Consider the following 115,343-nt stretch of genomic DNA (forward strand, 5'->3'; position numbering starts at 1 on the left):
CCTGGAGCAAGGTTAATCAAGAAAAAGGTAATGATGGTGACAATCAATAGCAAGATAATGCTCTGTCCGAGACGATTCATTAAAAAACGCAGCATTTCATCTCCTCCTTCCGCTTTATTGAGGAATGGAAGTGTACCCGTGAGCACACTTCCATCAAGTTCCTGTCTATTCTTCGATATACCATTTGTGGATATGGTGCAAGGCATCGCCAAATGCCAGATTTGGTACACCTTTCAAGTTGTTTGCACGCACTTGTGCTTCTTGTGGATACCAAAGGAAGATATACGGCAGCTCTTCTGCCATCAATTTCTGGGCATCCACGTAAATTTCTTTCCGTTCTTCTACATCACTCGTTTGAGCTCCGGCATCCAGCAATTTATCCAGTTCCGGATTTTGATATGCAGGAATATTGTTTCCGGCTACGCTGCGCGAATGCATATAAGCGGATAAATCAGGATCAGCCGGGTATCTCCACCAGTTCAAGCTCATTTCATAATCACGGTTTACAACGACTTCCTGAATCATCGAATTCCATTCCATCGCATTCAAGTTCACGTCAAAGCCAGTCTTCACCAAATACTGCTGCACCATTTGAGAAATGGCTTCCAAATCTCCTTGAAGGCCGATTTCGAAATCAATCGTAAATGGTTCTCCGTCTTTATCTACGACACCGTCGCCATCGGTATCTTCCCAGCCCGCTTCAGCCAATAACTCTTTCGCACGTTCCGGGTCGTAATCGTAGCGGGTTACATCGTCTGTATAATAATCTTTCAACGCTGGGGCAATCCCTGCGTCTGCAATCGTGCCGTATCCTTTTAAGACGGTATCAATGATGTTTTGGCGATCGATTGAGTGAAGAATCGCCTGTCTCACTCGTACATCCTGATACTTTTCAACTTCCTGGTTGGCAATGATCCAGAAGAAACGCGGTGTCTCACGAGCTTCAACCGTTACATTTTCAGCACCTTCGATGCGATCGATGGCCGACAGATCATCTAAAGCGAAGATGGAAAGTTCGCCGCTCAACAGTTGGGCTACGTGCGTATTGGCATCTGCCAACACTTTGTATTCGACTTCATCCAATAATGCGATATCTCCGTAGAAATCTTCATTTCGCTCAAGCACTACATTTTGCCCTGAAGTATAGCTTTTTAATTTAAATGCGCCGGTCCCTACCGGATTCTCTTTGTTGAAAGAAGTCAGATCCCATGGATCTTGTCCAGCAAAGATATGCTCCGGGATAATTTCTGTGTTAAAGCTCAAGTATGCCGGCAATGCAGCTACTGGACTTTCCATGATGAACTTGACTGTATAGTCATCAACAACTTGAACTTCTTTCAATTGGCCGAAATAAGAAGTATTGTTCGCGCCGAGTTCTTCATTCAAAACAATTTCATTGAATGTGAACGCCACGTCATCGGCTGTAAACTGCTCGCCGTCATGCCACAAAACATCGTCTCTTAAATGGAAAGTCCATTCCAACTCATCTTCTGATGTTTCCCATTCCTCCGCTAAATCCGGAATCGGCTCCAAATTTTCGCCGGTTTGCGTCAAGCCGGAGAACAACACCCGGTTAACGACGTTCGACTCAGCATACGCATTCGGATGCCACGGGTTAAACGTTGGATCGGCGACAATCGGAATTGAAACTTTCCCCGCCTTTTTTCGGTTCCCCTTCTGCTGCCGGTTCTCCGTCGCCTTCAGCGCCTTGCGTAGAATCATCAGCCCCGTATGAACAAGCAGCCAAAAGCAGAATCCCCATCAATAATGTGAACAAACCCAGCCATTTCCTATTCTTCATCTTCAATTTCCCCCTTTTAGTTTATTTTGCCCAAGTCGCTTCAAGAACCCTAAAGATGTTGCCGCCCGCCACTTTTCTAATGTCTTCGCGGCTATAGCCTTTCTTAACTAACCAACGGATAATGTTCGGGAAGCATTCTGCAGGATTTTCCAGTCCTTCCACATATTCCACTCTTTCCATATTGGCCATTTGTGCACTTTTAATGGAAAGCTTTCCAGATAATAATTCATGTGTGCCTACGTGGTCGCCGAATAAGGTATCCGGTCCGAAAGCGACATGATCGATGCCGACAAGATTAGCGGTGTATTCAAAATGCTCCATGAACGATTCGATATTATGTCTTGGATGATTCTTCGTAATAGTAGAATGCGGAGCCGCCTCAATCGCGATGACGCCGCCTTTTTTCGCACATTCGATAATGACATCATCCGGCTTCATCCGTTTTGTATCCCATAAGCCGCGTGCTCCGGCGTGGTTGATTGTCACCGGCTTTTCACTTGTTTCAATCGTATCCAGCGAAGTTTTATCGCCGGCATGCGAAACGTCAATCGTAATGCCCAGTTTGTTCATCCGTTGAACTGCTTGCTTTCCGAATACTGTCAATCCTCCGTCGCTCGGCTCTCTCAAACCGGCGCCAAGTGCATTCGCTTCCGAATAGACGATTCCCATTGTCCGAATGCCGAATCCGTATAAAATATCCAAGCGATCAAGTTCATTTTCAATCATCGTAGAAGATTCCAGCGCCCCGACAAAAGCGATTTTGCGTTCTTTTTTCGCCCGGTACAGATCTTCAATCCGTTCTGCTTTGATGATCATATCCTGATGGGCAATATCGCTGAAGCGGATGCCGATATCATGGATGACATCGGACCATTTCCAGCCTGCTTGCGAAGTGACCATTGCCGTTCCATCCATAAAGTTTTCAAAAATAACATCGAGTCCGGACTGGCTCAACGCTTCATAAGCTGTCCAATCGCGGCCTTGTCGGCGGAACTCGTAGAATTCCTGTAAATTCTCCGGCATGATAAATGTATGTTCATGCATCGACACCATGTAATCTTCTTCCATAATCGTACGGACTTGTTCTTCTTCGTCTTCCGATACCGGATAAACAAATTGAGGCACCCGATCATTTTCTTTCGACAGTTTATATTCTTTGTAGTCTGTGCCAGCTTCTAAGTATTGGAAAGATTTATAGCCATCGTAGATTTTCTTATTTAATTGGTTTTGGATTTTATTTGTCATATTTACACTCCTTCAAATTGGGTTTTCAGTTTCTGATAGGATTCGCTACACTATTGAGTGACAGGTTGACGGCTTTGTTCTAAGGATGTGATTGCTTCTTTGAGAGTTTGGCCTTTTTCTAGGGGGTAGTGGCATGCAGCAAAATGGTTATCTCGAACTTCCGCGAGTTCCGGCCTTTCATTGGCACAGCGCTCTGTGGCTAGAGGACATCTGGTTCTGAAATGGCAGCCGCTTGGGAGTTCGCCGGAGAAGGTACTTCTCCTTTTAAGACAATACGTTCTTTTTTCAATCGAGGATCTGCTTCTGGTACGGTGGACAGCAAAGCTGCTGTATAGGGATGCGCCGGATAATCGAATATATTATCCGTTTCGGAAAGTTCGACAATCCTTCCTAAATACATGACCCCTACACGATCTGAGATGTGGCGGACGACATTCAATCCATGGGCGATGAACAGCATCGTCAAGCCCAATTCTTCTTTTAGTTTCATTAACAGGTTGATAACTTGCGATTGAACCGAAACGTCCAATGCGGAAACCGGCTCATCCGCTACTACAAATTCCGGATTTAATGCCAACGCACGGGCAATGCCGACGCGTTGCCGCTGGCCGCCAGAGAATTCATGGGGATAGCTGTGGTATCGGCTTGGATCTAATCCGACCAGTTCAATCATTTCTTTTACTTTCTTTTCTTTCTCTGCGCCTTTCGCAACGCCATGGATGTCGAACATCTCGCCAATAATTTCACCTACTGTAAATCGGGGATTCAGCGAACTGAATGGATCTTGATAAATGATCTGCATCTGCCTCCGCAGTTTTCGCATTTCGTGGCTCCGGTAGGCCAAAATGTCGTTTTCTTTAAAGAAAACTCTTCCTTCTGTCGGCTCTTGCAGCCTTAAGATATTTCGGCCAAGTGTGGATTTCCCGCATCCGGATTCTCCAACAAGCCCTAATGTTTCGCCTCTGTAAATTTCAAAGGAGACGCCATCGACTGCTTTGACAACTTTCTTATTGCCTTTAAAGTAACCACCTCCTTTAATGGGGAAATATTTCTTCAAATTCTCGATTTTCAATAGCGGTTCACTTTGTTCAGTAGGAGAGTTCTTTAACTCCTGATTCATCCATTCCACCTCCTTTTATTTCGTTCTTCAAGGATTCATCTTGCAGCAGCCGGTCGACGTGCCAGCAAGCCACTTGGCGGTCGCCTCTTGCTTCAAGCGGCGGCATCTCGGCATGGCATTTTTCAGTGGCGTACGGACAACGCGGTGAAAACCGGCAGCCTTTAGGCACTTCATTCAACCTCGGGATTGAACCTTTAATGGAGTTGAGCGGCACTCCCCGCTGTCCGTCCATTCGCGGAACCGAATCCAGTAGCCCCTTCGAATACGGGTGCAAAGGCTGATCAAACAAGTCTTGAGTTTTTGAAATTTCCATGATCTTTCCGGCGTACATGATGATGATGCGGTCAGCCATTTCAGCGGCGACGCCAATATCATGGGTAATGAGCATGATGGACATATTGCGGTCTCTTCTTAATGACCGAAGCAGCTCCAATATCTGCGCTTCGATTGTTACATCCAGCGCCGTTGTCGGCTCATCTGCAATAAGCAGTTCCGGCTCGGATGCCAGAGCAATCGCGATCATGACCCGCTGCCGCATACCGCCTGAAAGTTCATGCGGATATTGCTTCAAACGTGCTTGCGGATCTGAAATACCGACCATTCTCACCAGCTCTTCCGCTCTTCGGTAAGCCTCTTTTTTTCCAACTTTATGATGGAACAGAATGGCTTCGGTAATTTGCTTTCCTATCGTGAATACCGGATTCAACGCGGTCAACGGTTCCTGAAAGATCATGGAAATTTTGGATCCGCGTATTTTCCTCATTTCTTCATTGCTTTTTTGGGCAAGATCTTCACCGTTGAACTTAATGGTGCCTTCTTTGATCGTGCCATTTTCAAATTCGACCAACCGCATGATGCTCATCGATGTTACGCTTTTTCCGCTTCCGGATTCGCCGACGATACAAACCGTCTCTCCTCTGTTCAAATCAAAGGAAACGCCGTCGACCGCATGGACGAATCCTTCTTTTCCTTGATAGGCCGTAACTAAGTTATCGATTTCCAGAATTTTATCCATCAACTTCACCTCTTTTTCATATGAACTTTTTGGTTAAATAATTTCTCCGGGAAGGAAAATTAACTTTGCTCAAAATGGAATTCAGTTTTTCTACATTTTCAAGCAAAGCCGGCAGCTTCTCTTCTCCTTCTTGTTGAGAAAAGCGATATTTAGGGCCGGCGATGCTTAACGATCCTAGAATCTGATGTTTGCTGTCAAACAGCGGCACTGAACAAGCTGCAACATCATCGAAGGTTTCACCTTCACTGAAACACCATCCTTCCCGTTTTATGGTTTCCAGCCTTTCCATCAGTTTTTCTTTTGAAGGGATTTGTTTGGATTGGCTTTCAATTCCTTCATCAATAATTTTGTTTTGAAGCTCTTCCGGCAAATGCGCCAGAATAATTTTATGGGAAGCCCCGATATAGAGCGCGCTCCTTTTTCCAACAGATTCTGCGAAGCGCACCTTTTGCTCACTTTCAACAATCTTCACGAAAACGCCTTCCTCTTCATCCAGTACAGTCAGCACTACACTTTCGCCAGTTTTTACTGCTATTTCTTTCATAATGGGCTGGATCATCGTAGATATATTCAAATGCTCTTCCACGACATTATTCAATTCGATGAATTTAATTCCCAACTCATATTTTTTGGTTTCCGGGTTGCAATACAGATAGCCTTTATCTTCAAACGTCGTTAAGATCCGATGAACGATTGTATGATTCATATCCAAATTCCGTGCTAATTCTCGCAGCCCCCACGTAGGAGTTTCCACTGTAAAAACATCTAGAATGCTAAGTGCTTTATCGACTGTCTTAGAACTCATTTTTTCCCCTGCCTTCCGTGGTTCGATAATCGAACCACTGATTCGAATAATAACTCTTTTTAATAAATTACCACTATTTCTGAAATAATCAATAGCTTTTCGCAAATTAGTTAGACTATTTTGATTTTTTATTTAAATCGTATAAAAACTCATTCATATTTATAAAAATTAGTAAAATTCTTCAAATAAAAAGCGCTGGCTTATTTCTATGCATAAATGGGTACAGTGTTTTATAACTAAAACTTTTTCAAAGGAGAGTGGAAAATGAATCATGTGATTGCGTTCTTCATTAAATTCGTGATGATTACTGCTGTTTTACTGATCGTATTGACGTGGATCTTCGATGTATCCTTTGTCGACACCTTGATTATCAGTTTGGGATTGACCGCGATTGCCTACTTGATGGGCGATTTGCTGATTTTCCTAAATGCCGGCAAAGCGGATGACCAGTCGACGCGCAATACGATTGCGACCGTCTGTGATTTTGTTCTAGCCTTTCTCGTGATCTGGTACGTTGGCCAATTAATCAGCGGCACGATGGCCGAAATGGTGACACCTGCTCTCGTTTCGGCACTGGTGCTTGCTGCCGGAGAATGGTTCTTCCATATTTATATGGACCGCGGCGTGATGCCTTGGTACAACAACTACAAAGCTGCAAAATAAAAAATGCACCTGTTTTTTGCCTGTGAGTGGCAGAAACGGGTGCGTTTTTCTTTAATTATTTTTTAGTAAATACAACTTTATTCAAACCGCCGATATATATGCGATCATTATTCTTTAAAGTAGTGGTTACACTGGAAACCTCGTAATAATCCGGCTTGTTCGCTAAAATTTCGTTAACCAGCAAATAGTCTCCGCGATACATAATTAGATTGCCGGAGCCTTTCGGTGTAGTGATACGATAATTCCCAGCTGCAATATCTTTGCCAACTGTCCAGTAACCGGCATGTAAAATATTTGTTTTCACATTGAAAACTTGCGTGAAAGTGACATTATTTAATCCCATTATTTTGATGCTGTCACCGGATTTGATATCCGTTGTGACGGCAGTAACCCCGAAGCCATCGTCTTCACTTGAAAGAATCTCATTGATGAAACGGTCATAATCATTTTCAGCGATGATTAAATTTCCGGAACCTGAAGTTGTTGTGATTTTATAACGTCCTGGCGTTAAATCTTTTCCTGCCTTCCAATTACCGGCACTTAAAGTTTTGACATTCGGTACAGTAATCGTTGTAATCGCTGTTTTTCCATTTGAAGTTGTGACCGTAATCTTGGCAGTTCCGCTTCCTACTGCCGTAACTTTGCCCTTGCTGTCCACTTTTGCGACTTTTGCATTGGAAGTCCGCCAGTTAACATTTTTATTCGTTGTTGAACTCGGGCTAACCGTGGCCGTTAAATTTAGCGTTTTCCCTTTCGCTAATGTTGCGGACGTCTTGCTTACTTTTACTGATGTTGCTAAAACCGGCGCTTTTACTGTGACTTTAGCAGTTGCCACTTTTGCTCCTTTAACAGTTGCCGTTATGTTGACGGTGCCAGTGGCTTTTGCAGCTACCTTTCCATTTTTATCAACTGTCGCAATCTTATAGTTTGACGTCTTCCAAGTCACACCTTTGTCGGTACTGTCGATTGGCGAAACGGTTGCTTTGATTGAAGCCGTTTGCCCTTTAACAATAGTCAGGCTGGTCTTGTCCAGTTTCACTATTTTATCCGAGACTTTCACTTCAATCTTTTTCTCGACTTTCGGATTTCCTTTTGCCGATGCTGTGACAGTGGCTGTGCCATTTTTAAGCGCTTTTACAGCTCCTTTTGCATCCACTGAAGCTACTTTCGGATTTGAACTTTTCCACAAAACCGTTTTATCCATTGAATCTGCAGGTGCTACAACCGCTGATAATATCACGGTCTGCTTGCTTGTAATCTGCAAGGAAGATTTGTTCACTTCGATCTTCTGAGGTAAAATCGCTTCTCCTTCCGCCTTCGCAAATTGCACAAACGGAATCGATACCATAAATAAAAGCAACACTAAAATTTTCATCCATTGCCCTTTGAACATTAGCTCTCCCTCTTTCTAAATAGATTTTTTCTCATATCTCTTTTTTTGAAATTAACGCTTTTTGATTATACTATATCCCCCGAATTCTACTTGATTATTTTTGCCTATTTATTGTTACTTTCTTACATTAATGAACACAGTACTACTTGTTATTTATTAAAATTTCAAATCACCTTCTACTATTTAATGGTTTTCTTAATAAAAAGATTTTCTGCTATTAATATTTCGTGAGTCAAAGTAAATGCGTTTTAAAGGATTATTATTTACACTAAAAGGGTATCAAATAAAGCGCTTGAATTTATTTTGAAAAGGGGTAATGGATAATGGATTACGTAACGTTAAACAACGGTTTGAAAATGCCGCAGCTTGGCTTCGGTGTGTGGCAGGTTCCTGACGACGAAGCAACCGCAGCAGTAGCAAATGCATTAAAAGCAGGTTACCGCTCGATCGATACAGCAATGATTTACCAAAACGAAAAAGGTGTCGGCAAAGCGATCAAAGATGCTGGCCTTCCGCGTGAAGAATTGTTCATCACGACAAAAGTCTGGAACAGCGACCAAGGTTACGAAAATACTTTGCGTGCGTTTGATGAAAGTTTGGAACGTTTAGGATTGGATTATGTGGATTTGTATTTGATCCATTGGCCGACTCCGCAATTTGATGACTACGTGGATACATACAAAGCTTTGGAAAAGCTGTACCACGACGGACGCGTGAAAGCGATCGGTGTCTGCAACTTTGAAATCGAACATTTGGAGCGCTTGCTTGCTGAATGTGAAGTGACGCCAGTGTTGAACCAAGTGGAATGCCATCCGTACTTGGCTCAAACAGAATTGAAAGAGTTCTGTGCAAAACACGATATTTTTGTAGAAGCGTGGAGCCCGCTTGACCAAGGCGGCGAAGTGCTGCAAGACGAAACCGTCAAGAAAATTGCAGAAGCTCACCAAAAATCGCCTGCACAAATCGTATTGCGCTGGCACTTACAGAACCAAACAATCGTCATTCCAAAATCTGTGACACCTTCACGCATCGAAGAAAACTTCCAAGTCTTTGATTTTGAATTGTCTTCTGATGAAATGGAACAGATCCATGCGTTGAATAAAAACCGCCGCAAAGGTTCTCATCCAAACGAAATGAACGTACGTTAATATGAAACAGCCGCTAGTGGAATCATTCTCCACTAGCGGCTGTTTTTGTTTTTTATTCGAATATCGGCGCTTGGCGCTTTTTCGTTGCCTGCTCATAGGAATAGGCAAGTTCAATCAATCTCGGTTCGCTGTACGCTTTCGCTGAGAACGTCACGCCAACCGGCAAACCGGTGCTGATGTATCCAGCGGGGATCGTAATGGACGGATAGCCCGCTTTTGCCGGGAGTGCCGCACCGTCGTTATTTTGAAACAGCAAAGCATCCAGACGGTGTTCGTCCATTACGGCATCGATGCCTTCGCTGCGGAAATCCGGATGTCCGTTTCGCGGTGGAAAACGTAAGTCGGATCTTTTGGATCGTCGCTCAGCGCTTGTGCTTTTTCGAGTTCCACTTGGCCGAACTTCATCCGCTCTTCCGGATTTTCTTTGTTGAACGCAATGACGTCTTCCAAAGATTTAACGGGAACATCGCTTGAGACTTTGCTCAAGTAGTCGTTGACTCCTCGCTTGAACTCGTACCAAAGCACTTCGGATCTTGCGTCGGACTGCGGAATCTCTACATCTACAACGGTTGCCCCGAGTTCCACCACTTCGATAATCACGCGCTCCATCAAGTCCCGCTCTTCTTTTCCGATTTCGCTCAGGAATGCCCGGTCAACACCGATCCGCGCTCCATTCAGGCCGTCCACTTTTAAATGCGGTGTGTAATCTGATAGCGCATGGGTTTCATTTTGGGCTGTCGCTGGATCTTCTTCGTCAACGCCTGTTAAAACACCAAGCGTAATCGCCGCATCCGCGACTGTGCGCGCCATCGGTCCTGCAGTATCCTGGCTTTCGGCAATCGGGATAATGCCTGTTCGGCTGATCAATCCCACAGTCGGTTTGATGCCGACAAGTGAATTGGCGCTAGACGGACTTAAAATCGAACCCGAAGTTTCCGTCCCGATGCCGACCACCGCGAAATTCGAAGCAATGCTCGCCCCGGTCCCTGAACTCGAACCGCCGACACTCCCCGCTTCAAACTCACCGACACCGTACGGATTCAACACTTGGCCGCCGAGATTGCTGAAACCGCTCGGCACATCATTCGTCATGAAATACGCCCATTCGCTCATATTCACTTTCCCCAGAATAATCGCTCCGGCATTTCGAAGCTGCGCCGCAACAAATGCATCTTTCCGCGCAAAATTATCTTTGAGCGCAACCGTTCCAGCCGTCGTCGGCATCGCATCGACCGTATCGATATTGTCTTTTAATAAGACCGGAATGCCATAAAGCGGCCCTTGCCCATCTTGTCCGCGCATTTCATCCAATTCCGCTGCGATTTTAAGCGCGTCCGGATTGAGTGCTAAAACCGAATTGATCATCGGGCCGTTCTTGTCGAATTGGTCGATGCGGTCCAGATAGGCCTGCACCAGTTCCACTGACGTCAGCTGGCCGTTTTCAAACGCCTGCTGGATCTCATATATCGTCGTTTCTTCTATTTCAAAAGCTGTCTTTTCCATGCTGCTATCCCCTTTGGCTAATAAAATCGTCAATCTTCTTCTATTATATAAATATCTCATTGGATTAAACCAATTATTCGAATGAATTGGAAGATTTTTTGTTTTGGTGAAAGGGATCAAACGCTGGCGAGAACTGACACAATTCAAGAAGAATCCGGAATAACTCATGTAGAAGCCGACACAATTCAAGAAGAACTCGTCACAATTCATGTAGAGCCTGACACAATTTAAGTACAACCCATAAAAAATGGACCGCCAATTCGGCAGTCCATCGGGTTCCTTCTATTTAATTGAAAGCTGGAACGGCATTAACGACATGAGCACTTTTCCTTCGACCATATAAGCTGGCACGAGGCCGACTTCTGCACTTCGGCTATCGAGGCTTTCGCCGGGTGTGCGGTTATCCCCCATCACGAAGTAGGCATTTTCCATCACTTCCACCGCAGCCATGTCATCTGGCGTTCCCGTTGTATAAGCCTCTTCCAGTACGCTGCCATTCAAAAGGACTTGGCCGTTTTGAATCGCTACCGTATCTCCTGGAACTCCGATCACGCGTTTTACGACTGAAAAACCGTATTCGTTATTGAAAATCACCACATCATCCCTTTGGTATTCATTAAACACCTTGCTTGAGAGAATGACATCATTCGTTTCAAAGCTAGGGTTCATCGAATCGCCGCTGATGATCGATAAGCCAATTACGTAATTAAAGAAAACATAGATGCTGATCAGCAAAAGCCCGAAGCGGATCCAGCCGAACACTTCGCTTTTCTTTTTTGTTTTCACTTTTGAAGGTTGTTCGACTAAGGTCGTTCCTGTCATTCACCATCACCTGCCGGTTGCTCAACTGGTGTTTCACTTTCTGGCGCTGCAGGCTGTTCGACCGGAGGAGCCGTTGGCGTCGGAGCAGGCGCAGGTGGTGCTTCCGCTTCAGGAGCCGGAGTTTCTGCTTTTGGCTCTTCAGGCTTCGCTTCCTCTTCTTTCGGCTTTTCCGGTTCCGCTTTTTCTACAGGGACGATGCTGCTTTTCCAGTTAGAATTTGCCGTCTGCATCGCTTTTTGCGCTTCGGCGTAAATGGAATCCAATTGGCGCTTCAATTCCTGCTCTTTCGCAGAGTTGTCGATATCGATTCCTTGGATCAGTTGATCGGCGTAATTGCGGATATTCTGGACACGGCGTTCTTTCTCAGCCGCTGTGAATTGGTTCATTTCGACTTCCGCAGCATCCATCTCTTCTTTTAAAGCCGCTTTCAGACGTTCTTTTTGAATCTCTTTCTCGCTCGAAACCGCTTCTTTTATGTGAACAATTGCGTTCTCTCGTTTGTCATCAAACCATTTCGTCAACACTGCATTCAAATCCTCATTGGCAAATGAAACCGTTAAAGTCCCTCCCATGATCACCAGCACGGTCATCATCGCAATCAATACTTTCGCAAAAGCCGTCTTTTTCTTTTTTCGGTAGGTGTCTTTTCTATTTAACATTTCGCCCCTCCTACTAAAATATTAGGGCCCCTTTATGAGGCCCTAATGAGTTTGTGTTTATAATTATTTGTTGATGGAAGATACGATAGCATCTAAATCAGTTTTTGCATCCGCTTCCATTTTTTGAGCTTTTTGAGTAATCAAATCTTGCTGCACCTTTACTAAATCATTTTTCTGCTTAGTGATAGCATCTCGAAGTTCTTTAATTTTGTTATCAATGGCCTTCTTCAAATTATCAGCAGTTACATCTTTTTTGCTATTCAATTGAACGGTCAATTCTCCTTTAGCAGCATTAATTGCCACCTGTAATTCTAATTTAGCGTTATTTGTTACATTCGTTAATTCTGTATGCAATTCACCTAAGGCCTCAGAGCCTTTTCCATTTACAAACGGAGTCAAATCATCATTTGCATACTTAAGCGCTTGATTTCCTACCTCATTTAACTCAGCTATGCCAAATGCATAAACTCCAGCAAATTCAGCATCCATACTATTTAGCAACGCTGTTTTTTTGTCATTTACTGATTTAATATGTGTACCTTTAGCTTCATTGATTTTAATTGTTGCTACTGTTGCTCCTGTCGTCTTTGTAGTCTGGATTGAAGTAGCCGCTGAGTTCTTTAGAACATTATATTCATTATATAAACCACTGATTTTGCCATTTCCGTATGCTCCTACTTTCTGAGCTACGTCTGCTGAAGCATTATTAAATTGCCCATCATACCAACCCTTTAAAGCCGTCCCAGCATCCGTATTCGCCGCTACAAACCCGACTCCTGAGAACAACGTGACTGCTGCAACTCCTGCTACCATTTTGCTTTTTACTGTGTTTAGTTTGATTTTTTTCATTTTCATTTCTCCCCTTTGATTTTAGTTTTTTGTCTTAATAAAAATTTATATAGGATTTCATTAAAACCGATCATCGCAGTGCATCCTCTAAAATTTCATCGATCTCAGATTCCAGTTCCGCTTCAACTGATTTCTTTTGTTCGTTTTCCACTTCGGAGAAGTCTTGCTGCTTGAGCCGCTGCTCTGTGGCATTGGCTATGTCGATATAGCGCTTCTGGTAGTTCTCTACTTCTTTACCTGAATTTTCAGATAATAAATTAGAGAAACTGGCCAATTCATCCTCCGCTAACAACGCCTGCTCTTTTTTGTCTTTGCTGACGGCTTTCTTCAGTTGGATCACTCCAGCTAAATAGTCGCCTACTACCTCATCAACCGCAAAACCAAATGCCTGGTCGTACCAGTTCTTCAGTTTCAACCCACTGTCTGAGTTTCCATAGGCAGTTAGAGAAAATAGTGCTAAACCTAAAACCAATACCATAGTCGTGAACCTTTTCACCCACTCACCTCTCTTTTGAACTATTTAATTTAATTTGTATGGGACATATTGACCTGTCATCCTTACAAGAATTACCTTATCAAATAAATAATTGTAATGCAAGCACTATTTTTAAATTTTTCTGAATATTTTATTCAATTTAGATAGTTCTATTGGTACATCAAGGTTTTCAACCGAAAATTTTTTTATTTCTGCTCAGGACAATATAAATCGCAAAAGCAATTATTCACTAGAGAACGCAAAAAACCATTCTCGATTTAAAACCGAGAATGGTTTTTTTAATTAAACAATCTTCCACGGCGGACCGTGCGGATCCAGAAACCACCATGAATCGTTTTGGAATCATTCGCTACAACAAACGCTTGCGGTTCCAATTCCTTAATCGACTGATATAATTTCAGCTCCCGCTTTTTCGGAGTCAATATCTGCAGAGAGCGACGCGGACCTTCGTGCCCATTCGTTTCCCAGTCCGTAACCCCGTAACCCTGCTCACGCAATTGCTTGGCCAAGTGATCGGAATTATCCGGTGAAACCACCGTAGCCGTTACATAGCCCAAGGTCAATTTGTCTTCAATAATAGAGCCGACCACGACCCCAGCTCCGAAACCAACCGCATATGAAATCAAGTTTTGAATTTGCGAAATGTTTTCCAGCACCAATCCGAGGCCGAGAATATTAATAATGACCTCGATAACGGATAACCCAGCTGCCAAATACCGATAGCCTTTCATCATCAAAATCATGCGGACCGTCGACAAAGTCACATAGACGATACTGATCATGAAAATGACAATGACTAATACAATAGGATTTAAGCCCAAATAGAAACCCTTCTTCCTAATAGTTTATATTTTCCATATACTATTTTGATTTATGTACCTTTTCCGCTCATCTTCCCCTTAAACGTGAAATTGCAAAAACGCGAACCAAATACGATGGCAGAATAACTTCCTACCCGTTTAAACAATAAAAAAATGCCTTCCCGTAAAAGGAAGGCAGCTCGATTTCATTCAGCTGTGACGTTGCGTTTCGGATGTGGTTTTGTCACATCAACTGCATACACTTTGATCTTATTAACCATCAAATCACGGATTCCGTAAATCGGCCGGTTATTCTTTTCAATCGCTTCAATGTAGGCATTCATATGCTCTTGGACTAAAACCCCAACCGGCTTGTCCTTATAAGCATCGTTCATTTGAACTTGGAATGATTTTTCAAAATAAAGATTGGACACTTCAAGTGCTTTCAAGGTGTCCCCTTCAAGATGCGTGCCGACCACTTCGTAGTAATTTCCGTATTCGTCGCGCACTAAATCAGAAGCAACAATATGCTGCATGCTCATCTATTCCAGCTCCTTTAATCTATAAGTATCGGAAGAATTAGCGGCTTACCAAACCAGTCTAAAACTATCTATCCTCTATTATCGTTCCCATCCTCTGCTGCCGTTAAACTTTTTCTTCAATTCAACGAACAAAAGCTCCTGGATTTCTCCAAGAGCTTCCTTACATCTACAGCACTTTACTCAAAAACGACTTCGTCCGCGCATGCTGCGGCCGGGCAAATAATTCGGACGGCACATTCTCTTCAACAATATAGCCGCCGTCCATGAACAAGACGCGGTCGCCCACTTCCCGGGCAAAGCCCATTTCATGCGTCACAACGATCATCGTCATGCCTTCAAGCGCGAGTTGCTTCATAACTTCCAGCACTTCCCCGACCATTTCCGGATCGAGCGCTGACGTCGGTTCATCAAACAGCATGATTCGCGGTTCGAGCGCTAGCGCCCGGGCAATCGCGACGCGCTGCTTTTGCCCGCCGGACAGCGAATCCGGGTAGGCATTGGCTTTTTCGACAAGCCCAACTTTCTTCAATAAAACCAAAGCTTTCTCTTTCGCCACTTTCGGACTTTCCTTTTTCACCTTCATCGGCGACATGGTGATATTCTCCAAAACGGTGCGGTGCGGAAACAGGTTGAATTGTTGGAACACCATGCCGACGTCGGTACGGATTTTATTGATATTGGTTTTTTTATCGGTGATGTCGACGCCTTCAATGTAGACGTGTCCGTCCGTGATGCTTTCAAGTAAATTGATGCAGCGGAGGAAAGTGGATTTCCCGGAACCTGAAGGGCCGATGACGACGACCACTTCTTTTGGCTGAATATCCACAGAAATATCTTTCAAGACTTCATTGTCCCCGAAGGTTTTCTTTAAATTTACGACTTTGATCATTCTGTAGCCAACCTCTTTTCTAAACGGCCCAACAGGTAGCTCATCGACAGCGTCAAGATGAGGTAGATGAGCGCTGCTGTTAAGTAAGGCTCCCAAATTTTATAGTATTGCCCTTGAAACGCACGTCCCCAATACATCAATTCCGGAACGGTGATGACGGCGAGCAGGGAAGAATCTTTCAATAGCACGATGAATTCATTGCCAAGCGGCGGTACCATCCGCTTGAACGCTTGCGGCAAGATGACGTAGCGCATCGCCTGCGCATGGGTTTGTCCAAGTGAACGCGCGGCTTCCATTTGCCCCCGGTCAATTGACTGGATGCCGGCCCGGAAAATTTCTGCAATATAAGCTGCGGCGTTCAACGTCAACGCCACAATCCCGGCCACTATCGCATTGGTCTGTCCGATGACTAGCGGAATCAACCCGAAGTGGATCAATAGAATTTGAACGAATAAAGGCGTCCCCCTGAAAAAGGTGATGTAGAGAATAAAAGGCAGCGCCAGCAATTTGTTGCGCATGATTTTCCCCATGCCGATGAGTAACCCAAGAATGGTGCCAAGCAAGATCCCGACGAGCGAAACGCCGATGGTATATAATGCGCCTTTCAGGAAAAAAGGCATGTAGTCGATGACCAAATCCATCCGAAAATCCATAAATTGCCCTCTCTTTCTTTATTCCGCTTGCGTGCAGCGGAAGAACCGGATTCTCCTGACAAAAATTGCGCAACACCTAGAACCGGAGTTGCGCAATTGGAGCTGTATTATTATTGCTGCGCTTTTAAGGTTTCAAGATCCGGTTCGGTGCCGAACCATTCCTGGTAGATTTCCGTATAGGTGCCGTTGTCGATAATGGCTTTGATCGCTTCATCAAAATCTGCTTTCAACTCGCTGCCTTTCGGGAACAGGATGCCGTAGAATTCATCGGCAAAATCTTCATCCGGCACAACTTTCAATTTCTGCTCCGGATTCATCTGCGTATAATATTCGACAATTGTATTATCCGCAATAACCGCATCCGCTCCGCCTGCCAGAAGTTCTTGAATCGCCAAATTATTATCGGCAAATTTCAAAACGTCGGTGCTGTTTTCACCGGCAATCGTTTCAGCCGCTTCCTGTCCTGTCGAGCCGTTCAATACGGCGATTTTCTTGCCTTTCAAATCTTCGCCGCTCTCCACGTCACTGTCTTCTGGAACCATGATCATATTCGTCGACAAATAATAAGGGACGGAGAAATCGTATGTTTCTTTCCGTTCATCGTTGATTGTGATGGACGACACCGCAAGATCGGCCGTTTTCCCTTCAATCTCAACAAAAATCGGCTCCCAGCCGATGACTTCGATATCCGCTTCGTAGCCGGCTTCTTCAACGACCGCTTCCGCAAAATCAACGCCGAAGCCTGTGACTTCACCGCCGTCCAGGTATTCCATCGGTGCATAAGCCCCGTCTGTTACGAGGCGCAGTTTTTCTTTCTCGCCGCCGGAATCCCCTGAACTTCCGCCCGCCGTCTCCTCTTCTCCGCAAGCAGCCAGTGCAAGCGAAAGCGTCCCCATCAAAACTAAACTGATTAACGACCTTTTCTTCATTTGTCATTTCCCCCTTTGTCTCTATGCATTTCCTCCACGTACTGAAGACAGCACGGCAATACCATCCTTCAAGATAAATACTAAAATTATTTCAGAATCCGTTACTTAATTCCTTGAAAAACCACCAAAACCAAAGACGAAATTACTATATTAAATGAAAATTTTTAATTATTAAAATATTATCAATGGAATCAATTTCCGTCAAGCACATCTTTTGCTTGCAACATTTTGGGCAAGAGAAAAGCATGAACCCGAATCGGTCCATGCCTGTCAATTATTATTCTGTAGAGCCTATCGTTTTGTTTCATTCTTCACGAAAGTCTTTTCACCAGTCCGATGGTCTTTGATGATTTTATCTTCTGTTGGAACGTCTTCAGAGCCTTCATCCGGCGCGTTCTGGAAATTCTTATCCGTCAGCGCATCCGGATCTTTATCGCCTTGAACCATTTGCTTCGCTTTCTTCGCGAATTTATCAATTCCTGATTCTCCGTTTTCAGCCATAGTGAACGCCTCCTTCAATCTTTATTTACTCCTTTCCCGTTCACTCCATTTAAAAAACGCATCAGAGAAAATCTCCGATGCGCGCATTATGCCTTAAACCGTTTCAACTTCTTTTTGAACAAAGCTGTCGGCTAAAATCAGCTCTATATTTTCAATGCCGAGACGCGTCGGCGTCCGTCCTTGCGTCCGCATATCCCGATTGAGTGCTGCTGAAGCCATTTCAATGAGTGATGTGCAGATCGGCGTCGCAACAGACAGCTGTTTGCCGAGCGCTTCAAGCATCACAAGCCCTTCCGGAACGTCTTCTGTTATATAGCGGGAATCGACTTTCACCGGGCCTTTTGCACGGGTCGGCATCGCTGCATACCAGAAGAAAACTTCCTTTGCATCTTCCGTATCGTCCAAGGTGTTGCGGTATTTGCAAGCTTCAACATACGAAAGCCGAGGAAAACCGAGCTTTTCCAAGACATCCATTTTTTCGCTGTCCAGCTTCTCTAAAATGTTCCAGACGCTCGGCGTGAAGACTTCATGGTACATGACATAATCGCCGTTCGTTTTTTCGATGCGTGGCATGCTCATGATGGCGCCGACCGTATGGACGATTAGATTCGGATTATGAAGTGCCGCTTCCACGACAGAAGACAAGTAAACGAACGGGAATCCGAGCGCCTCCAAATCATCTTTCACTGCCGGAAGATTCGCTGCAGGATAAACGCCAAGCGGATTTCGCACGTTGCGGAATCCAACTTTTATCAGCCCCGGCTCCAAAATGCGGCAATCGAGGAATGAACTTTCCGCCTCTACAATCGTAATCGCTTTCCCGGAATTGTATTTCAACATGTAAGCGGTCGACAAGTACCCCGGATTAATCAACACAATCTGGCCGTCAACCAAATGCTTCGACATTTTAGCGATCAGCTCTTCGTGATAATTCGTTTGAATGTAAACGATTACAATTTTAGCTCTAGACAAATCGGCTAATTCTTTTGTGACGTGCGCGATTTTAGTCGTCTTCATTTCCTCTTTCTCGTGGAGCCGCACTTCCCCGTCATGATCTAGTAAATGCTGGAAGTTTTCATTGTGCATCGAATTCGATGTCTTGATCAATGTCACTTCATGCCCCTTTAGCGATAAATCGGCTGCAACTGCACAGCCGCCATTTCCTGCTCCCAATACCGCAATTCTCATCTTGCATTCCCCCTTGTTTATCTACCTATTTGATATTTCCATAGATGTAGATATCTGTAAATCCAGATCAATAAAATAAACCCATTCCTTCTAAAGGAATCGATTTTTCAACCGCCTGGCTATTCACGTGTTTATTCTAGATACAAAGATTCAAATCACAGCCTAACTTTCCGTGATTTCCTAAATTTTAGTATATCACAGTAATTTTATTGTCTATTGTTTCTACACAATTGTCTGGCTCCGGTTCATGAGTAAAATCAGCATCCAGCAGTGTAGAAAGAAAGACTAATTTCAGCAGACTGGACTTAGCCCAATAAATCTTATTGCTTATACAATTTGATCCGATTATTAAAGACTAGAAAGAAGCCAAGCAGAGAACAAAAGGATTTCCGCTTGGCTTTTCAATTGATTTGACTGTCCTTAGGTTAACCAAATCCCTATAATATCCCCTCTCTCAAAATGGCAAATCCCCAAGCCGGCTATCCTTCGCTTCCCTCTCCTGTTCAGCCAGGAATTCGCTGAAATGCTCCCACGTCGAATAACGCGGATCAGCTGCTTCATGGGATGTGAACATTTCAGCGAGGAATTTACCGAAGGCGTCCGGACGTGCTTCGTGGTCCCAGACCATTTGAAAGTTCTTGCTGTAGGTGACGCGGTTGAAATTGCCGAAAATCTGGGTGAGTGCGCTGACCAGTGAACGGATTTTTGATAGCAATGGCTTCTCCATAAAGCGGTTGTCGCTGTAAACGAGCCCATCCCGGTCCATCAAGCGCACACTGAAAGACAAGTCATAATCCTCCAATACGAGTACTAAATTGTTCTTTCCGAACATCTCCCCACCTCCTCTACTTTCACCATACAAAAGAGTCCGACTGTGCGCAAGCACACAATTCGGACTCTTGCTGGCAGTAACTTTAACTATTTACCGCACATTCACCAATTCCATTTCCACACGCCCTTGCGCATTGACCGATTTGACGGTCGCATAGCCTTCCACCATATAGTATTTGAGTCCGCTTTGCGTCATCACTTCTGTCGCATTCGTAAACGTTTTGTATTTGGTCGTCACGGTTTTATTGACCCCGGTGATGGTGTTTTTGATCATTTCATCTCCGAGTCCCGTATCAAAGGTTTTGCCGACGCGAACCGGATAAGCGAGGGCGATGTCGTATTCGGAATACGGATAGCCATAGGCAAAGATACTATAGTTTTCAAGCTCCAAGTATTCGTAGGAATCGCCGTCGACTTGCGCTGTCCACATAAATCCGTAGACGAGCCCGTCGCGGTTCGGCACATTCTGATAGCGGTGAACCGCTGTCGTTCCGTCAGACATTTGGTAAGTGTAGGTTTTCGTCTTGTCTTTCAAGTAGGAATCTGGAATCACCGCATCATTTTTAAATTTCGGTTCAAGTGCCCGTGCGAGAAACGCAGAAAACTGGCCGCGTGTGACAGCTTGGCGCGGCGGAACGTATTGTCCGGGTAACCCACCGTGATATTCGCTGCGAGAATTTTGCTGATGGCTTCAGAATAGACGGCATTCGGACCGACATCCTTGAAGGAAGAATTGAACGTAAACGACAGATCAAAGACCCGCTCGACGATCAACGCCATATCCCCGCGGATAATCGGCGCGTTCGGACGAAACGTCCCATCTCCGTATCCTTTCAAATAGCCTGCCTCTGCCGCTTCTGCAATATAGCCGCTCGCATAATGGCCGCTCGGCACATCTTTAAACGGCGTCGTCCCTTTCGTCCCGTCAAAACCTTTCAAACGGCCGATTATCACAGCCGCTTGCGCCCGTGTGACTTCCACGTCGGGCCGCACTGTACCATCGGAATAACCGCTTACGACGCCTTTCTCCATTAAATACGTCATTTCATCATAGAACGCATGCTTTTTCGGCAAATCGGGAGCCGCTGCCGCTGCTGGGAGTGCCAAAAACAAGGTCAGTAAGATGATTACAAGAGAAAAAAGCTTTTTCATGATGCCACTCCTTTGCTGGATCGATTGGTTGTTAATTTCATTCTACCGTTGAAAGTTATTAAAATCTATATTATTTATTAAATATTCAGATATTTTTTCATGTGTTTATTAAATAAAAATCCATTTGCAGAGATCTTTCACTCTGCAAATGGATTTGATTATCTTTTATATTATTTTATAGAGTAGCTAAATCTTATATACTTTAATACCGCTTCTTAAAAGCCGCATTCCAAAGTGCCGCACTCGCACCGGCAATCAATACTGATGCAATCACCGGATGCTGTTCAGCTGTCGCATACAAACTTCTCGAGCGGACCCAGCCGGTATTCGCTCCTCTTTCATGCCTGCCCTAGCCCGCTTCGTATAAAGCGGTGTCTTCAACCGAACGGGATGGACGTTCGGATTGCTAGGTGCGGAACATCGTCAGCTCCATGAATTTATCCATGAAGCGCGGCGCGACGTTTCCAACGAATGCGCCGAACTTCGCCTGGAAGCCGACGAACATGTCGCGCTTCGGATGCGCAGCCGCAAACAAGATGGCATTCGCTACCGCTTCCGGTGCGTACAGTTTCATTTCTTGGCCGCCGTTTTTTTATAATCCAGCTTCGCCGTAAAAGACAAGTTCGTCATCGTCCGCTCTTCGTAATTCACACCGTTCACCATCTTGAACAAATGGTACGGCGTTTCCGATGCCAATTCGTCGAGTTCTTCAAGCTTTCGCCTCACAGCCATTTTGAACTGAAGCTCATACGCCTTCCGCATCTTTTTATCAAAAATCTCTTTGCTGATGTCAATGTCAATCGTGCTGCCGTTGCTCAGCGTCACGAGTGTATGTTTATCCTGTAAATTGTCCGTCGCATGGATATGGCTCAGCGAAAACCAGATGCAGTCTTTCCGCGCCGGCGATTTGCACGGAAGCAGGATAATTTCTTTCTCATAATCCAAGATGATCGGATACATGCTGATCTTCCCGAGAATATCGTGCGCACCTTCCATTGCTCCGCGCAGGCTCGTCCCCCGGTAGAGAAAATTCGTATCGATTAATTGATAAGGGCTTTTATCAGCCTCGAGGTAACCATCCTTCCCGCACACCAACGAATGCAAATCTCCATTATTATAATGCGGCACAATCATCAGCGTGTCGGGCGTGATTGCGTAATTTTTATTCATTCTCATCTCTAAATTTCCCCCTTTTGAATTAAACCCTTTATCAATCCAATAAAAAAGGAGTATACTAACAGGTAGTTGGTATACTCCAGCTAACAGCCTCCGGGTGATGGTCCGCTCAGACTTTCACACCCGGAGGTTTCTTTTTGTTTTTCGGCTCTTTTTCACTTCTCACCTTCCTTCCGGAAAATGCCGGCAGGTACGGATCTAAAGCCTTTCCTCTGCCTTTCTTTTCCTATTCTTCACAATTATATAATCACATAGTACTATTGTCTAACTATTTATTCTATTTTAACTATTTTATTTTTTTAGTTATCAAACGCCTTCAAAACCCCTTTAGAGCCAACGAAAAAGCGATAACTTTTGATTTTGTATTCGTTTCAGCATGTGTTAATTTCCCTTCTATAGACCTAAAAGAGTCTCTACGAATATTTCCGTTACCCAACTAAAACCTCTGAATAGCCAATAAAACAAATTAATTCCATATTTTCTCTTTAAATATTGATACTATCCTTCTCCATCGATTATAGTAAATAAGTTGTATACTATTTATTTACAGGAGGAACAGCTATGTTTTTCTCAGATCTCTTTTCTGGGCCATATGGATTCATCACGGCTTTTGTGTTTTGGTATCCTTTTTTCATGGCTCTTTTTTGGATGGCCGGATCCATTCTGTTTATCCGGACAAAAGAATCCAAAAGCGAAACCGTAAATTTTGAAGAAATCGATTGGCCCATGGTCAGCATCTTGGTGCCTTGCTATAACGAAGAAGAAACAATCGAAGAAACGGTTAAAAATTTGACCGGCCTCTCCTATCCTAAAAAAGAAATCATCTTGATCAACGACGGTTCGACCGACCGGACAGGAGAACTTATTCAACAGTTATCCGCTGAACATGAAAGTGTCCGCGGCATCCAACTTCACGAAAACCGCGGCAAAGCGAATGCGCTGCAAGTCGGTTTGTTCGCATCGCGTTCGGAATACTTGATCTGCGTCGACTCGGATGCATTACTTGCAGATACCGCTCCTTATTACTTGATCCACCATTTCTTTAAAGGCGGCGAACGCCTCGGCGCAGTAACCGGCAACCCGGCGATCCGCAACCGGAACAATTTGCTGAGCCGGATGCAATTGGTCGAATACGCCTCCATCATCGGCGCCATTAAACGGACGCAGCGGCTTCTCGGAAAGGTAATGACGGTCTCCGGCGTCGTCGTCGCGTTCCGCAAAAAAGCGTTGGTCGACGTTGGCCTTTGGGACCGGGATATGATTACCGAAGACATTGCCGTCAGCTGGAAACTCCAGAAGAAATTCTGGGATGTGCGCTATGAACCGCGCGCAATTTGCTGGATGCTTGTGCCGGAAACCTTATCGGGCATCTGGAAGCAGCGCGTGCGCTGGGCGCAAGGCGAGGCAAGAAGTCATCCTTCGTCACTGGCGCATCCTCTTCAGCTGGAAACAGCGAAGAATCTGGCTGATCTACCTAGAGCAATGGACAAGCATCATTTGGGCCTTCAGCTGGCTATTCGTTACCACCATCTTGCTATTCACTGCAGAAACTTTCCAGGAAATGCTGATTTGGTTCACCATTACATCGTTCGCCCTCGTCTTCATAAGCTTGATTCAGTTATTTGTCGCGCTGTCGATCGACTCGCGTTATAACCGCGTGATGAAGTATTATTTCTGGGCCGCTTGGTACCCGGCCATTTACTGGATGGTCAACACCGCTGTGGTCATGGCTGCCGTTCCACGCGCCATCGCATCACGCATGAAAGGAGGGTATGCCGTATGGCACAGTCCGGACCGCGGCTTGAAGAAGAAAACTTCATAATCACCGGCAACCGATCCTGGTTTCATGTCATCGTTGACACCCTTTTCACGTTGATTTTCTGGGCATACAGTTTACTCGTAGTCGTATTTTTCCTATCCGCTACATTCGGCTTCAATACGATTCTGACTCAAATCGTCAATGCCGCTTTTAATACAGTCAATCAAGACATACGAGATTTAGTGCTGTTAGGCTTAGCCGTTTTTCTGATCTTCTATGCTTTACTTTTTATAAACCGGCTCTACAATAAAAAGAAATTCGGTGTTTTGAAGAGACGCCATTATCCCGATGCCGTCACCAATATCGAACTTGCTTCACTCGGATTAATGGATGAAGACGCCATCGAGAAACTGCAAAACTCCGATTATGCTGTTTTTGAAACAAATCCGATCACTCCATTGGAAAGGAAGAAATGGTGATGAGAAAAATCGGCATCTGGTCGATAGCCATCCTGCTTGTCGGCCTCTTCCTATTCTCTCGAAAAGACTTGTTTGTCAGCGCATTTTCAAACAATACCCCGGCAATGTCTTTTCCAAATGAGCTAGAAACTGGCTGCCTTGGCCTGAATTATCACCGGGTTTTGGACGATACGCTGTTCGTTAAATCTGCGCGAAGCTTGACGCAATCGAAAGAACTGGTGCAATACAGTGTACTCGAAAGCGAGTTCAAGGCACAGATTGCGGCATTAAAGAAAGCGGGCGCCGTTTTTCTGAATGAAGAACAGCTGCTCAAAGCGAAGCAAGAAAATGCCTTGCCAAATAAATGCGTTTGGATCTCGTTCGATGACATCGACCGCTCCGTCTATGAAAATGCTTTTCCCATACTAAAAGAAGAAAATGTGCCATTTACGATGTTCGTCATTGCCGGACACGTGGGCGAAGAAGACTTCAGCAATTTGGACATGGCGTCCTGGGACGATTTAAGAAAAATGAAAGACAGCGGCTTGGCCGATTTCGGGTCGCATACATACGACATGCACCGATTTGAAGACGAAACACCGGTCTTCCTGCTTCCTGAGCAAGCGGATAAGTTTAAACAAGACCTGCAAAAAAGCCTCGACACCATCGAATCCGAACTCGACGTGACCGTCCGAAGCTTTGCCTACCCGTACGGCAATACAAATGAGCTGGTCAAGGGCCTCGTTGAAGAACAAGGACTGGAAGCCGGCTACATCTTAGCCCCACAAACGATTCGCCCGAACGACGATAATTTCCTGACAAACCGGATCATTGTCAATCAGGCAACGTTTGACGATGTGGTGCTTCCTTATATAGAAGGAAACTAAACTAGCCGATCCCCAGAATCGTTATTCTGGGGATCGGCTTTTATAGTGAATTCAGCTGCTCGTTCAATTTTGTCTGGCAACAGCATAAGCTTTCTCTTCCCCCTAGTATGAGTCGCTTATCGACACTAATAGTGTTTCAACCGACACTATTTCCTTTTCTTCCTGCACTATCCCCTTTTCTTCTTACACTAGGCTGATTCCGTATCCAATCTCATACTTTTTGAATCCAGTCCAAAACAATCCGAATTCAACCAAGTTCGTACTGAAATCAAACCTTGGACACGTGGAATCAACCCATACCCTATCGAAATCAATCCGTACTGCTTTTTTCGCTTTTCGCAAAGCGGAAAGCCGGTTTTGGGCGATTGGATTGTGCTTTCGGGCGAGTTTCCCGCAAAGTTGCTTGAGTTCCTCTCAAGTCGTGATGAGTTTCCCCCTAAGTCGCTTGAGTTCCTCTTAAACCGCTTTGAGTTTCCCGTAAATTCTTATTTCCGCTTTCCCCCGCCCTTCTTCTACCCGAAACAGATTGACCATTACCAACAACAAAAAACCGTCCCCAGAACCCAAAACGGATTCCAGAAACGGCTCTTCTATTCACTCACGTATCCAAAAAGTTCTTTCCAACCAACTCCCCCGCATGAAAAATAAATTCCGCTGCGAGCTTCACACCATTTTCCAAATCATCTAAATCGACAACTTCTACAGGCGAATGCGTATAGCGGGACGGAATCGAAATGACTCCTGATGAAACACCAGTCGATGTCATATGAATCGCCCCCGCATCCGTGCCGATGCCCATGAAGATTTCCGTTTGAACCGGAATCGCCTTCTCCTCTGCGACGCGCTCCAACAAACCCGTCACAAGCGGATGGGCAATCAACGACTTATCGGCAATCTTGATGCATGGACCTGCACCAAGCGTCCGTGTGCCTGTCATCAACACATCATACGTATCGCTTGTCGGCGTCGTATCGATCGCCAATGCAAAGTCTGGTTTGAATGCCGGCGATAAGACGGAAGCTCCCCGAAGTCCCACTTCTTCCTGTACGGTAAAGACACAGTAGACATCGCCGTGCAAACGGTCCGGATTGTCCTTCAGCAAAGAAATCAGTTCAATCAACATCGCACATCCCGCTCGGTCATCCAACGCTTTCCCAACTACCCTGTTGCGCCCCACTCGCTTCAATTCACTGCCATAGCTGATCGGCTGCCCGACTCGTACACCCATTTCCAGCACTTCTTCGGCATTCGCTGCACCGATATCAATATAGAGTTCCCGATGATTCGCAATCCGTTTCGGGTCGTCCCATTTCATGTAGTGAGTCGACAAAGTTCCGATCACCCCATCAACATAACCATCCACGCCTTTGATCTTCACCGACTGCGCATGCAAGATGCGCGAATCAAATCCGCCAAGCAATTCAAAGCGAAGCGTACCGTTCGGTTCGATCTTTTTGACGATAAAGCCGATTTCATCCGCGTGCGCTGCAAGCAGCACAGACGGCATACTAGTATCCGTCGCATTGAGTTTAACAATCAGATTGCCCAAAGCGTCCACTTCGACTGAATCCGCCTGGTCCACTACTTTATCCCGAATATAGCGCTGGACGTCCTGTTCAAATCCGCTCGGTCCAACGAGTTCGCATAATTCCTTCAACAATTGATACACAAAACCACTCCAAGCGTTTAGTTAGTCAAATACACGTCTGTCAGTAAATCATTGCTCATCGGATGCGGCACATAGCCTTCCACGTAATCCGCCTGTGCAAGCGGCGGTGTCGTATAGGCAAGCATCGTCCAAGGTGCATCTTTTTGGAACAATTGCTGCGCTTGTTTGTACAGCTCTGTCCGCTTGTCCTGGTCGATCGTTTCACGCGCTTCCGTGATCAACGCCGTAAACTCTTCGCTGTCGTAGAACGCGATGTTCTGCGCCGGCTTCGTAATATTCGTGTTGCTCAAGTTCGGGTAAAGGAAGTTGTCCGGATCCGCCATAACGCCGGTCCAGCCGTAAAGCGCCATGTCATGCTTCCCGGCACTCGTATCATCCAAATACGTCGCCCATTCCATCGACACGATTTCCGCTTCGATGCCCACTTCCGCAAGATCCGCCTGAATCGCTTCCGCAATCTTCATCGGCTCCGGCAAATACGGGCGTGGGTTGCTCATCGTATACAGCTTCGTTTTGAAACCTTCTTCAAGCCCAGCTTCTTTCAATAAATTCTTCGCTTCTTCCACGTTGTAATCATACTTCTCTAAACTGTCGTCATAGCTCCATAAAGAAGGAGGCAGCGGGCTTGTCGCTGTATCTGCCAGTCCGCTATAGAACGCTTCAACGATTTCCTCTTTATCAATCGCCATATTGATCGCTTGGCGAACCAATGGATCGTCAAACGGTTTTTTCTCCATATTAAAGGCCATATAGCCGATATTGAAACTCGGACGTTTCAACAACTCAAAGCCGTCCGCATCTTCAACAACCGTCGTATCTCCTGCATTCATCCCGTCCAGCACATCAATTTCACCTGTCTGCAAAGCATTCAAACGAGCGGAGTTTTCAGGAATGACGCGGTAGATGACTTTATCCAAATGCGGTTTGCCTTCCATCCAGTAATCTTCGTTTTTAGCTAGCGTAATTGTATCGTTGCGGTTCCAGCTTTCAAACTTGAACGGCCCTGTTCCAACCGGATTTTCGTTTAAGGCCACGCCGTATTTCTCAATCGCTGCCGGGCTCGCAATCCCGAACATCGAAATTGCAAGGTAACTTAAGAAAGGAGCGGTTTTGCGCTTCAATTTAATCTCCAATTCGTAATCACCATTTGCTTTCACGTATTCGATCAAATGATTCTCATCGCCTTTAAACCCGCCGTACAAGAACGGATAGTAAGCAAAATCCCCTTGGTGGTACGGGTTTTCCGGATCCATCCAGCGTTCAAAGTTGAACACCACTGCATCTGCATTAAAATCCGTGCCGTCATGGAATTTCACGCCTTCACGAAGTTGGAACGTCCACGTCAAGCCGTCTTCACTCGACTCGTATTCCGTCGCAAGCTTCGGCTGCAATTCCAAATTCTGATCATACTCAAGCAATGTCTCAAAGACATTATGCGTTACCCGGATCGATTCACCGTCCGTCACATTGATCGGATCGAGTCCAACCGAATCCGCTCCGCGTCCGTAGACAAGCGTACCGCCTTGCTTGTCGCCTTCAGCCGGTTCTCCTCCACTATCCGATTCGCTCGCTCCGTCATTTCCGGAACAAGCTGCCAATAATAACACCAAGATCAATCCGATTAAAAATGAACTATGTACCCTTTTCTTCATCTTGTCTGCCCCTTTCTTGTTGTGAATATTAATAATAATACAACTATACTGAATAATTATCCATAGCATTTTGAAAATTAGTACGATTTCCGAAGTATTTTATTTTATTAATCTAATAAAATCTGGATTCTTTTCCTTGCTTTTCTATCTTTTCCTCCTGCATTAACCAATAACGGAAGATAATTTCCTTTTTTGAAATTATTCATGACAAGTTCAACTTATTTGTAAAATACAAAAACCATGTATAAAAATCATCAAAGAATAAAAAAAGCCTCTCCCCTCCTTTGATGCTCAAAGGAGATGAAGAAGCTCTCTAAATATAAAGTTATTCAGTAACCCTTACTCAAGCAGTCGAATCTCCCGTAGGTTGAGAAATCACAGAATCCGAACGCTTATACAATTCCAACTCTTTGCTCGATTCCTCTTTCGTCATCTTGTAAATTCCTACTCCTGTGAATGCCAGGATGATCGCGATGAGCGGAGTGGTGTAGGACAAGACCGTCCAGATAGCGTAGCCGCCAGATCCGAAAGGCGCAACGCCGAGAGTCGCAATGTAAAAGGCCCCCGATGTTCCCCACGGGATAAAAGGCGCCATCATCGTACCAACATCTTCAATGCTGCGAGACAAGACTTTTGGCGGCATCCCTGCTTTCAAGAAAGCTTTCTTGAACATTTCAGGAATGAGGATGGCCACCGCATAGGAAGTTCCGGAAACCAATAAAATCAGAAGCTCCGTGAACAAAGTCGTCACCATAAGCGGACCGCGCTTCTGCACACGGCTATACAAAGGATTGAGGGCAGTCTCCAAAAATCCTGCTTTACTGACAATCGCGGTGTAAGCATAGCCGCAGTAAATGATGATGACGACACTCACCATCGACATGATGCCTCCGCGGTTCAGCAGCGTCATGACCCCATCCGAAATCGAGCCTTCTGCCGCACCTGGAATCATTGAGACATTAAAACCGCTAAATGCCGCATTGGTTCCGTTCTGAAGTGAAAATCCTTGAAAGACCACTCCTAGAATGACCGCAGATAACGCTCCCAACAGCATCGTCGGAACAGGCGGTTTCTTCAGTATTGCCCCGATTAAGATAATGACGAGCGGAAGAATCAATAAAAGATTCCAGTTGAAAATGCTGTCGAGACCATCGAGCATTTGAATACTTGATGAAGATCCGCCTCCACCAGTTCCGATCATATTGCCGACAATCAGGAAAAAGACAAACGTGATGATGCCTGCAGGGATTGTCGTCCACATCATCGACTTGATGTGATCGTAAAGATTGGCCCCAGCCGTTGCAGCCGCTAGATTGGTCGTTTCAGAAAGAGGCGACATCTTATCGCCGAACACCGCACCTGAAATGACGGCTCCCGCTGTAATATGGAGCGGAATGCCAAGCCCTTCCGAGATGCTCATAAAAGCCACACCGACAGTTCCGGCCGATCCCCAGGATGTTCCCGTGACGACCGAGAATATCAAGCACATCAAAAATGCGGAAATCAACAGATACTTCGGATTGACCAATTGTATCCCGTAATAGATCATCATCGGAATCGAACCACTGAAAATGAAGGTGGCAATAACGATCCCGATCACCCAAATAATCAGGATAGCTGGCGTCGCACTGACAATGCGCTGTGAAATGGCCCCTTCCAAATCACTCCACGTATACCCGAGCCGCCAAGCCATGATTCCAGCTCCAGCTGCAGCAGCCACCATCATCAGTTCAATGCGCATCCCCATTATCAAATAACCCACTAAAACGAAAAAGAACATAAGCAGAAATGCAAATACGGATTCTGCAAAAGTCGGTTGCCTAATCTCCCGTTTTTTCTCCAATCGAAATCTCCCCTTTTTAAAATTCTCTTCCTTTTTTCTGTTACTCTTCTTTTACTTTCTGTCCTGAAAGAAATCGTTCAGGCGAGAAATCCCCAATCTCAAAATTGGATGACCCGGTCATCAGCAGCTCTTTCGCAATCTTGCCCATCGTTGGCGCCATTTTAAAGCCATGCCCTGAAAATCCGGTTAGCACCACGACGTTCGGATGCCCTGGTACTTCCCCGACGATGGGATCGTAGTCATCTGTGTAAACTTCCATATACGCACTCGTCCGGGACGGATCATTATACAAGCCGGGCATTTCATTCCGAAGAATTGCTTGCAGCGTCGCGAGCTCTTCCACCCCGACATTCTTATTCAATAAACCCGCATGTTCAATCTTGTGTTTCTTCGTACTTAAAATGCCGATCTTCACCATGTCTCCGTCCACTGCCGGAAACCCGTAATATGTATCTTCTTCTCTTTCTCGCGTAAAGACTGGAAAATGGGCTTCAGTGAATGTCTCTTTGTTTCTTGGCAAGAACCAAGCATTTACCAAGCGGCGAACTTCCAGACTGGATTCAATTCCTGGAATGAACTGAGCGGTCCAAGGACCCGCTGTAATCAATAGCTTTTTCACCTTGTATTCTTTCTCTTCCGTTTGAATGACCACCCCTTCGCCATCCGGAACAATCGCTTTCACATATGTATGGCTATGAATTTTCGCACCCAACTTTTCAGCGATTTCAACTGCAGACTGAATGGCGTATTGTGGGCGCAAAAAGCCTGACTTCTTATCCATAATGACGATTTCGTCATTCCCGATCACGTGTTGGGGAAATTGCTTTCGCGCTTCTTCCGAATTCAAGTATTCATGTTCCAAGTCGAACTCCTGAATGCTTCTCAACACATTTTTCATCGTTTTCAATTGAGGATTGCCAATGATCAATCCGGTCGTTTCGTGAAATAAGTAATTCCCCGATTCCGCTTCGAGCTGTTTCCACATCTGATAAGCATCCTTCAACAACGGAATATACTTAGCGCCTTCTTTATAAGCGGTGCGGAACAAGCGGGTTTCGCCGCCTGCAGCCGACCGGTCATGGCCGATTCCAAATTGTTCAAAGCCGATTACCGAAACCCCTTCTTTCGCCAGCTGCCACGCGGCCATACTGCCCATCGTTCCTAACCCGATAATCCCGACCTCTGCATCCATCTCCATCCCCTCCGTTTTTTACAAATCTAAATCACTCCAATGATTTATTTAACGTTATCGGAAAAATAAAATATTGTCAATTTAATATGAATTTTCAAAATTATACCTATAATCATTTTAGATTAGCCACCTTAACAAAGGGCAACATTCGCGTCCTCCCACTTTCTGCATAAAATACAAAATCGATTCTTTTTTCAAAAACACTAGGGATTCTCCATAACGGGTATACACCGGGGAAAGAACGTAACGGAGGAGGAAACAGAATGGGACAGCAAGTTAGGCATTTGTTGAAACTGGCTGGACTTATGATGCTTTGTCTCATGGTAAGCGCATGCAATCCAAACAACCCGAAGGAGCCAGAGCCGAAAGCGGCGTCCGGCAGTGACCGCTGTGAAGCAGCTGTGAATGAAGTTGTGGAATCGGAGCTTACAGGCCCCGACAGAGAAGTGACCCGTATGAAACAGGAAGTTGACGATATGATGGCAGAGTTTGATAAAGAAAACCAAGGACGCGTGGACCATCCAGGCTACACGGAAAGCGGACCTGAAGTGGATGCATTTTTTGCATATGCCAGGGAAACCTATAGGTCTTATTTTACGGAAAAGGGATATGTAGAGTTCATCAATCGAGAGATTCCGGATGTTTTCAAGTTTCATCAAAACAACCTTGATTATTGGATGGATCCCGTTTCTATTTATGTGGAGAAAGTGGCGGTAGAAGAAACAGATCAGGAATTCAGTGCGTTTAATTTCACCGCTGAAGTAGAGTATTCAACGCGAAGAGAAGGCGGCTCTTATGATTTTACCGGATGGGCACTGTGTACACCGGACGGGGAAATTTCACATTTGACCCTAATCGATCTGGACGGGTTGGCTGCCAGAATAGAGAGCGATCTGTAAAGTTGCAGGTTAAAGTCCTGTACAATTCATCAGAATTTTGCTTTCTGCATAAAAATCGATTCCCGATAAATTTGCATTCCCGGGAATCGATTTTCTTCTGCTATGTGATTGATTATTCCCATCCCTCAGTAAATCCATGCTCCTGCAGAAAAATCCCCTATCGAAAAGCCTTGAATCTCCTAACAGAGGAGTTCAAGGCTTTTCCATTCTTCTATGAAACAGAGATCGAGTTAAGACTCATAACCTTCTCTTGCCGCTGCTTTTTTCCTTTTCTTCTCTTTCCGGTCTTTCTTGTAATACTGATCCGAAGTGAAAAATTCGGTCGTCAATGCTTTTACTTTATTGCTTAACAGCAGGATGGCGATGACATTCGGAATGAGTATTGCCGCCAGCATGATATCGAGGAAGCCCCAAATCACTTCTGCTGCTCCGACAGCTCCTAAAACGACTGCCAAAATATAGACCACCTGCATTCCGTAGGACGCTTTTATGCCAAATAGAAACTCCGCCTGCTTGGCACCGTAGAAAATAACGACAAGTATCGTCGACAAGACAAAGAAAATTAAAGCGATGGTCACAAGAATGGCACCGAATTCACCAAAATACGATTCAAACGCCAAGCTCGTTAAAGCTGAAGAGTTTTCCATTGCACCGTCGTTAGTCCAGACCCCCGATGACAATATCACAAAAGCGGTCGCGGTACAGACGATTAAGGTATCGACGACCACGCCAACGACAGCCCAGAATCCTTGTCTGACGGGATGGTCTGTCATCGCAGCCGCGTGGGCAATCGGCGCCGTTCCAAGCCCCGCCTCGTTGGAATAAAGTCCGCGGGCAAATCCCCACCGGATTACTTCCACAATGGCTGCACCGGCAAAACCGCCCATCACGGGAGCAGGGGAAAATGCATTGCTGAAAACCAGCATAAAGAACTCTGGTACTGCGCTGACGTTCATCAAAAGAATCACCACCGCACCGCCGACATAGAACAAGGCCATAAACGGAACAAAAATTTCCGTGACCTTGCCGATCCGTTTGATGCCGCCGAATACAACAATCGATATAAGAGCAGCAGTTGCAATGCCTGTCCAGAGGGAAGGAATATTGAAGGTCGTTTCTACCGTACGGCCGATGGAATTCCCTTGCACCATGATGCTCGGGATCAATTCGATCATCAAGGCGAAGGAAAACCAAACTCCCAGCCATTTCATATTTAACCCTTTTGTCATGTAATACATCGGTCCGCCGACAAACTCACCTAAGGCGTTTTTCTCGCGGTATTCGACAGCGAGTACACTTTCAGCGAATTTGAGCGCCATGCCGATCAGCGCAATGACCCACATCCAGAACACAGCTCCGGGTCCGCCGAACATGATCGCTGCCGGCACCCCGACAATATTGGCTGCACCAATAGTGGAAGAGAGCGCCGACGTCAGCGCTTGGAAAGGAGTGACCGTCCCTTCGCCTTTCGGTTTTTTAAAAACACTGCCGAAGGTTTGTCCGACGATATAGCCAAAATAACGGAATTGAAAAAATCCAAGTTTAAATGTCATATAAAGACCTGATAACAGCAATAGCGTGATGAGCGGAATCCCCCACAACCACGCTGAAAAATCAGCGACTCCCTGTAAAAAACGTTCCAACTGTTCTCCCCCTACATTATATTAGTATATGAATTTTTCCCTAGTTCAAAGATCTTCAAACCGAAATCTGGGAATTCCATAAAAAATAAAAGGAGAAAGATTGAAGGGAAAGCTTACAGTGGAGCTTCATGGTTTATTCAACCCTATGTTGATTGAAATGAAGTTGACCTAGCTGATTCCTCTACGCATTCGGGCGCAAGCCACAAAAGTATTTCCCGATAAAATAAAAAAGCGCTCCCTATAGGAGCTGCATCACTTGATTATTCTTGTGTTAATTCTACCGCCAGACCGTTTTCTTCAGCTGATCCGATGCCTTCTCGCAAAGCTTTTGCGAATTCTTCTTGGCTTTTGAAAAAGATAACCTCGTTATTTCTTGTACGGGTTTCCATCGTATTTACTTGATTTGTCTGATTCATTTTTCTACCTCCGTTATTAAAATAATCTTGTATTTTGTGCAAAATTCGATTTAGCAGCACATTTTGTTCTTATACTATTTATTCCCTATATATAGGATATTAAACCTCGCCTTTTCTACCTTCCACTTTTAAATTGCACAGATTAAAAGGAGACAATTGTAAACGCTAATATAAAAGTTGACCACTTGAAGGAGTTTCGCTCATCAAAAAGTTGACCACCCTTATCAGGTATTCCGTATTATTATGTCTGTCTGGAACAAGTATTATTATGGAGGACTCTACCAATTCCTATACAAAAAAGAACAGCTAATCCCGAATGTTGCATTTCCAGGATTGGCTGTTCTTTTGCGTTTGAGAACCATTTAAAGCTATTCGTTTTTCTCCGGATCTATCGTAAGCTGATTCTCGTCATCTTCCCACACAATCTCTTCTTAGGGATTCAACATCTCAAGCTTCACTTGAGATCCTTCATAATGCATCAACATCTTGCCGACTTCCTCCCATGTATAGGACTTTCCATCGACCCATCGATTTTGTGCTGGCCATGAAAAGCCAAAGCGTTTTGGATCAAACTACTGCCGCGACATCCGTTGACTTGCGGCAAACCGTAACAGCGGCACGAGCCCGGCAACGGCTGCGCTACGGTTCGAATTACACGAACACCATTGTGCCGGTTAAGTTATTTGAGGAGAAAGTCCAGTTTAGCGCGGCTCAACTGGAACGCATCGAAGCCGCCAGTTTCCAGGAAAATTTGAACAGCCGAGCAACGCTGAAGATTTTGCGGTTGGCCCGGACGATTGCTGATGTGCTGGATTGCGACACGGTACCGGACGCGGCAGTGGACGAGGCGCTGAAATGGAAAATCAGTGCACGCCGGGCCCATCAGTCGCTGTTGAGATGACGCCTCGGCGCGAGTTCAATCCCAATTCCTATTACCACGTCATTATGCGCGGCAATAACCGGCAGCCGATTTTCAAGACGAAAGAAGACATGTTTGAGCTGAAGCGGACGCTTTTGCATGTCCATGCGGATTATCCGTTTACGGTTCTGGCTTATTGTTTCATGAACAATCATTATCATCTTTTGTTGAAGCCGCTACGGGATCCGCTGGATAAAATTATGCAGCGGATTAATAAACGGTACAGTATCTCTTATTCGAAACGGTACGGACATGTCGGACAAATTTACCAGAAACGCTATTTTGCGAAAGAAGTCGATTCCCGGCTTGGCCTTCTGACCGTCAGCAGCTACATCCATCGCAATCCAATCGAGACGAAGAGGCCGATGGTTGAACGGCTGGAGCAATACCCGTACAGTTCGTTCCCTCTGTATTGGGATGATGCGCTACCCGCTCCGCCGTTTTTAGACCGCAAATTTTTGCAGGAACTGTTGCCGGAGCCATTTGATAGAACAAATACAGCGTATTGTACCTATTGCTTAAGCTATCGGCAACAAGTCGATGAAGATCCGCATGCGGAAAAATTCAATCTGTGACGCGAGTGCTGCCATTCCCGTTCCTATTCTTTTTCCTTTTTACTCGCTTTTTTATTCCCAGGGAGCGACACAATTCACCACAATTCCAGTTTCTGCATAAATATTGAAAATCCACGCTTTTGAACCTTCAGTTCTCAAGCATGGATTTTCTTTTGTATACATTTGTAGCGAATTGTCGGAATTGTTTCTTTCCCTGGGAAGCGATTTTAAAACGGAAGAAGAAATTTCGGCTTCGTTGAACAGTTGAAGCGCCAACTGGTTGTCATCCGTCTTTTCGCTGGATGAACCAAACCGTTTCTGCTGGCCCAGCCGGAACTGTTCTTCGTACCACTGCACCTTCAACTCCAGTGCTTTCATCTGGTTCTCGAGCTGCGCGTTCTTCTTTTCCAGTTCTTCAATTGTAGGTGAGGTGTTTCCGTCCATTGTTTTCATAGGTCTAAGAATAGCACAAAATGTTAGTGCCAAATAGACCTAAATGATTTTTTTCGCCGCAACGGATGGGTGGGCCTGGCGCTGGTTCAGGGGAAGGCCATCAAGCAGCCAGTTTAACTGCCGGGGCGTGATGGGAAGGGGCTGGCTGGACCCAGGGTCCGGCCAATCGAACAACCCTTTTTCCAATCGCCGGTAATAGAGCCAGAAGCCGTTGTGATCCCAGAATAGAATTTTGAGCTTGTCTTTCTTCCGGTTACAGAACACAAAGAGTGCTTTGGAGAATGGATCGAGCTGGAACAATTCCTGGACGATGACCGCCAGCCCATCAATCGACTTCCGGAGATCCGTCGGTCCAGCAGCCAAATAAACCTGCTCGACAATCCGGCCGTTCATCATAATTGGTCAAGTGTCCGAAGGACTTTCAGTAACAGTTCGTCCTGGAAGCCACTCATCACCTCGATTTCTACATTTTTTATTCTCAACATAATCGTGTCGCTCACAGGTTCCTCCACCACACAGGAGACCCAAGCGGTCTCTGGGTTTTTCAATACAGGCGACTGCTTCCGCAACCAGTATTTCATCGTGTGGATTTTAACATCATTTTTCTCACACCAAGTAACCAATGTTTCACCACTTTTTCGGTATTCGCTGATTTGACCTGACCAATACAGGGCTTTCTCTTTTCTTATCAAAGAAACTCCTCCCAGAAATTCAATTCTGGAAAGAGTATCTCACGAAAAATCTTCTATTAGAATGTGTTCGCTATTAGACGCTTACGCTGAACTGAACATCGATCACCTCATGCCCTGGTCGAAGGACCTTCCAAAAGACTGCTATATCCAAAAGAAAAAATAATAAAAATGCCTTTCCGACAAAAAATAGGAAAGGCATTTTCTTTTCTAAGAAACTAGGTGTTCGTTATTGGACGCTTACTTCTTGTCGAAGATGCGAAGAAGAGGACCCAGATCTATTGTCGAGAAAATGGCATTAAATCGATGGGTAGGTTCCATCTCAAATAATTCATGCATGTCAAATAGGTTATCTTGTCTTATAATAGGCATAGAGCGCTTTCCCTCCTGTTTGTGTATGTTGTGGTGACTACCATTATACAGGATTTGGGGAGGTGCTCTATTTTCTTGAGATATTACACTTAGAGCCGCAAGGGCTCGGAATTATGAAATTAACTCACTTAATAAAGTTGAGAAATTTATTAAGGGGTTTTTTTAAAGCGATTAAGAATTATAGAAAAATCTACTATTTTTAATTTGAACAAAAGTAATCCATAAAAGATTAAACAGAAAAAGATAACAATAATAAAAGCAGAGTTATTCGAAATATAGAATGAAAGAACATTATATATTAGTTTAGAGATAATTACTGTTACAAAAGAGATAAACAATATTTTTAAATTCATAGTAACTATATCTTTATATCCGTCCCAGCCATTTTTTCTTTTAAAGACTACAATTAGAATGAACGAGGAAATTATAGTAGATATTGAAGTTGCTAGTGCTAATCCAGCAAGTCCTAAAAACTGAGATAAAATAATATTAAGAACTATATTAAGTATTAAAGCAACCAGTGCTATTAACATAGGAGTTTTCGTATCTAACATTGCATAGAAGCTTCTAGAAATAACTTCACGAATTCCAAACCCAATCATTCCAAAAGAATAAAATATTAAAGCGGAATTTGTTAATGAAACTGAGCTAGAATCAAAAGCCCGCGTGCAAATAGTACATTGATAATTTCATTAGAAAAAAATATAGATCCTATCATTATAGGAATTACAAACACATTTATATTATTAATTGTGTTATTTATAGTTGTATAAAAATCTTTCATATTATTCTCGTTTATTAATTTTGAAATATGAACATACATTACAGCAACTAATGACGCTACAAATACCCCTTGTACAACTGCATTTAATTTACTTGCATATGTAATAGCAGAAATACCACCAACTGCAATGTAAGAGGCCATAGTTCTATCTACAATTATATTTATTTGTACAAACGATATTCCAATTAGTACAGGTAAAGAAGATTTTAATAAATTTATAATATAAGGATTATTAAATGAAAATGAATATGAAAATTTATACTTATTCTTTTTAAGAAAGAATAGTAAAAAACAAAGTTGACATCCGGTTCCAATAACAAAGCCTACTGCCATAATATAAACCGAAAATTCATGGCTCAGAATTATAGATATAATCATAATGACATTAAGAGGAATGGTCATTAAACCAAATGCTTTAAAGCTTCCCTTCAGTTGCAAAAGGCTAGTATAAATAAATATTAAGCCAGAGAATAAAACACTTATAATTGTAATCTTAGTAAAATCTACTGCAAGATTCAGACTTTCTCTTTCAAAACCTGACGCAAACAGCAATACGACTTCTTCTGTGAATATATACGTAATTAGAATCGTAAATATGCTAAAAATCGTAATCATACTAACTAAAGTATTGGTAAAACTTTCTGCTTCATTATGCCCTTTATTACCGAAAACCTTATTATAAAGTGGGATAAAACTGGATGCTATTGCAGCACCTATAAACGAAAATATTGTTTGAGGTATAGTTAAAGAAATTAAAAAAACATCACTTACATAACTTGTTCCATAGTAATATGCCAAAATTAAATCTCTTATAAAAGCTACTATTTGCGAAAAAATAGTTAATATCATTAGTATATAAGCAGTTTTTTTCATTTAATTACCCCAGGAAAGTTTTATTTAAATCTTATATCTCTTTTTTTGGACACTGATAAATTGATCAATATCAGAAAAACTATCAGAATATTCTTTCAACCATTCGTTTTTTCTATTCCACCATTTAATTTGAGATAATTGTTCTTTTTGATTTGCTGTAAATCGATCTTTAATTTTTTTTGCTGGAACTCCTCCCCAAATTTCAAATGGACCAACATTTTTAGTCACAATTGCACCAGTTGCAATAATTGCCCCATCTCCAATTGATATACCATCAATTATTTTCACTCCAGAACCAATCCAAACATCATTTCCTATATTAACTACTCTTCTATTTTCATCAATGTAAGAAATTTCAGAAAAGCTTTTATCTATATTAAAACTTTTCAAAATATAATTTTCTTTAGTGTAGAAACTTGGATGTGTAGATACAAAAGTGTGTGAAGGATGCTTTCCAACAATTATTTGCACATTATCAGCTAATGAACAAAATCGACCTATATTACAGTTGTTTAATTTTGAATGCTCTCCAATATATGTTAAATAACCTATCTTTGTATTGGATATTGAACTTTTATATCCAACTTTGTTATACCCTTCTAACTCTGTTTCTCTATTTAATAAAACTTTTCTATTTATTATAGATTTAGTTTTTCGAGATAAATAAATTGAATAAATTCTTACGATTATTCTCTTCATTAACATTAAACCTCCATTCAAAAACAATTTGCTATAAGTAAAAGTAAAAATCTAAATTTAATATTTACTTTTATCACTATACATTCCAATCCGTCTATTGAATTTAAATTATGAACATTTCCCTTTTTTCAATTTAAGCTAGACAAACCTTCTCCATTCCGATGACTAAAAATTGCCTCCAGGTTTATTTCATAATCTTTTAACTTCCTCGGAATGTTGATCCGTTTCTTAGACACTATGAACTGAACGTTTGATTTAGCTGATTAAAGTCTCTCCCCCTTTACCAAGCAGTCTTTTCAAAGGGGCCTTTGGAGTTTTTTTCATAGCAAAATGGAGAAATCAGCCATTAAACCAGTGTAATAACCGAACATTTGTGGTTGGCGCCTTAGATATGCCCAAACTCATTCTGGAAAGAAGTAAAGGCGGCTTCTCATTCGAAAATATGTCGTTTAAACGCCTACTTTTCCGACCGTTTTGGCGGACGTTTGTTTTCCATATTTCTTTCATCCGAAGTGCGGTAGCAGCCAAAACACGATTGTTGAACATGCGATAAAGCGTAGGGATAGAATATTCGACTGCCATATCTGCCTATTTGATTATGACATCCGGCATACAGCTCTACGCCAACATATCTTGACTGTAGGAAGGATGCTTCTTCAGCAATACGACCTTTTGACGCCAGCAATAGTTTACGTTTTTCTCGTATTGTGTATAGAAATCGATGCTCGTATATCCCTTCAGATAGTAGAAGAAATTGTTGAGCTGTCTCTAACTGTTTCAAAACCTGCATTTATCATCACAACGGCATTTTGGTGGTGCTTGGATTCAATCATGACCATTCCAACCGTAGTAATATAGAAAAGGATATTCGAGAACACTCTTATGCTTTACTTTGGTCAGAAATTACATCGTTAGTGGATTACTAAAAGCTTTTATATTTATCTACCTTTGATAATGGCTGTCCAAACATCAAGCTTAATTTCACAGTCAGCGCAAGTGAAAAAATTTACAAATTTTTTTTACTTCTTTATCCTATTTTAGTTTTAACAATAATATTAGAATCATCTTTTTCTTGAACTCTGCCTATCGAACTGGAAAAAGGTAAAACTAAAAACACTAAAATAAAAATATGAGTTAATAAAGCAGGATTTAAAAATCCTAATAATAATACGTATAGTAAAATTATATTTACAAACTTTTTATGAATTCTCGAACTCGCGTATTTCCGTAAAACTTTCGATATTTTGAAAATTCCAATCCAGAAAAACATGGAACTAATTATTCCATATCTTGCTAAATCATCGAACCATTGACTATGTCCACTAACAATATTGTGGTTAGAGACCATTTCATAAGGAAGAATTCCATAAACCCCTAATAAAGGATTTTTAATAAAAGTAACTAAAGAATTCGCTACAAGATCGCTTCGCCCATAAAATTGAGAAAAAGATTGATATTCTCCACTTAACAACTTTTGGAATTCTATTATTTTATAAAAGTAAGCCGGGTTATCAATTATTAAGGATAAGAAGCTTATAATTATTTGAGATAACGGAACTAATAAAGCTAAAATTGTTAAAATTAAAGAAAAATACATTATTTTCATCTTTTTTCTTTTTGGAATTAAAATTAAAACGATTAAAATCAAAAGTAAAAATATAGCTGTTGAGAGTGATGATTGAAAAACAATAATTGTGAAGAAAATAGCTAATATGAAATAAATCAATGAAATTCTAGTTTTAATATTTACTAATGCAATTAAAATACATATTATTACAGTACCAACTAAAGAATATATATAATCCCAAGATCCAATGAATTTTATTCCATTTCCGTATTCATTTATTAATCCTTCTGTTTGTGTAAGACCTGCGCCTGCATATCTAACCAAATCTGGGTCAATATTAAGAAAAACTAAAGTAACTATGCCAGTACTAATATAACCTATCATTATTGTAAAAAATATAATTTTTTTTATTCTAATTCCTTTGTCTTTATAATATAAAAATAAAGTAAGTATCATTAATAAAGTTATTGAATAAATAACTTCATATGATAAACCGCTATTCCTTATTAAAGACCTGGAAATTACACTTAGAACCCAAAGAATCAAAAAAAGAGAACTACCAAGAATAATGTCTATAAACTTTGGTCTTCTAAGTATACTTAAAGTTATCCAAATCAAATAAATAAAAGAAATAACATAAAACGATATAGATGTACGAACAAATTCGTTGCTAAACCATAATAAAATGATTATTAATAATAGAACATGGAAACTTTCTAAAACATTTAATTTCAAAATATTTCCATGCACCTTCAAATTCACTTCTTTTTTCATTTGATTTTTCTCCTTAATTCCATAGCAAAGAAAAATGAGGAATTATAGCTTGAAGACACACGAGTCTCTCATTGTCTTGCAAGTTACATAGATCTTATACCCTTTAATAATAATGCCATGTTATATTTAAAAATTTTAACACTGATTATAGAAAAGATTTACTGTTAAAATTTTTATAAGTTTTACATCTGAGTTAATTTCATAATTCCGAGCCCTTGCGGCTCTAAGTGTAATATCTCAAGAAAATAGAGCACCTCCCCAAATCCTGTATAATGGTAGTCACCACAACATACACAAACAGGAGGGAAAGCGCTCTATGCCTATTATAAGACAAGATAACCTATTTGACATGCATGAATTATTTGAGATGGAACCTACCCATCGATTTAATGCCATTTTCTCGACAACAGATCTGGGTCCTCTTCTTCGCATCTTCGACAAGAAGACGCATCGCGGCGCGCCGAGAGAACTCAATTACGGTGCCATGATTTATTCGTTGATCGCTCGTGTGGGGGAGCGTATTCCGACGATCAACTTATTGGTGAAGCGCCTGAAACAAGATCCTTTTTTTCGGTTCGATTGCGGGTTTCTGTTATCGGACGACGTCCCATCTGAAGCTTCTTACTCACGCATGATCGCAGCGATCAGTGAAACGGATGCCCTGTCGAAAGTGCAAGACGTGCTTGTGGCTCTAGCGATCCAGGAAGGTTTCATCACAGAGGAATCGCTGGCTATTGATGCCACGCATTTCGAAGCACGCGACAAACCGGCAGCGGCTGAGAAAAAAGAAAAAGCAACTCCGAAAAAACGAGGACGGAAGCCGAAAGCCGAACAAGCTGAGTGGCAAGCCGCCCAACAAAAACAGGAAGCTGAGAAGACGCTCTACGAAAAAGAGATTGTCCATCAATTGGGTGCCTCCACAGAGGCGCTGGTAAACGAGATGCCCGTTGCCCCGAAATGGGGCATCAAGAAAAATAGTGATGGAAAAAACACATTTTGGTTCGGCTACAAAGCTCATTTAGCTGTCAGCACGATCAGCCAATACATTATCAGAGGGCTCATGAGTTCCGGCAACTTGAATGATGGAAAAGCCGCCATCCCTCTCCTGAAGCAAATCCAGCAAACGATGCCGGGTCTTTTTCAAGCGGGCATCCTGGACAAGGGTTACGATTACAAACCCATTTACCAACAACTGCAGGAGATGAACCTTCACGCCGTCATCGCTTACAACCCGCGCAGGGAAGGCGAAGTGATCGGGTTTGATGAGCATTTCGCGCCGACATGCGTTCGGGAACACGCGTATCGCTACGACAGTTATGACGCCAAATACGAAACCTTGAAATATACGCGTCCCAAAGAATGTGCGACGTGTCCGTTGAAAGACGATTCCCTTTGCCAAAAAATCTTTAAAATCAAAAGGTCAGTAGACCTTCGAAAATATACGTCTCCTGCCAGAGGTTCCTTGAAATGGACGCTGTTCTATAAACAGCGCGCCGCAGTGGAACGCGTCAACGCTTACTTGAAGGAGTATTTCGATTTGAATAATGTTCGACACCGGACAGGCAAGAAAGCGAAAATCCATTTTGAACTCGTTTCGTTGATTTACAACGCGTCCCGATTGGCGAGCGATCGTTTGAAAGTCGCTAGAAACTGTGCTTTAGCAGCCGCTTAAATTTTAAAAACAGGAAAAATGGTCCGAAAAACCGTCTACACTTTTTTAAAAGGGCGATTTATGAAATTGATTCATTTATTAATGATTTAACTTTAAAAAAACTTTTTTAACTTGTTTATCCCAATTTTTCTCCTTAATTATAAATTCTCTTGCCTTAACTGCTTTTGAAATTAATACTTCCTTTTCTTCTATTAAAATCTCATCAATTGTATTCGCAAACGTTTGAGGATTAGTATCATTGAATGTGTATAGGTTTTGCAAATAATCTTCATTTAAGCCACTTACTTTAGTGCTTACAACAGGTGTCCCGCTAAGTAAATATTCAACAATCTTAGATGGAAATGCAACTTTAGCTACAGAGTCTTCGGGTAGTAAAGGACTTACTAGGAGTGATGCGTTTTGTTGTAATTTTACAATCTCTTCGGAAGAAACTTTCCCATAAAAATTTATATTTTCATTTTTTTTACTTTCAGCTTCCACGAACTTTGACAGTTCTCCACTTCCATAAATTTCTAATGAGAATTTCTTATTTTCAACTAATTTAGCTGCCTCGATTAAATTTCTAATACCATTATATTCAGTTAATGAACCGCTATATAACACACGAAGGATCTTAGTCTTTTCATCTTCTTTTTCAAGCCACTGCCCTCCACATCTATTAGTAGGAACCGAAGAAATATCAAAACCGCCGTCTAGAACAACATAATCTGAGTTTGGAGCAAATTCGATAATAGCATTCTTGTTAAGAACAGCCAATAAATCAAATTTCCGGATATTTTTTTTTGCTATTCGCTCTTCATAATTTCTAGCTATAAATTTCAAGCCCTTATGTTTCACTACTTTATTAACAGGAAGATCTGCTAAAATACAAACAGTTTGTATATTTATTATCTTACTAATCCATAGAATAGGAGTAGCAATATCAGGATAAGAATTAAAACAAACTATAATTTTTTCTTCTTTTCTATTTTTTAAACACCAATTTAATATCATAAAGGTTGCGAATAAAATCTTTGTTATTTGTTTAATTAGAAATATATTTATAAATGGAACTTTTTTACTACGTAAATTTGGAGCTATTTCGATACTTTTATTATTTATAAACACTTTCTTCTCAGTTGGATAAGCTGCGATGGGATATTCTGTTAACACCGTTAAGTCTTTACCTAACTTTTTATGAAGAGCTTTTATTAAGCCCAACTGCATTTTATTACCTGCAATTGAAGGGCCAGCAAATTTATCGCACTCTTCATTTTTGATAGCATTTCCGAGATACAGTAACTTCACAAAACACCCCTCCTTCATTCTTTAAATTTTTTCAGAATCTTTAAATGCACTTCTACCATATTTTCGATAGTATAATTTTTACTTATTATATCTAATGAAGCTTCACTCATTTTATATTGCAAAATTTCGTTATTTAGTATTTTGTTTATCTTTTTTCCTAACTCTTTTTTATTATCAACTGGTACGATAAAACCGTTAGTACCGTTTTTAATCAATTCTAAACCAGCAATGCATCTGTCTGTAGTAATGACTGGTAAACCGTGTGCCATAGCCTCGTTAATTACTAAACCCCATATATCTTCACGTGTTGGCAAAACAAACAGATCAGCAGCTTTATAATACTTTTGTAGTTCTGTTGGTACTTGAAAATCAATAAAATGCAGGTTACTTAAATTTAAGTTTCTTTTTAGTTCAATGTATTCTTCTTTTGGTTCTCCGCCGATTATATATATTCCTACTTCACGATTAATATCTTCTCCCGCTTTTATTAATACATCTAAACCTTTACGTGAAATGTATTGCCCTATAGATAAAATAACTTTACCTTCTTTAATACCAAGTTCTTTTCTAACTTTATTTTTATTAATTTGATTCACCGGATTTTTTAAAATGTTTTCTTCATAAATTGAAGTGAAAGGATATCTATAAATTTGATTAGGATTTGCTCCATATTTTTCGTAATATGCATCATGTATTACAGCAGTACTAAAATACATGTTTGCCCCTTTGATTATATGTTTTTTGATTTTTTCTTTAATAACACTAGGATTGCCCGGAAAACCACCATCACTTTCAAGTGAATATCTAATTTTATTTAAACGCATATATTCTATAGCTATAATACCAGTAGGAGTAGAAAAATTTGTAACAATTATCCGGTCATAATTCCCTTTTTTTAAATATTTTAAAACTTCAAAGCTCAAGGAGCTATCTGTTTTAAATTTAATACCTTTCAAAATAATTCCTTTGAAATTTTCGAAGTTAAAATCTTTCCAACTTTTATCTCTCTCTTTAGAATGTTTTCTTTCAAATAGAACAGTGAGTTCACATCTTTTTCCTAATTCGTTAAAAAAATTTACCCTATATGGTGATGGGATGTTAGTGAGCCATAATACTTTCATAACTCATTCTCCTTATTTAATCAAAATATCTACCACTTCGCTCCAAGTATTAATTTCATCATTAAAATTTACTTCAATATTGTGTTTCTTAATCTCTCCTTTAATAACCTTATCAATCAATTTTGCTAATTCCTTAGGTTTATATGGATTAAAATAATAAGCATTCTTATAACCTGACAATATTTCTCTTGCATATTCACAATCTGCAGCTAAAATTATTATTCCAAGTTGCTTAGCCTCTATTAACGGTAAACCCACAGTTTCTATTAACGAAGGAAAAATAAGAGTAGAGTTTTTATAATTCTCTAAAACTTCTTCAAATGATAATGCACCTAAAAAGTTAATGTTTTTAACTTCTTTGTTTTCTTTGATAGTTAGATCAACACTAAAGTTAGTAATTCCGTCATTATTTAGAATGGCTGCTGCTTCATATATACAACTATGATTTTTATAAGAAATTTTCGAAGCGGGATAAAAAAACTTTTCTTTATTAAATGAGCTTCTTTGCAACAATTGAACACTTTTTTGCATAGGAGGAAGTATATTTTCAATCTTTAAAGAAGAAATACCTGCCTTATGAACTATAGCTTCTTTAATCCATTTTGTTTGAACAATTATTTTGTCTGCTTTCTTTAAAGATTTGATAATTAAACTACCAATAATGTGTTGATACACAGCTAATTTTCTTTCATTAGCTTTAAAAAAAGAAAATTTTTTTGTTTTTTGAAAGGGTATCGATTGATGCATGTAAACAACTTGCCTTACATCTAATCCATAAGTTATGGTATTTTGCATTGAGAATACAACATCAGGATTAAATTTTTTTATGATTTTTTTACCAGAAATATAGTCAAATTTCAATCTTCTGATCCAATTTTTTTTAAAAACGATAACTTTAATGTTTTTAGTCTCTTTTATATAATTATCATTTAATAAAAAGACCCATTCATGATTTTTAGCTTCTTTTGATTTAATTAAATACTCGTAAAACCCTTTTAATATAGAGAGTCCACCACCAGAAGTAGCTGCCATATTATTTATAATGATTTTCATTTTTCCCCCACACTACTCTATTTACATAGTCTGTTAAAGAAATTATTAATCTAAGTATTTTTTCTGATACATTTGGCATATTGTAATCTTCTACTTTTCTAAGAGTACTCATTACTTGAGTTTCTAGAACTTCTAAACCCTGTAAAACTCGCTCCTGCCCAAGTCCTACCATCATAACAGCGGCTTCTTCCAATGCCTCAGGACGTTCTTGCGCCTGTCTGATATTAAGTGCTTTAAATCCAAGAATAGAGGACTCTTCGCTTATAGTTCCGCTATCACTCAAAACAGCTTTAGCTCTCATCTGCAACTTCACATAATCATTAAACCCTAGAGGCTTCATCGTTTTAATCAATGAATTGAACTTAATACCTTTAGAATCAATCATCTTTTGAGTTCTAGGGTGTGTACTGATTATGATTGGCATCTCATACTGATCTGCAATCGCATTTAAACTCTCACACAAGTCCATAAAGTTCTTTTCTGAACTAATATTTTCTTCACGATGAGCAGATACTACAAAATACTTATCCTCTTCTAGGTTCAATTTGTTGACTATATCTGATTTCTCAATATCGTATTTTCTTGAGTTAAGAACTTCAAACATCGGACTCCCAGTTTTGATAATTCGATCTGCTGGCAAACCTTCTCTTAAGAGATATTCTCTAGCAATATCACTGTATGTTAAGTTGATATCAGCAGTGTGATCAACAATTTTACGATTAGTTTCTTCTGGCACGCGCTGATCAAAGCAACGATTTCCAGCTTCCATATGGAAAATAGGAATCTGTCTTCTCTTTGCAGCAATTGCACAGAGACAGCTATTTGTATCGCCAAGTACCAATAATGCTTCTGGTTGAACTTTTTCTAAAATCGGATCAATCTTCACAAGAATATTCCCTATTGTTTCAACAGCAGTACCGTTCGCTGCATTTAAGAAATAATCCGGTTTTCTTAAGTTAAAATCTTCGAAGAAAACTTCATTCAACTCATAGTCATAGTTCTGACCAGTATGTACAAGAATATGTTCAATCGCATTTGATTCCTCTAATTTATTGATGACTGCTGAGAGCCTGATAATTTCTGGTCTTGTTCCAACAACAGTCATTACTTTTAACTTCTTCATCTTCAAACCTCCAAATAGTGAGTGTCTGGATTTGCCGGATCAAAGCTTTCATTCACCCACATTACTGTAACTAAGTCTGTTTCCCCCACATTTACAATTGAATGTGTATAGCCAGTAGGAATGTCTACAACCTGCAGTTGGTCACCATTCACGTAATATTCGATAATTTCTTCTGAATCAATGTTTCTGAACCTGATTAAGCCATTACCACTAACTACTAAGAACTTTTCATTTTTTGTATGATGCCAGTGATTTCCTTTAGTAATGCCTGGTTTAGAAATATTTACCGAAACCTGACCGCAATCTGGGGTACGGAGGAATTCAGTAAACGACCCGCGATTATCCACATTCATTTTTAAATCATATGAAAAATTATCTTTAGGCAAGAAGCTTAGGTAAGTACTGTATAATTTCTTGGTTAGTTCGTCGCTCATCTCAGGAACAGCCAAAGAGATTCTGCTTTCTTTAAAGCTTCTGATTCGTTCTGCTAGTTGGCCCAACTCAATTTTATGTGTAACTGGTACAATACAAAAATTTTCATCGATGGTCGGTATTCCTTCAAGAGCTTTCAAAAATTCCTCTATCACATCGTCAATGTAAGCTAATTCCAAAAGCGCAGCTGGATCGTTGACTTGAATATCCAAATCTCTAGCAACGTTATAACAATAAGTTGCAACTACTGTATTATAATTCGGCTTACTCCATTTCCCAAATAAGTTTGGCAATCTATAGACAAACACATTTGCACCTGTTTCTTTTGCATATGCAAACACTTCGTCTTCGCCGGCCTTTTTGCTCTGGCCATATGGGTTTTCTTTTTCTGCTTGAATCGAGGATGTAATTAATACTGGAGCTTTGTTTTCATTTTTAATTAGAAAACCGAGCAATTGTGATGTTAAAGCTTGGTTCCCTTCCATGAACTCAATTTCATTTTGGGGCCGATTAACTCCTGCCAAATGAAAAACGAAGTCACAGTCTTTCGTAAATTCTTCAAGGTCCTCAGAAGAGTTCTCTCTATTTAATAGATATAACTCTTCATGACCCTGATTTCTTAATTCCGCCACTAAGTTCTTACCGACAAATCCATTTGCACCTGTCACTAAAATCTTTGTCATTGTGTGACACCCATATTAGCCAATTCTTCTTTAACAACATCTAATGTAAGTAATAGATTTTTAATTTCCTGCATACTTAAACGGTGTGTATTGTGAGAGTTGTATTCCCAACCTTCAGATATCTCTTCTTCACCTTCAGTGAAGTATTTGTTATAGTTCAAGTCGCGGTTGTCTGCTGGTATACGATAATACCCACCCATATCTGTAGCAACAGCCATTTCTTCTCTAGTAAGGAGAGTTTCATATAATTTTTCCCCATGACGTGTACCAATCACTTCAATAGGATTATCAACTTTGAATAACTCTTTAAGTGCTTGAGCTAGTTCACCGATCGTAGAAGCAGGAGCTTTTTGTACAAATATGTCGCCTTGATTTGAATTTAAGAAAGCAAATAAAACCAATTCAACTGCATCTTCTAATGACATTAGATATCTAGTCATTTCTGGGTCTGTGATAGTTAAAGGTTTTCCAGCTTTAATTTGATCTATAAATAATGGAATTACTGATCCACGGGAAGCCATAACATTTCCGTAGCGTGTTCCGCAAATGTTTGTATCATCGACACTTACAGTTCTCGATTTAGCGACAGTTACTTTTTCCATCATTGCTTTGGAGATCCCCATGGCATTGATTGGATAGACTGCTTTATCAGTTGAGAGACAGATAACTTTTTTAACTTTATTTTGGATTGCGGCATTCAGAACATTTTCCGTTCCCAAAACGTTGGTTTTAACTGCTTCCATTGGAAAAAATTCACATGATGGCACTTGTTTTAATGCTGCAGCATGGAATACATAATCCACGTTATTCATAGCAGTATTAATGCTATTTATGTCTCTAACATCTCCAATGTAGTATTTGACTTTAGGATTGTTAAGGCGTTTTCTAATATCCTCTTGCTTTTTTTCATCTCTTGAGAATAAGCGGATTTCCTTGATGTCTGTATCTAAGAATCTGTTTAGCACAGCATTCCCAAAAGAACCTGTTCCGCCAGTTATTAATAACGTTTTATCTTTAAACATAATCCAACCTCTTTCTTTTATTCAAAGTGACTCATGATAACATCATAAGAATGTTTGGGAGTGTAATTTTCTTCTAAATACTTTCTAGCGTTCTTGCCCATTTCTTCTGTAAGATCTTTATTAGTTAATTTACTTACTTTTTGATTAAAATCTTTTACGTCATTACTCTCACACCAATATCCAAAACTTCCATTCTCTATTACTTGCCCTACATCAGTATTAGGATCTGTGGCAGCAAGAACCGGCATGGAAGCTTGCATGTATGAAAGTAAACGAGAAGGAAAATTAGGTATGGTAAAACGGTGATCTAAGAATATTAAACCGACATCACAAGAGTTAGCTAAACCTTCGTAATCTTCTTTAGGAAGTTGTTGAAAAAGTTGAGCGTTTGAAGGTTTTTTCACATTAAAGTAAGATACAATTTTATTAAATTCAGTTCCAGATCCAGCAATTACAAAGTGAACTTTATCACTTTCTTTATTAGCTTCCAAACATTCAATTAAAAAATCTATGCCTTGAGGTTTCCCAAGATTTCCTCCATAAATAAAAACAGTTTTATCCAATGGTATATTGTACTTTTTTCTAATTTCTTTATCATAATTCACTTTTAAAGGTTGAATACTATTTGGACATATTTCTACTTTCCCGGCCTCTATATTGGGGTTATGTTTTAAAACAAAATCTACATTCGCTTGAGACATGCATCCAATATAGTCTGACTGCATATACAATCTTTTCTCTTTAAATCTAAAAAAATTATATATAGGGTTTTTCTTACTAAACATATTTAAATCTACAGCGTTTTGAGGGAAAATATCTTTTAACATTAGATAAGATTTTGCCCCATCACGATCTTTAAGATATTTTATAGTACTCACTAATGTAATTGGTGGAGTAGAATAGAGGACTAAATCAAACTTAATATTACTAAAGTGCTTTTTTATAGCTGCCTTAAAATTGTTTTCAATTAAGATAGTTGATATGCCTTTTTCAAGTATATTAGTTTTTTGTATATTGCCAATCTTAACTTTTAAAATCTGCGAGTTCTCTTCTTCAATTAAAGTTGTATTCTTTTTGTATCTTCTTTCTGAAGGACTTACGATATAAACATTGTGTCCATTTTCAATGAATTCTCTTAGCAAATCTGTATATATCATTTTTTCATGTATTGAGTTAATATCGGTAACCGTTAAAAAAATTATGTTCATAATTAACCTCGATATTTCGGGAAAAAATTAGAAGTACTTTCTTTTGTGTGATTCCCCTTATTTATTTTTAATAATTCTATATAAATATCTTCAGAAAATATCTTTTTTCCCACAGAGAATATAGTATCCGAATTCTTATTAAATGCTTTTTTAAATTTATATAAGCTATCTTCTTGACTGCCAAGACCCCCACCCAAGTGAAGAGTTTTGTAGCCATTTTTTGCTCCCCAACATGCAGCTTCAAGGAGTAATAAGTTTGTCGGGGCCAGATGTTGATGATTTTTAACAGATGCAGAGAAGTGGTAGTGCATCTGATTATTTGAGAATAATATCATTGACATCGATATTATCTTTTCTTCATAAACAGCATAAAATATCATTGAATTGTATCTTAAATCTTCAAGTACGCTTGCATAAAAATCTTCTTTAAAATAGTAGTAATCTTTAGCATTATCCTTTTCCATGGTAGCATTATACATTTCTATGAAATTTTCAATCAGTTGAGAATTACGGCCCCAATAAATCTTAATTCCAGCGTTTCTGGCTTTCCTAATAACATTTCTATTTTTACCGATTAAATCATTCCATATCTGTTCTGGGGTTTCTAATTTCATAGTAATTGTCTTACCTAAATCTACAACGTCATACATAGAAGTTAATCTATTCGAGTTTTTCAAAATCGGATGAAAACGTACAAATTCACTAACTATCCCTTTTTCGTTACAGATGGAACTATACTCTCTATTTAGTAGACTAATATTTTCCTCCGTTACTTCTCCTTCTAGCAAAAATCCACCATAGCCATAGGGAGTAGCGATATCAAAATATGTTTGTGCTGGAATTTCCCCTTCGAACTTCTCATCTAGTGCAATATCTCTTTTCATGACGACATTGATAGCTTTAAAGTTATTTCCTTGATAATAAAAAAGAATAGGTTCTCCATCTCCATGAACCTCAAATGCTTTTGTATATTCAGCTAAATAATAAACATCAAAGTTTGTAAACCCTTTTACTATTTCGTTCCATTTTCCAGTTTCATCATTAGTAATTATTGAAATCACGAATCCACTTCCTTATTTAATACTGAATATTCATCTTAAATGTATAGAATTAAATACTGTTAAAACTTTTTTTATGTCTTCTTGATCGTACCTTTGATCACAAGGAATTGATAAAACTTGTTCATAAATCTCTTTGGTTGAAGAGATAACATCTGTACCAATTTGTGGTGGTATCGGCCAATGAATCGGACAGTATATTCCTTGCTCAGCAAGTTTACCTCTAACCGCATTTCTGAGCTCTTTTTCGATAAGTACTGGGAAAAACATAGGGCACGTATTATCATCTTCTTTCAAAAAAGTATGTTGAAGATAAGATACTTCTTTTAAGCCAGAACTTAAAATCAAATAATTACTTTTTCTTTTTCTAATAAGCTCTTCTTCATCTATTGAGTTTATAATTTCAAATGATAACCTATCAATTTGATATGGATAAAAATCTTTATTGATATTTTTTTCAGCTTCAGAAAACTGACTTAATGCCTTGTCCTTCAATTCAACATTCCCAGTTTCAATATAATTCTTCTTATTAATAAGAGCTTCGAGTCTTTTCGAAGAAAAAAAGGTTTTTCTTCAAGTTTACTATCAATTATATCTTTCGAAGCTAAAAATCCTCCACTTGGTATACCAAACCACTTTCTAATACTACCAACATAAAAATGATTAAACTTAGATCTTTTATATTTTGAAAAAAGGGTATGTGTGACATCTTCAATTATAATAGTTGAATTCTCGTAAAAAGATTTTAGGACATCTTCCAAATTAGAATTCGTTGGAAATCCATAATATCCAAGATGTAAAAACACTCCAACATCCTCGTATTCCCTTATGCTTTCTATAGATGGGATTAAATTTTCGTCTACTTCGTAATAATTACATTCATACCCCATCTCAATAAAAGGTATAATTACTGATTCGCAAATATACGCTGGCAAAAGAGCAGATTTTCTTTTTGGTTGCATCTGTTGTAAGAGGTGGGTTATGGCTCCCCTTCCTGATGAAGTTAAAATTACATTTTTATATTCCTTCAAGAAATCTGGAGTCTTACGTTTTGAATTCTCGTCTACACTTTCTAACCAAAATTCACTACCTATCTCCATAATGTTATTCCTCATTTAATATAGATAGAACTAACACATCATGATAGTTCCCTTTTTTAAAAATTCTATTTCTAAGTCTGCCTTCTAAGATAAAATTGCATTTCTCAAATAATTTTTGCGAAGGGGTATTATAAGCGTTGATACTTGCAAATACACATTTAAGCCTCAACTCATTAAATGCATACTCTACTAAAGTTTTGATTGTATCAGCTCCATACCCCTTGCCTCTGGCATCTTCAGTTAATTTAATATGAATTTCAGCATTACCGTTCTTGTAATCTATATCAGATAATATGGCTGTACCGAGTACCTGCTTAGTTTTTTTATCGTCAATCATGCATCTTAAAACTCCAATATTAGGCTTTTGATTTTTAATCCAATCCTCTTGATTAAAACTTGAAACCGGGAATGACCATCCACCAAGAGAATTCTCTGTCTCTGAATCATTTATGATTTTCAACAAAGTTTCTTTATCTGAGATTTCAATAGCTCGCAATAAAACTTTTTCACCTGTAATATTCATTTAAATAACCCACCTATCTTTTATTTTTTCTTTCGATACTGATCAAAATCTATTGGCGCATCTATCCCCCGCTCACCAATATCACTTCGCTTAACCGCTTTTAAAAGAGTCTGGCAAATAATCTTTATATCTAAAATAAAAGTAATTTTCTTTACATATTGAATGTCATAGTAAAATCTTTGTTCCCAGGTTGCGGTATTCCTACCGTTAATTTGAGCCAATCCAGATAATCCAGGCCTAACCGAATGTCTTGTCTTTTCTTCATGATTGTAATATGGCAAATACTGAACAGCTAAAGGTCGTGGTCCAATAATAGACATATCACCTTTCAAAATATTCAAAAGCCCCGGCAGTTCATCCAAAGAAGTAGATCTCAAAATTCTGCCAAACTTAGTCAAACGAATACTATCAGGCAACAAATCTCCATTAGCATCCTTTTCACTAGTCATCGACCGAAACTTATACATCTCAAATATCTCTTCATTTAACCCAGGTCTCTTCTGTCTGAACAAAATTGGACTCCCAAACTTGGTTCTTACCAGAATAGCCACTATAAGAAATACAGGACTAAGTACAATAATTGCTAACAAAGAAAGCACAAAATCCATCGGCCGTTTAAAAAACCTTTTATATAATCCGCCTTTAGAAACAACCATTCTTATTCCCACAACCTTCTAATAATCTTTACAACTCGCTCTAACTGTTCATCCGAAATTTTCGTATCACTCGGTAAGCAAACCCCATTCTCAAACAATGTCTCTGAAACATCCGTCCCGACAAAATCATACTTCTCGAAATAAGGCTGCAAATGCATTGGCTTCCACACAGGACGAGACTCAATATTCTCTTTCTCAAGAGCATCCATCACATCAACCGGACGGATCTTACCAGTCAATGTCATCGCGCTCAGCCAATAATTCGGTTGATCCCAGTCATTGCTCGGCATGAATTCCACACCTTCAAGATCACTGAGATTGCTCTTATAAAAATCGTATATGTAATTTTTCTTTTCTACTCTCTTGTCCAACACTTTAAGCTGTCCTCTGCCAATTCCAGCAACAACATTACTCATCCGGTAATTGTAGCCCAATTCGCTATGCTGGTAATGTCTCGCTTGGTCTCTAGACTGAGTTGCCCAGAATCTCGCTTTAGCAATTCGTTCTTCATTATCAGATACCAGCATTCCTCCACCCGAAGTGGTGATGATTTTATTTCCATTAAAAGAAAAGATTCCGTAATCTCCAAAAGTTCCGGTATGCTGGCCTTTATAGTAAGTACCTAAAGACTCAGCTGCATCTTCTATCAAAGCAACATTATATTTTTTGCAAAGTGCTATAATTTTGTCCATATCTGCCGATAAACCATATAGATGCACTAAGAGAACTGCTTTCACTTCTGGATATTTCTCAAAGGCTTCTTCCAATGCTTTCGGAGACATATTCCATGTTTCGTAGTCGCTATCGATAAAAACTGGAATGGCATTTTGATAGATAATTGGATTTGCAGTCGCGGAAAAAGTGAGCGTCGAACAGAAGACGATATCCCCTTCTCCGACTCCAGCTGCTTTTAAAGCTAAATGGATGGCTGCTGTCCCGGAAGAAAGGGCGGCGGCGGCTTTGGAACCGACTTTTTCAGCCAATTCATTTTCAAATTCGTTTACATTTGTTCCAAGAGGTGCAATCCAGTTTGTGTCGAATGCTTCTTTTACGTATTGCTGTTCATAGCCTTCATCACTCATATGGGGTGATGATAGGAAAATTCGTTCTGCCATTGTCTGTGCTTCCTTCCTGATGCTCTACAATTTTCTAATATGCATTTAATGATTTATTTTGCAGCTTTTAATAAGTTGCTTTCACTCACACCTACATTCTTACGATTCGCCAAAGCAATTAATGTATCTTTTAAAATATCCGTCTCCATATCCAACAACTTATCCAATAGAATTGTAAGCTCACCCTCACTAACCGGATTCGCCTTCCCAATATGGATCTTCGGAAACACTTGCTCACTCTGAATCTCATCGGAATTCAACAACTCTTCATACAACTTCTCTCCAGGCCGAATTCCTGCAAACTTAATCCCTATATCCTCTTTTTCATAGCCGGACAAGCGTATCAAGTTTTCTGCCAAATCCACAATCTTAACAGGATCTCCCATATCAAGGACAAAGACTTCCCCGCCTTCAGCTAGTGTTCCTGCCTGAATCACAAGACGCGATGCTTCAGGTATCGTCATGAAATAACGGGTCATCCGTTCATCCGTGACTGTAATCGGACCCCCTGCAGCAATCTGTTTCTTAAAGAGCGGAATAACGGACCCCCGTGATCCAAGTACATTGCCGAAACGCACTGCGGCGAATTTCGTCTTGCTGCGTTTCGCCAAGTTCTGGACAATCATTTCCGCAAAACGCTTCGTCGCGCCCATTACGTTCGGCGGGTTAACCGCTTTATCCGTCGACACCATAACGAAGTTCTTGACGCCGGAGAAATGCGCTGCATCGGCTACGTTTTTCGTGCCGTAAATATTATTCTTCACGGCTTCCATTGGATTTCCTTCCATTAAAGGAACGTGCTTATGCGCCGCTGCGTGGTAAACAACATCCGGCTCATAGTCCATCATGATCTGAATCATGCGTTCACGATCCTGGACGTCTGCAATGATTGGGATGATTTCGGTATCGCAGTCGATCGAGTTGCGCAGTTCCATATCGATCAAGTAAATCGAGTTTTCACCGTGGCCGAGAAGCAAAAGCTTCTCCGGTGTAAAGCGTGAAATCTGACGGCAGATTTCAGAGCCAATTGAACCGCCTGCTCCTGTAACGAGAACCGTCTTCCCTGTCAGTTGCCCTTGGATTTTATTCATATCTAGTTTCACTTCGTCGCGTCCAAGCAAATCTTCGATTTTCACGTCTTGCATGTCGGTAACGGACAGTTTTCCTGTCATTAAGTCTTCGATGAGTGGGATGATTTGCGTTTTGACACCGGTGTCGACACATCGGGTGATAATTTCTGCGGTTTCGGCTTTTGACAGTGACGGAATGGCGTAGACGATTTGTTCGATTTGATTGTCTTTTGCAATGTCTGCAATCGCTTCGGTTCCGCCTTGAACCCGTACACCGTAAATTTCCAAGCCTTGCTTTTTGATGTCGTCATCCACAAAGACAATCGGCATCAAGCCTTTTTCCGGGTTGTTAATCAGTTGGCGAGCTACTAGTGTCCCCGCTCTCCCCGCACCAATGATCAATGTCCGTTTCTGGTCGCTTTTTTGACTCCCCACGAACATATCCCGGAACAAGCGCCAAGAAAGACGCGAACCTCCAATTAGCAAGAGATGCAGCATCCACGTAATCGCTAGCGCCCGGAGCAGCACATCTCCCCGCACGAGAAATTGGACCATTCCGACGGCAATGATAGAGAACGTCACCGCCTTAAAGATTGAGGTGAGTTCACCGATCGAAGCGTATTCCCAGATTTTCCGGTAGAGCCCGTAATACATCGCAAATGCGTGGTGCGCGACAAAAATCGTCGTAGCGCTCGCCAGCAAGAAGATGCTGTCAAATGGGTTGGTCAGTGGATGAAGCAAGTAATAACCGATAAAGATGGAGAAGAAGACAATAAATGAATCCAGCAACACCAACAGGGATACTCGGTTTTTTAAAGACACACCGTTCACTCCTTTCCTTTTTAAGTACTTTAGATCTAGGTATTTAGACTATTAATCTATTTTAGCATACTAGTATTTGGAAAAGAATAGATTTCGAAAACAAATTCTTACTTTTTTTGTTAAAAATTTCTAAGATTACTTACAATTCCTACAAATTGATGAATACGTAATCCTTAGTTCCCGATAAAGAAATCATTTTATTTATTATTTAAAAAGCTTATGTATGAATAGTCCTGAGGAATGGGTCTAGGGGTCTTAAACTGAAAAATCCGTTTATAGGCCTTTTTCCGAGCTCATTTAGGCATAGAAAAAAGTAAAAAGGGAAGCCCTTTTTACTTTTCAGCTCCGTAGTATTGGTAATAGTAATTGTCTTTTGGAAGAATGAAGTTATTCAAGACGGCACCAATCAAGCGGCTATTGGATGAAGCAATCGCTTCTTTCGCTTTTAAGGCCATTTCTTTTTCCGTTGTACCGGAATTGACGACCAGGATCGTCCCTTCGCATTTGCTGGCAAGGATTTGGCCATCTGTTACAGAAAGAACCGGCGGCGCATCGAAAATGATGATGTCGTAGGTTTCTTTCAATTGTTCAATTAAGGCGTCCATCGATTTGGAAGCGAGGAGTTCTGCCGGGTTTGGCGGAATCGGTCCGCATGTCAATAAGTCGAGGCGTTCGATTTCCGTTTCCCGGATCGCCGTTTCCGCTTCGATCTGGCGAGTTAAGACGGATGACAAGCCTTGCGTATTTCCCATATGGAATGTGTAATGCGTTGTCGGTTTCCGCATATCAGCATCAACTAGCAACACGCGCTTTCCTTCTTGAGCGAATACAACAGCCAAGTTCGCTGAAGCTGTTGACTTCCCTTCAGAAGGTGCCGCTGACGTCACAAGCAGTGAACGGATATCTGAATCCGGCGACGAGAAGTTGATGTTCGTCCGGAGCGTCCGGAATTGTTCCGCTACGTAAGAGCGGGGATTGGTAAACGAAATTACTTTACGCGCAGTTTCCTGCAATACTTTTTTCTGCCTCTTTCTTGCCATCTGGTTTACGCTCCCCTTCTCTTAGATGAAGTTTTTGCAGCTTCCTGCATATCGGTTTTTTCTTCGATTGGTGAAATCATGCCAAGTACCGGAATGCCCAGGACGTCTTCGATATCTTGATCGCTCTTGATCGTTGTATCCAAGTATTCAAGCAAGAATGCAATCCCGACGCCGAGCATTAAGCCGATGACGGCGGCAATGGCCATATTGAGCATCGGATTCGGTTTAATCGGTGTAGGATTTTCTTTCATGACCGCTGGAGACAAAATTGACACGTTGTCGACATTCATCAATTCCAAAATTTCCGTTTGGAAAACGTCCGCAGTCGTGTTTGCAATGTCGACGGCAATTGCCGGGTCTGCATCTTCAACTGCCACATTTACGACTTGTGAATTTTCAGCATTGCTGACGGTGATTTTGCTGTTGAGCTGTTCAGCCGTCAACCCAAGGTCCAACTGCTGTGCTACTTGGTCTAGGATTGCCGGGCTTTTGATGATGACCGAATATGTATTGATCAATTGAAGATCAGTTTGGATGTTCTGGTTGGTCAGCTGCGTTGCTTCTGTCTGTTCCTGGTTGACGAGAATCTGCGTTGACGTCTGGTAAATCGGTGTCAGCAAGGTATAACTGACAACGCCTGCGATGATGACAGCCAGAATCGTCAAGATGAGGATTAGGCCCAGCCTTTTTTTCAAGGTGCTAAAAAGTTCCTGTAACGAGATGGTTTCTTCCATGTGCCGTTTGACTCCTTTAAAGGTAAATGTGGTTTTATCTTACTTTAAATGACAGGGCAATCCCTCTTTTGATGCGGGAATCAGCTGGCGGTTAAAGTGCGATTGGTCTAAACGATGGTAAATAATTTCCTGTTCACCGTTTCTCTTTATCTCAGTATAACACGAAGTTATAAGGGTATTGCGGTTTATTTTGGAAAATTTTCGTAGGTAATGTTTCCTTTATTGGGAATGATGCAGGTATTTCTGCATGTCCAGCTGGATATATTTTGTCGGAAACCATGCGTTGAGAAGATATTTTTGAGTTTTTCCGTACAGAGCTTAGGGAGTTTGTGGAAAAGAGATTCTTACCAATAGAAGTAGAGATGAATAGACTTTGTCCTTATGTGATGGGAGGTGAACAAGGGTTTATGGCCTTGAAATTGCTCTCCACTCGGACTGAGCTAAACGGAACAGTTTTTATTCTAATTGTATGAATTTAGGAATTGGCATGACTTCTTTTGAATTTCATCCTATAATGAGAAGGACTATGAAAAAGGGGCTTTTTGGCAATGACTTCAAAGATTTTGATTATTGTTCCTGCTTATAACGAGGAACAGGCCATTGTTGGGACGGTCCAGCAATTGGAACAATTCCATGAATATGATTATGTGGTGATTAATGACGGCTCTACGGACCGGACGAAAGAAATTCTCGAGCAGCACGGCTTTTCGCATGTGACACTTCCTGTGAATTTAGGCATCGGCGGTGCCGTACAGACGGGTTACCGATATGCGGAACGCTTCGGCTACGATTATGCGATTCAATTGGACGCGGACGGGCAGCACGATCCGGAAGATCTTCACCATTTGGTGGCGGAGATGAAGAAGCGTGATGTGGATATGCTGATCGGTTCGCGTTTTTTGGAGAAGTCGAATTATAAAGGCAGTTTGACACGCCGGACCGGCATTCTTTATTTCAATTATTTATTGCGCATGATTGCCCGGGTGAATATCACGGATCCGACTTCCGGCTACCGGATTGTGAACCGTCGTGTGATCGAGTGGTTTGCGAAAGACTACCCGGTGGATTATCCGGAAGTGGAAGTGATTGTGAAACTTGCGCGCAAAGGTTTTAAAGTGGAAGAGACGAAAGTCGAGATGAATGCGCGGCAAGGCGGTGCATCTTCGATCACCGCTGTGAAGTCGGTCTATTATATGGCGAAGGTGACGTTCTTTTCGCTGATACGTTCTTATATATAGGAAGGAGTTTTGTTCATGAATACGGTTTATCTCATCGTGATCGCTTCTTCCCTGTTCTTTTTGATCGTGGTGATTGGGATGACGGCGAAGAATAAGTTGACGGACCAGTACGCATTTATGTGGCTGACGTTTTCGATCATCGGCGTGGTGCTGGCGTTTGCTTTGCCTTATTTAAATGATTTTGCCCGCGCGATCGGCATCAGTTATTTGCCGTCGCTGATTTTTTTACTGGCGTTTTTGGTGGTGTTGAGCTTGCTCATCTACCATACGCATTTGTTGTCGAAGCAAGAGCATCGCATTAAGACGCTCGTGCAGGACGTTGCGTTTTTGCAGCGTGAAATACAGGAAGTACGGAAAGAGGATTCTCGTTCATGAATATCGTGTCGCTGTTATTGGTATTGTGTAATACGTTGATATTGGTTGCCGGCCAGTTTTTATGGAAGGTCGGTATGGAGAAAAATACGGATGCGTTCAGTTCTGTTTTCTCGGTCGTTAAATTATTTTTCACACCGTATATTTTTACGGGGCTGACGATGTACGGACTTGCTACGGTGTTGTGGCTGTTCATTTTAACTCGGGTGCCGCTAAGTGTGGCGTATCCGCTGCAGTCAAGTGCGTATGTGATCGCGGTTGTGGGAGCGTTTTTCATTTTCGGTGAGGCGATTACGCTTTGGAAGATTGTGGGTGTGTGTTTTATCATGCTTGGGGTTTCGATTATCGGGATTAGTGAAATGCGTTAATAGTGAGTTTAGAGTCCCTGCTTTTAGGGGCTCTTTTTTTATAATAATTTTGAGGATTCTTTAACCGTTCGTGCCGCTTAGGGGGAACTACCTCACTTTAGGTGCGAGAGTAGTTTGGATGAGTAGTTTTCGTCGGGCGATACTGGATACACGGGTGAAATCACCTTTAAGCTAGCTGAAATCAACTTGTTGGGTATCGAAATCAACCTTTTCTCTGTTGAAATCAACCCATTTCGCGCTGAATTCAATCTGTACTTGTTTTTGTCGCTTTTCGCGCAGCGGAAAGCAATGGGCTTGGGTAATCGGTTTTTAGTTTCTGTATGAGTTGCTCGCTTATTGAGATGAGTTTCCCTTTATTCTTGTTGAGTTGCTCGCAAAGTTGGCTGAGTTTCTCTCAAATCTCGATGAGTTTCCCTTTAACGCGTTCTCCTACCTTTTAAAAGGCGAAACACGAACGTGCTAAAAACTCTCTTTAGCCAGAACTAGTCCATCTTGCTCTTTTTCTTTTGGAATTCTCTGGAGGTCTATATAATTTCTATTCGTTTGTATTAGAATGGGAGATAGGTTTTGTTTTCTAGGAGAATTTAGTAGAATGGATTGATTGTTCTATTCTTACAGATCAGAGGGGTTTCGTTGTGATATTTAATTCGTTTGAGTTTATCTTTTTGTTCCTTCCGATTGTTTTTGTTGTTTATTACATACTCGGCCGGTTGCATATTCCGTTTGCGAAGAGTTGGCTATTAGTCGCTTCGCTGTTTTTCTATGGTTACTGGAATCCAGCTTATTTGCCGCTGATTTTAGTGTCGATGGTGATCAACTACATCATCGGAGCTTTTCTTGGCAAGGACCGGGCGAAGCCGCTTCGTAAAGGGATATTGACGCTCGGCATTTTGTTTAATGTCGGTTTGCTTGGCTATTATAAGTATTATGATTTCTTTGTAGAGAATATCAATATCGTGTTCGGTTCTGAGATTGTGCTGAAAGAGCTCCTTTTGCCGCTCGCCATCAGTTTTTATACGTTCCAGCAGATTGCGTATTTGGTGGATTCGTACCGCTTGGAGACGAAGGAATACAATTTCCTCAATTATGGGTTATTCGTTTCGTTTTTCCCGCAGCTGATCGCGGGGCCGATTGTGCATCACGGGCAAGTGATGTCGCAGTTTACGGACAAGAAGAATTACCGGATCCAGTATGAGAACATTTCGAAGGGCTTGCTGGTGTTTGCGATCGGGCTTTTCAAGAAAGTCGGGATTGCGGATACGTTTGCGGTTTGGGCGAACGAAGGCTATAGTGATGTCGGAGCGTTGACGTTTGTCGATAGCTGGTTTACGACGCTTTCCTATACGCTGCAATTGTATTTCGATTTCAGCGGCTACTCGGATATGGCGATTGGGCTTGCTTTGCTGTTCAATATCCGCTTGCCGATCAATTTCAACTCGCCGTATAAGGCGCGCGACATCCAGGACTTCTGGCGTCGCTGGCACATTACCTTGTCGCATTTCTTGACCGCTTATATTTACATACCGCTCGGCGGGAACCGGAAAGGTCCGCGGCGGACGTACTTGAATATCTTCATCATCTTTTTGGTAAGCGGCATCTGGCACGGAGCCGGATGGACATTCCTAATTTGGGGCGTCATGCACGGTGTGGCAAGCATCATCTGCCGTTACTGGAAACTTGCGGGACATAAGATGAACGGCATCGCTGCCTGGGTGACAACGTTTTTATTCGTCCACTTGGCTTGGGTGTTTTTCCGCGCATTGACTTTGGAAGATGCCATGACGGTGCTAAAAGCGATGTTCGGTTTCAACGGCTTCTACTTCCCTGCCGGCATTTACAAACTGTTCCCGGACATCAATCCGGATTGGGTCGTGCTGCTGCCGTTTGATACCCCGACCATCCAGATGTATTTCTTGCTGCTGATCGGTTTATTGCTCAGCTGGTTTGCGAAAAACTCGATTGAAATCAAAAATGAGATGAAACGGAATGTGCCGATGGCGATTTTTGTGGCGTTGCTATTGTTCTACAGCACGATGCAATTGCAGCAAGTCAGCGAATTCCTGTACTTTAACTTCTAGGAGGAGATCCCGTGGACGATAAGAATTTTACAGTTACGGTCATGGCGATCTTCGCCTCGTTGACCGCGATTGTGGTGGCGGTGAATTTTTGGATCGATCCGCTTTGGCATTATGCCCATGCGCATTTGTTCAATGATGTTCAGGTGGTGACGGATGAGCGCGAGCAAAAGACGGCGAACCAGAAGTATCAGCCAAAAGATGCCGATACGCTGTTGATCGGTTCGAGCCGCAGTACCTATATCCATACGATCGCTTTTGAGGATTGGGACGTTTATAATTATTCGGTGGCGAATCTGTCGATGCGTGAATACCGTACGATGATTGAATATGCGTTTGAAAAGAATCCGGATTATGAACGTATTGTACTCGGTGTCGATTTCTTCAAGTCGAGCACCCAGGAAGCGGAAGCGCCGAAAGACATCACGAATCATGTGGCGCGGACCGAGAAATCGTTTTACCGGACGAAGAATTTATTGTCATTGGATGTATTTGAAACGTCGCTAAAGAATCTACGTTTGTCCGCGGCCAATGAGATTTCTGAAGACCGCTTGTATAACCGCGAAGGCAATGCGTTTGCGCGGCGCTTAAGCGCTGAAGAGACGGCGGCGGATACAGCCGATAAGATTGCTACGTTTGAGAAGACCTTTTACGGTTCAAATTATGTGTATTATCCTCGCTATAAAGAGATTATGGGGATTGTCCGGGATACGGAGCCTGAAGTTGAAAAGCTTGTTTATACGACACCGATTTCGACAGAATTGTTCAAGTCGCTCGTTTCGACGGATCTGTATGATGACTATGAGGTCTGGCTGCGCGACTTGGTTGAAGTTTACGGCGGTGTGTGGAATTTCATGTATCCGAACTCGGTGACGAATGAGATTACGAATTATTATGACGGGCATCATTTTTATCCGGAGATCGGCAATTTGATCGCGAAGCGAGTGGAGCAAGGTGAGGACGCTGCGGTGCCTGAGGATTTTGGGGTGTTTGTGACAGCAGATAATATTGAGGAACATTTGGAAGATGTAAGAGCTTTGGTTGATGGGTTGGAGATTGATTGAGGTTTTAATAGGCGTTCGTGCCGCTTAGGGGGGACTTTCGCTAGAAGCCAAGCAAAGAGCGCTTGTCTTCTGGCTGCGTCTCCCCCGTGGCGCTCCATCACTTGGGTTGTAGTTGTAGGTAATTTGAGGAATTTAAGAAGCTGCTTGTACCTTTTGGTGCAGGTGGCTTTTATTTTTTGTAGTGATGACATCAACCTGTTAGTTGCCGAAATCACCCCTGCCTTGTTTGAAATCATCCCTAACCTCTTCGAAATTACCCCACTCATCAAGGTTTTGTCTTTTATCGCTTTTTGTGGAGCAAAAAGCCATGGTTTTGGCCAATTGGGTTTTAAGGTTTTGGGCGAGTTGCTCTTAAATGGTTGGGAGTTTCCCTATTACGTTGATGAGTTGCTCGCAAAGTTAGATGAGTTTCCCTCTAATCACTGTGAGTTCCCCCCAGCTTCCTCCGGCAAAATAAAAACGCCTTCGCATTATGCGAAGACGTTCCACCATTTTGGTTTTGGGATGTCTTGAGGTTCCAAGACGATTAAGTTGCGGTTGAGGAGGATGCGCTCGTTATTTTCGAGCATCAAGTCGACCATTTCGTGGCGATTCTTTTTCTCCAGGTAATCGAGTCCTTCATTGAATAGGAATGGGCGTTTGTCCAAGCTATGTACGTCGGAACCGTAGACATGGATCAAGTTTGCATCCAGCAAAGTCAATGCCGTTTTCTGGATGGCTTTGCCGAAGCTTCCTGCGAGTGAGCCCGCTGTCACTTGTGCGACTGCTCCGTGAAGGAGAAGTTTACGCAAACGTTCAGGCTTTTCGATGATGCCTTGGTTGCGTTCGGCATGTGCAATGATCGGTACATAGTTTGCCATGATCAGCTGTTGGATGATTGGCACGGTATATGCCGGAATGCCGGATGATGGCAATTCGAGCAAAACGTATTGCGAATCGGCAAGCGGCAATGCTTCGCCGTCTTTTAGGCGCTGCGGCAATTGTTCAGATAAGCGATTTTCAAGTCCGCTGTATATTTTGATGGGCAGCTGCTGTTCTTCGATATAGGAGTTCGCTGCAGCCAGTTGAGTTTGGATGGCCCCAATATCGGTTTTAAAATTCGGATGGTGGCCATGCGGCGTTGCGATGATGCCGGTAATTTGCTCTTCGACTGCTTTTTCGAGCAGGCGCTTTGTCTGTTCCATGGTTCCAGCGCCGTCATCGAGGCCTGCCAAAATGTGTGAATGCGTGTCAATCATAGGTGTTCTCCTCCGTTGCTTGAAAAATGTTGAGTGGAAGCCTTTCGCAGGTTTTAGTTGAGGGGCTTTCGGGTTTTATTTAAAAAACAGGCACTCCGGTTAAGAAGTGCCTATTGATATGATTAGTTAATGAATTTAATTGAGTTAAGGAAATTATACAGGATTCTTGAAGTTTCTGCACGTGTTGTTTCATTTTGTGAACGGAACGTGTTGTCTTTGAATCCAGACAGGTAAGACGCTTGAAGTACGCGCTCAACATGCGGACGCGATGCAGGCGAAATGTAACGGTAATCCGCGAAGCTTGAAACTTTCTTCGTCGTATCTAATTTTACATCTTTAGACCCGATATAGTCCATTGCTTTGCTGATCATGATTGCTGCTTCGTTGCGTGTGATTTCGTTGTACGGACCGAATTTTCCGTTGCCGTAACCTGAAACGATTCCCCGCTTCAACAACTGCTGCGATTTCTCCGTTGCGGTTAACCGCTTGAGTTGGTGATACGTCCGTGAAGTCTGCTGCGTTCACGTCTTCAGCAACTAAACCAAGGCCACGAGCAAGTACTGCAGCGAATTCACCGCGAGTGATTGAAGTCGATGGCGAGAAGCTATCAGCTGATTTACCCGAAACGATCATTTTCGAAGCCAATTTCTCGATGTATTCCTCAGCCCAGTAGCCGCGGTTATCGATGTCTTTGAATGTTTTTGCGTTTTGGATCACTGTGTAAGCTGAGTTTGCCGAGAAGTACAAGTTTGCTGTTTTTCCATCAATGTATGTTGGAACTGCTGTAAATGAACCGTCTTGGTTTACCCGTACGCCGACTGAAGTCGCTGCGTTAAGTGCCGTCGGAGTTTCGATTGAACGCAATACTGGGTAACCCAAGTATGTAATGTCAATAGATTTACCGTCTGGAGCTACTGCTTTGATGCTAAATTCGATTGCGAAGCCGATTGAGTTTTCTTTTGTCAATTGGTTTGCGATTTTTGTCAATTCAACTGTGATGCTTAGTTCAGAAGAAGCAACGCCTAAATCTTTCGCAAGTTTTGCTGCGTCAATTACGGATACTGGCAATTCGTATGAAGCTTCAGTAGAAGCAATGACGATTACTGCATCTGCATTTTTGTTTTCAAGTGCTGCTGCTACGGTCATCGGAATCGATACCGCTTCGCCAGGTTTTACGTCAACTGCTAATTCTGTTACAGAAGGTGCGTTTTTAATTGCTTCAATTACATCTTCAGGGTTGTTTTTCAACGTGTCCGGAGAAGTTTCGATGCCGCCTCCTGGAGTTGTTGTTGGTGGTTCAGTTGGTGTTGTTGGTGGAGTTACTACACCACCGCCACCGCCGCCTGGTGGTGTTACTACTGGTGGAGTATCTAAATCTGCTACTGCTTTTTCAATGTTTGAAACGATAGTTGCTAACTGTCCTGCAGAAGGTTTAACAACGATATTTTTAATTGAAGCTGGAGCAGCATTATTTTGGAAGAATGTTAGTGCTTTGCTATATAGCGGATCTAAGTCTTTAATTGTAGAGTTTAGTGCTCCTTCGTATAAGCTTGTACGAACTAGTTCTGCATAAGCGAATACTTCTTGTACTTGAAGATCATCTTTTAAGTATGAGCGAGCACTGTTTTTGAAATTCGTAATTCTTGTTAATGCAGCTGCTTCAACATTGTTTTGCTCAGTAGAAGATAAAGGTGATATTAAAGTGTTTAAGTTTTGAACTAGTTGTGGTTTATCTGCATAGTTCGCATCGATAAAAATTCCAGTTTGTTTTGCTACTTCTTTTTGTGCAATTTCGAGAATTGCTTTTTGGTCTCCATTCAAAGCTTTATAGTCAGCTGCAATTTTAGCTGCAATCTGTGCATCTGTTGGCACTTCTGTTGCAGCATCTGCTGTACCAGCCGGGATTCCTACTGCAACAACTGATGATAAAGCCATAGTTCCAGCTAGGAACATTTTCGTGTTTTTGTTTTTACTCAACCTTGCTCACCTCTTGATTCAATTTTGTGGTATTGTCTAATTGTAGCTTAATAATATTGGTACTACAATAATAATTTATGTAAAAAGTTAGTAATTCGATGGTTATTTGTATATAATTAGCAATTATTATGGCTAATATGATTAGATTATTTATTGAGGTATGGGAGGATTTAACGATGAAAAAGCATTGGAAAAAGATTGTTTTGGTACTGGGGATCATCTTTTTAAGTGTCGCAGGCTATTTAGTGTATTTATTCCAATTTAAGGAGTACGACGTAGCGGACGAACAGGTAGATGAAATTACAAAAGAGAATTATGAGGTAGAATTGCCTGATGGTTCTAAGATTATTGTCGATGGTGATGGAAATGTGATAGAAGAAGGTTCTGATGGGAGTTCAGTGGATGGTTCGAAAGACTCTTCACCTGAAACGGCTGCTGGAACGGATGGAAATTCAACAGACGGATCAAGTTCAAGCAATTCTGAAGGCGGCGCTTCTGAAGGTGGATCGACTGGTTCTACTTCTGGTACAGCCGGCACATCCACTTCAAACGGCGGAACAACTTCTGGCAGCTCGGATAAAGCAAGCGGTTCTGGATCAAACTCTGGTTCAACAACTGGAAATACAGGATCGAACGGATCCGGTTCTTCTAACTCCGGCAAAGGATCTGCAGGCGGATCTGGAAATTCAGGTTCCAGCAACTCCGGTTCGGATGCTGGATCAGGCAAAGTCACAGTCGCACAGATCAAACAGAAATACGAACCAAGTTTAGCGGATATCGAAAACCAGGCAAATTCACGCATCAACGGATTGGTTGGCCGCGCCAAGAGCGAGTATGACGCGAAAAAAGCAAAAGGCGAATCGATCAGCTACGGTTACTTCTATAATAAGTACATGTCCGCAGCTTCTGAACTCGAAGGCCGCACAGACACAGTCTTCTACGCGGTGCTTGGATCGATGAAAAAGGAATTGAAAGCGAACGGCTTGGCTGAATCGCATGCCGATTCCCTAGTTTCTGAATACGAAGCACGCAAAGAACAGCGCAAGAGTGATTTAATCAGCAAAGCAACAGGGTTATAAGAAAAGCGGAAGCGCCTATCCAGCTCCGACAGGCTTAAGGCAGAACACGCAGGAAATCCTGATTTCCGCAGTGGGCTGACTTAAGACCCCGAGGAGCTAGGCGCTGGAGTCTGGACAATAAAGAAAAGCAAAAAAACGCCATCCACTTTCAAAAGTGGATGGCGTTTTTCATTTGTCCGGGCAAAGGTTCTGGTCGGCATGCAGCGCATGTTTGACTTCTTTTAGACTATAGTAGTTTCGGAAGTAGATAAAGACGCGGCGTGGAATTCCGAGTTCTTTTGCCCCCACGGACGGCCCGTAGTTTTTCGTGATGTAGTATTCGTAAATGATCTCTTTCATGGGTTTGCCAAATTGTTCTTCAAGTTTGGTTTGATACATTTCGAACTCCTCCATAAACCTTTTTACCTACTCTCTATAGTGTTTTATCTTACATTAAAAATTACGAGGGCTATAAGTTACATTCATTATAGCTTAATCAGTAATTTTTGCCTATAGAGATTCGGAAGTTTTTTGAGAAAAAATGGGTTTATTTGAAATTTACTGGTTAATGATATCCGAGATGTAATAAAAGCCGGAATCGTCCATTACGACGGTATAGGTTTTATTGCGTTCTTCTTTCGTTGCCTCCCCTTCCGCATTAAGGAAGTCAAAGGCTTCGTAGGTATGGACAAGTGCGTGATCTTCGTTTATTTCCACGCCGGTGATTTCCAGGTCAGTGAATGTATATTCCATACCTTGGCCGGTGATTTCCGTGATGTAATCGCGGAGGCCGATATAGGCTGAGCTGTCGTACAGCAGCATGTCTTCGACGTAGAAGAAATCTTCGCTGTTGAGGGCGATTTCGTAATAGTAGCGGAAGTCGCCGATGAATTCACTCAGGAAAACTTCGTCAAACGCGAGATTGCCTTCGTTTTCGTAATCGTATTCGTAGTCTTCGCCTTCGTGATTTTCAAAGTCGTCATAAGCTGGGAACATGGCTGCGACTTGGTCCGCCGTCATCGGGCTATTTGCCCATCCTGTGACAAGATCAACCATCGAATGCATCGGAATCGAGAAGCCGATTTCGCTTCCGTCCATAAACAGCAATGAGTTGATGCCGATGACTTTGCCCGTTTTTGCATCGATTAACGGGCCGCCGCTTGAACCCGGTGCAATCTGAGCATCGATCTGGTAAATGTCTTCATAAAGGAAGTCCTGCTCGAAATCGCGGTCGATTCCTGTCAAATAGCCGATCGATGCGGTGTTTTCAAAACCGGACGGGCTGCCGAGTGCGATGACTTCGGTGCCGACATCAGTCGGGTTCATTTCAATTTCAAGCGGTGCAATGCCTTCGTACGCGTCGACTTTAATCAGTGCAACGTCGTATTTATCGGAAATGCCGATGACTTTCCCGGGCTGTTCCTGCCCATTGATATTCCGGACCATGACATCTGTGAAGCCAGCGACTACATGGGCATTGGTGACGACCGTTCCGCTATCATTGAACGAGAAGCCGGATCCGTAGCCATTTTCCGTTTTAATCGTATAAACTTTTTGCTGCGTTTCTTTGATAATGGCCGTTTTTTCACGCGTCTTCGGTTCGGATAACTCTTGCTGTTCCGCAGGCGGCTGAATCGTTTCGACTTTCGTCACTTCACCAGCAGATGGCTCTGTTGTCTCTTCTTCTTTTGGCTCTTCCGGTTCCGGCGTTTCCTCTTCGGTGACGTCAGCTGTTTCTTCTGTCTGTTGCTCTGTCCGCTTCCGTTCATCGTCATCGTCGCCGAACAATTGCGCCGCTCCGATGCCTCCTGCCAGCAAGACTGCCGCAGCGATGCCGACATACAAGCCCTTTTTCTTCTTCGGTTTCTTCGAGCGTCTTTCTTCCAGCGGTTCGCCGCAGCTTGAACAAAAGCGAGCGCCTTCCTTATTCTTATGTCCGCAATTCGAACAGTACATAGTGGTTCCTCCTACTAATTTAGAATGATTTTATGCGAATGCATTAGTTTCCTTTGATACAGGCCATTATACATGGAAAATAGTACCATGAATAGATTACATAAGGTGTGTTTTTAGTAGACGAAAAGTGTAGGAGGAGGGTTCCTTTGCGAAATTACCCTATCTCCGCTTGAAATTACCCCAATGTCTTTTGAAATCACCCTTACTATTTTATTCACTCTATATTTTTTCAGATTTGTCTAAAATCAGATGTCGTTTTCGTTTCTGAATTGGTATACTTCAGTAGAAAAGGAGGAATGTTATGTTCATAAAAGAAAGAGTGCCGCCAATCGAGTTGGAGCTATTGCCCAGATTAATGCATCGCCTCCCTCATTCCCATAAAAGTTGGCCCGATGTTGAGAAGACCCATTACATGATAAAAGCTGGATATGGCGGTGAGATCGAAGTTGATCGGCTATTGAAGCGGACGCGATGGAAGGAATGTCTTTATATTGGAGATCTTCAATTAAAGGAAGCTTATTGCCAGATGGATACCATTGTATTGACGCCTTATTTTGCAGTGATTCTAGAAGTGAAGAATTACTCCGGCACTTTAGTATTTGATGAAGAAAGTATGCATATGCGGCAAATTACAAAGCAGGGCCAAGAATTCGGCTACCGCTCCCCTGTGACGCAAGTCTGGAACGTGCGTGAAGAACTGCTGATTTTATTTGAAGAAATGGGAATTTCACTTCCTGTGTTTGCAGCCATTGTCCTGCCTTATCCGACAACATTAGTCGAAAATATTCCCAACACAGTTCCTATCATTTATGGCCATTCCTTAAATCGGTTCATCTTCACCCTCCCCCGGACCGGACAGCCGCTTCCAAACGAAGAACTTCTTCGCATCGGCGAACTGCTTATCAAACAACACTCACCCTTCAACAAGAAAAACTACCCCCAGACATTTAAATACCTGCCAGCCGAATTAAAGAAAGGCATTCTTTGCCGGCAATGCGGGGCTTTGAGCAATCGACATAGTTCACGAACCTATCATTGTTCCATCTGCCAAGCGAAGATAACAGATGGCTTTCGTCATGCGCTGGATGATTGGTTCGCTCTCGCATCTCCCACAATCTCCAATCGTCAGTGCCAGGATTTTTTGATGCTGCACAATAAAAATGCTGCCCGTCATATTTTGATGCGTGCAGAATTGAAACGTGTGCGTGAAAAAGGGCAATTCTACTATTATAAATGATTTCGTGAGCTGACCTTTTAGAGAGGTCAGCTTTTTTTATTGGTTTCGAGTGTGAAATTACCCTAATCTGCTTCGAAATGACCCTTTGCGCATGCGAAATCACCACACTCGCCCATGAAATCACCCCTTTCCTCATCGAAACCGACTCTCCCCTCCAAATCAGGCATTCGCTGGCGAATGCCTCCTTCCTCGCGGTTCGCTATAAGCGAAACGCATCCATTTATGCACTTGATCTCACCCTGCGTGTGAAATTACCCTCATCTGCTTCGAAATCACCATTTGCACATGCGAAATCACCCCACTCGCTCATGAAATCACCCCATCCCTCATCGAAGCCAACTCTCCCCTCCAAATCAGGCATTCGCTGGCGAATGCCTCCTTACTCGCGGTTCGCTATAAGCGAAACGCATCCATTTATGCACTTGATTTCTCCCTACATGTGAAATTACCCTCATCAGCTTCGAAATCACCTTTTGCGCATACGAAATCACCCCACTCACCTATGAAATCACCCCTAACCCCTACGAAATCAACCCTCACCTCCCCCTCACCCACAAACCAAAAAAGCCCTCCACCAAATGGTGAAGGGCTCTCCCGCTTACAATTTCTTATTTCATTTCGATGCTGTACTTCGCGAAGCCGTCTGCTGCTGCACCAAGGTATTTGATGCCGCTGTCTGCTGGCACTAGTTTTTGGCCTTTGCCAGATGTTTCGAAGACAACATTCGGGTTGCCAGCGATTGGTGCGAATGACCAGTTGCTGTCAGCCGATGGATCGATTGTGCCGACTTCGACCATATAGTCCATGATGACTTGGCGGTTTTCGTAAGCGTAGTCGACTTTCTCACTCGCTTTTGTCACGCCTGGGAAGTTGCCGCTTGCGCGGTAGTTGTTCGTTACGACCAAGAATTCTTGAGTCGCTGTTACTGCTTTTCCATCATACTGCAGGTTTTTGATGCGGCTTGCTTTTTCGTTGATCAATTTGCCGTCCGCGTCGTATTTCGCTGGCTGCGTTACGTCGATGTCGTAAGTGACGCCGTCGATTACGTCAAAGTTGTACGTGCGGTAATCCGGGTTGATCAATTGCTGCTCGCCTGTTGCTGTTGGGTTGATTTGCTTGAATTGGCCTGCTGACATTTCCAGCCATTCAGTCAAGTCAGCTCCCGTCAATTTCAATGTGAAGATGGTGTTGTCGAAGACGTAAAGGTCTGCAACGTTTTTAATTGCGATTTCGCCCGTGTTGATTTCTGTGTAGTAATCCGAACCGTTTCGTCCGCCTGCTTTGAACGGTGCTGCAGCCGAAAGGATTGGAAGGTCAGCGTTTGCTGTGCCGGCCACTTTCTTCTCTACGTACCATTTTTGTGCATTGTTGACGATTTGGATCGATGGATCATCTGTTACTTGAGAGAAATAGCTGTTGATCGGAGCTGTCGTTTTGCCGACTGGGCTGCGAACATATTCGATTGTGCCTTCATGTGTTTCTTTGACCGCTTTAATGACTTCTTCTGAAACTTTATCGTTTGTTGAATCGATTGCGCGAAGTGCCGCTTTTTCAGAAACGATTTCCCACTCTTCCCCTTTAGGCGAAAGTTTCAAATCGATGACGCCCAAGTGGCTGCCGAATTTCCCTGGCATTACGATTGGCGTACCATTGATCGTGCCTTGCTCTTGGTTAACGTTTTTCAAATCGCCGTAAGATCCAGGGAATAGATCGTGGTTATGTCCTGTAATAATGGCGTCGATGCCGTCAATTTCAGAAAGCTGGTACGTGATGTCTTCTTCGCCGACATCGTGTTTTTCATCGCCCATCCCTGAGTGAGAAAGAACAACGACCACATCTGCGCCCGCTTTTTCGACTTCAGGAAGGAATTTTTCTACAGATTCGACCGCATCTTCAGCGATGACTTTGCCTTCAAGGTTCGCGCGGTCCCATTTCATGATATGCGGTGCAACGACGCCGATGACGCCGACTTTGATCGTGTGTTTGTCGCCATTGCCATCAACCACTTCTTTGTCGATGATTTCATATGGCTTGTATTTGTTTTCTTTTGTTGCTGCATCGTAGACGTTTGCATTCAATACCGGGAACGGTGCATCATCAAGTGCTTCGTCCAAATAATCGAGGCCGAAGTTGAATTCGTGGTTCCCTAGAGTCGATGCATCAAAATCCAATGACTCAAGCGCCGCGTAAGCTGGGTGAAGTTCACCGTCTTCGAGGCGGTCAACCGTCACTTTATAGCCGCCGAATGGCGTTCCTTGGATCAAGTCGCCGTTATCAAATAGAAGGCTGTTCGGGTTTTGCGCACGTGCTTCTTCGATCAAGACGCCTGTTTTCGCAAGCCCTAAGCTGTTCGATACTTTATCTTGGTAATAATCGTAGTTGACGAAATTCGTATGAAGATCGGACGTTCCAAGAATGCGGAGCGATACGTCTTCAGCATTTACTGGCTGGTATTCTTTCAATAAACGCTTGATGATTGCGCTCATTTCTTTCGGCGCAATTCCTTTTGCCGGTTTCACCGTGCCATCGCTATAGCCTTTCAGCAATCCGATGCCGACAGCTTCTGATAAATCAGGCGTCAAGCTTTTGCTTAAGTAGCGGTTGTCTTTGAACGGCTTCAATAATGAACTCGGGTATTCTTTCCCAGAATCGACTGCACGTGCAGCGATTGAGAATCCTTGCTCACGTGATAGTTTTTCATTGGGCGCGAACGTTGTCTTTGTCTTGCCGCTTGTTAATCCCAAATTGAAAGCTGCTTCCACGTAAGGTGCAAGTTTAGCATCCACGTCTTTAAAAGCGATTGTCGAGCCATCTCCTAGCTTCACATCAAGAGCCGTCACCAATTGTTTGATGTACTCTCCGCGCGTCACTTCTTTTGTTGCAGCTTGAGCTGGTGCCGTTGTTGCCACTGCGCTCGTCGCTAAAACAAATGCCGCTAAAGCCATTGCCGCTTTTTTACCGATTGCCATTTTCCCATCTCCCTATTATTGAATAGTCTAGCTTTTTTATTATATGCCTAATAATAAAACAATTGAATACGTTTACATAAAATTTATAAAGAATTTGCAGTTAATTTAAATTTAATTTAGAAATTTCGAGACTTTTTCGATTTCTAAGCGTCTAGTAGGAGGAAGGGCACGCTGGCTAGAAATATTTGCATAAAAAGACCTACTTACTAATTCTGGAATGTTTGTTACAGTATTATTACATAAATGTTACGAAATGACTTTATTCCATGAAATGGTTTCAAACACAGTAATTAGGAAAAAACAGGAATATGACGATTGCTGGCCTGTCTTTTATACACGGAAGTAAACAATTCTATTTGAGGGGTGTCGTTTTGAAAAAGTTTCCATTAATCACAGGTGCCGTATTAGCAATCAGCTTACTTGCATCACCCGCATTCGCAGCAACCGATTTACCGAAGAGCCACGGTTTCTACGACGAGATGACGTATTTGATCAATAAAGGAGTCGTCTCCGGATTTGAAGACGGCACGGTGAAACCGGATAAAACCGTCAGCCGTGCAGAAGCTGCCATCATGATCGGCAAGCTGAAAGGTTTTAACGGAACGCAAAGTGCAACGAAATTCAAAGATGTGACGCAAGGCCAAAAAGCGAGCGGCTATATTGCAGCTGCTGAAAAAGCTGGCTATATCACGGGTTATCCGGATGGCACATTCAAGCCGAATGCAGCGATTACACGCGGCGATATGGCCATCATCCTTTCACGCGTCTTCCCGATGGCGATGGAAGGCATTGAAGAATTCAAAGATGTGTCGCCGAATATGCGTGCTTTTGATGCCATTGGCGAAGTAGTCAGCGCAAACATCGCAGCGGGCTACAAAGATTTCACGTTCAAACCGAATAACGCAACAACTCGTGCACAATTCTCCGCTTTCCTAGCTCGCGGGCTTGAGCCGAAATTCAAGAACGACACGCATATGGCGCATTCGTATTTGAAAGATAAAACAAAAACGTATACGTACCGTGAAATCACGGGCGAAGTGTCAACTGAAAAATATGTGGACAGCGCGAAATACTTCGACGAGCCGCTTGGCTTCTTCTGGTTGGTAGATTATAAAGAAGACAGCGAAGATTATTTCTACGGGGAATACGAAAATCGTGAAATGTACATTACCGGCTTCCCGGAAGATGGATTTACAGCTAGCCTGGTCTACCCGATCACAAAAGGCAAAACTTTCGATAGCGGCGACACCGATTTACCGCCATTCAAAATTACCGGCGTGAATGTAAAAGTGACGACTCCTTTTAAAACGTTCACCAACGCTGTCGAAGTTTCCGTTTTGGATCCTGAATGGGATGGTAAAAGCTATAAATACTACATGGCAGAAGGCTATGGGTTGATTAAAACCGTCCATTACGACGGCGATACGCTTTATGAATTAGTGGATGTAAAATAAACATCAAATAAATTATTGAAGGGAACGATTCTTTGAAGAAATTTTCGATGATCTCAGCAGCAGCACTCGCACTTACCCTACTTGTCTCGCCAGTACAGGCGGCGACAGATTTGCCCACAAGCCACGGTTTTTATGATGAAATGACCTATTTGGTGAATAAAGGCGTCATTTCCGGCTACGAGGATGGCACTATCAAACCTGACAAGATCGTGACGCGCGCAGAAGCAGCTATCATGATCGGCAAATTGAAAAACTTTAAAGGGACGCAAACTTCTACTAATTTTAAAGATGTTTCGAAGTCCCAAAAAGCAAGCGGCTATATCGCTGAAGCGGCAAAAGCCGGCTATATCAGCGGTTACCCGGATGGCACATTCAAGCCTTACGCACCGATCACGCGTGGCGACATGGCCATCATCTTGGACCGCACATTCAATATCTTTAATGGCGTTGGGGCGCCATTCAGCGATGTATCCCCAAATATGAAATCGTATAATGCGATTGCTACCATGGTGAGCGGCAATATCACTGCTGGTTATTCGGATAATACATTCCGTCCGAACCAAGCGATTACGCGTGGCCAGCTTGCTGCTTTCATGTCTCGCGTCCTTGAGCCGAAATTCAAGAACGATACGCATATGGCAAACTCATACTTGAGAGACAAAACTAAAATATACAGCTACTCAACCAAGCAAGGCACGGCTACTTTGAAATTTGAAGAAGTTCCTGTAATCGAGGGCAATGACTTTGGTTTTATGTGGGTGACAAGAACCGATTGGAATTCAGCTACTACACTGTTAGTGGAGAACGAAACAAAAGATGCGCTGATTTATGGCTTGCCATACTCTGAAGCTGAAACAGAGATTGTTTACCCGATCCAAGTCGGCAAAACTTTTGAAAATGGTTTAGGCGAGCGCTATATTTCGACCATCACTGGTGTTAATAAAACCGTCAACACACCGTATAAGAAATTCACCAACGCTGTCGAAATTACTATTGAAAGCGGCGAAAAGTATTACATGGTTGAAGGATACGGATCAGTCAAAGCATTGGATGCTAAAGGCGAAACAGTAAGTGAACTTTCAAGCGTGAAATAATTGTTTAAGATCGGAGCCTTCTCTTTTTGAGAAGGTTCTTTTTTTGTGTGCTATTTGGTGAGTTGCTCTTAAAGTTCGCTGAGTTTCCCCAAATGCGATGTGAGTTCCTCTTAAAACCGATTGAGTTGCTCGCAAATGAATTTTCGCCCCCTTTTTTTGCCCTTTCGCTTTCCGCTTCTAGTGGAAGGCATCCATTTAGGGTTTTGAACTTGGCTGAGTTTATCCCTAAAAACAAAATGAAAAAGGGTTGTCCCAAAAGTAATTTGGGACAACCCTTTTTGCGACGAAGCTAGCGCAGCGATGCGGGAGCAATAGTGTAATCACACGCTTTATTAGTAACGAAGGGCCTCTCCACAAACTTCTATTTCAACAAATTCATTTTGCCAAGCGCACGGTGCAGGATGACGGCTGTTTCAGCGCGTGTCGTGTTTGCTTTCGGATCGAATTTATTGCCGGCACGGCCTGTAATGATGCCCAGCGCATACGCTTTTGATACGGCATCTTTCGCATAGCCGCCGATTCGGTTTGCATCCGAAAATTGATGCGGCTTTCCTAAGTTTTTCAATAAAGAAGGATTCTGGAACTCGACTGCCCGGATTGCCATGACGGCCATTTCTTCCCGAGTAATCGGTGCATCCGGTGCGTAGCTGCCGTCTGTTTTCCCTGCGACAATTCCGGCACGGGCCGCAGCCTCGATTCCTGGATATGCCCATGCTTTACTTGAACCTACGTCTTTAAATGTCCCTTGATATTCTTGCAACGGTAATTCAAGAGAACGGGCAAGAAGCACGGCGAATTCCGCCCGGGTCAATTTGCTTTCCGGTTCGAACGTAGTCGCTGTTTTCCCGGCGATGATGCCGCGGTTTGCCAACGCTTCAATTTGTGTGCGGGCCCAGTGGTTTTGGGTGTCATTGAATCCGCTAGGACTGGCAGCGCCTTTTCCGGAAATCACTTGCTTGCCGCTATTCCCCGCCGCATCTTCAACCCGGACTGTGATTTCATCTTTTTCGCCGGCAGTGACAGCGAAAGAGAACGTACCATCCGTTGAAAGCTTGATCGGCACCGCTGCTCCTTCTTTGCCGCCAGACGTCACCGTATAGGAAGCTTTCAGTTTTTCATTGAGGTCAAAAGCCGTTCCGTACTTTGTCAATTCTTTATAATAGTCGATGTATTTGTCAGTGATTTTGCCGCTTGCCTTGCCTCCGCTCAGAGAGCCGGAAATTTTCGGCACGGTCGATTTGACGATGACCGGACCAAGCGAAGCACTGACGACTGGCGGATTACCGGACACGGTCAGCCCCGTATAATCGATCGTATACAAACCGTCCGGAATCGGCTTTTCTTCCGGGCCGCTGCCTGGGATATAGTTGCCGTCAATGTCCATTCGGTAAGAGCCGGCTGAAAGTGTAGTCGCTGCGTACAAATAGCCGATATAGCCGTCGCCTTCAACGCCCGCTGCCGGATCCATGATGTTCCACAACTGGATGAAGTTTGTTTTGACATCTTCCGTCAAAGCAAAACTCAGTTCCGCTTTATCGTTGATGCCGTCGCCATTAAATGAAAGATCGGTTTCCGTCATTTTGAAATCTTTCACTTCTGTCGGCGCGCCTCCAAAATCTGCGGCGAACGGCAACGAAATTTCCTTGGATTTCCCGGACTCTGATTTGATGTGGATATAACCCTGTGTTTCATCTCCCAATTGAAAGTTCGCATTTTGAGATGCTGTCAAAGTCACTTTAATCCGTTGCTCACCGTTTAAGGCAAATGAAGATTTGTCGACAGTGACTTTGGCATCCGCAAACGTCTTCAGCGTATCTACTGAAACGGTATAGTTCCCACCGCCTCCATCCATATCTTTTATTTTGATTTCCTTGGTAATGGCAATATTGCCAGCTCCCGGATTCAATGAGCCGAATGTGACGGTGCCTTTGACATTCGGCACGCGTTTGCCGCTTTCATCGAGGATCGCTTCATCTTCGGCATAAGCTAAGATGTCGGGATGGAGCGCTTCGTATGGATCGACCCGTCCGGCCCCTTGGGCAAATACATCGTATTTTTTCGTATCCAAAATTTTAGCCGTATTGGATAACGCCACTTTTACATCAAACGGTGACCAATCAGGATGCTTTTGCAATAAAAGAGCGGCAATTCCAGCAATATGCGGTGCGGCCATGGAAGTTCCGGTTTCATTGCCATAAGCAAGATCGTAGCTCACTTTCGGGTTGTCGGCTTTATACATCGGCAGCGTCGACATGATATTGGTGCCGGGTGCCATGACATCCGGTTTGATGTCGTAATTCGGCGTACTCGGTCCGCGTGAGCTGGTGTCGTTGATGTCATCGCCTTTTAAGACCGTTTCAGTAAATTCGCTGAATGAAACACTCCCTGTATTTTGCGAAATCATGATTTTGATCGCTTCCCCGTCTCCTTTCGATAAATCGAAAGTCGGAAGAGCATCAAGCCCTTCGCCGAGAGATGCGCCAGCCGGCTCTGAAAGGCTGCTATTGTTATAGATGAGAACCGCTGCTGCACCTGCCTTTTTGGCATTTTCAACTTTTTCGACAAACGGGATTTCACCTCTCGAGATGAGCGCCACTTTGCCTTTCACGTTCAGTCCATTAAAGTTGTTCTCTTTGCCGAATCCAGGAATGGAAACAATTCCATAGCTTCCCGCCAATTGCTTGGCCGGGTCCGTATTGAAAGTTTTAAGCATCAGTTTATTCACTTTCGCGTAATTGAACAGCCCAGCTTTGACTGTCACTTTTCCGCTGTAAACCGATTCTGGCGCTGTCGTATTTCCGACTGCAATCCCGAGGCGCGCGGTAGACGGTGTGCCGATCGTCCCCCGGTCCGGACCGAAATTACCTGTCGCGGAAACTGCGACAGTCCCGGCTAGCATCGCATTATTGATGGCAAAAGAACCTGCATCCGTTTCGGAATTCGTGCCGCCTCCAAGCGATAGGTTGATGACATCCATATCCTGTTTGACCGCTTCTTCGATAGCTGCGACGATGCTTGAATTCAAGCCGCTGCCGTATGCCCCAAGGACCCGGTATGCGTAAAGATCCACTTTTGGCGCAACGCCTTTCACCTTGTATTTATTGGCTCCGTTTGCAGCAATGATCCCTGCCACATGCGTACCGTGTGATGTATAGAACGGATCGCCGCTTTCATCAAACTCCGGCAAGTTGCCTGGACGTTCTGATGGGCGCGTTTCAGAAGCATCATTTGCTGCACGTGGCCGGGTATAAATCGAGGAATGCTTGACGAAATTTTTGCCGCCTTTGTAAATTCCTTTGAATTCGGGATGGTCGGCATCAATTCCCGTATCAATGACTGCAACGCTAATGCCTTTGCCGTCAATGCCTTCCGCCCATAATTTCTCAATTCCGAGAAACGGTGCGCTGATATTCATCGCCGGCTTGACTTCCGCGCTGCCCGCTTTTACCGAAGCGGCTCGTACCGTGACATCCGGCTCCACTAATGTTATGCCATCGATTCCCATCAATTTGTCCAAGTCATCGGCTTTGACCGTTGCCGAAAAGCCGTTGAACACTGTTTTGTAGCTAAAGCCAACTTCGAATGAAATCTGATCGCTAGCCATTTCTTCTTTGGCCGATCTTTGCTGGCTCGCGACTTTCACTTCCGCCGAATTTTCGAGCGAAGCCGTGAATGCTTGTCCAGCAGACTCCGTTATTCCTTTTTGCAATGCTACCGGTTTTTCCGATAGATGGATAATGACCGGCACTTCTTGGCTGCCGGAAAGATCTTGTAGATCTTTATGTAACTTTGATGCGCTTTTTGACAATTGAAGCTGTTCTGCAATGGCGGCCTTAGCTTGAAGATTTCCTGCAGTGTGGGCTGTTTTGCTATACGGGTTTTTTTCCGCAGCAGCCTCTGCAGTATCAAAGGGCATGAGCAATGAGAGAACCAGGGCGAGGGACAGGAAGCTGCTGAAGAATTTCACATGCAAAAGTTTCTTCATGAGACATAACTCCTTCCGTTCTATCATTATTATCTGAATAATTAGATAATTTTATAATATCATATGATTCTAAAATCCCAAGTTTTATTTTAAAAATTTACAAATTATTTTCAGACAAGTACTTTAGTCCTTAAAAACAAACAAAAAAAGACTCAAGCTGAAAGCTTGAATCTTTTCGGTAATTATTTCCTATTCTTGATTTCTAAAAGTTAACCCTTTTTCTTCTAGTGCCTCTCGAAGCTTTGGCAATGAAGCCGGCCCCATACCGTGAAATTGCAGCACTTCTTTTTCTGTGAAGGCCGATAATTCTTCAGCTGTAGTGATGCCGTGACTTTCTAATGCGCGTCTCGCTGGTCCTGAAAACCTTGATAGGAATTCATATTCTGGAATTGTCATTGCTGATCATCCTTTCTTATCGAGATTTCGCTAGTGTTTGGATTCAGTATAAGAAACTTTTGTGGAATTGAAAAGTTGAAGAGGTTCAGTGCTTTGGGTTGCTCGCAAATTCGTTTGAGTTTCCCCTTTTTGCTCTCGAGTTTCCCTCAATCGAAGGTGAGTTGCTCGCAATTGACGGTCAGTTTCCCCAAAGCCCCTCCTCTTCACAGCTTTCCTTTGAACTTTCACTTTTCGCTGCAAGCGGAAAGTGGGCTAATTTTGCTTTTGACCGTTAGTTAACAGCCGGAACTTTTGAGTTGCTCGATAACGTGCTTAAGTTTCCCTCAAATGCTCCCGAGTTTCCCTTAATCGAAGGTGAGTTGCTCGCAAACGACGGTGAGTTTCCCCACCACAACCATTCCAGCTAAAAATCTTCTTCTCCAAACAGCAAAAAACCCGGAGCAACATCCGTTGCTCCGGGCTTTCCTTCTTATTTCACTGTCAATTTGATCGTGGTTTCATTGCCGCCGTAAGAAACGGTGATCGTTGTGGAGCCTTTTTTCTTGGCTGTCACTTGGCCGTTTTTCACTTCAGCAATTTTGCTGTCTTTGACGGTGAATTTCGCTTTTTTCGTGACGTCTTCTTTGACCGGTTTGGCTTTGCCTTTAACCGTCGTTTGCGTCACTTTGATTTTTTCTTTCTTGCCTTCTTTTAATGACATGTTCGCTTTATCCACTTCCAGCGTTGTTACTGGCTTCGGATCAGCTACTGTCACATTCACAACGACTGTATCGTTGCCGTGAGTAATCGTGATGGTTGTCTTGCCTTCTTTTTTCGCAGTGATTTCGCCATTTTTCACGCTTACGATGGACGAATCCGCTACTTTATAAGAAGCTTTTTTCGTTACGTCTTTTGTTTTCTTTTTGCCGTTTGGCAAAGTCGTTTCTTCTGTCACCGATACTTTTTCTTTATCGCCGACATTCAATGAATAGCTGTCTTTTTTCACTTTCAACACTGTGCCGTCTTCCGGAGCTGGCGCTGCTTGTTTTGTGATCGTGAAGTCCAACTCGGTGCGGTGACCAGTCAAATCGACAACTACCAATTTGTATTCGTTGACGCCTTCTTCAAGCACCGGCACAGTCGTTTTGATGTTTTGGTCAAAACTCTTGCCGCTATAAGTGGACATTTCATTCGCAAAAATTTCGCTGTCATACAAGTAAACGCGGATTTGATCGAAATTGTCTTTGACGTTGAATGTAATTTCCACTTCATCTGTATCCAGGTCGACTGTTTTCGGAGCATCTACCAATGTGATCGTAGCTGCTTTTGTATCAACCAGGATTTGGCGGCGGATTTCCATTTCGTTGCCGAATTCGTCTACCGCTTTCACTGTAACGTATTGCGAACCGTCTTCAAATGTCAATGTATGTGTGAAGTTTGTGCCGTCGAATTCTTTTGCCGGCTCGCCGTTCACCGTTACTGATGTGATATTTGAATCATCTTCTACGCGGCCTTTTACTGTTACTTCGTTTTTATCATGCGTTGAAAGAACTCCCGGTGAGTCGATGAAGATAACCGGTTCTTTATCTTCAGAGCCGGTAACCGGCAATTCCACTTCGGTTTTATTGCCAGCGACGTCGTAGAACACTGCTGTCAATTTGTCGTCTTTGTTCAACTCTGCCGTAACTGTATAGTCTGTTGTTGTCGGTGCCAATGATTCATCAGCCGGCGTTGACTCGTCTTCCGTCAATTCCTTGCCGTTCAAGAAGACTTCCCAGCGGTCTGGGCCCGTGTTGTCTGTAAAGTTGTTGACGATCACTTTTTTCGTTTTTGGATCGAATGATGCTTTTGCTGTTGGCGCTTTCGTATCCACGATAACCGGGAATTCGATCGACTGCCATTCAGCGTTCGGGTAATCGATTACGGCACGTAGCTGCAATTTGTAATTGCCGTCTGCTACCACTTTTCCAAGCGCTTTTCCATCCCACGTGAAATTAGGTGAGAAGATGAAAGGTTCTGTGCTGTCGTAGTTTTTAACCAATTCTTTTTCGGTGCGGATCGTCCGCAATTTCTTGCCATTTGCATCGAGTACATTCAGTTCAAACTGTTTCACATTCCGCATAAGCGAGAATACTGGAATGACGCCATCTTGCAGACCATCACCGTTTGGTGAGAACGCAAATTTCGTTGGATCGAATCCTTCGATATGCGTGCCGCCGTTCAGGATGAATCCTTTATCGTCTGCAAGCATCGTCTGTCCGTAATACGTCATTGGATCCCAAGCAAAATCATCGAAAATGCTGGCATCGTCCCATTCGCCGTTAAAGCCGAAATATGGAACGACCAATTCCGTGTTGCCTGTCACTTCTTCGTTTGCATCCGTCAATGTTACAAAACCGTCAACGAAATAGCCGTTTGTGAAGCTTGCATCCAGTTCAGCGTCGATCGCTGAAACGTCAACCGTTACCGGGATGTCGACTGTTTGATTTGCCGGAACTGTTACAGTTGCCGGAGCTGCGATCGTTACGTCGTCAGAAACATTCACCGAACCGATTTCGTTCGGAGCCGTCACTAGGACACCGCCGCCGTCCGTTGTTGCATCCACTTGCACATTGACATCCACTGCGAATTCCGCAGCTTCATCCGAATAGTTCTGCGCTGTCAATGTGAATGAATATTGGTTGTTCTTGATTTCTTTTAATGCCACTTTTCCTTCGTTTGTCGCTTTGTTCACGACCGTTACGTCAGTTGAAAGCGCATCGTGCAATTGCATCAATCCTGCACCTTGGCGGCGAGGCGATACAAACTGGCCATCAGCGAATTCCACTGGGTTTGCTGTATTCATCATGATGTTCTTCGCGAATTGTACGCGGTCTTTCCCTTGTAAGCCAAGTTCTTCAATGCGCTGGAACACTAATGCCGTTCCGCCTGCCACATGTGGCGCTGCCATTGAAGTTCCGCTCATCAAACCGTATTCATCGTCGTTCAGCGTCGAGAAGATATTGCCGCCTGGCGCTGTGATTTCCGGTTTGAAGTCAAGGTTTGGCGTTGGTCCCCATGAAGTGAAATCACTCATTTGGCCGGCTGCCGGATTTTGCGTTTCCAAATACTGTCCATCAAATGAAACCGTTACGGTTTGTCCGGAAGCAAGCGCATTTTTCATCGCTAAGCCTGCGTCTTGAACCGTTGACATGAATGGAATCGTGATTGATGGATCTGATGCCATATTGATCGTGCCTGATGTGTTGTTGTAAATGATAACGCCGATTGCGCCCGCTGCCTGTGCCGCCTGGCCTTTTTCGACAAAGCTGATTTCACCGCGTGAAATCAATGCGAATTTGCCGGTGAAGTCTTTGCCTTCAAAATCAGCTGGCAAACCAAGACCTGCATCGACCACTTCATAATTTTCTTCCGGCAGATCGCGCGGATCTTTATCGTTCGCTAATAAATACAATGCGCGTCCTGCTTCAGCACCGCCGAATTGGTAGCCGAAGCTAAGTGCCGTAATTACATCATTTTCAAATGAAGCGACACCGAAAGAGTCGTAAGAAACACTCGGTGAACCGGTTAATCCATAATCCTGATTTTCTGCATATGGATAGAAGAAACCAGATCCGAACATATCCGAGTTCCCTGCAGAAATCGATACTAAAATACCGTTGTTTGTTGCACGTTCAACTGCTTGCTGTTCAGGATTTGTAGAATCCACGAAACCTGCAGTAGAACCAAGAGACATGTTGATGACGTCTGCCCCTAATTTAATTGAATCATCGATAGCTTTAATGTAGATATCGCCGTAAGTGGACGGGTACAGCGGATCGTTGCCGAATACTTTCAATGCCAGAAGCTGTGCTTCCGGTGCAACGCCTTGGATCCCGCCGTTTTCTTCGTTGCCGTTCGCGCCGACTGTACCGGCAACGTGCATGCCGTGCATCGAAGCTTCCGGCCCTAGGTCAAGAATCGTATCGTTGCCGTCCATATAGTTGTAGCCGAATGGCACTTTTGCTGTGTAGTATTTCCCTGCTTCCAATGATTTGTCTGAACGCAATGCGTCGACTTCCGCTTTGGTGATTTCACCCGTTGCGTTGTCAGTCAACACCATATCTTTATGCGATGGGTCGATGCCGGTATCGATAACGCCGACAACCATTCCTTCGCCTTTGTAACCGTAGTCATTCCAGACCTGCTGTGCCTGGACCAATGCTTTCGAATACTTCATTTCCGGTTTGATCGCCGGACGCTCGTATTCGGTTGCTTCATAAACTGCTTTTACGCCTGCTTGTGCAGCAATTTTCTCGACTTGTCCAGCAGGTACGTTCGCTGAAAAGCCGTTGAATACCGTGGTAAAGTTTTCGAGATATGTAATGCCGGGTGCTGCTGTTTTGATTTTTGATTTGACCGTGTTTTGGTCAGTGACCACTGCTGATTCCAAACTGTCTTTTGTGGAATCCGGCAAGCTCTTATAAAGAACCCCTTTGCGAGTCGCATTTTCAATTGCCGGCTCTTTTTGGAGCTCGACAATGATGCGGACCTGCTTTTTCGGATCTTCCGGGTTTGCCAGTTTGTCCGGCAATTTAACAGCCGGCTTCTGGTTCACCTGTTTCGCAACCCCTGCGGCCGAAGTGTTCGGTGCAGCGGATGCTCCCGTGAACCCGAAGGCCACCGAGCTGAACGTCAACAAAACCACAAGTGCCGTGATGACAAGATTGCGTAAATTACTCAATTGTTTTCCCCCTTATGATCATGTGTTTGCTAAATTAAATTTAGCGACATCTCAAATTTACCATATTATTAAAATATTCTAACTAGTCTGATGGGATTATTTCTTCTTTTTTCCAGCTCTTTTTACATAGGTATATGTATGTTTCCCATCCACTCTTATGAGGAGTTATGGACTACTCATAAAATTATTCCTGGGACTTGTGATTATATTTCAAATGTAAAACCCGTCTCCAGAATAGAGACGGGTTTTCTAAAGGCCATTTATGGCACAATATTCTTCACGACTGGAATCTTCTGCAGCACCAAAATGACGCCAAATGAAATCAGGAAAATGAGGATCCACGATACAGGAATGCCAAATGCCGGGTGGATCATCGTTTCATTTATTCCGAAGAATTTATTCAAGTAAAGCTGGACCAGCGGATGGATCACGTAGATGCCGAGCGTCGCCATGCTGATGCGGGTGATAATGGGATTCGGGTTTAGGCGATTGCTGAGCTTTTGGAAGAGGACAAATAAAAACAGCGAAATGAAAAAAGCGTTCGGCCTGTAATGTTCATAGTAGAATTCATCGAGTTCACCTGCCTGATTGGTCAATGCCACGGTTCCCCAAATGGTCGCGATATAGCCGATCAGCGCTGTTGCACCGAGCCAGACCAAATGCTTTTTCGCCAGCGGATACATGACGAGATAGGCACCGAGCATGAAATAGCCGATATACGGTGAGAACAATCCGGCAGGCACGGCAAGTTCAAACTCCAAGTATTTTGGAAAGAACGGAAGGATGGCCGAGAATAGGAGCCAGAATCCGAGAAGCCATTGAAAGGCTTGCTGTGACATGTAGTGGACGAGGATGCGGAGGAAAGGCGCCATCAAATACAATCCGAGAATCGTGTACATGAACCAAAGGTGGTAGTAGACATCCTCCGTCAGGAACAATTTCACCATTTCCCAGGCCGTATAGCTTTCGCCGAGTTCCATCACATTATAGACCAGATAAAAACCGCTCCAGACAACCAGCGGAATCAATAATTTGCTTAAACGCTTTTTCAAAAAATCGCCGACCGGTTCATCCGGATGCCGCGTCAGCAGCAGCGCCCCGCTCAGCATGAAGAAAATCGGCACGCACCAGCGCAGGCCGGAATCGATGACGTTCGCAAATTGCCACGCCCATTCATCTGTCGCCGCGCTATTGATGATTTTTGACACCACATGAACGCCGACAACCGCAACAATTGAGAACACACGAAGCCAGTCCATATAATCATATCGTTCGTTCATAGCCCCGCCCCTTTGCAAAAAATCTCTTTACCCTACACTTCCCCTTCCCATCAATTCTTGAAACTCCTGTTCCACTGAAACGAAACGGACACATCCTACGTTCACCGCCAGCGCTTCATTTGATATAATAGGTGCCGTTATCACAAAATGCATTTGCAAGAAACGGAGCACTCTTTTTGAAACCATTAAACGAAATCAATATGATCCGGGCATTTGCCTGCCTCAGTGTCGTCTATAACCACGTGCTGACGAATTACGCAAAGTTCGCCGAAACGGATTTTACCGAAACCCCTGTATTTTTGGCCGTCCGCTATTTATTCTTATTTGCCACTCCTGTTTTCATCCTGATTTCCATCACCTTGCTTTCCCGGAATTACCCGGATAAGCTGCCGAAGGATTTTCTGTGGAAACGGGTCCAATATATTTTATTGCCGTACGTTTTGATCGGTTTGTTGTCTGCATACATCACTGCTGAACAAAGCGGCAGCGCCTTTTGGCCAACCGCTTGGAATATTATCGGTACCGGTGACTGGCACGGGTTTTTCATCCTTGTCATTTTCCAGTTTTACCTTTTGTATTACTTGCTGAACCGTTTCTTGCGGAGGATTAATCCTTTTGCTGCGCTTGCTGCCGCATTCGCATTGTCATTTGCGCATCTCTACGCCCTGGAGCATTTGGAAAGCTACCGCCTATTCATTTTCGAAGAATATCCGCTCTGGTACCGGACTTTCATTTTTGCCTGGCTGTTCTATTTTGTCGCCGGCTTTTATATCGGCGTCTATTACGATAAGATCTTTGCCTTTCTGGCTAATAAAATCTGGCTACCTTTGCTTGCAGCAGTAGCAAGCTTCAGCTGGATTTACTTTAATGCAGCGGAAACCGATTATACCTTGGTTTCAAGCGACCGCTACGATATGTTTTTCTACACCTTATCGGTTTACTTCCTGATAACGGTGCTGTTCCAGAAAATGAAAAAACCGCGTCCCTTGCTGGAAATCGTCAGCAGCTTTTCGTTTTTCATTTACCTATCGCATATGCTGTTCATTTTGGCACTCGGCCGCATCGTGAAAGTTTTTGAAAACAGTTTCCTTCTATATACGGGATCGCTGCTGTTGTTCACCGTCGGAATTTGCGTCGGCGTCGGCGCATTGTTGTATCTTTATCGCTGGACACAGTGGATTACGGGGCGCAATCGCTTGATGGACCGCCTCCTCGCGAGATTTGAATAAAGAAAGACCGATTCGATTTTGAATCGGTCTTTTTTTATAGATGGTTACCGGAAGATGGGAGTCGCTTGTAAAAAATGCTGCCTTCTTTCCCGCTTTTTGCTATAAGCGGAAAGCATCCGATCGTCCTTTTGAACTTGGTCTTGGATGAAAGGCTCTTCCATTTGATGAATTGCTCTATAATTTGAATGAGTTTCCCGTAAGAACCTTTGAGTTTCCCTCAAATCCGTCCGAGTTGCTCGCAAATACCCTTGGGTTTCCCTCATTTCCCTGTAAGTTTCCCGTAACTATAAAAAAGGGACCGATTCGCAAACTGAATCGGTCCCTTTTTCTTTATTCCACTAATCGGTAAATGAATACCGCTAGCTGGCCTCTTGTAATATTTCGTGAAACGCCAAATTGCGTTGGCGTCAATCCGTCGGTCACGTCGTTTGCAACTAAGGCGTTGACCGCATCTGCGTAAGCGGGACGAAACATCTGTGAAAGCGGATGTTTGATTGCCTGCCTCCAAGTCATAAGCCCGCTGCAGAATGATCGCCACTTCGCCGCGCGTGAGCGGATCGTAGGAACCAAACCGCGTTGCTGTCTTGCCGCCGATGATGCCCGCTTGTTTCAAGGCATTAACGGCTCCTACTGCACGGTCCGGCACGTCGCCGAAACCGGATGGACGAGCATTCGCTGTATTCAAGCCGAGTTCCTTCGCGAGCCAGACCGCTGCATCCGCGCGGATGATCGGGTCGGTGACGCCAAATTCAACAGCAGATTTTCCTTGCGTAATTCCTCGCTGCACTAAATAATCAACTGCCGGTGCGTAGAACGATGGGACATCGTCGAAATGGATTTTATTCGGCGCCGTTTGAGGATTTGGACTGTTGACTATAACAGTCGCCGTTTGGCCGCCGAATGAGAGCGAGATGGTTGCCATGCCATAGCCTTGAACAGTGATCTTGCCATTCGAAACCGTCGCAATCGCTTCATTGCTCGAAGTCCAAACAGCTTCGTTCGTTACCGTTTCTTTTTGGCTATTTTTAAACGTGGCTGCTGCAGAAACTGTGAACACGTCACCAGGTTTTCCAACGAGTGTCGTCTGGTCCGCTTCCAACTTCACAACAGGATTTGCTTCAGGCTGCGGAACCGTGATGGTCGCCGTTGCCGATTTGCCGCCGAAAGTCGCTGTAATGGTTGTGCTGCCATATGCTTTTAACTGAACCTTGCCGTTTGCAACCGTGGCAACCTTTACATCAGCGGACGACCAGACCGCATCAGGCGTTACATTTTGTACACCGCCGTCTTGGAACGTCGCCGTCGCAGATAAACTGAACGAATCGCCAGGCGCTCCCGTTATGGCTTTTGAATTCAATGCCAGATTGGCCACCGCATTAACCTGTTGAGAACGCGGCGGTGCTGTAAAGGATGACGCCCGGATGATGCCGTAGCCATAGTACGGATCTTTCCCTGCCGGACCTGCGTCTCGGGTATGGTCGATCAATACTTGCCGCAGTTCTTTATTCGTCAAACTCGGATAAGCTTGTTTGATCAAAGCAAGTTCGCCGGCGACATAAGGCGTCGCCATCGATGTTCCGCTTAAGTAAGCGTACTGGTTGCCGGTATAGGTGCTTAAAATCCGCTCGCCCGGCGCCGCCACTTCGACTGTGCTGCCGGTTGAAGAAAAATCAGCCCGTTTTGAAGAGCGGTCAACCGCCCCGACCGCAATAACGGATGGATAGCGGGCAGGGAAATCGACCGTATCGCCTGCTCCTACTGAATCGCCGTCGTTCCCTGCAGCAGCCACGATTAATAATCCGCTGGCATATGCTTTATCCGCTGCCGATTTAAAAGCGGTCGAACCCGTCTGTGAACCTGCGCTTAGATTAATGATGTCCATATCATTGGCAACTGACCAATTGATGCCTTCGATCATATCGGACACATAAGCCTGGCCCTTTGCATCAAAAGCTTTCACCGCATAAAGCTCCGCATCATATGCGACTCCTTTAACGCCGTAGCTATTATTCAATCCGCCTATAATTCCCGCCACATGAGTGCCATGCCCTTGGTCATCTGCGTAGGAATTTGTATAATCTACAGTCGATATGCCACCAGCCAGCTTTAAATCTTCATGGCGCGAAATTCCAGAGTCGATGACAGAAATCTTGATGCCTTCTCCCGTAAAGCCGGAATTCCATGCAGCCGGGATGTTGCTTGAAGCAATTCCCCAATCTTCCATCTGCGCTTGAAGTTCGACAACCGCATCTTCTTCTATAGAAAGGATTGCAGGATCTTGCCGCAATTCATTAATCGCGGAATCCGTTAGTTCCGCTGAAGCGATATCAACTTCCTCGAATGCTTCTGTTGCCGTTCCACCTGCGTCCACAATGATTTCTTCCATGTCGGCTTGCTCATCAAAAACCACAATCATCTTTTGTTCCTTTTCGCCTTGGGCCGATGCCGGGATTTCGCCCACCCCAAATACGAGCAGCACCAACGCCATAAATCCACTTCCGATAACTTTCAATTGCAGAACTCCTTTATGAAATAAAATTTATAAAATGAATCCATAAATTTACATTATTTTTAGTATCTTTCCATTATCAGTATATAATTTTTGCATGCTAGACGTCTATTTTATTCGCTTTTTATTAAATTATTATTTCAAAGTAGAGAAAATTATCAATCTATTATGTAGATGTAAGAAAAAGTAAACTTATCTACAGCTTCAGGTAAAATTTTCTTGTCACATAAAAAATCTCAAAATTCAATAATTTTGTAATAAACCAAATGCTGCTTTTCCAGATCAATGCTGGATAGTGTAATAGTACACTTTCCCTTTTACCACATTTTTCTTGAAATATATCCTGTTTTATACCCTTTTTTTTACATTTTTAAGGATCTAAACGAGCGCAAAATTGAAATATTTATTGCATATAACCACTATTTCTGATTTTTAAACATTTGGAAGCGATTTTTTATTTCTTGAAAAAGCTTGATATAACTGGGTTTATTAAACAAATTTTTCTTTGTAATGAAACTGTAATATAACTGCAATCTTACTGACGTTGTTTTTAAATACACAAGCCTATATAGTTAAAAACAGATTCCAACGAAATTAAAAACTTATATTTAGATAATATAAAACGACAGGGGAAATAAATTTGAAGAAATTTGTCTTTTCAGTATTAGCAGCAAGTACACTACTCCTTAGCCAAACAGCCACGGATGCACAAGCAGCCTTCAATACAAACGACGAGGTTCTTTCAACTTATGAATCCACTACTTCCGTAGAAACTTCTGTAGAAGTTGAGCAAGTTGCAGCAAGCAAAGCAACTGCTAAATCCGGAACTTTCAAAACAAAATACAACACGAACGTACGCCAGGATGCTGGCACAAAATATAAAGTTGTCACTCTAGCTAAAGCAGGCACTAAAGTTACTGCCACTCACCAAAAGAAAGTCGGCAAAGAAACTTGGTACAAAGTAAAAGCGAACGGCAAAGCCGGTTGGGTTTTGAGCTCACTTCTTACTTCAACATCTTCTTCAGTAGCTAAAGTATCAAACACAGCTTCAGCTTCAACAATCGTTTCTAAAGCATTGGCACTTAAAGGAATTCCATACAAATTCGGCGGCACAACAACTGCTGGATTCGATTGCAGCGGATTCACTCAATATGTATTCAAGCAAGCAGGAATCAACATTTCACGCACTACAACAACTCAGTTTGCTGAATCGACAACTGTTTCAACTCCACAAGCTGGAGATCTAGTATTCTTCGCAAACACATACCGCGCTGGGATCTCTCACGTCGGGATCTACATCGGGAACAACCAGTTCGTTCACGCTGGCGGATCTAAAGCAGAAGTAGTTAGCTTAAACAACTCTTACTGGGGACCAAAATTCCACAGCTTCAAACGCATCAACTAATCAAATACAGAAGAGCCAAGCAGTTATTGCTTGGCTCTTTTTTTGTGCGTTTTTTTATATAGAAGGAATTTTTTATAAGGGGTAATTTCGCATGCTCAAAGGGTGATTTCGATAAGAAAAAAGTTGATTTCACATAAAACTCCACAAAAAAAGAGAGCCGGCACTTAAGCCGGCTCCCTTACTTCATTTCAATATTCTTGATCTGGTAATCTCCGTATCCATCAATCACGACGGTATAAATCGCTGTGTGCTCGATGGTTGAGGTCTCTCCTGTTTCTTCATCGTGATAAGTCAATGTAGCTCGCGCCTCGACAAGCGCCTCTTCCTCGCCAATTACGACACTTTCAATAGAAGGAACGACAGCATCGAATGTGCGCGTCTCGCTGCGATTCGTTTCGACGAAGTTTTTACCTTCTGTCGCTCCTTGGCTATCCGGCAGCAAATACGACTCGTAATATGCCAGTTCCGGATCATTCAACGAATACGGCAGCAATTCGTAATACGCTGTGATGAAGTCGCGCAGAATCGTTTCTTCAAAGAATGCATCTTTCACATCCGGCAAAACAATTTCCTCTTCTTCATACGTGATCGGATCCGCTGCCCAAGCATTTAGCTGGTCCACAACCGAATACATAGGAATGGCATAGCCAATTTCCGGATTGTCTTCCAGGATAATCGAGTTGATGCCTAGTACTTTTTCGCTTTCCAAATCGATCAACGGGCCGCCGCTCGACCCTTTCTTCAATACGGCCGTCATTTCATACATATCCGTGTACTCATAGCCGTCTGAGAAACTTGCACCAGTTGCGGTGATTTCCCCTTCTGTTACGGTGTTGCTGACGTCTCCTGGGCTACCGATCGCCACTACATCCGTTCCTGGCTCTGCAGGTGATGTCGCGATGCCCATCGGCTGTTTACCGGCCAGTTCTTCAACCCGCACCAATGCAATGTCTTCTGTTTCAGAAATTCCGGCAATCTGGCCGCTGAACTCTTGGCCATCGCTATTCTTCAAGACGATATACGACGCATCTCGCACCACGTGAGCGCTCGTCACGATATCGCCTTGCGTGTTATACAAGAATCCAGATCCCTGCTCTAAATCCGTGTAGATCGTATAGACATGCGCTTTGGCATTGGCGATCATCAACGAACTGTCTTTTTTCGGCGGGATGATGACGGTTTCCGTCTTCACCGGCTCTTCGGGTTTACTTTCCACTGCGTTTTCGACCGTGCCTTGCACGACTTCTTCCGGCGCTTCCAGTTCTTCGATTTCACTGACATCAAATCCCGTATACACCATTCCCCGCGAAATCCTCTTTCATCGGCGGTGAGGCATTCGATTTCGAATCCGGCGTAAAGGCTAAAAAGTAAGCCCCCAGCCCAATCGCTGCCAATAAAATCAAAGAAACTATGCTAAGAAGCAACCGTTTGCGCGATTGGTTCTGCTGCTTGCGTTTTCCTGTTCGGTTATTCATCTATTCATTCAACTCGCTTCTGCTTTTCTCGTCATATAATAGACGGCCCAAAAGCCATTTGGTTTCAATTCCTTCCTATTATAGCAAGTGAATTGTGCGGTTGCCAGAAACGAGGGGGCTATTTACAGCAAAAAAGCTGCAGCCTTGGAGGCTACAGCTTTTTTATTAATCTAGTAAATCCATTTTATCAAGTCCGCGGTAAAGGATGACAATGGTTTCAGCACGTGTGATATCAGCTTTTGGATCAAACTTATTATGCACACGGCCGGAAATGATGCCAAGACCGTAAGCTTTCGCTACTGCCTCTACTGCGTGTTTGCCGACTTTTTTCGCATCTGCAAACTTGTGGGAAGCATCAATGCCTTCTAAAAGCGAAGCATCTTGATACTCGATTGCGCGGATCATCATCGCGGCAATTTCTTCACGCGTGATTTCAGCATCCGGATCATAGGTACCGTCCGTTTTACCGAAGACGATGCCTGCTCTTGCAGCCGCTTCGATTCCCTGGTAAGCCCATGCTTTAGACGTTCTCACATCTTTAAATGTACCTTCGTATTCTTTCAATGGCAATTCCAAAGCACGCGCTAATAGCACGGCGAATTCAGAACGTGAAAGTTTGCTTTCAGGTTCGAACGCTTCTGTGGATTTTCCGAAGACAATCCCTTTTGAAGCAAGTGCTTCAATTTGTTTTTTCGCCCAGTGGGATTGGATATCATCAAAAGTTACAGGTTCTGGAACTTCCGGTTTTTCTGGCTCAACAGGTTTTTCCGGTTCAACTGGCGGATTTGGATATGAAGGATTCTCAGGTATTGTTACCGGCTTTTTCAAATCCATTTGTACCAGAACAGGATCGTGGTCAGAAGCACGTCCGTGCTCTTCCATAAACATTGAGTTGATGTGAATCATATCGATTTCTGTTCTATCTTTCAAGTTCTTCGTTACTAATACATGATCAAGAACCTGGGAGTTTCCTTGGTAATAGTAAGAGTAACGGTCTTCTACTGGCACATCTTCGACTTTATTCGCCAAAATATCGCCTTTTAATGCAGCTAGAGCTGGTGTGAATTCAAAATCATTCATATCTCCTGCTACAACCACATTCAAATTAGGGTTTTGAGCCAAACCTTCTTTGATGAAACCATTAATCGCTTTTGCCAATTCAATGCGTTCAGGTACAGACCCTAAAGTAGGAGGCTGATTCTTGCCGAATAGCGGCTGATCTCCGCCTTTTGAATTTAAGTGAGCACCGATAACGACTACTTGCTCCCCTTGGAATTCAAATTGCGCTGCCAGTGGTTTTCGTGTACCCGGCATTGGAATCGGTTGGACACGACCTGGGTTCAACGCAAGTTCACCATTTACCCAAGAATTCGTTTCTGTTGCTGACCCTTTCGTTCCTTCGGATAATTTAACACGGTCGGGGTTGTACAAGTAGCCGACACGGATATTCCCGCCCGGCTCCCCGCCGTCCTGATTGTATTCAGGTGCAATATCCGTCCATTTGTATGTCGGGCCGCCTGCAGCTTCAATGCCGCTGATCAACCGTTCATAAGTTGCGGTTGCATCGCTGTTTCCTGTAGTTTTAGGACCGTCGTTGTCCTGTACTTCCACCATCACGATGATATCTGGAGAGTTCAGATCTTCGACGAATGATTCAGCAATGCGCTCCGCTTTCTCATTTGACGTATGGCTTGGATCTGCAGAGAAGTTCTCTACGTTATAAGAAGCTACTGTCAATTTATCGTTTTGTTTTTTGATCCACGTTTGCTCTGGTGCAGTGCCGCCATCCACGAGTGTTGGCAGGTCGCTTTCCACTGCCCAGATCTTGTAGTTGCCGAAGCCAAAGCCTAGGACGCCGACTGGAGTTCCATCAAACGAATCGCCAGCTTTTGCAATGAATTTTTCATTGTCAATATCGAAAGCGATGCGCTCTGGGTTGTAATCGTCTTCTGCAATCAAGATGCCGCCTTGTTTATGGAAAGCATTATTTGTCGCATTTTTAGAAACGACAATTACCTCTCCGTAGCTTTGAGGGCCAACGATTTGGGCATCCGCTACACCGACGCGCATCAATTCAAGCGATTCCCAGAAATCAATGCCATCAACATCTGGATTGAATTGAGTCAATCCGTCCGTATCAATGTTCTTAGTCGGCGGGAAAACGTCTTTTCCGATGACAATCGGTGCCGGAAGTTCCGCAGTACCGGTTTTCACTGCATCTGTTGCGCGGATGCGGTAATCGGAAGGTCACTTGCCTTCATGTCTGAATAGCCTTCTTGATTATGTTCTTCAACCGTTCCACTAACTGTGACCAAATCACCGACTTTTAAGCCATTCGAAGCTTTATTGACCATGATTGCTTCTGAAGTCGTCAAATCGTCATCTGGATTTGTGTCTTGAATAACAAAGTTTGATGAGTTGTAAAGATGCGTCACCACACCTGTAATTCCTGTCACTGTTGCATTCTGATAATCCGAATAATGGCCATCGCCTTGGATATCCCGGATTTTCAGATCTTTCGTTTTAAGGACCGTGTATTCGAACGAGAACACTTCTGAAGTCTCGTCTCCAACAGCAATCGCTTTGATCACAGTGTCTTTTGTCAATTCGATCGGCGCTGTGTATTTTGTGTTTGCTGGAGTTGGCGTTGAGCCATCCAGCGTATAGTAGATGTCCGCATTTTCCCAGCCCGATTGAAGAGTGATAGCTGTTCCTTCTGAAACAACTCCCGGGAAGATGTCTGCGTAAACTGCAGGTTTGTTGACTAAATCAAAGCTTTCGCTGCCTAAAGTTTTCACTTGGTACACTGTATTGAATTTTGACGCGATTCCTGTTACATGAATCAAATCGCCTTCTTTGTATTGCTTGATAAATTGATCATAAAGCAATCCGTTGCGGTTATCGTTGCGGATTGTTATCGATTCGCCGTTTTCTGCAAGCGCTGTAAATTCAAACGTGCCGTAATTTAAGGATTTCAAGTCAGTAATCGTTACATTTTTAAGTTCAATCAATTCGCCTTGTGTGCTTTCACCGATGCCCGCAGGAGTCAGTATTTGCAAAGCTGGCAGCTCATTGTTTGAAGAAAGTTTTTCCACACTAGTCGGCTGCAATTGCAGTTCGCCCGAATACGCAGAAACTTTCCCCGTCAGCTTAACATTATCTCCCGGGGTTAAGGCGTAATCCGTGCTTGTGTAAACGTAAATTCCACCGGTTTCATCTTGTACGTAAAAGGCTTTGCCGCCCCAGAAACCAGTACCCGTAGTTACAGTCCCTTCCACTTCAATCAATTTATCTGTTGTTGCACGTGCTGCAGCGATTGAATCGACTTTTTCTGCAGTTGGTGCTGGAGGAGGAGTTTCACCTTCAGAAAGAATCGTGAACGCAGTTGGTGATTTTAATCCAGGAACTCCAAAGTATGCTTGAAGAGATCCTGTAATTACAACTTCTGCTTTAAAATTTGATGGATTATCAACTAAATTTAATTCTGTTCTAGCTGCTGATTTACTTGGTAATTCCACAGGCAGAATTTTCGTCGGATCGGTTTCATCAGGCGAATCTGCAATTCCTAAGTTACTCGGAACTGTAAATGGCGCTACCTGATTAAATTTCGGACCAGTTGCAGTTGTCCCCACAATATATCCTTTCACAGTCTGAGTTCCTGTATTATTCGCAATTGCTTCTGCAACCGTAATCGGTTCAGCCGCATTTGCAGTCGCCGTATAAGGCAAAGCTGCGGACAGAACCAATATTAGGCTCAAAAACAGTTTAATCCATGCATTTTTTGACAAACTTTTTCACTCCTTGGATTTTTTTGGCGTTACAAATTAATTATACAGGGAGAATGTAAGCGCTTCGTAAATTTTCTGTAAGTATTCCAACTAATTGCCCTAAAATCATATTTAATTGTAAATAAATTCTATATTATAATTCTATTTTATTATTTATTGTAACATTCTTTGAAATTATTTCAGAAAATTCTCTTTTGCTAAGTCTTTTAAATCAGTTTAAAGCTTTAGAAATTTCCCAAAGACAATGAATCAATAAAGAATTAAGGAAGTAAGAGTAACTCATTTTGATTAAAGGGAAACTCAGATTCATTAGCGGGCAACTCACGAACTTTCGAGGGAAACCCAGAGATATTTGCGAGCAACTTCCAATTTACACACTCACTTTCCCATCACGAAAAAGCCCCCGCAGCAAATTTTGCTGCAGGACTCCCCTATCTTAGCTCGCATCCCAAATTGACGCTGCCCATTCCGGGTGGTCGACAAACGGATTGCGGTTGCCTTGAATGTCTTGAATTTTATCGTTGCGCTGGCGCTCCCAGTCGCTGACGGGATCCTGCTCATGCCATTCAAGCAAAACAGACAATTTCCCGTGGTACGGCGCCGATCCATTATTCAATAGCTCGTTTAGCTCCAAATCTACAGGATCGCCCGGTTCATAGCGAACAGCCATATAAAACAACATACGCGCTACATCGCCTTTCACTCTATCCGGCGGCTCAAATGAACTCGCTGTTCGCAAACAGCCATCGCAGCCGCTCACTGAACTGCCGCCGTAATCAAAATCGAGATTTCCGCGTGCCCCATTCACTTGCACGTCCGTCGGGCGCAAATGGTGGATATCCGTCCCTGCGCCGCGCGAGGTTCCAAAATCGCCATGCGACTTCGCCCATGTGTGTTCACGGTTCCAGTCGCCGACATTGCCGCCGTTCAACCCTTTCGAACGCGATTCGCCGGTATAGAGAAGGATGACATTATTCGGATTGTTCGGGTCTTCATCCGTCACTTTCAACGCATCCCAAACGGCTGAATAGCTCAGCTGATCGTGATCGTCGATGATGGCATGCAATTCATCTTTCAATGCATCGCCGCTCAAACCTGTAGCTGTTTCATAATAGCTTCCCGTTGCCGGAATTTCTTCTATCACCGTTACCGAGAACGATTGTGTGATGCTTTCTTTGCCATCAGTTGCCGTCACACCGATAATATGTGAACCTGCCGGCAGATCCAATGTCAAGATAGAGCCAGCTAAACTGCCTTTCGTCGCGGCAAATGAAAGACTCGCCCCTTCCGGATCAGCAAAATACTCTGCCAAGTCATATTGCAAGGTTTTGCCGCTTTTCACTTGTTCATTGGCAAATGCTTTCAGAACGACCGGCGCTTTGTTCTCGGCCGGTAAATGAGGGGAATTCATCGGCTGGCCGGCTGCGTCGTAAAATTCGATCGCTTCGTAATCTGCTCCGTTCCTAAACTCGATGTCTCGAATATTTTCCGCCCCTCTAATTTGAGAAACCTTCGGGCCATCAACCACCACTTTAGCCACTTCGATTCCTTTAAAATCAAAAATGGATTCGGCCCTAGCCGGACTCAATACCACTTTCACATTTTGAAAGCCAATTCCGTGAAATTCAGCGTATTTTCCTTTCAAATAGACCGCATCAGAAATCGCTGTCTTGCCCTCGAGCGTCAACGATACGCTCGGCTGGCCAATATTCAATTTCTTCTTGTTTAAGTTTTTATAATGAAGGAACTTTTGAGGTTCGATCGGTTCTATCCCTGGTGCCGGTTCAGGATCTGGTGTTGGTTCCGGTTCTGGCTCAGGTTCTGGAGCCGGTGTTTCACCGAAGCCCGTCATGGTATGCGCTCCAAGGTGCTCGAACGTATCTGCCGGATAAGCGATCCATTCGTCCGCAGGATTGAATGCATCGTCCACAATGCGATCGCCCGCTTGAATCTCGGTTTTGCGGACCAGCGTGACATCTTTCGCATTTTCAATGCGCGTGCCCACTTGGCCAAAAGAATCGATTGGTGTGCCGTCTTTCCTCAGCACTAAAGCATCATCGCCATTAAAATTGATAACATTATTATTTTGTAATTGCCCTTTGCTCTTGATGCCTTCAGCTGCCTGGCCATTGTAGATGACCACCGTCTCTCCACTAGCCACCGTTCCGGATAAATCCATCTCGCTTTGCACCGTCGTGCTGCCATTTGCATACAAAGCTAACGAGTAACTGCTTAAATCGATAGCATTTCCTGTGCCATTATAAATTTCAATCGCTTTGTTCATGCTGCTGCCTTCAACGTACTCCGAGATAAAAAGATCGCTTGCCGTTGTCGCTGCTTGAACCGGTGATTGTGCTGTTGGCATCCACAATCCTGCCGCCAACCCGATCGACAATAAGACTTTCACAGGCTTGCTCCATTTTCTTTTGGCCATTTGTGCTGTTCCTCCTCTGTTCTTCGTATTCCTATTTCCCCCACATCCCACCAAAAAAATATTGTAAATTATTTACTTATAATAAAGTAAATTTACAATTTTAACTATTCTCTACTTACGACTTTAACTAACTACAATTCTTACGTCAACGCTATTTAGAAACTATTACATGAACTTAATAAAAGCAAAAGCCTATAATAAGAAACGGCAGCTCTACTCTGCACAAATTTATTTCATTTTTTCTGTCCCCAATACTCTCGTAAAAAACAAAAGCTCCACTGCCTAATTTTCGGCAATGGAGCTTTTCCAACTTTTATTTATTCTAATTAGGGTACAAGGAACAGGGATTTAATCGACCATTTCTTCTAAAAAGAACTCCCCTTTATGCGTTCCGCCAATGAGGACCTCTTGGCCGAGAACAGAAGAAACGATTTTGAAATGAGATGAATCAATAACTACCGCTGTTGCTGGCACCTTGGCTTTTGAAAGCTGACTATTGATTGTAGTGACCATATTAGAGATAGCAGCGAATTTTGTGGTCAAATTAATTGTAGCTGTTTTTTCGCCAACACTGACGGTAAACGAACGATTTTTGGAAGCATCCAAATCTTTTCCGGCACTGTAGTTCTGTTCAAAAAAATAATTCCAGTCCGGCCCTTCCAATCGAATCGTCGACGCGCTGCCGGACAAATATGAGTTGATTGAAAATGTGTCATTAAAACCGTAAGAATTCACTGTACGATTCATAAGCCCATTTACGCCTAATTTCGCATAGAAATAATCTTGAATCGCGCTATCCACTACGCCGCCCATTGACTGGCCTCGCGTAAAGTCCGTTGAAAGCTTCCAATATATGTTGACAGGTATTCGGTGCTCTCCAGCCACAATCACAAAACTCTTTGGATTCCCTGTAAAGTCACCCACAGTGACAGGCTTGCTGCTCAACGACGCACTAGTTGCTTGGGACGTTGAGTAGTCGAAGTTCGAAATGGATTTGCTGTTAACGAATAACGGCAATTCTTCAACCGCTATTTCAACTGAAAACGCTTGGCCGGCAAAGTCGATATCTGTTTGATCGTCCCATTTCGCTGCAAATGTATAAGACCCAGCTGCCTGATGATTATAGCCATCCACATCTGTCCATTCGGCTACTGTCAGTTCTCTTGTTTTGCCGCTCGCAAGCACTACTTGTATTTTTTGCGGCAATAAGCTTTCATATGCAGCGGGTGCCGTATTCGTGCTTCCTGCTTTGATTGTGTCAATGGCAGTAAAACCAGTGATGCTGTATTTAAGAGAATCCAGTGCGTTTGCAATAGCTTCTGCTTTACTGTTCACTTCTGCGTTGGTCGTTTCCGCAAGGCGAAGTGCAGCTTTTAGCACATTTACGCTGTTGGCAGAATAGTGAGCTTCCTCGATATCAGCTGCTCTGTTTTTGGCCATATCCAATTTTGCTTGATCCGCAAAAATGAGTTGGTTAATGGCTTGCTGAATCATCGCTGTCTTCGCTTTTACTTCATTGTTGCTCTGGAGCGGCTGAATGGCTAAAGCCGAAGTCAACTGCTGATAGCTCTCTTCCGTATAGTCAGCTTCAACATACAGTTTCGCATCCAGCATCGCTGCATCCAAAGCCGCTTGGCCAGCAAATACAAGGCCGGAAATCGCTGTGTTGATCGCATCAGCCTTTGCTTTTGTTTGGACTTCTGTAGTCGGCTTCGGCAGTTCCAATGCCTCCTCTAAATTACTGAAAGTAGAGCTCGTAAAGTCCGCGCCCAAGTAGTTAGATGCAGTTGCTAAGGCTGTATCCAATGCGGCTTGGCTTGCAAATACTAATAGGGAAATGGCTGAATCGATGGCATTCTTTTGCTGTTTTACTGCCGCATTGCTCGTCGGAACAGGCAAATTCAAAGCGGCCGTCAATTCTCCATAGCTCATTGACGTATAATCGCCTGTCTTGTAGGTTTGGGCTCTTTCAATCGCAGCGTCTAAACTGTCTTGGTCCGCAAATACCAATTGGGAAATGGCGCTGGCAATTTGATCGGCTTTCGCTTTGACTTCTTCATTACTAGAAGGCTTCGAGATCGCCAAAGCATCGCTTACCTTTTTATAACTTCCATTTGTATAATCAGCTGCAGTCAACGACGCTGCTTTTAATTCAATTTGGTTTAACTTGTCCTGGTCTGCAAATATTAATTGAGCAATCGCACTGGCAATTTGGTTAGCCTTTGCTTTTACTTCTTCGTTGCTGGAAGGCTTCGAGATTGCTAAAGCATCGCTTACCTTTTCATAACTTCCGACTGTATAGTCTGCTGCAATCAATGACGCTGCTTTTAATTCAATTTGGTTTAACTTATCCTGGTCCGCAAATACCAATTTTGAAATGGCGCTGGCAATTTGATCGGCTTTCGCTTTTACTTCTTGATTGCTAGTAGGAGCAGGAATCATCAAAGCACCGCTTACCTTTTCATAGCTGTCAGCGGTATAATCTGCTTCAACCAAAGCCCCTGCTTCCAGTGCAATTTCATTTAATTTGCCTTGATCTGCAAATACCAGTTCAGAAATAGCCTGGTGAATCACCGCTATTTTGTTTAATACTTCTTGATTGCTTTGCGGCTTTTTCAAAGCGATGGCCAGTTCCAATTCATTAAAACTGGCTGCCGTGAAATCAACCGCTACATAAGTTTCTGCCTTTCTTAACGCTGCATCCAAATCCTGCTGATTCTTAAAAACCAGCCCTGCGACTGCTGTTTGAATCGCTTCCGCTTTTGCCTTTGCTGATTGGTTGCTTGTCGGCAACGGGAGGTTGAGAGCTTCTTCGACCTCAGCAAAACTTGCTAACGTATAGTCTTTTTTCGCTAATGCCGTTGCAGAATTGATTGCTTCGTCCAATGTTTTCTGGCTTTCAAACACAAGCGCTGAGAGAGCTAAAGAAATCGCTTCTTGTTTTGCTATCGCTTCTTGGTTGCTGCCAGGCTGAGCCAAATCGGCTGCTTCTTTTACGCGCTGATAGCTTACTGCCGTGTAATCTGCTTCCGTTAACGCATCTGCTTTTGCCATAGCCAGATCCAAATCAGCCTGCGCTGCAAATACCAGTTGGGTAACTGCCTCATTGACCTTCGCTGCTTTTTCAATTGTCTCGCCAAAAGTTGCTGGCACGGCTATTTCTTTTGCTGCTGTCAACTTTTCAAAGCTTTTCACGGTATAATCTTCAGCTGCAATTAAACGGGTAAACCGGATGATTCGGTCACTGATATAACTTGCCGAATTCTTTTCTATTCCCTGGATCAACATCTGATTAGATTCGGACACTTTTTCTTCTTCCAATAATTCCAGTTCTGTCTCCCAGCCTTTAAAGACTTCTTTTATCGGTGATTCCAGTTTATCCAATGGCAAGTCTAAATCGACCAATTGATAAAACGGAAGGCTTGCTGCCTCAATAAAGCTTTTATGGAAGGCATCGACAGGTGCTTTGCTTACATAATACTGGACTTGCCCCGGCTTAATAAGTGAACTTGAATGGGCAGGCGCGTTCCCGCTGACACTGCCTTTTCCTTCCACTGCCCAAATCGTTGGCGTTCCAGTAGTTTCCTGTGTATTGATGATTGATCCGGACACTTTCAATTCTGAGTTGAAGAGTGTTGCATCCGACCCTTTCGATACTTCAATCCCACCGAACTCATTTCCTTCTACTGTCGTTGTACCTGTCAATTCAACAGTTGAGCCGTTGACTAACAAAGCTGCATCAGCGCCGGTTCCTGTAAAATTATGCAATAGCACATCCTTCGCTCCATAAACTTGAAGGGCATAAGTTCCTTCCCACCCGTTAACGTCTGCCATTTTTACATTTAAATCAAAGACTTTCGCTTGATCTGCCAAAATGACAATTCCGCTTCTTTCACCGGTTTGTGCCGTGTTTAAACGATCAGTGAACTGGAGCTTAAACCCTCGTCCATTCAGGTTCACTGTACGATTGATTTTAATCTGCTCGGTTAACCCCTCAATATTTTGAGTTAAGTTGATGGTTTTGATTCGCTCTGCAGCTAATGCCGCTTCCAGCTCTTCGAGATTTTTCACGTAAGCTGTCGTAATGATGCCTGGACTGCCTGGATTCTCAGTCTTCATTTCTACCAACTTACCAAAAGAATCTTTAACGATAATGCCTTGAAGCGCTTCCAGTATATCGATTTTCCCTTTAAAGTTATCGATTGTAGCCCCGTTTGCTTTAAAGATCATTTTCTTCACTGAAGATTGTTCACCGACATTGACTCTTGCAGCTTGATTTACGGTTACCAAATTGATTGAACCGATTAATGCCACTTTCCCCGTTGTGTCTAGCGCCAATTCGTCTAATACGATGCCATTTTCTACATTAGCAAAACTTGCGCCATCGATGTCTCTAATTACGACTGAATGCAAGATTCCTCTGTTGTAAAACGTACTTGCTTTGACATTAACAATCGTGGTTAGCCCAGTAATTTCAACGTTTTCTCCGACAGTGAAATCAGCATTGGGTACGTTGACAGTTAAATTCCCGGCTAACTTGCCGCTTTTTATAGACGACGTTAAAAAGAAATCCGAGTTTGCATTATTTTCATAGCTTATATTTCCGGTCAATACCTGCCCATTTAAATCTAATTTTACATTTCGTTTAATGATAAGGTCTTTAGATAAAACGATACTTTCTGCCAATAAAATATGTTGGATGTCTGTATTTTTTAAAGCGGCTTGCAATTCCAGTTCGTTTTTCACTATGGCAGAAGACGGTGCTGCATTTTCCAATTTCGATAGTTTATGAAGGAAAATAGCAAATTCACCGCGTGTGATGGCTTGAGTAGTGCCAAATGAAGTTTTCGTTTTTCCAGAAGTGATTTCAGTTGCTACTAGCGCAGCAACTGAGTCTGCGTACCGTGAAGATACGTCAGTGAAAGTCATTTTAGTTTTTTCACCCTTCAGGTTAAACGCTTTTGCCAGCATGATGGCCGCTTCGCCGCGCGTAATTTCTTGATCTGAAGCAAAAGTAGTAGCAGTTTTGCCATTAACAATGCCAGCTGCTTTCAATGCATCCACGTAGTTTTTTGCACGTTTCGGCACATCTGTAAATCCAGAATCAGCAGGTGCATTTACATCTAGCTTCAGTGCTTTTGCGACCATTACTGCCACATCTGCACGCTTAATTGATTGTGAGGTCCCAAAACTAGTAGCAGTAATTCCTTGAGCAATCTGGTTTTCAGTCAAATAGTTGATTGCTTCATCGTAGCGGTTTGATACATCTGAATAAGGTGCTGCATAAGCAGGCACGACTGCTGTTGCGACTAGTGAAGCCGTAATTGCTGCAGCTGCAAATTTGCGGTGTGAATTTGATAAATAGGCCATTATGATGGTTCCCCCATATTCTCTTTAAACGTTTAACAGCCGCCCATACAGATGCATTTACCAAATTAAACCACAAAATTACAAGTTAAAGGTTACAAAGTCATAAATACACTTATATAATTGGTGCTATATTCTCATGTTAGCAATATTATTATAAATTTCAATACATTTTATAAATTTTTTATTATATTTCCAATAATTGTGTTATATTTGTAAATTATTGTTAGTATTTTTTCCTATCTTTTACAATTTGAAAAAGCCTCTCAGCTTAGAAGCTAAGAGGCTTTTATATTAATTCATATTTTATCGTTCGCAAGCGATATTGTCTTTGTCGCGATCACTCTTACTATTAGCATCATATAAGGCTTGAGAAACAAACGGCTTATATTTCGTCTTTCCGCCTTTGTTCTTTGCTTTTGAAGAACGGGCAATGCCGCCAGCATAGACCTTGTTAATCTCTTTGCAGTTCGCATACGTCTTCACTTTCGCCCCTGCAGCACCTGCCGGCATTGGTGCTGCACTGAACGTAAAGCTAAGTGCCATCATTACAGACAAAACTGCAAAACTAAGTTTTTTCATAGGATTTCCCCTCTCTCTTTGTGTAATTTTGCCAACAAAATCAAAAATGCCAGGAATTTATTATCCAGGAATTGTTAGCAAGATGATTGTATCAGGTATTTATCACTATGACTATAATCATTTTTATACTAGATACTACTTTCTATAAAATATATACTAGAAAACATTTATAGAACTTTTTAGAATAACTAATTTTTTAATTTTATGTATCTCATAATTATTATTTTAATTAAAAAAAACCTCTCAGGATAGTCCTGAGAGGTTTTTTAATAGTTGCATTACTGAGTTACAGTAACAACTGAAGATGCACTTACTTTGTTAGTTGCTGCATCTTGTACATCAATAGTGCTAACAGCAGATAAGCTTAGACCAGCAGCTAAATCAGCTGCAGTTACAGCAGTACCAAATGTAACTGTTAGTGTGTTAGTTGCAGCAGTTGGTGTTGAAGTAGCTACAGTATTAGTTACTGCTTTCCCGCCTACTAATAACTGGAAGTCAGTTCCTGTACCGTTAGTTACAGCTTCAGAGAAAGTAACTTCAGCAGTAGTTGGAGTTGTCAATCTAGCACTTGTAATTGTTGGAGAAACGTTTTCACTTAGTGTTTCTGTAGTGCGGTAAACGTCCATAGCAAGACCGTTCTTCGCTTTTACATTGCTGATAGTTACGTTACGAGCTCCAGTGAAAAGATTTGAATTAGAAGCTAATTTCAAAGTAACTGTTTGTGTTCCGTCTGTTGCAGCAGGGTTAAGGATTGCAGTTTCAACTACAGCTCCGTCGATAACGTAGTTAGCAACATTTGTCGCAGTTACTCCATCTACAGGTTGGTTAAAGCCAACAGTCAATGTGTTGTTATCTACTACAGCAATACCATTTGCTCCAACAGCAGTGTTGATAGTCGCTTTAGTGTTAGATGCTGGTGTTCCATCAGCTACACGTTTGAATGAAGCAGTAACATTAGTTGCTCCAACATTGCCGCTAATATCTTGTACTAAACCAACGTCAACAGAAGAAGCATTCTCACCAGTTACAGTTAAGTTGTAAGAAGCGCCTTCAACGTCATTTCCTGTGCCGTCTAATAGATCAGCCAAAGCAATGCGGAAAGAAGTTTTGCTGTCAGTTACTGGAACTAAATCAGTAGCTGGAATATTTTCGATAGATACTGGAGTTGTTACATAATCAACAACTTTAGTTCCTGTAACATCAAGATTATTCAATGCAGCATTTTTAGTAACACTTTCATCAAATGTAAGTTGTAAGTACTCAATACCATTTACAGTTACTACAGAGCTTGACTGTAATTTTGGCGCAGTTACATCTGCTACAAAGTTAATTACTCGGCTGAATGCTTCGCCAGCTTCACCTGAAAGGTCAGTGTAGTTTGAAACTTGTACAGTTTGTAATCCACTAACTGGAGAAGATGTTTCAACTAAATATTTAGTTGGAATTTTTTCATCTTTAGTTACTTTAAGTGTACCTGTATAGCCCACTAAAGAGATTGAAGGATTAGCAATTAGAGCTTCAGAGAAATTAACTTCAAATTCTCTAGCATTTAATGGAGTTACAGAAGTAACTACTGGCTCAACTCCATCTACATTCCCTTTGAATAGAGTAGTAGTTGATGGGTTTGGTGAAATAAGGTTACCAGCGTAATCTTGTGTACCAACGAACGTAGCTACTACACTAGTACCAGCTTTTACAGATGGTCCGAATGAGAATGTAACTTCTTTGTTGTTAGTAACTGCATTGAAGTTGTTAGTAATATCAGTTACCGGTGTACCGTCTGCTAATTTGAATGTTACGTTTCCTAAAGATTGTAACGGTTCAGAGAAAGTAACTTTAACTTGATTAGCATTTACTGTTTGAGTTGAAGCAATTGCTGGAACGATAGTATCGTTAACAGTGATGGTTTCGAAAATATCTTTCACAACTTCATCAGTAGTTGTTTCAAGGTTTTCTACTTTAACATCATAACGACCTTTTAATCCATTTTGAGTTTCGATAGTCAATGTTTTGCCATCAGTGCTTAATTTACCTGTAAGAGTACCAGCTGCTTTGTTATCTAATGAATTAACTACAACAGTGTTAGCTTTGAAAGCACCTTCTTTACCATCAACAAATAATGTTTCAGGGTTTACTGCAGCTGAGAAAGAAACAGCAATTTGTTTAGCGTTAAGAGCAGTTACTCCAGCAGCAACTTCTTCATCAACAATGTACTCTTCAAGAGCATAAACGAAACGAGCGAAGTCACCACGTTTGATGTTGTTAGAAGTACCGAATTGAGTTGCAGAAATACCGTTAGTTACGCCTTCTTCTACTAAAGCAGCAACTGCATTAAGGTAACGGCTGCTTACATCAGAGAATTTTACTTTTGTAATATCGCCAGTCAAGTCAAATGCGTTAGCGAACATGATTGCCGCTTCACCGCGAGTGATTGAATCGTTAAAACCAAAGTTTGTAGCAGATTTACCGTTAATGATGCCAGCAGCTTTCAACGAGTTGATAGCTAATACACCACGAGTTGGTACATCAGAGAAACCTGAAGCTGGAGCTTCTGGGTTGTTAATTTTAGCAGCGTTAGCGATCATGATCGCAGCATCACCACGTTTGATTTGTGCGCCAACTCCGAATTGAGTTTCGCTTAAACCTTTAGCGATGTTTTGTTCTACTACAAAGTTAACTGCAGCTTCGTATTGTTGAGCAACGTCCGTGAATGCTGCTGGTTTTACTTCGTCAGCGAATGCTGCAGGTACTACTGCTGTTGCTACTAATGTAGCTGTCGCTGCAGTTGCAACGAATTTTTTGTAAGACTTTGGTTGGTAAGCCATGTGTGTAATTCCTCCCTGTTTTAGGTGTTAATGTGTTAAATGATGAGTATTGGTTAACCCAATTTAATTATACTGATAAAAACTCCTGAATGCCACTTTATCCTAAATTAATATGACTAAAGTCTAAAAGTTAGTATTGCGAATAAGTAGGCAGTTAGCAAGAGATTATCAGAAAATTAAACTCTAACTTAGTTTAACAAAGATATTAAAGATTTCAACTGATAAATTAAAAATGTATCCTAAAAATTACACTTTATTGTAAAAAAGAGTCTATAGTATTACAAAAAATACAGAATCTCGAAGCTTTTCGTGTGATTTAGGGGTTTTTCACCTATCAATCTGGAAAATCTCCGCTCTCACTAATGTTTAATTATACATGAAAACTGGATTTACATTCATAAATTGTTGTTAATAATTTATTGTGCCAGTTTGACGAGTAAGGGGCCAGATGGCTCACATCAGATTATTATGAAAATTATTTATCATTCCGATAAAATATTGATTTATTATTCGTTTTCAAGTAAATATCCTAGTCCGAAACGTTTAGTTTCGTTGTAAGTTCAGGATTTCTTATTTTTTTCCATTTGTGACTAAAGAAGCGTTGTGAAAAACTAGAGATATTTTCCTTTTCTTCATGAAATGGCTGAGAACTCTCCCGTTTTCCTTTATAATAGGAAGTGCTATGCATTTAGGAGGATATTATGATTACAAAGATTACAAAACTGAATCTCTGGCTTTGGATTCCCCTCGCTATCGGTTTCATTCTCAGGTTAGCGATTCTTATTTATTACGGACCTGACTTATCACTGAACAGCGACGATTACTTTTATATTGACAGCGCGAAGTTTTTATTGGAAGAAGGCAAATTGGTTTATGTCGATCACTCAGAGCCGACTGTGCACATTATGCCCGGTCTTCCATTCCTAGTCGCCAGCGTGTTTTTCTTTTTCGGCACAGGAACTGTCGGGCTTGCAGCAGCGAAAATAGTTATGATCTTAATCGGCTGCCTTAGCATCTTCGGCATCTACAAAATCGGGGAGCGCTTGTTCAGTCCCTTGGCCGGTTCGATTGCTGCGTTGATCCTCGCGCTTTATGTACCGATTGTCGTGACAGATAATTTGATTGCCACCGAGTCGCCGGTCACAGCCGCGTTTATCTTCTTCGTCTATTTCTCGCTGCGGCTCGCTAACACGCATTCGATGAAAGATTTCTATTGGGTTATCGGCTTGTATTTGTTCATGCTGATGTTCCGTCCGACAATTGCGCTGTTCCCGGTCATCTTGCTTGTGTATTTAGTGTTGAAGAAATATCCCGTCAAGATTGCATTGAAGCAGTTCGGCATCGCCGCCGTTTTACTGTTGCTTGTGATGGGACCGTGGTGGGCGCGCAATTACATCGCCTATGACGCGTTTATCCCGCTTTCCGGCGGCGCAGGGAATCCGACCTTGCTCGGCACTTATCAAGGCAACGGCTATAAATACGGACCGCCTTTTGACGTTGTCGTCCAGCAGCTTGTCGACGAACATCCGGAAGCAAGCCGCTACGAACAGAATATCTACCAGATGGAAGTGGCGAAAGAACGCATTGAAATGATGCGTGAGCATAATTCCGACTGGTTCTGGGAAACGTATACGACGGCTAAGCTCCGAATCCAGTGGGAAGATCCTTTCTATTGGCTCCAGGTATTGAGCATTGAAAAAGAGACGATGCGTACCGCTTATCTCGTTTTGTTCTGGACGGGGCTCGCTTCCCTTCTCTTGATGTTCGCTGTGAAAGCGCGAATCTGGAAGGAATGGCTGTTTATCATTCTCTTCATTCTGTACTTCACCGTGATGAACAACCTGTACTTGGCTTATCCACGCTACAATCAGCCGCTCCTGCCATATTTCTTCCTGGCAATCGGCGGCATGGTCCATGTGCTCGTGAGCTTTGTTAATAGAAACAAAATAAAAGAAGCTGAGTTGGAAGATCGTTTATAACGGTTTTCCACCAGCTTCTTTTTTATATTAAGATTATTCATGAATTTCACAACATCGTTTTGGTTTTCTCTGAAGAAATCGCTCCAGGCGGACGCTTTCCGCGGGCGAAGCGCTGAGCCTCCTCATCGCTTCGCTCTTGCGGGGTCTCGGCTGTCTCGCTATCCCGCAGGCGTCTGCGCTGTTTTGCTCCATATCATCTTGTAAAAAACAAATTTAATCCTCTCTCCAAGTGCATTTAGACAAACCTTAGATGAAAAAGCGGAAGGCGGCGATTCCAGCGGGAATAGCGCGAGCTGGAGCCACTGGACTGAACGCAGTGAGGGAAGTGGCAGAAGCCGTGCCCGCGGAAAGCGTCCGCCTAAAGCGCTTCATCTAATTTTCAATAAAAAAATCCGCATCAGAATTTCTGATGCGGATTTTTATTAGCTCTTCGATTTAATTAAATTCTCTTTCACAACCAGCATCGCAAGGATTGCTGCCAGGTAAATCGATACGGCTGGTGCGGTCAGCACGTGTCCTGCTGTATAGGCAATACCGATGCCAAGCAAGAACCCGACGCCGTAAAGCACGTAGAAATACGTGAAATGCGTTTTGATGTTGCGGATAAAGTGGATCAAGTATCTTGCAGCGAAGTAAACAAAAGGCGCCATCAAGTAAATGAATCCGATAAAGCCGAACGAATAGAACCAATCATGGAAGTCCATCTCAATCATTTTCGGTGTCTTGCCCGGAAGCTGCGGTTCGTAGTTTCCGGCAAAGCCCATACCGAACAGTTGCTGCGAAATCGGTGAACTGTAGAAATCGTCTTTCATGACTTCTTTATACTTTTCACGCGAACTGAAGATCAAGTTTTGGACTTGGTCATTTGTAATTACCGGTTCTTCTGGTTCGAAACCAGGTTCTCCTTCAACAGGAGCTTCTTCTCCCGGACGTTCGACAGCGTCGCCGAAATTGATGCCAAAAGATCCAAGATGCGCAAACATATTCTCATATACAGGAGTTGCCGGTGTAATAACCACTAAAATCACTGTCAAGACTGCTGAAATCAATAGGTTGGATTTTACATTGGCCGTCTTTTTCTTCATAAAGAACAGCATGATCAAACTGCCGATCAATACGGATAAGAGAACGATGATGATGCCGCCGTAGCCGACTTTCGTGCCGAGTGCCAGCATCCCGATGGATAAGAGCACAAACGGAATCCATGCCCATGGCTTTTTCCAGGAATCGGTTTTCTCTGCCCCGTAAAGCGCCATAATCGGCAATACGATGGCCATGATGGCCCCGATTTCATTGCCCGCATAGAACCAGCCTGTGAAACCGACTTTTGTATGCGAGTAGTTGGAAAGGCTTGTCCCCGTGATTTGCGCCACGATGAAGACGATGCCGATAATCATGCCGGAAAGCCAGAAAAACTTCGTCGTTTTCCCGGAAATGTCGTAATCGCGGTCTTTCAACTCACGGTAGACGATCATCAATCCAAGCAACACAATATGGAAATAAATTACTTTATTGAAAAATTTAAGTTCTTGGAATAAATAATACGGATCTTTGACTTGCAAGTTGACCAGGACATTGGCTGCGAGCAATACTGCTAATCCCACCAAGTAAATCGTGAAGATCCGACTGATCTTGCTTTTCTTTGAAGCCCAGAGAAGGACAAGGAGCAAAGCGACCATATAAGCGGCGCGGATAAGTACTCCCACTGTTATGCTGGTGTCCACGATGAAGATGGACGCGGTCGTCAGAACATCAATGACTGGCTGCAGGGCGATGAACGCCACTAGGAGCATAAGAATTTTTTTATAATTCATGGTTGGGAATCCTCTTTCATTTTTTTAACCGAAGCTCGTGAAAAATCGCTGAAAGTTTCGATTGAATCGTTTTTTGTTCATACTGTTGAGCTGTTTGATAAGCGGCTTGGCCGACTTGTTGTTTTTGTTCCTTTGAAAGCTTGTTATAGGCGGCTAAGCCCCTTGCCAAATCTTGTGGATTGCCGGGTTCAAAGAGCCATCCATTTTCGCTGTCTTTCGTGTAATCGAGTATTCCGCCGATGCGGCTGGCGAGAATCGGCGTACCGCAAGCCATCGCTTCCAGGCCGACGAGCCCTAAACTCTCCCCTTTCCGAGTGGTCGGGAAGATGAATAAATCGATGATATTGTAAATCGCAGCAAGATCTGCATGCTTCATCAATGGGAAATGCACTACTGATTCTTCCAATCCAAGGCGTTTGCGAAGTTCGAAAAATGCGGCGTCGTCTTTGCCGGAGCCGACCATGATCAAGCGGGTCTTGGCTTTTTCTTCCGGATGTTCGTTCAGGAATGCGGCGAACCCGTTCAATAGATGGTCCCAGCCTTTTCCGACGTCCATGCGGCCGACATAGCCGAAATAGCGGAAATTCGGATCGAGTTTATAAGTCGCCATAAGTTCAGCGTTGTTTTCTTTATTCGGGTAGAAGACAGCCGAGTTCACGCCGCCGGAAGGAAAAATCCGAATCGGGGTGCGGACTTGGTATTTTTCTTTGACGAGTTTTTCGTAGTAATGGGAAGGTGTAATAATCAGTGTGGACTGGCCGAGAAGCTTTTTGACATTCGGCTGGAATTTCTCCTGCGAAGCCACTTCCGGTACCACGTCACTGCCGTGGACATTGGTCACAATGCGCACTGACGGCTTCAGTTTCTTTAAAACAAGTAATGGCAATGCGTTGTGGGCAGCGTAATGGACATAAATCGCATCATACTTGCCGCTCGCGCCTTTGTGGATCACGTTCGCGTAATGCTGTGCATAGCCAAGTGCTTTTTGAGCCTTGCCGGTCTTTTTCGTCAGCACCGCTCTGTCGACGCTGAATCCCTCGTCTTTCAAAATGGCTTCCGTGTTTTGGACGAAAACGCCATAGCTAGGAAATGCCTCAGAAGGATACATATTCGATACCAATAAAATCTTCAAATTGTCCCTTCCCTTCCTGTGGTTGAATGTTTTTTATGAGTGCGTTATGCAGGTAATAAAAGATATTCCGCAAAACAGCTTGCTTGCCGCGGGCGAGCGCCAATCCTCCTCGGTCGCTATCGCTCCCTGTGGGGTCTCGGCTGTCTCGCTATTCCCGCAGGCGTCTGCGCTGTTTTGCTCCATATCTAAATGAATATTTCTTTTGATTTATAACTTACTTAGCGCCGCCGCGCCTATGGGCTAGACGAAGCAATAAGACAAGTGGTTTTCTTGGCTTATTGCGGGAGTCATGCCCTAAGCGGCGAAGCGGCTATAGAAACGACTCTTCTATTAATTACAA

General features: G+C 42.9%; 94 protein-coding genes and 6 pseudogenes (2 of these 100 cut by a window edge). 23 read left to right on the forward strand and 77 right to left on the reverse strand.

The window, feature by feature from the left end; genetic code table 11:
• The 7 genes and pseudogenes from L0M13_RS13220 to L0M13_RS13250 form a co-directional block, all read right to left on the reverse strand.
• Positions 1 to 95, reverse strand: the start of a protein-coding gene (locus tag L0M13_RS13220; RefSeq protein ID WP_235196945.1) for an ABC transporter permease. The gene continues 295 nt to the left of window position 1, outside the view; the window shows 95 of its 390 coding nt (coding positions 1-95); it begins with the start codon at positions 93 to 95; its stop codon lies off the left edge, out of view.
• Positions 96 to 165: 70 nt separating this feature from the next.
• Positions 166 to 1,554 (reverse strand): ABC transporter substrate-binding protein, encoded by a 1,389-nt coding sequence (locus L0M13_RS13225; protein ID WP_235196946.1) that lies wholly within the window; start codon positions 1,552 to 1,554, stop codon positions 166 to 168.
• 61 nt (positions 1,555 to 1,615) lie between these two features.
• Positions 1,616 to 1,801, reverse strand: coding sequence for a hypothetical protein (locus L0M13_RS13230; RefSeq protein WP_235196948.1), 186 nt, complete (start codon positions 1,799 to 1,801; stop codon positions 1,616 to 1,618).
• Positions 1,802 to 1,822: 21 nt separating this feature from the next.
• Positions 1,823 to 3,046 (reverse strand): dipeptidase, encoded by a 1,224-nt coding sequence (locus L0M13_RS13235; protein ID WP_235196949.1) that lies wholly within the window; start codon positions 3,044 to 3,046, stop codon positions 1,823 to 1,825.
• Between the two features lie 50 nt (positions 3,047 to 3,096).
• Positions 3,097 to 4,166 (reverse strand): annotated as a pseudogene (locus L0M13_RS13240) (ABC transporter ATP-binding protein).
• The gene (locus L0M13_RS13245; protein ID WP_235196950.1) at positions 4,135 to 5,181 is read right to left on the reverse strand and encodes an ABC transporter ATP-binding protein; all 1,047 of its coding nucleotides are present in this window, start codon (positions 5,179 to 5,181) and stop codon (positions 4,135 to 4,137) included. Before L0M13_RS13245 ends, L0M13_RS13240 begins: the two are co-directional and overlap by 32 nt.
• Before the next feature lie 16 nt (positions 5,182 to 5,197).
• Positions 5,198 to 5,986, reverse strand: coding sequence for an IclR family transcriptional regulator (locus L0M13_RS13250; RefSeq protein WP_235196951.1), 789 nt, complete (start codon positions 5,984 to 5,986; stop codon positions 5,198 to 5,200).
• Positions 5,987 to 6,250: 264 nt separating this feature from the next.
• Between L0M13_RS13250 and L0M13_RS13255 the strand changes: the two genes are divergently transcribed.
• Positions 6,251 to 6,649 carry a DUF2512 family protein gene (locus L0M13_RS13255; protein WP_235196952.1) on the forward strand — a complete coding sequence of 133 codons (399 nt, stop codon included), beginning with the start codon at positions 6,251 to 6,253 and terminating at the stop codon, positions 6,647 to 6,649.
• Positions 6,650 to 6,704: 55 nt separating this feature from the next.
• On the opposite strand, the gene L0M13_RS13260 is transcribed toward L0M13_RS13255, so the two are convergent.
• Positions 6,705 to 8,042 carry an Ig-like domain-containing protein gene (locus L0M13_RS13260; RefSeq protein WP_235196953.1) on the reverse strand — a complete coding sequence of 446 codons (1,338 nt, stop codon included), beginning with the start codon at positions 8,040 to 8,042 and terminating at the stop codon, positions 6,705 to 6,707.
• 323 nt (positions 8,043 to 8,365) lie between these two features.
• Here L0M13_RS13260 and L0M13_RS13265 point away from each other — a divergent pair, with 323 nt between their 5' ends.
• Positions 8,366 to 9,190: an aldo/keto reductase gene (locus tag L0M13_RS13265; protein ID WP_235196954.1), complete on the forward strand. Its 825-nt coding sequence runs from the start codon at positions 8,366 to 8,368 to the stop codon at positions 9,188 to 9,190.
• 52 nt (positions 9,191 to 9,242) lie between these two features.
• Here the strand turns inward: L0M13_RS13265 and L0M13_RS13270 are convergent.
• The 17 genes and pseudogenes from L0M13_RS13270 to L0M13_RS13350 all read right to left on the reverse strand — a co-directional run bounded on the left by L0M13_RS13270 (position 9,243) and on the right by L0M13_RS13350 (position 22,180).
• Positions 9,243 to 10,693: pseudogene (locus tag L0M13_RS13270) on the reverse strand (amidase family protein).
• A gap of 282 nt (positions 10,694 to 10,975) precedes the next feature.
• Positions 10,976 to 11,515, reverse strand: coding sequence for a signal peptidase I (gene lepB / locus L0M13_RS13275; RefSeq protein WP_235196955.1), 540 nt, complete (start codon positions 11,513 to 11,515; stop codon positions 10,976 to 10,978).
• On the reverse strand, positions 11,512 to 12,174 hold the full coding sequence (locus L0M13_RS13280; RefSeq protein WP_235196956.1) for a hypothetical protein: 663 nt from the start codon (positions 12,172 to 12,174) through the stop codon (positions 11,512 to 11,514). The genes lepB and L0M13_RS13280 overlap by 4 nt, the downstream gene beginning before the upstream one ends.
• 63 nt (positions 12,175 to 12,237) lie before the next feature.
• Complete coding sequence (locus L0M13_RS13285; RefSeq protein WP_235196957.1) at positions 12,238 to 13,023, reverse strand: hypothetical protein; 786 nt, start codon at positions 13,021 to 13,023, stop codon at positions 12,238 to 12,240.
• Between the two features lie 70 nt (positions 13,024 to 13,093).
• Complete coding sequence (locus L0M13_RS13290; RefSeq protein WP_235196958.1) at positions 13,094 to 13,519, reverse strand: hypothetical protein; 426 nt, start codon at positions 13,517 to 13,519, stop codon at positions 13,094 to 13,096.
• Between the two features lie 278 nt (positions 13,520 to 13,797).
• Positions 13,798 to 14,340 carry a DUF2179 domain-containing protein gene (locus L0M13_RS13295; RefSeq protein ID WP_235196959.1) on the reverse strand — a complete coding sequence of 181 codons (543 nt, stop codon included), beginning with the start codon at positions 14,338 to 14,340 and terminating at the stop codon, positions 13,798 to 13,800.
• 185 nt (positions 14,341 to 14,525) lie between these two features.
• Positions 14,526 to 14,861, reverse strand: coding sequence for a hypothetical protein (locus L0M13_RS13300; RefSeq protein WP_235196960.1), 336 nt, complete (start codon positions 14,859 to 14,861; stop codon positions 14,526 to 14,528).
• 166 nt (positions 14,862 to 15,027) lie between these two features.
• Positions 15,028 to 15,750, reverse strand: a complete 723-nt coding sequence (locus L0M13_RS13305) for an amino acid ABC transporter ATP-binding protein (protein WP_235196961.1) — start codon at positions 15,748 to 15,750, stop codon at positions 15,028 to 15,030.
• A complete protein-coding gene (locus tag L0M13_RS13310; protein ID WP_235196962.1) occupies positions 15,747 to 16,403 on the reverse strand; it encodes an amino acid ABC transporter permease in 657 nt (218 codons plus the stop codon). The genes L0M13_RS13305 and L0M13_RS13310 overlap by 4 nt, the downstream gene beginning before the upstream one ends.
• 110 nt (positions 16,404 to 16,513) lie before the next feature.
• Positions 16,514 to 17,332: a transporter substrate-binding domain-containing protein gene (locus L0M13_RS13315; protein ID WP_235196963.1), complete on the reverse strand. Its 819-nt coding sequence runs from the start codon at positions 17,330 to 17,332 to the stop codon at positions 16,514 to 16,516.
• A gap of 291 nt (positions 17,333 to 17,623) precedes the next feature.
• Positions 17,624 to 17,833, reverse strand: a complete 210-nt coding sequence (locus L0M13_RS13320; protein ID WP_235196964.1) for a hypothetical protein — start codon at positions 17,831 to 17,833, stop codon at positions 17,624 to 17,626.
• 93 nt (positions 17,834 to 17,926) lie between these two features.
• Complete coding sequence (locus L0M13_RS13325; protein WP_235196965.1) at positions 17,927 to 19,021, reverse strand: NAD/NADP octopine/nopaline dehydrogenase family protein; 1,095 nt, start codon at positions 19,019 to 19,021, stop codon at positions 17,927 to 17,929.
• Between the two features lie 454 nt (positions 19,022 to 19,475).
• Complete coding sequence (locus L0M13_RS13330) at positions 19,476 to 19,853, reverse strand: PLC family EF-hand domain-containing protein (RefSeq protein WP_235196966.1); 378 nt, start codon at positions 19,851 to 19,853, stop codon at positions 19,476 to 19,478.
• 90 nt (positions 19,854 to 19,943) lie between these two features.
• The gene (locus tag L0M13_RS13335; protein ID WP_235196967.1) at positions 19,944 to 20,405 is read right to left on the reverse strand and encodes a hypothetical protein; all 462 of its coding nucleotides are present in this window, start codon (positions 20,403 to 20,405) and stop codon (positions 19,944 to 19,946) included.
• Positions 20,402 to 21,004, reverse strand: coding sequence for an S-layer homology domain-containing protein (locus L0M13_RS13340; protein WP_235196968.1), 603 nt, complete (start codon positions 21,002 to 21,004; stop codon positions 20,402 to 20,404). The genes L0M13_RS13335 and L0M13_RS13340 overlap by 4 nt, the downstream gene beginning before the upstream one ends.
• A 406-nt stretch (positions 21,005 to 21,410) precedes the next feature.
• Positions 21,411 to 21,578: a hypothetical protein gene (locus L0M13_RS13345; RefSeq protein WP_235196970.1), complete on the reverse strand. Its 168-nt coding sequence runs from the start codon at positions 21,576 to 21,578 to the stop codon at positions 21,411 to 21,413.
• Positions 21,575 to 22,180, reverse strand: a complete 606-nt coding sequence (locus tag L0M13_RS13350) for a competence protein ComK (RefSeq protein WP_235196971.1) — start codon at positions 22,178 to 22,180, stop codon at positions 21,575 to 21,577. Before L0M13_RS13350 ends, L0M13_RS13345 begins: the two co-directional genes overlap by 4 nt.
• 561 nt (positions 22,181 to 22,741) lie before the next feature.
• On the opposite strand from L0M13_RS13350, the gene L0M13_RS13355 reads away from it, so the two are divergent.
• From L0M13_RS13355 to L0M13_RS13370, 4 genes are read left to right on the forward strand one after another with little or no spacing between them, the layout of a single operon-like run.
• Positions 22,742 to 23,833 (forward strand): glycosyltransferase, encoded by a 1,092-nt coding sequence (locus L0M13_RS13355; RefSeq protein WP_235196972.1) that lies wholly within the window; start codon positions 22,742 to 22,744, stop codon positions 23,831 to 23,833.
• Between the two features lie 4 nt (positions 23,834 to 23,837).
• Positions 23,838 to 24,002: a hypothetical protein gene (locus L0M13_RS13360; RefSeq protein ID WP_235196973.1), complete on the forward strand. Its 165-nt coding sequence runs from the start codon at positions 23,838 to 23,840 to the stop codon at positions 24,000 to 24,002.
• Entirely contained in the window at positions 23,960 to 24,418 is a 459-nt protein-coding gene (locus L0M13_RS13365) for a PgaD family protein (protein ID WP_235196974.1), read from the forward strand. Before L0M13_RS13360 ends, L0M13_RS13365 begins: the two co-directional genes overlap by 43 nt.
• A complete protein-coding gene (locus L0M13_RS13370; RefSeq protein WP_235196975.1) occupies positions 24,418 to 25,284 on the forward strand; it encodes a polysaccharide deacetylase family protein in 867 nt (288 codons plus the stop codon). The genes L0M13_RS13365 and L0M13_RS13370 overlap by 1 nt, the downstream gene beginning before the upstream one ends.
• Positions 25,285 to 25,882: 598 nt before the next feature.
• Here L0M13_RS13370 and L0M13_RS13375 read toward each other — a convergent pair.
• The 4 genes from L0M13_RS13375 to solA form a co-directional block, all read right to left on the reverse strand.
• A complete protein-coding gene (locus tag L0M13_RS13375; RefSeq protein ID WP_235196976.1) occupies positions 25,883 to 26,953 on the reverse strand; it encodes a M42 family metallopeptidase in 1,071 nt (356 codons plus the stop codon).
• Between the two features lie 17 nt (positions 26,954 to 26,970).
• Entirely contained in the window at positions 26,971 to 28,605 is a 1,635-nt protein-coding gene (locus L0M13_RS13380) for an ABC transporter substrate-binding protein (RefSeq protein WP_235196977.1), read from the reverse strand.
• 343 nt (positions 28,606 to 28,948) lie between these two features.
• Positions 28,949 to 30,448 carry a Na+/H+ antiporter NhaC gene (nhaC, locus tag L0M13_RS13385; RefSeq protein ID WP_235196978.1) on the reverse strand — a complete coding sequence of 500 codons (1,500 nt, stop codon included), beginning with the start codon at positions 30,446 to 30,448 and terminating at the stop codon, positions 28,949 to 28,951.
• A gap of 40 nt (positions 30,449 to 30,488) precedes the next feature.
• Positions 30,489 to 31,640, reverse strand: a complete 1,152-nt coding sequence (gene solA / locus L0M13_RS13390) for an N-methyl-L-tryptophan oxidase (RefSeq protein WP_235196979.1) — start codon at positions 31,638 to 31,640, stop codon at positions 30,489 to 30,491.
• Between the two features lie 263 nt (positions 31,641 to 31,903).
• Between solA and L0M13_RS13395 the strand changes: the two genes are divergently transcribed.
• Entirely contained in the window at positions 31,904 to 32,539 is a 636-nt protein-coding gene (locus tag L0M13_RS13395; protein WP_235196980.1) for a hypothetical protein, read from the forward strand.
• Positions 32,540 to 32,769: 230 nt separating this feature from the next.
• Here the strand turns inward: L0M13_RS13395 and L0M13_RS13400 are convergent, their stop codons facing one another.
• Positions 32,770 to 34,182, reverse strand: coding sequence for an alanine/glycine:cation symporter family protein (locus L0M13_RS13400; RefSeq protein ID WP_235196981.1), 1,413 nt, complete (start codon positions 34,180 to 34,182; stop codon positions 32,770 to 32,772).
• A gap of 260 nt (positions 34,183 to 34,442) precedes the next feature.
• Entirely contained in the window at positions 34,443 to 34,598 is a 156-nt protein-coding gene (locus L0M13_RS13405) for a hypothetical protein (RefSeq protein WP_235196982.1), read from the reverse strand.
• Between the two features lie 544 nt (positions 34,599 to 35,142).
• On the opposite strand from L0M13_RS13405, the gene L0M13_RS13410 reads away from it, so the two are divergent.
• Positions 35,143 to 35,499, forward strand: coding sequence for a magnesium chelatase subunit ChlI family protein (locus tag L0M13_RS13410; RefSeq protein WP_235196983.1), 357 nt, complete (start codon positions 35,143 to 35,145; stop codon positions 35,497 to 35,499).
• Positions 35,454 to 36,092: a transposase gene (locus tag L0M13_RS13415; RefSeq protein WP_235196984.1), complete on the forward strand. Its 639-nt coding sequence runs from the start codon at positions 35,454 to 35,456 to the stop codon at positions 36,090 to 36,092. The genes L0M13_RS13410 and L0M13_RS13415 overlap by 46 nt, the downstream gene beginning before the upstream one ends.
• Positions 36,093 to 36,143: 51 nt before the next feature.
• Here L0M13_RS13415 and L0M13_RS18755 read toward each other — a convergent pair whose 3' ends face one another.
• From L0M13_RS18755 to L0M13_RS13445, 6 genes and pseudogenes are all read right to left on the reverse strand, one after another.
• The gene (locus L0M13_RS18755; protein WP_397443489.1) at positions 36,144 to 36,524 is read right to left on the reverse strand and encodes an IS66 family transposase; all 381 of its coding nucleotides are present in this window, start codon (positions 36,522 to 36,524) and stop codon (positions 36,144 to 36,146) included.
• 39 nt (positions 36,525 to 36,563) lie between these two features.
• On the reverse strand, positions 36,564 to 36,917 hold the full coding sequence (tnpB, locus tag L0M13_RS13425) for an IS66 family insertion sequence element accessory protein TnpB (RefSeq protein ID WP_235196985.1): 354 nt from the start codon (positions 36,915 to 36,917) through the stop codon (positions 36,564 to 36,566).
• Complete coding sequence (tnpA, locus tag L0M13_RS13430) at positions 36,917 to 37,216, reverse strand: IS66 family insertion sequence element accessory protein TnpA (RefSeq protein ID WP_235196986.1); 300 nt, start codon at positions 37,214 to 37,216, stop codon at positions 36,917 to 36,919. The genes tnpB and tnpA overlap by 1 nt, the downstream gene beginning before the upstream one ends.
• Positions 37,217 to 37,734: 518 nt before the next feature.
• Positions 37,735 to 39,242 (reverse strand): annotated as a pseudogene (murJ, locus tag L0M13_RS13435) (murein biosynthesis integral membrane protein MurJ).
• Between the two features lie 24 nt (positions 39,243 to 39,266).
• Positions 39,267 to 39,941: a CatB-related O-acetyltransferase gene (locus tag L0M13_RS13440; RefSeq protein ID WP_235196988.1), complete on the reverse strand. Its 675-nt coding sequence runs from the start codon at positions 39,939 to 39,941 to the stop codon at positions 39,267 to 39,269.
• Positions 39,942 to 40,968: 1,027 nt separating this feature from the next.
• A complete protein-coding gene (locus tag L0M13_RS13445) occupies positions 40,969 to 42,282 on the reverse strand; it encodes a hypothetical protein (protein ID WP_235196989.1) in 1,314 nt (437 codons plus the stop codon).
• 316 nt (positions 42,283 to 42,598) lie between these two features.
• On the opposite strand from L0M13_RS13445, the gene L0M13_RS13450 reads away from it, so the two are divergent.
• Positions 42,599 to 43,954 carry a transposase gene (locus L0M13_RS13450; RefSeq protein WP_235196990.1) on the forward strand — a complete coding sequence of 452 codons (1,356 nt, stop codon included), beginning with the start codon at positions 42,599 to 42,601 and terminating at the stop codon, positions 43,952 to 43,954.
• A gap of 78 nt (positions 43,955 to 44,032) precedes the next feature.
• Here the strand turns inward: L0M13_RS13450 and L0M13_RS13455 are convergent, their stop codons facing one another.
• The 16 genes from L0M13_RS13455 to L0M13_RS13530 form a co-directional block, all read right to left on the reverse strand.
• Positions 44,033 to 45,241, reverse strand: a complete 1,209-nt coding sequence (locus tag L0M13_RS13455) for a glycosyltransferase (RefSeq protein WP_235196991.1) — start codon at positions 45,239 to 45,241, stop codon at positions 44,033 to 44,035.
• Positions 45,242 to 45,255: 14 nt separating this feature from the next.
• Positions 45,256 to 46,362, reverse strand: coding sequence for a glycosyltransferase family 4 protein (locus tag L0M13_RS13460; protein WP_235196992.1), 1,107 nt, complete (start codon positions 46,360 to 46,362; stop codon positions 45,256 to 45,258).
• A gap of 12 nt (positions 46,363 to 46,374) precedes the next feature.
• Positions 46,375 to 47,415, reverse strand: a complete 1,041-nt coding sequence (locus L0M13_RS13465) for a glycosyltransferase (protein WP_235196993.1) — start codon at positions 47,413 to 47,415, stop codon at positions 46,375 to 46,377.
• The gene (gene wecB, locus L0M13_RS13470) at positions 47,396 to 48,538 is read right to left on the reverse strand and encodes a non-hydrolyzing UDP-N-acetylglucosamine 2-epimerase (protein ID WP_235196994.1); all 1,143 of its coding nucleotides are present in this window, start codon (positions 48,536 to 48,538) and stop codon (positions 47,396 to 47,398) included. The genes L0M13_RS13465 and wecB overlap by 20 nt, the downstream gene beginning before the upstream one ends.
• Before the next feature lie 2 nt (positions 48,539 to 48,540).
• Positions 48,541 to 49,653 carry a capsular polysaccharide biosynthesis protein CapF gene (locus tag L0M13_RS13475; protein ID WP_235196995.1) on the reverse strand — a complete coding sequence of 371 codons (1,113 nt, stop codon included), beginning with the start codon at positions 49,651 to 49,653 and terminating at the stop codon, positions 48,541 to 48,543.
• Entirely contained in the window at positions 49,650 to 50,675 is a 1,026-nt protein-coding gene (locus L0M13_RS13480) for a nucleoside-diphosphate sugar epimerase/dehydratase (protein WP_235196996.1), read from the reverse strand. Before L0M13_RS13480 ends, L0M13_RS13475 begins: the two co-directional genes overlap by 4 nt.
• A gap of 17 nt (positions 50,676 to 50,692) precedes the next feature.
• Positions 50,693 to 51,883: a glycosyltransferase family 4 protein gene (locus tag L0M13_RS13485; protein ID WP_235196997.1), complete on the reverse strand. Its 1,191-nt coding sequence runs from the start codon at positions 51,881 to 51,883 to the stop codon at positions 50,693 to 50,695.
• A 2-nt stretch (positions 51,884 to 51,885) separates the two neighbouring features.
• Positions 51,886 to 52,944, reverse strand: coding sequence for a GNAT family N-acetyltransferase (locus L0M13_RS13490; RefSeq protein WP_235196998.1), 1,059 nt, complete (start codon positions 52,942 to 52,944; stop codon positions 51,886 to 51,888).
• Between the two features lie 30 nt (positions 52,945 to 52,974).
• Positions 52,975 to 53,436 carry a DegT/DnrJ/EryC1/StrS family aminotransferase gene (locus tag L0M13_RS13495; protein ID WP_235196999.1) on the reverse strand — a complete coding sequence of 154 codons (462 nt, stop codon included), beginning with the start codon at positions 53,434 to 53,436 and terminating at the stop codon, positions 52,975 to 52,977.
• Positions 53,433 to 54,041: a hypothetical protein gene (locus L0M13_RS13500; RefSeq protein ID WP_235197000.1), complete on the reverse strand. Its 609-nt coding sequence runs from the start codon at positions 54,039 to 54,041 to the stop codon at positions 53,433 to 53,435. Before L0M13_RS13500 ends, L0M13_RS13495 begins: the two co-directional genes overlap by 4 nt.
• Before the next feature lie 4 nt (positions 54,042 to 54,045).
• Positions 54,046 to 54,564: a GNAT family N-acetyltransferase gene (locus L0M13_RS13505; protein WP_235197001.1), complete on the reverse strand. Its 519-nt coding sequence runs from the start codon at positions 54,562 to 54,564 to the stop codon at positions 54,046 to 54,048.
• A gap of 20 nt (positions 54,565 to 54,584) precedes the next feature.
• On the reverse strand, positions 54,585 to 55,220 hold the full coding sequence (locus L0M13_RS13510) for a sugar transferase (RefSeq protein ID WP_235197002.1): 636 nt from the start codon (positions 55,218 to 55,220) through the stop codon (positions 54,585 to 54,587).
• A 2-nt stretch (positions 55,221 to 55,222) separates the two neighbouring features.
• Positions 55,223 to 56,335 carry a DegT/DnrJ/EryC1/StrS family aminotransferase gene (locus tag L0M13_RS13515; RefSeq protein ID WP_235197003.1) on the reverse strand — a complete coding sequence of 371 codons (1,113 nt, stop codon included), beginning with the start codon at positions 56,333 to 56,335 and terminating at the stop codon, positions 55,223 to 55,225.
• A 53-nt stretch (positions 56,336 to 56,388) separates the two neighbouring features.
• Positions 56,389 to 58,227, reverse strand: coding sequence for a polysaccharide biosynthesis protein (locus tag L0M13_RS13520; RefSeq protein WP_235197004.1), 1,839 nt, complete (start codon positions 58,225 to 58,227; stop codon positions 56,389 to 56,391).
• Positions 58,228 to 58,559: 332 nt separating this feature from the next.
• Positions 58,560 to 59,267 (reverse strand): CpsD/CapB family tyrosine-protein kinase, encoded by a 708-nt coding sequence (locus L0M13_RS13525; protein ID WP_235197005.1) that lies wholly within the window; start codon positions 59,265 to 59,267, stop codon positions 58,560 to 58,562.
• Between the two features lie 5 nt (positions 59,268 to 59,272).
• Positions 59,273 to 60,001: a YveK family protein gene (locus tag L0M13_RS13530; protein ID WP_235197006.1), complete on the reverse strand. Its 729-nt coding sequence runs from the start codon at positions 59,999 to 60,001 to the stop codon at positions 59,273 to 59,275.
• Positions 60,002 to 60,549: 548 nt separating this feature from the next.
• Between L0M13_RS13530 and L0M13_RS13535 the strand changes: the two genes are divergently transcribed.
• The 6 genes from L0M13_RS13535 (at position 60,550) to L0M13_RS13560 (ending at position 65,631) form a co-directional block, all read left to right on the forward strand.
• The gene (locus L0M13_RS13535; protein WP_235197007.1) at positions 60,550 to 61,239 is read left to right on the forward strand and encodes a glycosyltransferase family 2 protein; all 690 of its coding nucleotides are present in this window, start codon (positions 60,550 to 60,552) and stop codon (positions 61,237 to 61,239) included.
• A 15-nt stretch (positions 61,240 to 61,254) separates the two neighbouring features.
• Positions 61,255 to 61,614, forward strand: coding sequence for a DUF2304 domain-containing protein (locus L0M13_RS13540; protein ID WP_235197008.1), 360 nt, complete (start codon positions 61,255 to 61,257; stop codon positions 61,612 to 61,614).
• Positions 61,611 to 61,979 carry a DMT family transporter gene (locus L0M13_RS13545; RefSeq protein ID WP_235197009.1) on the forward strand — a complete coding sequence of 123 codons (369 nt, stop codon included), beginning with the start codon at positions 61,611 to 61,613 and terminating at the stop codon, positions 61,977 to 61,979. The genes L0M13_RS13540 and L0M13_RS13545 overlap by 4 nt, the downstream gene beginning before the upstream one ends.
• A gap of 635 nt (positions 61,980 to 62,614) precedes the next feature.
• The gene (locus L0M13_RS13550; protein ID WP_235197010.1) at positions 62,615 to 64,057 is read left to right on the forward strand and encodes an MBOAT family O-acyltransferase; all 1,443 of its coding nucleotides are present in this window, start codon (positions 62,615 to 62,617) and stop codon (positions 64,055 to 64,057) included.
• A gap of 11 nt (positions 64,058 to 64,068) precedes the next feature.
• Positions 64,069 to 65,118 (forward strand): hypothetical protein, encoded by a 1,050-nt coding sequence (locus L0M13_RS13555; RefSeq protein WP_235197011.1) that lies wholly within the window; start codon positions 64,069 to 64,071, stop codon positions 65,116 to 65,118.
• Positions 65,119 to 65,271: 153 nt separating this feature from the next.
• Positions 65,272 to 65,631 (forward strand): hypothetical protein, encoded by a 360-nt coding sequence (locus tag L0M13_RS13560; protein WP_235197012.1) that lies wholly within the window; start codon positions 65,272 to 65,274, stop codon positions 65,629 to 65,631.
• Here the strand turns inward: L0M13_RS13560 and L0M13_RS13565 are convergent.
• The 3 genes from L0M13_RS13565 to L0M13_RS13575 all read right to left on the reverse strand — a co-directional run bounded on the left by L0M13_RS13565 (position 65,589) and on the right by L0M13_RS13575 (position 68,333).
• Complete coding sequence (locus L0M13_RS13565) at positions 65,589 to 66,356, reverse strand: tyrosine-protein phosphatase (RefSeq protein ID WP_235197013.1); 768 nt, start codon at positions 66,354 to 66,356, stop codon at positions 65,589 to 65,591. The two genes, L0M13_RS13560 and L0M13_RS13565, sit on opposite strands and share 43 nt — an antisense overlap.
• Positions 66,357 to 66,478: 122 nt before the next feature.
• Positions 66,479 to 66,811, reverse strand: a complete 333-nt coding sequence (locus L0M13_RS13570; protein ID WP_397443490.1) for an S-layer homology domain-containing protein — start codon at positions 66,809 to 66,811, stop codon at positions 66,479 to 66,481.
• Positions 66,693 to 68,333, reverse strand: a complete 1,641-nt coding sequence (locus tag L0M13_RS13575) for an S-layer homology domain-containing protein (protein WP_235197015.1) — start codon at positions 68,331 to 68,333, stop codon at positions 66,693 to 66,695. Before L0M13_RS13575 ends, L0M13_RS13570 begins: the two co-directional genes overlap by 119 nt.
• 176 nt (positions 68,334 to 68,509) lie before the next feature.
• Between L0M13_RS13575 and L0M13_RS13580 the strand changes: the two genes are divergently transcribed.
• Positions 68,510 to 69,412, forward strand: coding sequence for a hypothetical protein (locus L0M13_RS13580; RefSeq protein ID WP_235197016.1), 903 nt, complete (start codon positions 68,510 to 68,512; stop codon positions 69,410 to 69,412).
• Between the two features lie 168 nt (positions 69,413 to 69,580).
• Here the strand turns inward: L0M13_RS13580 and L0M13_RS13585 are convergent, their stop codons facing one another.
• Complete coding sequence (locus L0M13_RS13585) at positions 69,581 to 69,790, reverse strand: hypothetical protein (RefSeq protein WP_235197017.1); 210 nt, start codon at positions 69,788 to 69,790, stop codon at positions 69,581 to 69,583.
• A 159-nt stretch (positions 69,791 to 69,949) separates the two neighbouring features.
• A complete protein-coding gene (locus tag L0M13_RS13590; RefSeq protein ID WP_235197018.1) occupies positions 69,950 to 71,347 on the reverse strand; it encodes a trypsin-like peptidase domain-containing protein in 1,398 nt (465 codons plus the stop codon).
• Between the two features lie 301 nt (positions 71,348 to 71,648).
• On the opposite strand from L0M13_RS13590, the gene L0M13_RS13595 reads away from it, so the two are divergent.
• Positions 71,649 to 72,584, forward strand: coding sequence for a nuclease-related domain-containing protein (locus L0M13_RS13595; RefSeq protein WP_235197019.1), 936 nt, complete (start codon positions 71,649 to 71,651; stop codon positions 72,582 to 72,584).
• A gap of 608 nt (positions 72,585 to 73,192) precedes the next feature.
• Here the strand turns inward: L0M13_RS13595 and L0M13_RS13600 are convergent.
• Positions 73,193 to 75,553, reverse strand: coding sequence for a bifunctional 2',3'-cyclic-nucleotide 2'-phosphodiesterase/3'-nucleotidase (locus tag L0M13_RS13600; RefSeq protein ID WP_235197020.1), 2,361 nt, complete (start codon positions 75,551 to 75,553; stop codon positions 73,193 to 73,195).
• Positions 75,554 to 75,924: 371 nt separating this feature from the next.
• Here L0M13_RS13600 and L0M13_RS13605 point away from each other — a divergent pair, with 371 nt between their 5' ends.
• Positions 75,925 to 77,007, forward strand: coding sequence for an S-layer homology domain-containing protein (locus tag L0M13_RS13605; RefSeq protein ID WP_235197021.1), 1,083 nt, complete (start codon positions 75,925 to 75,927; stop codon positions 77,005 to 77,007).
• Positions 77,008 to 77,039: 32 nt separating this feature from the next.
• On the forward strand, positions 77,040 to 78,101 hold the full coding sequence (locus L0M13_RS13610; RefSeq protein ID WP_235197022.1) for an S-layer homology domain-containing protein: 1,062 nt from the start codon (positions 77,040 to 77,042) through the stop codon (positions 78,099 to 78,101).
• Positions 78,102 to 78,462: 361 nt separating this feature from the next.
• On the opposite strand, the gene L0M13_RS18605 is transcribed toward L0M13_RS13610, so the two are convergent.
• The 4 genes and pseudogenes from L0M13_RS18605 to L0M13_RS13640 all read right to left on the reverse strand — a co-directional run bounded on the left by L0M13_RS18605 (position 78,463) and on the right by L0M13_RS13640 (position 88,464).
• Entirely contained in the window at positions 78,463 to 82,086 is a 3,624-nt protein-coding gene (locus tag L0M13_RS18605; RefSeq protein ID WP_311195571.1) for a S8 family serine peptidase, read from the reverse strand.
• Between the two features lie 189 nt (positions 82,087 to 82,275).
• Positions 82,276 to 82,473: pseudogene (locus L0M13_RS13630) on the reverse strand (DNA-directed RNA polymerase subunit alpha C-terminal domain-containing protein); the annotation flags it as partial.
• 478 nt (positions 82,474 to 82,951) lie between these two features.
• A complete protein-coding gene (locus L0M13_RS13635) occupies positions 82,952 to 87,184 on the reverse strand; it encodes a S8 family serine peptidase (protein ID WP_235197023.1) in 4,233 nt (1,410 codons plus the stop codon).
• 260 nt (positions 87,185 to 87,444) lie between these two features.
• Positions 87,445 to 88,464 (reverse strand): acyltransferase, encoded by a 1,020-nt coding sequence (locus tag L0M13_RS13640; RefSeq protein WP_235197024.1) that lies wholly within the window; start codon positions 88,462 to 88,464, stop codon positions 87,445 to 87,447.
• 176 nt (positions 88,465 to 88,640) lie between these two features.
• On the opposite strand from L0M13_RS13640, the gene L0M13_RS13645 reads away from it, so the two are divergent.
• Positions 88,641 to 89,693, forward strand: a complete 1,053-nt coding sequence (locus L0M13_RS13645) for an acyltransferase family protein (protein ID WP_235197025.1) — start codon at positions 88,641 to 88,643, stop codon at positions 89,691 to 89,693.
• Between the two features lie 330 nt (positions 89,694 to 90,023).
• Here the strand turns inward: L0M13_RS13645 and L0M13_RS18760 are convergent, their stop codons facing one another.
• Positions 90,024 to 90,206 carry an S-layer homology domain-containing protein gene (locus L0M13_RS18760; RefSeq protein ID WP_397443541.1) on the reverse strand — a complete coding sequence of 61 codons (183 nt, stop codon included), beginning with the start codon at positions 90,204 to 90,206 and terminating at the stop codon, positions 90,024 to 90,026.
• Between the two features lie 31 nt (positions 90,207 to 90,237).
• Positions 90,238 to 92,181 (reverse strand): annotated as a pseudogene (locus tag L0M13_RS13650) (S8 family serine peptidase); the annotation flags it as partial.
• A gap of 661 nt (positions 92,182 to 92,842) precedes the next feature.
• On the opposite strand from L0M13_RS13650, the gene L0M13_RS13655 reads away from it, so the two are divergent.
• Positions 92,843 to 93,607: a C40 family peptidase gene (locus L0M13_RS13655; protein WP_235197027.1), complete on the forward strand. Its 765-nt coding sequence runs from the start codon at positions 92,843 to 92,845 to the stop codon at positions 93,605 to 93,607.
• Positions 93,608 to 93,785: 178 nt separating this feature from the next.
• Here L0M13_RS13655 and L0M13_RS13660 read toward each other — a convergent pair whose 3' ends face one another.
• The 9 genes and pseudogenes from L0M13_RS13660 to L0M13_RS13700 form a co-directional block, all read right to left on the reverse strand.
• Positions 93,786 to 94,907, reverse strand: a complete 1,122-nt coding sequence (locus L0M13_RS13660) for a S1C family serine protease (protein WP_235197028.1) — start codon at positions 94,905 to 94,907, stop codon at positions 93,786 to 93,788.
• Entirely contained in the window at positions 94,888 to 95,082 is a 195-nt protein-coding gene (locus tag L0M13_RS13665) for a hypothetical protein (RefSeq protein WP_235197029.1), read from the reverse strand. Before L0M13_RS13665 ends, L0M13_RS13660 begins: the two co-directional genes overlap by 20 nt.
• A gap of 165 nt (positions 95,083 to 95,247) precedes the next feature.
• Positions 95,248 to 97,296 (reverse strand): S-layer homology domain-containing protein, encoded by a 2,049-nt coding sequence (locus L0M13_RS13670; RefSeq protein ID WP_235197030.1) that lies wholly within the window; start codon positions 97,294 to 97,296, stop codon positions 95,248 to 95,250.
• Positions 97,293 to 98,870, reverse strand: a complete 1,578-nt coding sequence (locus L0M13_RS13675) for a DUF6359 domain-containing protein (protein WP_235197031.1) — start codon at positions 98,868 to 98,870, stop codon at positions 97,293 to 97,295. The genes L0M13_RS13670 and L0M13_RS13675 overlap by 4 nt, the downstream gene beginning before the upstream one ends.
• Before the next feature lie 436 nt (positions 98,871 to 99,306).
• Positions 99,307 to 100,104 carry an endonuclease I family protein gene (locus tag L0M13_RS13680; protein WP_397443542.1) on the reverse strand — a complete coding sequence of 266 codons (798 nt, stop codon included), beginning with the start codon at positions 100,102 to 100,104 and terminating at the stop codon, positions 99,307 to 99,309.
• 780 nt (positions 100,105 to 100,884) lie between these two features.
• A pseudogene (locus tag L0M13_RS18370) lies at positions 100,885 to 101,304 on the reverse strand (lamin tail domain-containing protein); the annotation flags it as partial.
• A 348-nt stretch (positions 101,305 to 101,652) separates the two neighbouring features.
• Positions 101,653 to 106,674 (reverse strand): S-layer homology domain-containing protein, encoded by a 5,022-nt coding sequence (locus tag L0M13_RS13690; RefSeq protein ID WP_235197032.1) that lies wholly within the window; start codon positions 106,672 to 106,674, stop codon positions 101,653 to 101,655.
• Between the two features lie 303 nt (positions 106,675 to 106,977).
• Complete coding sequence (locus L0M13_RS13695) at positions 106,978 to 107,220, reverse strand: excalibur calcium-binding domain-containing protein (protein WP_397443543.1); 243 nt, start codon at positions 107,218 to 107,220, stop codon at positions 106,978 to 106,980.
• A gap of 311 nt (positions 107,221 to 107,531) precedes the next feature.
• Entirely contained in the window at positions 107,532 to 110,078 is a 2,547-nt protein-coding gene (locus L0M13_RS13700; RefSeq protein WP_235197034.1) for an S-layer homology domain-containing protein, read from the reverse strand.
• Positions 110,079 to 110,779: 701 nt separating this feature from the next.
• On the opposite strand from L0M13_RS13700, the gene L0M13_RS13705 reads away from it, so the two are divergent.
• Positions 110,780 to 112,057, forward strand: a complete 1,278-nt coding sequence (locus L0M13_RS13705; RefSeq protein ID WP_235197035.1) for an ArnT family glycosyltransferase — start codon at positions 110,780 to 110,782, stop codon at positions 112,055 to 112,057.
• Positions 112,058 to 112,479: 422 nt separating this feature from the next.
• Here the strand turns inward: L0M13_RS13705 and L0M13_RS13710 are convergent, their stop codons facing one another.
• The 3 genes from L0M13_RS13710 to galU form a co-directional block, all read right to left on the reverse strand.
• The gene (locus L0M13_RS13710) at positions 112,480 to 113,871 is read right to left on the reverse strand and encodes an O-antigen ligase family protein (RefSeq protein WP_235197036.1); all 1,392 of its coding nucleotides are present in this window, start codon (positions 113,869 to 113,871) and stop codon (positions 112,480 to 112,482) included.
• Between the two features lie 16 nt (positions 113,872 to 113,887).
• Positions 113,888 to 115,003, reverse strand: a complete 1,116-nt coding sequence (locus L0M13_RS13715) for a glycosyltransferase family 4 protein (RefSeq protein WP_235197037.1) — start codon at positions 115,001 to 115,003, stop codon at positions 113,888 to 113,890.
• A gap of 334 nt (positions 115,004 to 115,337) precedes the next feature.
• On the reverse strand, positions 115,338 to 115,343 hold the 3' portion of the coding sequence (gene galU, locus L0M13_RS13720) for a UTP--glucose-1-phosphate uridylyltransferase GalU (protein ID WP_235197038.1). 864 nt of this gene lie beyond the right edge of the window; only the last 6 of its 870 coding nucleotides appear in the window; its start codon lies off the right edge, out of view — the gene reads right to left on this strand; its stop codon occupies positions 115,338 to 115,340.

Source organism: Planococcus sp. 107-1, from assembly GCF_021513255.1.
In the GTDB taxonomy this organism is placed as follows: Bacteria; Bacillota; Bacilli; order Bacillales_A; family Planococcaceae; genus Planococcus.

Bases quoted from the DNA above. Each gene is read 5' to 3' on its own strand.
- L0M13_RS13230 (WP_235196948.1), bottom strand. From the start codon at position 1,801: ATGAAGAATAGGAAATGGCTGGGTTTGTTCACATTATTGATGGGGATT.
- L0M13_RS13235 (WP_235196949.1), bottom strand. From the start codon at position 3,046: ATGACAAATAAAATCCAAAACCAATTAAATAAGAAAATCTACGATGGC.
- L0M13_RS13245 (WP_235196950.1), bottom strand. From the start codon at position 5,181: ATGGATAAAATTCTGGAAATCGATAACTTAGTTACGGCCTATCAAGGA.
- L0M13_RS13250 (WP_235196951.1), bottom strand. From the start codon at position 5,986: ATGAGTTCTAAGACAGTCGATAAAGCACTTAGCATTCTAGATGTTTTT.
- L0M13_RS13255 (WP_235196952.1), top strand. From the start codon at position 6,251: ATGAATCATGTGATTGCGTTCTTCATTAAATTCGTGATGATTACTGCT.
- L0M13_RS13260 (WP_235196953.1), bottom strand. From the start codon at position 8,042: ATGTTCAAAGGGCAATGGATGAAAATTTTAGTGTTGCTTTTATTTATG.
- L0M13_RS13265 (WP_235196954.1), top strand. From the start codon at position 8,366: ATGGATTACGTAACGTTAAACAACGGTTTGAAAATGCCGCAGCTTGGC.
- lepB (WP_235196955.1), bottom strand. From the start codon at position 11,515: ATGACAGGAACGACCTTAGTCGAACAACCTTCAAAAGTGAAAACAAAA.
- L0M13_RS13280 (WP_235196956.1), bottom strand. From the start codon at position 12,174: ATGTTAAATAGAAAAGACACCTACCGAAAAAAGAAAAAGACGGCTTTT.
- L0M13_RS13285 (WP_235196957.1), bottom strand. From the start codon at position 13,023: ATGAAAAAAATCAAACTAAACACAGTAAAAAGCAAAATGGTAGCAGGA.
- L0M13_RS13300 (WP_235196960.1), bottom strand. From the start codon at position 14,861: ATGAGCATGCAGCATATTGTTGCTTCTGATTTAGTGCGCGACGAATAC.
- L0M13_RS13305 (WP_235196961.1), bottom strand. From the start codon at position 15,750: ATGATCAAAGTCGTAAATTTAAAGAAAACCTTCGGGGACAATGAAGTC.
- L0M13_RS13310 (WP_235196962.1), bottom strand. From the start codon at position 16,403: ATGGATTTTCGGATGGATTTGGTCATCGACTACATGCCTTTTTTCCTG.
- L0M13_RS13315 (WP_235196963.1), bottom strand. From the start codon at position 17,332: ATGAAGAAAAGGTCGTTAATCAGTTTAGTTTTGATGGGGACGCTTTCG.
- L0M13_RS13320 (WP_235196964.1), bottom strand. From the start codon at position 17,833: ATGGCTGAAAACGGAGAATCAGGAATTGATAAATTCGCGAAGAAAGCG.
- L0M13_RS13325 (WP_235196965.1), bottom strand. From the start codon at position 19,021: ATGAGAATTGCGGTATTGGGAGCAGGAAATGGCGGCTGTGCAGTTGCA.
- L0M13_RS13330 (WP_235196966.1), bottom strand. From the start codon at position 19,853: ATGTTCGGAAAGAACAATTTAGTACTCGTATTGGAGGATTATGACTTG.
- L0M13_RS13340 (WP_235196968.1), bottom strand. From the start codon at position 21,004: ATGAAAAAGCTTTTTTCTCTTGTAATCATCTTACTGACCTTGTTTTTG.
- L0M13_RS13345 (WP_235196970.1), bottom strand. From the start codon at position 21,578: ATGAAACTGTACGCACCGGAAGCGGTAGCGAATGCCATCTTGTTTGCG.
- L0M13_RS13350 (WP_235196971.1), bottom strand. From the start codon at position 22,180: ATGAGAATGAATAAAAATTACGCAATCACGCCCGACACGCTGATGATT.
- L0M13_RS13355 (WP_235196972.1), top strand. From the start codon at position 22,742: ATGTTTTTCTCAGATCTCTTTTCTGGGCCATATGGATTCATCACGGCT.
- L0M13_RS13365 (WP_235196974.1), top strand. From the start codon at position 23,960: ATGGCACAGTCCGGACCGCGGCTTGAAGAAGAAAACTTCATAATCACC.
- L0M13_RS13370 (WP_235196975.1), top strand. From the start codon at position 24,418: ATGAGAAAAATCGGCATCTGGTCGATAGCCATCCTGCTTGTCGGCCTC.
- L0M13_RS13380 (WP_235196977.1), bottom strand. From the start codon at position 28,605: ATGAAGAAAAGGGTACATAGTTCATTTTTAATCGGATTGATCTTGGTG.
- solA (WP_235196979.1), bottom strand. From the start codon at position 31,640: ATGGATGCAGAGGTCGGGATTATCGGGTTAGGAACGATGGGCAGTATG.
- L0M13_RS13395 (WP_235196980.1), top strand. From the start codon at position 31,904: ATGGGACAGCAAGTTAGGCATTTGTTGAAACTGGCTGGACTTATGATG.
- L0M13_RS13405 (WP_235196982.1), bottom strand. From the start codon at position 34,598: ATGAATCAGACAAATCAAGTAAATACGATGGAAACCCGTACAAGAAAT.
- L0M13_RS13410 (WP_235196983.1), top strand. From the start codon at position 35,143: ATGAAAAGCCAAAGCGTTTTGGATCAAACTACTGCCGCGACATCCGTT.
- L0M13_RS13415 (WP_235196984.1), top strand. From the start codon at position 35,454: ATGGAAAATCAGTGCACGCCGGGCCCATCAGTCGCTGTTGAGATGACG.
- L0M13_RS18755 (WP_397443489.1), bottom strand. From the start codon at position 36,524: ATGAAAACAATGGACGGAAACACCTCACCTACAATTGAAGAACTGGAA.
- tnpB (WP_235196985.1), bottom strand. From the start codon at position 36,917: ATGAACGGCCGGATTGTCGAGCAGGTTTATTTGGCTGCTGGACCGACG.
- L0M13_RS13440 (WP_235196988.1), bottom strand. From the start codon at position 39,941: ATGAAGAGAATAATCGTAAGAATTTATTCAATTTATTTATCTCGAAAA.
- L0M13_RS13445 (WP_235196989.1), bottom strand. From the start codon at position 42,282: ATGAAAAAAGAAGTGAATTTGAAGGTGCATGGAAATATTTTGAAATTA.
- L0M13_RS13450 (WP_235196990.1), top strand. From the start codon at position 42,599: ATGCCTATTATAAGACAAGATAACCTATTTGACATGCATGAATTATTT.
- L0M13_RS13460 (WP_235196992.1), bottom strand. From the start codon at position 46,362: ATGAAAGTATTATGGCTCACTAACATCCCATCACCATATAGGGTAAAT.
- L0M13_RS13465 (WP_235196993.1), bottom strand. From the start codon at position 47,415: ATGAAAATCATTATAAATAATATGGCAGCTACTTCTGGTGGTGGACTC.
- wecB (WP_235196994.1), bottom strand. From the start codon at position 48,538: ATGAAGAAGTTAAAAGTAATGACTGTTGTTGGAACAAGACCAGAAATT.
- L0M13_RS13475 (WP_235196995.1), bottom strand. From the start codon at position 49,653: ATGACAAAGATTTTAGTGACAGGTGCAAATGGATTTGTCGGTAAGAAC.
- L0M13_RS13480 (WP_235196996.1), bottom strand. From the start codon at position 50,675: ATGTTTAAAGATAAAACGTTATTAATAACTGGCGGAACAGGTTCTTTT.
- L0M13_RS13485 (WP_235196997.1), bottom strand. From the start codon at position 51,883: ATGAACATAATTTTTTTAACGGTTACCGATATTAACTCAATACATGAA.
- L0M13_RS13500 (WP_235197000.1), bottom strand. From the start codon at position 54,041: ATGGAGATAGGTAGTGAATTTTGGTTAGAAAGTGTAGACGAGAATTCA.
- L0M13_RS13505 (WP_235197001.1), bottom strand. From the start codon at position 54,564: ATGAATATTACAGGTGAAAAAGTTTTATTGCGAGCTATTGAAATCTCA.
- L0M13_RS13510 (WP_235197002.1), bottom strand. From the start codon at position 55,220: ATGGTTGTTTCTAAAGGCGGATTATATAAAAGGTTTTTTAAACGGCCG.
- L0M13_RS13515 (WP_235197003.1), bottom strand. From the start codon at position 56,335: ATGGCAGAACGAATTTTCCTATCATCACCCCATATGAGTGATGAAGGC.
- L0M13_RS13525 (WP_235197005.1), bottom strand. From the start codon at position 59,267: ATGGCAAGAAAGAGGCAGAAAAAAGTATTGCAGGAAACTGCGCGTAAA.
- L0M13_RS13530 (WP_235197006.1), bottom strand. From the start codon at position 60,001: ATGGAAGAAACCATCTCGTTACAGGAACTTTTTAGCACCTTGAAAAAA.
- L0M13_RS13535 (WP_235197007.1), top strand. From the start codon at position 60,550: ATGACTTCAAAGATTTTGATTATTGTTCCTGCTTATAACGAGGAACAG.
- L0M13_RS13540 (WP_235197008.1), top strand. From the start codon at position 61,255: ATGAATACGGTTTATCTCATCGTGATCGCTTCTTCCCTGTTCTTTTTG.
- L0M13_RS13545 (WP_235197009.1), top strand. From the start codon at position 61,611: ATGAATATCGTGTCGCTGTTATTGGTATTGTGTAATACGTTGATATTG.
- L0M13_RS13565 (WP_235197013.1), bottom strand. From the start codon at position 66,356: ATGATTGACACGCATTCACACATTTTGGCAGGCCTCGATGACGGCGCT.
- L0M13_RS13580 (WP_235197016.1), top strand. From the start codon at position 68,510: ATGAAAAAGCATTGGAAAAAGATTGTTTTGGTACTGGGGATCATCTTT.
- L0M13_RS13585 (WP_235197017.1), bottom strand. From the start codon at position 69,790: ATGTATCAAACCAAACTTGAAGAACAATTTGGCAAACCCATGAAAGAG.
- L0M13_RS13590 (WP_235197018.1), bottom strand. From the start codon at position 71,347: ATGTACTGTTCGAATTGCGGACATAAGAATAAGGAAGGCGCTCGCTTT.
- L0M13_RS13595 (WP_235197019.1), top strand. From the start codon at position 71,649: ATGTTCATAAAAGAAAGAGTGCCGCCAATCGAGTTGGAGCTATTGCCC.
- L0M13_RS13600 (WP_235197020.1), bottom strand. From the start codon at position 75,553: ATGGCAATCGGTAAAAAAGCGGCAATGGCTTTAGCGGCATTTGTTTTA.
- L0M13_RS18605 (WP_311195571.1), bottom strand. From the start codon at position 82,086: ATGAAGAAACTTTTGCATGTGAAATTCTTCAGCAGCTTCCTGTCCCTC.
- L0M13_RS13640 (WP_235197024.1), bottom strand. From the start codon at position 88,464: ATGAACGAACGATATGATTATATGGACTGGCTTCGTGTGTTCTCAATT.
- L0M13_RS18760 (WP_397443541.1), bottom strand. From the start codon at position 90,206: ATGACTTGGAGGCAGGCAATCAAACATCCGCTTTCACAGATGTTTCGT.
- L0M13_RS13660 (WP_235197028.1), bottom strand. From the start codon at position 94,907: ATGGTGTATACGGGATTTGATGTCAGTGAAATCGAAGAACTGGAAGCG.
- L0M13_RS13665 (WP_235197029.1), bottom strand. From the start codon at position 95,082: ATGAATAACCGAACAGGAAAACGCAAGCAGCAGAACCAATCGCGCAAA.
- L0M13_RS13690 (WP_235197032.1), bottom strand. From the start codon at position 106,674: ATGGCCTATTTATCAAATTCACACCGCAAATTTGCAGCTGCAGCAATT.
- L0M13_RS13695 (WP_397443543.1), bottom strand. From the start codon at position 107,220: ATGATGGCACTTAGCTTTACGTTCAGTGCAGCACCAATGCCGGCAGGT.
- L0M13_RS13700 (WP_235197034.1), bottom strand. From the start codon at position 110,078: ATGGCTTACCAACCAAAGTCTTACAAAAAATTCGTTGCAACTGCAGCG.
- L0M13_RS13705 (WP_235197035.1), top strand. From the start codon at position 110,780: ATGATTACAAAGATTACAAAACTGAATCTCTGGCTTTGGATTCCCCTC.
- L0M13_RS13710 (WP_235197036.1), bottom strand. From the start codon at position 113,871: ATGAATTATAAAAAAATTCTTATGCTCCTAGTGGCGTTCATCGCCCTG.